The organism is Pacificimonas pallii (assembly GCF_019204005.1).
In the GTDB taxonomy this organism is placed as follows: domain Bacteria; phylum Pseudomonadota; class Alphaproteobacteria; order Sphingomonadales; family Sphingomonadaceae; genus Pacificimonas; species Pacificimonas pallii.
This window is the reverse complement of the sequence record NZ_JAGSPA010000003.1, coordinates 575,194-690,536: the sequence shown is the minus strand read 5'-3', so window position 1 is coordinate 690,536 and position 115,343 is coordinate 575,194. Positions and strand designations below refer to the sequence as shown.

General features: G+C 61.4%; 91 protein-coding genes and 1 tRNA gene (1 of these 92 running past the window's edge). 60 read left to right on the top strand and 32 right to left on the bottom strand.

From position 1 onward, the window contains the following. Positions 1-154: 154 nt before the first annotated feature. The 3 genes from KCG44_RS11805 to tatC are packed head-to-tail and all read left to right on the top strand — an operon-like array spanning position 155 to position 1,669. Complete coding sequence (locus tag KCG44_RS11805; RefSeq protein WP_218446275.1) at positions 155-391, top strand: twin-arginine translocase TatA/TatE family subunit; 237 nt, start codon at positions 155-157, stop codon at positions 389-391. Between the two features lie 46 nt (positions 392-437). Further along, complete coding sequence (gene tatB / locus KCG44_RS11800) at positions 438-827, top strand: Sec-independent protein translocase protein TatB (protein WP_218446274.1); 390 nt, start codon at positions 438-440, stop codon at positions 825-827. A gap of 23 nt (positions 828-850) precedes the next feature. Beyond that, the gene (gene tatC / locus KCG44_RS11795) at positions 851-1,669 is read left to right on the top strand and encodes a twin-arginine translocase subunit TatC (protein ID WP_218446329.1); all 819 of its coding nucleotides are present in this window, start codon (positions 851-853) and stop codon (positions 1,667-1,669) included. A 125-nt stretch (positions 1,670-1,794) separates the two neighbouring features. Here the strand turns inward: tatC and KCG44_RS11790 are convergent, their stop codons facing one another. Then, positions 1,795-1,920: an entericidin A/B family lipoprotein gene (locus KCG44_RS11790; RefSeq protein ID WP_218446273.1), complete on the bottom strand. Its 126-nt coding sequence runs from the start codon at positions 1,918-1,920 to the stop codon at positions 1,795-1,797. Between the two features lie 386 nt (positions 1,921-2,306). On the opposite strand from KCG44_RS11790, the gene KCG44_RS11785 reads away from it, so the two are divergent. Together KCG44_RS11785 and KCG44_RS11780 are read left to right on the top strand one after the other, a co-directional pair. Then, entirely contained in the window at positions 2,307-2,468 is a 162-nt protein-coding gene (locus tag KCG44_RS11785; protein ID WP_218446272.1) for a hypothetical protein, read from the top strand. A gap of 90 nt (positions 2,469-2,558) precedes the next feature. Next, positions 2,559-3,845, top strand: coding sequence for an acyl-CoA dehydrogenase family protein (locus KCG44_RS11780; RefSeq protein WP_218446271.1), 1,287 nt, complete (start codon positions 2,559-2,561; stop codon positions 3,843-3,845). Positions 3,846-4,089: 244 nt separating this feature from the next. On the opposite strand, the gene KCG44_RS11775 is transcribed toward KCG44_RS11780, so the two are convergent. From KCG44_RS11775 to eda, 4 genes are all read right to left on the bottom strand, one after another. Next, complete coding sequence (locus KCG44_RS11775; RefSeq protein ID WP_218446270.1) at positions 4,090-5,682, bottom strand: cisplatin damage response ATP-dependent DNA ligase; 1,593 nt, start codon at positions 5,680-5,682, stop codon at positions 4,090-4,092. Beyond that, complete coding sequence (locus tag KCG44_RS11770) at positions 5,683-6,213, bottom strand: DUF2239 family protein (RefSeq protein ID WP_218446269.1); 531 nt, start codon at positions 6,211-6,213, stop codon at positions 5,683-5,685. A gap of 54 nt (positions 6,214-6,267) precedes the next feature. Continuing rightward, positions 6,268-7,275, bottom strand: a complete 1,008-nt coding sequence (locus KCG44_RS11765) for a ligase-associated DNA damage response exonuclease (protein ID WP_218446268.1) — start codon at positions 7,273-7,275, stop codon at positions 6,268-6,270. An 86-nt stretch (positions 7,276-7,361) separates the two neighbouring features. Then, positions 7,362-8,003, bottom strand: coding sequence for a bifunctional 4-hydroxy-2-oxoglutarate aldolase/2-dehydro-3-deoxy-phosphogluconate aldolase (gene eda, locus KCG44_RS11760; RefSeq protein ID WP_218446267.1), 642 nt, complete (start codon positions 8,001-8,003; stop codon positions 7,362-7,364). Between the two features lie 198 nt (positions 8,004-8,201). Between eda and KCG44_RS11755 the strand changes: the two genes are divergently transcribed. The 4 genes from KCG44_RS11755 to pdeM all read left to right on the top strand — a co-directional run bounded on the left by KCG44_RS11755 (position 8,202) and on the right by pdeM (position 12,848). Further along, positions 8,202-8,594, top strand: coding sequence for a YbaN family protein (locus KCG44_RS11755; protein ID WP_218446266.1), 393 nt, complete (start codon positions 8,202-8,204; stop codon positions 8,592-8,594). Positions 8,595-8,662: 68 nt separating this feature from the next. Beyond that, the gene (locus KCG44_RS11750; RefSeq protein ID WP_218446265.1) at positions 8,663-11,074 is read left to right on the top strand and encodes a ligase-associated DNA damage response DEXH box helicase; all 2,412 of its coding nucleotides are present in this window, start codon (positions 8,663-8,665) and stop codon (positions 11,072-11,074) included. A 100-nt stretch (positions 11,075-11,174) separates the two neighbouring features. Next, positions 11,175-12,161 (top strand): aspartyl protease family protein, encoded by a 987-nt coding sequence (locus KCG44_RS11745; protein ID WP_218446264.1) that lies wholly within the window; start codon positions 11,175-11,177, stop codon positions 12,159-12,161. A gap of 15 nt (positions 12,162-12,176) precedes the next feature. Beyond that, positions 12,177-12,848 (top strand): ligase-associated DNA damage response endonuclease PdeM, encoded by a 672-nt coding sequence (gene pdeM / locus KCG44_RS11740; RefSeq protein WP_218446263.1) that lies wholly within the window; start codon positions 12,177-12,179, stop codon positions 12,846-12,848. Positions 12,849-12,860: 12 nt separating this feature from the next. Here pdeM and KCG44_RS11735 read toward each other — a convergent pair whose 3' ends face one another. Next, positions 12,861-14,390, bottom strand: coding sequence for a choice-of-anchor I family protein (locus KCG44_RS11735; RefSeq protein ID WP_218446328.1), 1,530 nt, complete (start codon positions 14,388-14,390; stop codon positions 12,861-12,863). A gap of 210 nt (positions 14,391-14,600) precedes the next feature. After that, positions 14,601-16,538, bottom strand: coding sequence for a S9 family peptidase (locus KCG44_RS11730; protein ID WP_218446262.1), 1,938 nt, complete (start codon positions 16,536-16,538; stop codon positions 14,601-14,603). Positions 16,539-16,658: 120 nt separating this feature from the next. Between KCG44_RS11730 and cobA the strand changes: the two genes are divergently transcribed. The 6 genes from cobA to KCG44_RS11700 are packed head-to-tail and all read left to right on the top strand — an operon-like array spanning position 16,659 to position 20,913. Then, on the top strand, positions 16,659-17,411 hold the full coding sequence (gene cobA / locus KCG44_RS11725; RefSeq protein WP_218446261.1) for a uroporphyrinogen-III C-methyltransferase: 753 nt from the start codon (positions 16,659-16,661) through the stop codon (positions 17,409-17,411). Then, the gene (locus KCG44_RS11720; RefSeq protein WP_218446260.1) at positions 17,408-17,698 is read left to right on the top strand and encodes a DUF2849 domain-containing protein; all 291 of its coding nucleotides are present in this window, start codon (positions 17,408-17,410) and stop codon (positions 17,696-17,698) included. Before cobA ends, KCG44_RS11720 begins: the two co-directional genes overlap by 4 nt. Next, a complete protein-coding gene (locus KCG44_RS11715) occupies positions 17,685-19,313 on the top strand; it encodes a nitrite/sulfite reductase (RefSeq protein WP_218446259.1) in 1,629 nt (542 codons plus the stop codon). Before KCG44_RS11720 ends, KCG44_RS11715 begins: the two co-directional genes overlap by 14 nt. Further along, positions 19,300-19,704, top strand: coding sequence for a RidA family protein (locus KCG44_RS11710; RefSeq protein WP_218446258.1), 405 nt, complete (start codon positions 19,300-19,302; stop codon positions 19,702-19,704). The genes KCG44_RS11715 and KCG44_RS11710 overlap by 14 nt, the downstream gene beginning before the upstream one ends. Further along, the gene (locus KCG44_RS11705) at positions 19,701-20,126 is read left to right on the top strand and encodes a DUF934 domain-containing protein (RefSeq protein ID WP_218446257.1); all 426 of its coding nucleotides are present in this window, start codon (positions 19,701-19,703) and stop codon (positions 20,124-20,126) included. The genes KCG44_RS11710 and KCG44_RS11705 overlap by 4 nt, the downstream gene beginning before the upstream one ends. Continuing rightward, on the top strand, positions 20,119-20,913 hold the full coding sequence (locus KCG44_RS11700; protein ID WP_218446256.1) for a phosphoadenylyl-sulfate reductase: 795 nt from the start codon (positions 20,119-20,121) through the stop codon (positions 20,911-20,913). Before KCG44_RS11705 ends, KCG44_RS11700 begins: the two co-directional genes overlap by 8 nt. A gap of 6 nt (positions 20,914-20,919) precedes the next feature. On the opposite strand, the gene KCG44_RS11695 is transcribed toward KCG44_RS11700, so the two are convergent. Next, positions 20,920-21,669: a glutaredoxin family protein gene (locus KCG44_RS11695; protein ID WP_218446255.1), complete on the bottom strand. Its 750-nt coding sequence runs from the start codon at positions 21,667-21,669 to the stop codon at positions 20,920-20,922. Next, positions 21,666-21,941, bottom strand: coding sequence for a metal-sensitive transcriptional regulator (locus KCG44_RS11690; RefSeq protein ID WP_369411977.1), 276 nt, complete (start codon positions 21,939-21,941; stop codon positions 21,666-21,668). The genes KCG44_RS11695 and KCG44_RS11690 overlap by 4 nt, the downstream gene beginning before the upstream one ends. 48 nt (positions 21,942-21,989) lie before the next feature. Between KCG44_RS11690 and KCG44_RS11685 the strand changes: the two genes are divergently transcribed. Together KCG44_RS11685 and KCG44_RS11680 are read left to right on the top strand one after the other, a co-directional pair. Further along, a complete protein-coding gene (locus KCG44_RS11685) occupies positions 21,990-23,807 on the top strand; it encodes a copper resistance system multicopper oxidase (protein WP_218446254.1) in 1,818 nt (605 codons plus the stop codon). Beyond that, positions 23,804-24,928, top strand: coding sequence for a copper resistance protein B (locus tag KCG44_RS11680; RefSeq protein ID WP_218446253.1), 1,125 nt, complete (start codon positions 23,804-23,806; stop codon positions 24,926-24,928). Before KCG44_RS11685 ends, KCG44_RS11680 begins: the two co-directional genes overlap by 4 nt. Before the next feature lie 54 nt (positions 24,929-24,982). Here the strand turns inward: KCG44_RS11680 and KCG44_RS14595 are convergent, their stop codons facing one another. Both KCG44_RS14595 and lpdA read right to left on the bottom strand, forming a co-directional pair. Continuing rightward, complete coding sequence (locus KCG44_RS14595) at positions 24,983-25,276, bottom strand: PEP-CTERM sorting domain-containing protein (protein ID WP_218446252.1); 294 nt, start codon at positions 25,274-25,276, stop codon at positions 24,983-24,985. 99 nt (positions 25,277-25,375) lie between these two features. Continuing rightward, positions 25,376-26,767, bottom strand: coding sequence for a dihydrolipoyl dehydrogenase (lpdA, locus tag KCG44_RS11670; RefSeq protein ID WP_218446251.1), 1,392 nt, complete (start codon positions 26,765-26,767; stop codon positions 25,376-25,378). 131 nt (positions 26,768-26,898) lie between these two features. On the opposite strand from lpdA, the gene KCG44_RS11665 reads away from it, so the two are divergent. The 4 genes from KCG44_RS11665 (at position 26,899) to KCG44_RS11650 (ending at position 31,993) form a co-directional block, all read left to right on the top strand. Then, positions 26,899-27,765: an NAD(P)-dependent oxidoreductase gene (locus tag KCG44_RS11665; protein ID WP_218446250.1), complete on the top strand. Its 867-nt coding sequence runs from the start codon at positions 26,899-26,901 to the stop codon at positions 27,763-27,765. Between the two features lie 3 nt (positions 27,766-27,768). Beyond that, positions 27,769-28,641, top strand: a complete 873-nt coding sequence (locus tag KCG44_RS11660) for an ATP-grasp domain-containing protein (protein WP_218446249.1) — start codon at positions 27,769-27,771, stop codon at positions 28,639-28,641. A gap of 77 nt (positions 28,642-28,718) precedes the next feature. After that, positions 28,719-30,383, top strand: a complete 1,665-nt coding sequence (locus KCG44_RS11655; RefSeq protein ID WP_218446248.1) for an amidohydrolase — start codon at positions 28,719-28,721, stop codon at positions 30,381-30,383. Positions 30,384-30,556: 173 nt separating this feature from the next. Further along, a complete protein-coding gene (locus KCG44_RS11650) occupies positions 30,557-31,993 on the top strand; it encodes a DNA recombination protein RmuC (RefSeq protein ID WP_218446247.1) in 1,437 nt (478 codons plus the stop codon). A 128-nt stretch (positions 31,994-32,121) separates the two neighbouring features. Here the strand turns inward: KCG44_RS11650 and KCG44_RS11645 are convergent, their stop codons facing one another. From KCG44_RS11645 to KCG44_RS11610, 8 genes are read right to left on the bottom strand one after another with little or no spacing between them, the layout of a single operon-like run. Further along, on the bottom strand, positions 32,122-32,343 hold the full coding sequence (locus KCG44_RS11645) for a DUF5818 domain-containing protein (protein WP_369411976.1): 222 nt from the start codon (positions 32,341-32,343) through the stop codon (positions 32,122-32,124). Beyond that, positions 32,340-33,143 (bottom strand): TrmH family RNA methyltransferase, encoded by an 804-nt coding sequence (locus tag KCG44_RS11640; protein ID WP_218446246.1) that lies wholly within the window; start codon positions 33,141-33,143, stop codon positions 32,340-32,342. Before KCG44_RS11640 ends, KCG44_RS11645 begins: the two co-directional genes overlap by 4 nt. 16 nt (positions 33,144-33,159) lie before the next feature. After that, entirely contained in the window at positions 33,160-33,411 is a 252-nt protein-coding gene (locus KCG44_RS11635) for an HPr family phosphocarrier protein (RefSeq protein WP_369411975.1), read from the bottom strand. Between the two features lie 35 nt (positions 33,412-33,446). Further along, positions 33,447-33,860: a PTS sugar transporter subunit IIA gene (locus KCG44_RS11630; protein WP_218446245.1), complete on the bottom strand. Its 414-nt coding sequence runs from the start codon at positions 33,858-33,860 to the stop codon at positions 33,447-33,449. A gap of 5 nt (positions 33,861-33,865) precedes the next feature. After that, entirely contained in the window at positions 33,866-34,831 is a 966-nt protein-coding gene (gene rapZ, locus KCG44_RS11625; protein ID WP_218446244.1) for an RNase adapter RapZ, read from the bottom strand. Between the two features lie 6 nt (positions 34,832-34,837). Next, positions 34,838-35,263, bottom strand: a complete 426-nt coding sequence (locus KCG44_RS11620) for an HPr kinase/phosphorylase (protein ID WP_218446243.1) — start codon at positions 35,261-35,263, stop codon at positions 34,838-34,840. Further along, positions 35,260-36,789: an ATP-binding protein gene (locus KCG44_RS11615; protein ID WP_369411974.1), complete on the bottom strand. Its 1,530-nt coding sequence runs from the start codon at positions 36,787-36,789 to the stop codon at positions 35,260-35,262. Before KCG44_RS11615 ends, KCG44_RS11620 begins: the two co-directional genes overlap by 4 nt. 9 nt (positions 36,790-36,798) lie before the next feature. Beyond that, positions 36,799-37,521 carry a response regulator transcription factor gene (locus KCG44_RS11610; RefSeq protein ID WP_218446242.1) on the bottom strand — a complete coding sequence of 241 codons (723 nt, stop codon included), beginning with the start codon at positions 37,519-37,521 and terminating at the stop codon, positions 36,799-36,801. 91 nt (positions 37,522-37,612) lie between these two features. Between KCG44_RS11610 and KCG44_RS11605 the strand changes: the two genes are divergently transcribed. The 5 genes from KCG44_RS11605 to KCG44_RS11585 all read left to right on the top strand — a co-directional run bounded on the left by KCG44_RS11605 (position 37,613) and on the right by KCG44_RS11585 (position 45,473). Beyond that, a complete protein-coding gene (locus KCG44_RS11605; RefSeq protein ID WP_218446241.1) occupies positions 37,613-38,215 on the top strand; it encodes a response regulator in 603 nt (200 codons plus the stop codon). A gap of 176 nt (positions 38,216-38,391) precedes the next feature. Then, the gene (locus KCG44_RS11600; protein WP_218446240.1) at positions 38,392-39,996 is read left to right on the top strand and encodes a phosphoenolpyruvate carboxykinase; all 1,605 of its coding nucleotides are present in this window, start codon (positions 38,392-38,394) and stop codon (positions 39,994-39,996) included. Between the two features lie 589 nt (positions 39,997-40,585). Continuing rightward, positions 40,586-43,378 carry a DNA polymerase I gene (gene polA / locus KCG44_RS11595; protein ID WP_218446239.1) on the top strand — a complete coding sequence of 931 codons (2,793 nt, stop codon included), beginning with the start codon at positions 40,586-40,588 and terminating at the stop codon, positions 43,376-43,378. A 39-nt stretch (positions 43,379-43,417) separates the two neighbouring features. Further along, entirely contained in the window at positions 43,418-43,654 is a 237-nt protein-coding gene (locus KCG44_RS11590) for a DUF3297 family protein (protein ID WP_218446323.1), read from the top strand. A gap of 127 nt (positions 43,655-43,781) precedes the next feature. Next, positions 43,782-45,473: a putative bifunctional diguanylate cyclase/phosphodiesterase gene (locus KCG44_RS11585; RefSeq protein ID WP_218446238.1), complete on the top strand. Its 1,692-nt coding sequence runs from the start codon at positions 43,782-43,784 to the stop codon at positions 45,471-45,473. Here the strand turns inward: KCG44_RS11585 and KCG44_RS11580 are convergent. Genes KCG44_RS11580 through KCG44_RS11570 form a run of 3 tightly spaced genes read right to left on the bottom strand, consistent with a single transcriptional unit; the run spans position 45,438 to position 48,585 of the window. Beyond that, positions 45,438-46,211, bottom strand: a complete 774-nt coding sequence (locus KCG44_RS11580; RefSeq protein WP_218446237.1) for a precorrin-2 dehydrogenase/sirohydrochlorin ferrochelatase family protein — start codon at positions 46,209-46,211, stop codon at positions 45,438-45,440. The genes KCG44_RS11585 and KCG44_RS11580 overlap by 36 nt on opposite strands. 25 nt (positions 46,212-46,236) lie before the next feature. Next, positions 46,237-47,214 (bottom strand): divergent polysaccharide deacetylase family protein, encoded by a 978-nt coding sequence (locus KCG44_RS11575; RefSeq protein WP_218446236.1) that lies wholly within the window; start codon positions 47,212-47,214, stop codon positions 46,237-46,239. A 39-nt stretch (positions 47,215-47,253) separates the two neighbouring features. Further along, on the bottom strand, positions 47,254-48,585 hold the full coding sequence (locus KCG44_RS11570; RefSeq protein ID WP_218446235.1) for a S41 family peptidase: 1,332 nt from the start codon (positions 48,583-48,585) through the stop codon (positions 47,254-47,256). A 413-nt stretch (positions 48,586-48,998) separates the two neighbouring features. On the opposite strand from KCG44_RS11570, the gene KCG44_RS11565 reads away from it, so the two are divergent. From KCG44_RS11565 to ccoS, 9 genes are all read left to right on the top strand, one after another. Next, positions 48,999-49,706, top strand: coding sequence for a Crp/Fnr family transcriptional regulator (locus tag KCG44_RS11565; protein ID WP_218446234.1), 708 nt, complete (start codon positions 48,999-49,001; stop codon positions 49,704-49,706). Positions 49,707-49,823: 117 nt separating this feature from the next. Further along, positions 49,824-51,482 (top strand): cytochrome-c oxidase, cbb3-type subunit I, encoded by a 1,659-nt coding sequence (gene ccoN, locus KCG44_RS11560; protein ID WP_218446233.1) that lies wholly within the window; start codon positions 49,824-49,826, stop codon positions 51,480-51,482. Positions 51,483-51,492: 10 nt separating this feature from the next. Continuing rightward, complete coding sequence (gene ccoO, locus KCG44_RS11555; protein ID WP_218446232.1) at positions 51,493-52,227, top strand: cytochrome-c oxidase, cbb3-type subunit II; 735 nt, start codon at positions 51,493-51,495, stop codon at positions 52,225-52,227. After that, positions 52,224-52,397: a cbb3-type cytochrome oxidase subunit 3 gene (locus KCG44_RS11550; RefSeq protein WP_218446231.1), complete on the top strand. Its 174-nt coding sequence runs from the start codon at positions 52,224-52,226 to the stop codon at positions 52,395-52,397. The genes ccoO and KCG44_RS11550 overlap by 4 nt, the downstream gene beginning before the upstream one ends. Further along, the gene (gene ccoP, locus KCG44_RS11545; protein ID WP_218446230.1) at positions 52,390-53,313 is read left to right on the top strand and encodes a cytochrome-c oxidase, cbb3-type subunit III; all 924 of its coding nucleotides are present in this window, start codon (positions 52,390-52,392) and stop codon (positions 53,311-53,313) included. Before KCG44_RS11550 ends, ccoP begins: the two co-directional genes overlap by 8 nt. Beyond that, a complete protein-coding gene (gene ccoG / locus KCG44_RS11540; protein WP_218446229.1) occupies positions 53,300-54,760 on the top strand; it encodes a cytochrome c oxidase accessory protein CcoG in 1,461 nt (486 codons plus the stop codon). Before ccoP ends, ccoG begins: the two co-directional genes overlap by 14 nt. Continuing rightward, entirely contained in the window at positions 54,757-55,206 is a 450-nt protein-coding gene (locus KCG44_RS11535) for a FixH family protein (RefSeq protein WP_218446228.1), read from the top strand. Before ccoG ends, KCG44_RS11535 begins: the two co-directional genes overlap by 4 nt. Beyond that, positions 55,203-57,323, top strand: a complete 2,121-nt coding sequence (locus KCG44_RS11530; protein ID WP_218446227.1) for a heavy metal translocating P-type ATPase — start codon at positions 55,203-55,205, stop codon at positions 57,321-57,323. The genes KCG44_RS11535 and KCG44_RS11530 overlap by 4 nt, the downstream gene beginning before the upstream one ends. Beyond that, positions 57,320-57,547 (top strand): cbb3-type cytochrome oxidase assembly protein CcoS, encoded by a 228-nt coding sequence (gene ccoS / locus KCG44_RS14640; RefSeq protein ID WP_218446226.1) that lies wholly within the window; start codon positions 57,320-57,322, stop codon positions 57,545-57,547. Before KCG44_RS11530 ends, ccoS begins: the two co-directional genes overlap by 4 nt. Here the strand turns inward: ccoS and KCG44_RS11520 are convergent. Together KCG44_RS11520 and KCG44_RS11515 are read right to left on the bottom strand one after the other, a co-directional pair. Further along, the gene (locus tag KCG44_RS11520; RefSeq protein ID WP_218446225.1) at positions 57,525-58,709 is read right to left on the bottom strand and encodes a sensor histidine kinase; all 1,185 of its coding nucleotides are present in this window, start codon (positions 58,707-58,709) and stop codon (positions 57,525-57,527) included. The two genes, ccoS and KCG44_RS11520, sit on opposite strands and share 23 nt — an antisense overlap. Next, a complete protein-coding gene (locus tag KCG44_RS11515; RefSeq protein WP_218446224.1) occupies positions 58,699-59,964 on the bottom strand; it encodes a sigma-54-dependent transcriptional regulator in 1,266 nt (421 codons plus the stop codon). The genes KCG44_RS11520 and KCG44_RS11515 overlap by 11 nt, the downstream gene beginning before the upstream one ends. Positions 59,965-60,130: 166 nt before the next feature. Between KCG44_RS11515 and KCG44_RS11510 the strand changes: the two genes are divergently transcribed. The 9 genes from KCG44_RS11510 (at position 60,131) to KCG44_RS11470 (ending at position 84,880) form a co-directional block, all read left to right on the top strand. Continuing rightward, the gene (locus KCG44_RS11510) at positions 60,131-61,378 is read left to right on the top strand and encodes an efflux RND transporter periplasmic adaptor subunit (RefSeq protein WP_218446223.1); all 1,248 of its coding nucleotides are present in this window, start codon (positions 60,131-60,133) and stop codon (positions 61,376-61,378) included. Between the two features lie 8 nt (positions 61,379-61,386). Continuing rightward, positions 61,387-62,067 carry an ABC transporter ATP-binding protein gene (locus KCG44_RS11505; RefSeq protein ID WP_218446222.1) on the top strand — a complete coding sequence of 227 codons (681 nt, stop codon included), beginning with the start codon at positions 61,387-61,389 and terminating at the stop codon, positions 62,065-62,067. A 14-nt stretch (positions 62,068-62,081) separates the two neighbouring features. Next, positions 62,082-64,523: an ABC transporter permease gene (locus KCG44_RS11500; RefSeq protein ID WP_218446221.1), complete on the top strand. Its 2,442-nt coding sequence runs from the start codon at positions 62,082-62,084 to the stop codon at positions 64,521-64,523. A gap of 283 nt (positions 64,524-64,806) precedes the next feature. Next, positions 64,807-66,963 (top strand): type I secretion system permease/ATPase, encoded by a 2,157-nt coding sequence (locus KCG44_RS11495; protein WP_218446220.1) that lies wholly within the window; start codon positions 64,807-64,809, stop codon positions 66,961-66,963. Next, on the top strand, positions 66,960-68,450 hold the full coding sequence (locus KCG44_RS11490; protein ID WP_218446219.1) for an HlyD family type I secretion periplasmic adaptor subunit: 1,491 nt from the start codon (positions 66,960-66,962) through the stop codon (positions 68,448-68,450). Before KCG44_RS11495 ends, KCG44_RS11490 begins: the two co-directional genes overlap by 4 nt. A 359-nt stretch (positions 68,451-68,809) precedes the next feature. Then, positions 68,810-68,998, top strand: coding sequence for a hypothetical protein (locus KCG44_RS11485; protein ID WP_218446218.1), 189 nt, complete (start codon positions 68,810-68,812; stop codon positions 68,996-68,998). Further along, positions 68,995-69,879, top strand: coding sequence for a hypothetical protein (locus tag KCG44_RS11480; protein ID WP_218446217.1), 885 nt, complete (start codon positions 68,995-68,997; stop codon positions 69,877-69,879). Before KCG44_RS11485 ends, KCG44_RS11480 begins: the two co-directional genes overlap by 4 nt. After that, complete coding sequence (locus KCG44_RS11475; RefSeq protein ID WP_218446216.1) at positions 69,876-84,359, top strand: SPM autocatalytic domain-containing protein; 14,484 nt, start codon at positions 69,876-69,878, stop codon at positions 84,357-84,359. Before KCG44_RS11480 ends, KCG44_RS11475 begins: the two co-directional genes overlap by 4 nt. 8 nt (positions 84,360-84,367) lie before the next feature. Beyond that, on the top strand, positions 84,368-84,880 hold the full coding sequence (locus KCG44_RS11470; protein WP_218446215.1) for a toxin-activating lysine-acyltransferase: 513 nt from the start codon (positions 84,368-84,370) through the stop codon (positions 84,878-84,880). A gap of 154 nt (positions 84,881-85,034) precedes the next feature. Here KCG44_RS11470 and KCG44_RS11465 read toward each other — a convergent pair. Beyond that, positions 85,035-85,110: transfer RNA gene (locus KCG44_RS11465), tRNA-Thr, on the bottom strand. A gap of 181 nt (positions 85,111-85,291) precedes the next feature. Between KCG44_RS11465 and KCG44_RS11460 the strand changes: the two genes are divergently transcribed. From KCG44_RS11460 to KCG44_RS11445, 4 genes are all read left to right on the top strand, one after another. After that, positions 85,292-86,524, top strand: a complete 1,233-nt coding sequence (locus KCG44_RS11460) for a PAS domain-containing protein (RefSeq protein ID WP_218446214.1) — start codon at positions 85,292-85,294, stop codon at positions 86,522-86,524. 128 nt (positions 86,525-86,652) lie between these two features. Beyond that, a complete protein-coding gene (locus KCG44_RS11455; RefSeq protein ID WP_218446213.1) occupies positions 86,653-91,383 on the top strand; it encodes an NAD-glutamate dehydrogenase in 4,731 nt (1,576 codons plus the stop codon). Positions 91,384-91,452: 69 nt separating this feature from the next. Beyond that, entirely contained in the window at positions 91,453-91,881 is a 429-nt protein-coding gene (locus KCG44_RS11450) for a hypothetical protein (protein ID WP_218446212.1), read from the top strand. Between the two features lie 56 nt (positions 91,882-91,937). Continuing rightward, the gene (locus KCG44_RS11445; RefSeq protein WP_218446211.1) at positions 91,938-94,664 is read left to right on the top strand and encodes a [protein-PII] uridylyltransferase; all 2,727 of its coding nucleotides are present in this window, start codon (positions 91,938-91,940) and stop codon (positions 94,662-94,664) included. On the opposite strand, the gene KCG44_RS11440 is transcribed toward KCG44_RS11445, so the two are convergent. Both KCG44_RS11440 and KCG44_RS11435 read right to left on the bottom strand, forming a co-directional pair. Next, positions 94,661-95,788 carry an acyl-CoA dehydrogenase family protein gene (locus KCG44_RS11440; RefSeq protein WP_255536497.1) on the bottom strand — a complete coding sequence of 376 codons (1,128 nt, stop codon included), beginning with the start codon at positions 95,786-95,788 and terminating at the stop codon, positions 94,661-94,663. The two genes, KCG44_RS11445 and KCG44_RS11440, sit on opposite strands and share 4 nt — an antisense overlap. Before the next feature lie 4 nt (positions 95,789-95,792). Beyond that, the gene (locus tag KCG44_RS11435; RefSeq protein ID WP_218446209.1) at positions 95,793-97,001 is read right to left on the bottom strand and encodes an acyl-CoA dehydrogenase family protein; all 1,209 of its coding nucleotides are present in this window, start codon (positions 96,999-97,001) and stop codon (positions 95,793-95,795) included. Between the two features lie 86 nt (positions 97,002-97,087). On the opposite strand from KCG44_RS11435, the gene KCG44_RS11430 reads away from it, so the two are divergent. The 5 genes from KCG44_RS11430 (at position 97,088) to KCG44_RS11410 (ending at position 101,014) form a co-directional block, all read left to right on the top strand. Next, the gene (locus KCG44_RS11430; protein ID WP_218446208.1) at positions 97,088-97,759 is read left to right on the top strand and encodes a crotonase/enoyl-CoA hydratase family protein; all 672 of its coding nucleotides are present in this window, start codon (positions 97,088-97,090) and stop codon (positions 97,757-97,759) included. Between the two features lie 106 nt (positions 97,760-97,865). Then, on the top strand, positions 97,866-99,317 hold the full coding sequence (locus tag KCG44_RS11425; RefSeq protein ID WP_218446207.1) for a cytochrome ubiquinol oxidase subunit I: 1,452 nt from the start codon (positions 97,866-97,868) through the stop codon (positions 99,315-99,317). Then, positions 99,314-100,333, top strand: a complete 1,020-nt coding sequence (gene cydB, locus KCG44_RS11420) for a cytochrome d ubiquinol oxidase subunit II (RefSeq protein WP_218446206.1) — start codon at positions 99,314-99,316, stop codon at positions 100,331-100,333. The genes KCG44_RS11425 and cydB overlap by 4 nt, the downstream gene beginning before the upstream one ends. Then, entirely contained in the window at positions 100,326-100,451 is a 126-nt protein-coding gene (locus tag KCG44_RS11415; RefSeq protein ID WP_218446205.1) for a DUF2474 domain-containing protein, read from the top strand. Before cydB ends, KCG44_RS11415 begins: the two co-directional genes overlap by 8 nt. 17 nt (positions 100,452-100,468) lie before the next feature. After that, the gene (locus KCG44_RS11410) at positions 100,469-101,014 is read left to right on the top strand and encodes a DsrE family protein (RefSeq protein ID WP_255536496.1); all 546 of its coding nucleotides are present in this window, start codon (positions 100,469-100,471) and stop codon (positions 101,012-101,014) included. Between the two features lie 11 nt (positions 101,015-101,025). On the opposite strand, the gene rlmN is transcribed toward KCG44_RS11410, so the two are convergent. Next, the gene (gene rlmN, locus KCG44_RS11405) at positions 101,026-102,294 is read right to left on the bottom strand and encodes a dual-specificity RNA methyltransferase RlmN (RefSeq protein ID WP_500797177.1); all 1,269 of its coding nucleotides are present in this window, start codon (positions 102,292-102,294) and stop codon (positions 101,026-101,028) included. A gap of 154 nt (positions 102,295-102,448) precedes the next feature. On the opposite strand from rlmN, the gene KCG44_RS11400 reads away from it, so the two are divergent. Continuing rightward, on the top strand, positions 102,449-103,048 hold the full coding sequence (locus KCG44_RS11400) for an outer membrane beta-barrel protein (RefSeq protein WP_218446204.1): 600 nt from the start codon (positions 102,449-102,451) through the stop codon (positions 103,046-103,048). A gap of 81 nt (positions 103,049-103,129) precedes the next feature. On the opposite strand, the gene KCG44_RS11395 is transcribed toward KCG44_RS11400, so the two are convergent. Continuing rightward, the gene (locus KCG44_RS11395) at positions 103,130-103,798 is read right to left on the bottom strand and encodes a histidine phosphatase family protein (RefSeq protein ID WP_218446203.1); all 669 of its coding nucleotides are present in this window, start codon (positions 103,796-103,798) and stop codon (positions 103,130-103,132) included. A 148-nt stretch (positions 103,799-103,946) separates the two neighbouring features. Here KCG44_RS11395 and KCG44_RS11390 point away from each other — a divergent pair, with 148 nt between their 5' ends. From KCG44_RS11390 to gyrB, 6 genes are all read left to right on the top strand, one after another. Beyond that, positions 103,947-104,651 (top strand): CoA transferase subunit A, encoded by a 705-nt coding sequence (locus KCG44_RS11390; RefSeq protein ID WP_218446202.1) that lies wholly within the window; start codon positions 103,947-103,949, stop codon positions 104,649-104,651. Next, the gene (locus KCG44_RS11385) at positions 104,651-105,292 is read left to right on the top strand and encodes a CoA transferase subunit B (RefSeq protein WP_218446201.1); all 642 of its coding nucleotides are present in this window, start codon (positions 104,651-104,653) and stop codon (positions 105,290-105,292) included. Before KCG44_RS11390 ends, KCG44_RS11385 begins: the two co-directional genes overlap by 1 nt. Further along, entirely contained in the window at positions 105,289-105,933 is a 645-nt protein-coding gene (locus KCG44_RS11380; protein ID WP_218446200.1) for a DUF2959 family protein, read from the top strand. Before KCG44_RS11385 ends, KCG44_RS11380 begins: the two co-directional genes overlap by 4 nt. Before the next feature lie 131 nt (positions 105,934-106,064). Next, a complete protein-coding gene (gene dnaN, locus KCG44_RS11375) occupies positions 106,065-107,165 on the top strand; it encodes a DNA polymerase III subunit beta (RefSeq protein WP_218446199.1) in 1,101 nt (366 codons plus the stop codon). Between the two features lie 345 nt (positions 107,166-107,510). Continuing rightward, positions 107,511-108,608, top strand: a complete 1,098-nt coding sequence (recF, locus tag KCG44_RS11370) for a DNA replication/repair protein RecF (RefSeq protein ID WP_369411973.1) — start codon at positions 107,511-107,513, stop codon at positions 108,606-108,608. Between the two features lie 278 nt (positions 108,609-108,886). Further along, positions 108,887-111,295, top strand: coding sequence for a DNA topoisomerase (ATP-hydrolyzing) subunit B (gyrB, locus tag KCG44_RS11365; protein ID WP_218446319.1), 2,409 nt, complete (start codon positions 108,887-108,889; stop codon positions 111,293-111,295). A gap of 154 nt (positions 111,296-111,449) precedes the next feature. On the opposite strand, the gene KCG44_RS11360 is transcribed toward gyrB, so the two are convergent. The 3 genes in view from KCG44_RS11360 to KCG44_RS11350 are tightly spaced (at most 3 nt apart) and all read right to left on the bottom strand, a layout consistent with a single transcriptional unit that may run on beyond the window. Further along, positions 111,450-112,865, bottom strand: coding sequence for an SLC13 family permease (locus KCG44_RS11360; RefSeq protein ID WP_218446198.1), 1,416 nt, complete (start codon positions 112,863-112,865; stop codon positions 111,450-111,452). A gap of 3 nt (positions 112,866-112,868) precedes the next feature. Further along, positions 112,869-113,948: a DUF2817 domain-containing protein gene (locus tag KCG44_RS11355; protein ID WP_218446197.1), complete on the bottom strand. Its 1,080-nt coding sequence runs from the start codon at positions 113,946-113,948 to the stop codon at positions 112,869-112,871. Beyond that, positions 113,948-115,343: the 3' portion of an alpha/beta fold hydrolase gene (locus KCG44_RS11350; protein ID WP_218446196.1), read on the bottom strand. The gene runs 560 nt beyond the window's last position; only the last 1,396 of its 1,956 coding nucleotides appear in the window; its start codon lies off the right edge, out of view; its stop codon occupies positions 113,948-113,950. The genes KCG44_RS11355 and KCG44_RS11350 overlap by 1 nt, the downstream gene beginning before the upstream one ends.

Here is a 115,343-nt window from a genome sequence, read left to right as displayed (position 1 = left end):
ACCAGATACGCTTCACAATCTCTAGTCGCGCGCATCACCGCTTTCGTCAATGGCCTGCCGCGCGCGATTGCAGGTCTGTAACACTCTTCCTATTATAGGCGGGTAATCAGGCCCGCGCCGCGGGCGGAAAATATGTATCTCCGGGAGAGTTCTCATGGGCAGTCTCAGCATCTGGCACTGGCTGATCGTCGCGCTGATCATCATGCTGTTGTTCGGCAAGGGCCGAATCTCCGACATGATGGGTGACCTTGCCAAGGGTATTACGAGTTTCAAGAAGGGCCTCGCCGAGGACGACACGAAGGTTTCCACGCCGCCCAGGCAGGTGGAGGCCCATCCCGCGCCGCCCGCAGCCGAGACGGTCAGCGATCCCTCTTCCGACAAGTCGGCCTAGGCAGGCCGTCCTTGCCTGAACGGGCAAGAGCGGACGCAACCTCGTTATGCCATTTTTTGACTTTGGATCGGTCGAGCTGCTGCTCATCGGTATCGTCGCGCTCATCGTCGTCGGGCCGAAGGATCTGCCCAAGCTGATGCGCGCGGCGGGGCAGGCGCTCGCGAAGGTCCGCGGCGCGGCGCGTCATTTCAAATCCGGCGTCGATGAAATGATGCGCCAGGCCGACCTCGACGAAATGCAGTCGAAATGGGATGCGCATAACAAGTCGGTGATGACGGGATCATCGGCCGACGACGCGGGGACCGCGCGGTCCCCTGCACCGGATATCGCGGCGGGATCGCCGTCCGGCGCGCCGCCCGCAGCCGCATCGTCGTCCCCGACGACGCAGCCGACCACGCCAACCACGCCCCCGACAGATACGCCTGGCAAATTATGACCGATGTGACGCCCGAGGGTGAAATGGCGATCGAACCGCCGGCGCTTGTGCCTCCCGCCAATGAGGTCGACGCGTCGAAGGCACCGCTTCTCGATCATCTGATCGAGTTGAGAACGCGGCTTCTCTGGTCTCTGGCTGCTCTGATGGCGGCGTTTTTCATCGCCTTTTATTTTTCCGACCAGTTGCTGGCGTTTCTCGCGCAGCCCTTGCTGACGGCCTATGACCGGGTCGGCGAAGCGCCGCCGTCATCGTTGATCTACACGAAGCTGTACGAGGCGTTTTTTACGAAGATCAAGGTGGCTCTCTTCGCCGCTTTCCTGTGCGCGTTTCCGGTCATCGCGAATCAGCTTTGGGGATTTGTCGCGCCGGGGCTTTATAAAAACGAAAAGCGCGCTTTCCTGCCCTTCCTTCTGGCCACGCCGATCCTGTTTTTCGGCGGCGCCGCCATGGCGTATTTTATCGCCATGCCGACAGTCTACACGTTCATGCTGCAAATGCAGGGCACGACGAATGGCGTTTCACTGACCGCATTGCCCGCGGTGGGCGACTTCCTCAGTTTCACGATGAGCATCATCTTCGCCTTTGGCGCATGTTTCCTCGTGCCCGTCGCACTGATGCTGCTGGCCAAGGTCGGTATCATCAATGTCGCCCAGCTGAAGAGCTTCCGGCGCTACGCCATCGTCATCGCGTTTGTCATCGCCGCCGTGGTGACGCCGCCTGATGTGATCAGCCAGTTCATGCTCGCCGTGCCGATGATCCTCCTTTACGAACTCTCCATCATCGCGATCACCCTGACACAGCGGCGCAGCAAGGCTGGGAAAGACGCGGTTCGCACCGATTGAGACACGGCCGCGAAATTTCATCGGCCCGAATCGATAAGGGCACCGTATGGCGGCGCAGCGACGCGTGCCCGAATACGGTGCCCTCATTCATGTTCCGCCGCCGGTTCCAGGCGACCGAAACAGATCTAGTCCACGGTCTTTTGAACGGCTTCGCCAACCGATTCGACGTCTTCGCCGGCGCCTTTCACCGTGTTGCAGGCGGTAAGGGCGAGGCCGAGCGCTGCGATGGCGGCTATGCTGATTTTGCGCATGATCATACTCCCGTCGTGCAGCGTCGGCGCAATCCGCCTGCTGCGGACTGTCATAACCATGGATAAGCCTTATTGGTTCCGTCGTCGGCATTGGCCGCGCCCGGGGCATCGCTGCATAACGTTACGGGAAAGTGCGAAACCCGGTGCTGAGCAAGGGGGGGATATGCTCAGCACCGGGTTCCTGATTTGAATAGCGAGAGCGGGGGGATGTCATTCGCTATCGAGGTGTTAACGGCCCATATCGCCGGGGGTTCCCGGACAGATCGAAAATTTTCGCGAAGAGGGCTGACATGCGCATCCTGTCCGCCCGTCAGCGCCCGTCCCGCGGAACGCGGCAAGACCCTCGGTCGTTATAATCGGCATCTGCACAAGAGGAGCACGCGCCCATGGCAAAGCCGCCAAAGACACCGCCAAACGACACAAATCCACCCCCCGCCCCAAAAAGCGACGAGCTGAAAGACGAGGAAGCAAAGCCGACCGAAACGCTGGCCGAGCGTTTGGAACAGCAGAAGGGCCTGCCGCCTGATGCCAAGACAAATTGGACCTGAGATACCGCTTTTCGGCCCCGCCCCTCTCCTGAAGGGGAGGAGAACTTGTCAGGCTGGCGGATTATGCTTCCTTTCAAAGGAGCTGACCCGATGGACTTTTCCCTTCCGGCCGACCTGAAGGCCTATCTCGACGAACTCGACGCCTTTATCGAAGCGGAGATCAGGCCGCTCGAGCGGCAGGATGACAATGTCCGCTTTTTCGACCACCGCCGCGAACATGCGCGCACGGACTGGGACAATCAGGGTCTGCCGCGTCAGGAATGGGAGGATCTGCTGAAACAGGCGGTCAGGCGCGCCGATGCCGCCGGCCATTGGCGCTTTTCCGCCCCGAAAAAATATGGCGGCAGAGACGGATCCAATCTGTGGATGGCGGTGATTCGCGAACATTTCGCCGCGCAGGGCCTCGGTCTGCACAATGATCTGCAAAACGAACATTCCATCGTCGGCAATTTTCCGTTCGTGGAGATGTACGAACAGTTCGGCACGGACGCGCAGAAGGAGGAGTTCATCCTGGGCGGCTTTTCCGGGGAGCGCCGCGTTGCCTTTGGCCTGACCGAGCCCGATCATGGCAGTGACGCGACGCACATGGAAACGCGCGGCGTGCCGGAGGAGCGGGACGGGGTGCCCGGTTTCCGTCTCAACGGCCGCAAGATGTGGATCACCGGCATGCACAAGGCGACGCACTGCGCCGTCTTTGCCCGCACATCTGGAAACGACGGCGACGCGCGCGGGATCAGTTGTTTCCTGACCCCTGCCGACCAGCTACAAATCGATGACTATATCTGGACGTTCAACATGCCGACGGATCATCCGCGGCTGACGATCGAGAATGTCTGGGTACCGGAAAGCGCGCTGCTCGGCCCGCCCGGCGGCGGCCTCGCGCTGGCGCAGAGTTTCGTGCACCAGAACCGCATTCGTCAGGCGGCATCATCGCTGGGCGCGGCGGTCTATTGCATCGAGGAAAGCGTAAGATATGCCCGCACCCGCAAGCCCTTTGGCGAACCGCTTTCGCAGAATCAGGCCATCCAGTTCCCGCTCGTCGAACTCGCGACCCAGGCGGAAATGCTGCGCTGGCTGATCCGCAAAACCGCGTGGGATATGGACAATATGCCCCACAAGGAGATCGAGAAGACCATCTCGGACAAGGTCTCCATGTGTAATTACTGGGCGAACCGCCTTTGCTGCGAGGCGGCGGACCGGGCGATGCAGGTACATGGCGGCATCGGCTATTCCCGCGAAAAGCCGTTCGAACATATCTACCGCCACCATCGCCGCTACCGCATCACGGAAGGCGCGGAGGAAATCCAGATGCGCAAGGTCGGGGCCTATCTGTTCGGCTATCTGGGGCCAAGGCGGGAAACCCTCGGGAAGCTATAAGCCGTCCCAAGTCCGTGAAACCCGATCATCCTGAGCGCAGTCGAAGGACGCACGATCTCCTTACATATGTCATACCGGCGCAGGCCGGTATCCATCTCTTGCGAGAGAAACCGGGTGCGGGCTTTATAGATGGACTCCGGCCTTCGCCGAAGTGACGGTTTACAAATTGTGCGTCCTTCGACTGCGCTCAGGATGATCGGATTATAGGCGTGTTGAACTTCAAAGTGCCGACAACAGCCACCCCTCAATCGATCATCGCCTCCAGCGTCCGCACCCGGTCCGCTTCGGCCGCCGGTTTGTCGTTCCGGATCCGGTGTATGCGCGGAAACCGCATCGCGATCCCGCTCTTGTGGCGCTTTGAGCTGTGCACACTGTCAAACGCCACTTCCAGCACCAGCGTCTTCTCGACTTCGCGCACGGGGCCAAAACGGCCGGTCGTGTTGCCGCGCACGAACTTGTCGAGAAACCGCAGTTCCTCATCCGTAATGCCGGAATAGGCCTTGCCCACGGGCACCAGCTCACCCGCCTCGGTCCAGCAGCCGAACGTATAGTCGCTGAAATATGACGACCGCCGCCCCGATCCGCGCTGCGCGTACATGATGACACAGTCGGCGGTCAGCGGATCGCGTTTCCATTTGTACCACTGGCCGACCTTGCGCCCGGCGATATAGGCGCTGTCGCGGCGCTTCAGCATCAGGCCCTCAATGGCCGCGCTGCGTGCCCCTTCGCGGATCTTGGCGAGGTGGTCGAAATCATCGGCCTCCACAATGGCGGAGACATCGAACCGTTCGGCGGGGAGGCGCGGGACGAAGGCCTCCAGCCGCCTGCGCCGCTCCTCCCAGGGCAAGGCGCGCAAATCCTCGGCGCCGTCGAACAATATGTCATAGGCGCGCACGAAAGCGGGCGCTTCGGTCAGCATTTTCTTCGACACGGTCTTGCGGCCCAGCCGCTGTTGCAGCGCGTTGAAACTCGCCGCCTCGCCGCCCTGATCCGCAGTGCCCTGCGCATCTCCCTTCACCAGCAATTCGCCGTCGATGACGCCGTGTATCTGAAACGCGTCGGCGACATCGGGAAAGCTGGCGGTGACATCATCGCCGGTGCGGCTGAACAGTTTCGTTTCGCCGTTCACATGGTTCAGTTGCACACGAACGCCGTCCCATTTCCATTCGGCGGCATATTGGGAGAGGTCGACGCGCGCATCCTCCAGCGGATGCGCCAGCATGAACGGGCGGAAGACGGGAATATCCTCATGCGACGGCTGCGGGGCCGTTCCTTCCCCCCACGCGAACAGCGCGGTGTAGGGCGCGTCGATGCCGTGCCAGACCTCCTCGACCGCATCCAGATCAAGAGCGAACGCCTGCGCCAGCGCGGTCTTCGCCAGCCGCGCGGACACACCGATCCTCAGCGCGCCGGTCGCCAGCTTGATGAGCGCGAAGCGCTCTGTCGGCACCATCGCATCCAGATAGGCCGACATTTGCAGCGGTGCCTCGGCGCGGCTCAGCGCCATCAACCTGTCGACCACCGATGACAGGCGCAGATCCTGCGGCGCAGGTTCCGCGCCCGGCCTCGGCTCCCACAGCAGGCTCACCGTTTCGGCCATGTCGCCGACATAGCTTCGGCTCATCTTGAACAGCACCGGATCGACGCGCTCTTCCGTCAGGCTCTTGATCAGGCCCGCCTTCACCGTCCGGAAATCCAGCTCTCCCGTCAGCGCGGCCAGCGCCCATCCGCGATCCGGATCCGGCGTGCCGATCAGGTAATCCGCGATCAGCTTGATCTTGGCATTGCGGGAACGCGTGTAAACCAGGCGTTCGAGAAGGTCGGCGAAGGCGCGCACCTAGACCAGCGCGTCCTTCGCCAGCATGTGCGCATGCGTGCGGATATCGCCGGGCCAGTCCTTCGTCTGCGCCGCGAACTTGTCGGCATCCGCGGCGAAAAGCGCCCGCGCCGCTTCCTCGAATCCCGGCAGGTCGCCCGCGATTGCGCTCATGAATTTATAGGCCGCGTCGGCGCTTGCCCGGGTCCGTTCGCCCGTTGTCGAGACCGCCTGATCGACCAGGCGGCGCAGCGTGCCGGACGCGCCTCCGCGTTGGCGTGACAGCCAGTCCCAGTGCCGCGGAAGCAGCGTGATTTCCCTGGAGACAACCCCCAGCTTCGGCCGGCCCTTTGCGGGCGGCGGCGGTGCGTAGCGGGCCATGATCTCACCTTCATCCCCGCGCGTATCGACGTCGGTTTCCCTGCCGGTCCGGTCGCTGAAGATCAGCACCCGGTCGGCATGGGCGTGTTTGACGGCCACGGCGATCACGCCAAGTGGACCGGAGGCGAGGCGCTGTTCACCGGCAAAAGCGGTATAGGTTTCCTGTTCCATGACCTACTATTTACCGGGGTAAATATCGAAGTCAATACACCTGGGTAAAATAAATCAGTCATCCTCATCTTCCCGGCCCACCATGTTGAGCGCCCGGGCCTTTATCTGCCGGGTCATGCACCAGTGCAGCAGCGCGTCTTCGCGGCCATGGGTAACCCAGACTTCCTTGGGGCCGATGTCCTCGATGGTCTGCGTCAGTTCATCCCAGTCTGCATGATCGCTGAGGATCAGCGGCAGTTCGACATTGCGCTGCCGCGCGCGCTGGCGAATGCGCATCCAGCCGGACGCCATGGCGGTAATCGGATCCGGCAGCCTGCGACTCCACCTGTCGTTCAGCGCGCCCGGCGGACAGATGATGATCGTGCCCTGCAGTTCATCCTTCTTCCTGCCCGTCGCGAGTCTCAGCTCGCCAAGGTCGACGCCCAGATCCTGATACAGGTTGCAAAGCTTCTCCTGCGCGCCGTGAATGTAGATCGGCTCGTGATGGCCAAGGTCGCGCAGATGCCGGATCACCCGCTGCGCTTTTCCCAGCGCGTAGGCGCCGATCAGGACGCAGCGTTCGGGATTCGCATGCAGCGCGTCGAGCGCCTTTTGAACTTCTCCCGCCGTGTCGGGATGCCGGAACACCGGCAGGCCGAATGTCGCCTCGGTGATGAAGACATCGCAGGGCACGACTTCGAACGGCGCGCAGGTCGGGTCGGCGCGGCGCTTGTAATCGCCGGACGCGACGATGCGCTCGCCGCGATACTCCATCACGACCTGCGCGGAGCCTAGCACATGGCCGGCGGGGACGAAGCCGACATCGACCTCGCCGATACGGGCGATTTCGCCATGTGCCATCGGCGTGGCCTTGGGATATTCGCCGTAGCGCGTTTCCATGATCGCCAGCGTCTCCGGTGTCGCCATGACATGGCTGTGCCCGGAGCGGGCGTGATCGGCATGGCCGTGCGTCACCACGGCCATGCCCTGCGCTTCCGACGGGTCGATCCAGAAGTCACCCGGCTCGACATAAATGCCGGTCGGGTGGGGTTTGATCCAGTCGCCAAGGGTTTGCTTCGCCATGCGGGGAATATGGGCGAGCGGCGGCGATGGTTCCACTGCGGCACATTGTTCAACCGGCCGCGGCCGCACCTTCGCCAGTGACGGCGCTATGTCCTGATGCTGTCACGCAGCGCCACCGCCTCGCGCGTCAGCGCCGTGATCCGGTGCCAGTCGCCAGCGGCAATCGCGTCCGACGGGACGATCCAGCTGCCACCGCAGGCGTGAACGCGACCGAACTTCAGATAATCGGCGAAGTTGCCAAGGTCGATGCCGCCCGTGGGGATGAAACGCACATCGCCATAGGGCGCGGCAATGGCCTTGAGCGTCTTCAGGCCGCCATTCGCCTCGGCGGGAAAGAATTTCAAATGTGTCAGACCATATTCCAGCCCGCGCTCGATATCGCTTGGCGTCGCTATGCCAGGCGTGATGAGAACGCCCGCTTTCACACACCATTCCACCGTGGTGGGGTTGAGGCCGGGCGATATGATGAACGCCGCGCCCGCGTCCAGCGCGGCCTTCGCCTGATCGATGGTCAATATCGTTCCCGCGCCGATCAGCATGTCGGGCTGCGCTTCGCGCATGGCGCGGATCGCGGCTGCCGCCGCGGCCGTCCGAAATGTGATCTCCGCAACGGGAAGTCCACCGGCGACGAGTGCCGCGCCAAGGTCCGCAGCCCGGGAGGCATCGTCGATCCTGATGACGGGCAGCAGGCCCGCCTGGCCGATCCGGTCGATAATTTTCGTGGTCATGTGAAAGGTCTTTTTCTCGCAAATCTGCATTTTGCGCGTCGAACGGAAAAGCGCATGACCGGACCGGATGAGCGGCGTTTACCGGTTTTATGCGGCTCGCCGATATCGCCCGGGTGGATCATTGCTTCCCCCATACGCATGCTTCTGGCAATCGGAATTTTCGGCTGATCGGCCGCCATGGAGGTCACAAAGGCGCAAATGGAAAAAGACGGGGAAGACGACAAGCAGCCCGCAGGCCCGCTCCGTCACCTGTGGTTCGCGCTCGGGGTGATGTTCCTTGGCCTCGGCGCCGTCGGCGCCGTGCTCCCCATCATGCCAACGGTCGTGTTCCTGATCGTGGCGGCAGCCTGCTTTGCGCGTAGCAATCCGGCATGGGAGGCACGCCTGATGCGGCACCCGGTCTTCGGTCCGCATATCACCGCATGGCGTGAGCGAAAGGCGGTGAGCCGCGCAGGCAAATGGTGGGCGACGGTCGGTCTTGGCGGCGGCGCGATATTCAGCCTGTTCACGCTATTGCCGCCATTCAGTTTCATTACACCGGCGGTCGCTGCGATCGTCCTGCCATGGCTATGGTCGCGGCCGGAATCGTAAGGGCGTGGTCGGGCTTCGTCCGGATTTTGCGGGCGATCTTGCCTGCCGAATGATCTAGTCCCGCTTTGATGATTGACCTTCCCGGCCCCATCACGACCTGGTTTGCCGAGCGCGGCTGGCGGCTCAGGCGGCACCAGGCGGAAATGATCGCCGCTGCGCGCAGGGGCGACGATGCGCTGCTGGTCGCCGCGACGGGGGCGGGCAAGACCCTTGCCGGTTTCCTCGCATCGATCGCGGAACTGATCGAGAAGCCGGATTTCGACGGTCTCCACACGCTGTACATTTCGCCGCTAAAGGCGCTTGCCGTCGACGTGCAGCGCAATCTTCTCGAACCGATCCAGGACATGGGCCTCGACATTCGCGTGGAAACACGCACGGGCGATACACCGTCCAATCGCAAGGCGAGGCAGCGCACGCAGCCGCCGCAGATGCTGCTCACCACGCCGGAATCGCTGTCGCTGCTGCTCAGCTATCCTGAGGCGGAAGCCATGTTTGCCGGGCTGCGCACGATCATCGTCGATGAAATCCACGCTTTCGCGCCAACCAAGCGCGGCGACCTTTTGTCGCTCGCCATGGCCCGCCTGCAGGCGTTATCGCCGCAGCTCCGCCGCGTGGCGCTGACCGCGACCGTGCGCGATCCCGACGGGTTTCGCGGCTGGCTGTCCAGCGACGGCGATTATGAGGGCGTGACGCTGGTGGAGGGGGAACCGGGCGCCAAGGCGAATATCCGCATCCTGCTGCCCGAAGACCGCGTGCCATGGTCGGGGCATTCCGGACGCTATGCCGCGCGGCAGGTCATGGAAGAGATCGCGGCGCACAAGCTGACGCTCGTTTTCTGCAATACGCGCGGCCTGGCGGAACTGATCTTTCAGGATCTGTGGGCGGAAAATGACGGGAATCTGCCCATCGCGGTCCATCACGGCTCGCTGAGCGTGGAGGCGCGCCGCAAGGTCGAGGGCGCGATGGCGCGCGGCGACCTGCGCGGGCTTGTCTGCACGGCCTCGCTCGATCTCGGGGTCGACTGGGGCGATGTCGATCTCGTGGTGCAGATGGGCGCACCAAAAGGCTCGTCGCGCCTGCTGCAGCGCATCGGCCGCGCCAACCACCGGCTCGACGAAGCGTCGGAGGCGATCATCGTACCCGGCAACCGGTTCGAATATCTGGAGGCGCGCGCGGCGCTCGACGCCGTGGCGGAGGGAGAGCTTGATCCCGACATCTGGCGCAGCGGCGGGCTCGATGTGCTGGCGCAGCATGTCATGGCGGTCGCATGCGCCGCACCATTCAGCGCCGACGATCTCTATCGGGAGGTCAGAACGGCGGCGCCCTATGCGCTGCTGACGCGGGAAACATTCGATGCCGTGCTGCATTTCGTCGAATCCGGCGGCTATGCCCTGCGCGCCTATGATAAATACAGGCGCATCACGCGCGGCGGGGACGGCCTCTGGCGCATTTCGCATCCCCGCTTCGCCGCGCAGCACCGCCTGAACGCCGGCATCATCGTCGATGCGCCGGTGCTCGACGTGCGCTTCAGGAATGGCCGCAAGCTCGGCACGGTCGAGGAGTATTTCGCATCGACACTGCGTCCCGGCGACAGCTTCTCCTTCGCGGGTGTCCCGCTCGAAGTCGTCGGCGTGAAGGATGCGGACCTGCTCGTCAAAGCCACCGCCAAGCCCGCGCGCATTCCCACCTATGTCGGCGCGCGCATGCCGCTGACGACCAACCTGTCCCGCCGCGTCCGCCATTTCCTGCACGAGCCGGACGCGTGGCAGCGTTTCCCGCAGGACGTCCGCGAATGGCTGCAAATGCAGCGGCTGCGCTCGGTGCTGCCCGCCCCCGACGAATTGCTGGTGGAGACATTTCCGCGCGACGACCGGCATTATATGATCGCCTATAGTTTCGAGGGTTGGAACGCGCATCAGTCGCTCGGCATGCTCATCACCCGGCGGATGGAAACGCAGGGTCTGTCGCCGCTCGGTTTCGTGTCCAACGATTACGCGCTCGCCTGCTACAGTCTGAAGCCCGTCACCGACCCCCGTCCGCTCTTTTCCGCCGATATATTGGAGGACGAGCTTGTCGAATGGATACAGACATCCGCGCTCCTGAAGCGCGCGTTTCGCGAAGTCGCCGTGATCGGCGGCCTGATCGAACGGCACATTCCGGGCAAGCGGAAGACCGGCCGTCAGGTGACATTCTCGACCGACCTGATTTACGATGTGCTGCGGAAATACGAGCCCGACCACATGCTGCTGAATGCGGCGTGGGAAGATGCCAAGGGCAAGCTCACCGACATCGGCCGCCTCGCCGACCTGCTTGAGCGGGCGCCGTCGACGATGGTGCATCAGCGGCTCGACCGGATCAGTCCGCTCGCCGTTCCGATCATGGTACTGATCGGCCGCGAAAGCGTTGCATCGGGGACCGTGGAGGATGAAATTCTGGCGGAGGCCGAACGGCTCGCCGCCGAAGCGATGCGCCCGGGCTAGGGCGGCGTTCATCCCTTGTCCCGCCTGCCGCCGCCCTTGACCGCGGCGTCAAAAAGGAGTTCGCTTCGCCTTAGCTACGGAATTTCCTGGGGAGGATAATATGCGATTTGGATTTCGGTACGCGCTGATGGGCGGTCTTCTGGCATCGTTCCTGGCCGCCCCCCTTGCCCATGCCACGCAGGGGAAGGCCGATCTTGGCGATGATCTTGCGCTGGGCGAAAATGTCACCGAACGCATGACGGTCCCGGTGATGATTAACGGGCAGGGTCCGTTTCCTTTCGTCATCGACACCGGTGCGGAGCGCTCCATGATTTCCAGCGAGCTTGCCGCCGAACTCGGGCTTGGTGCGCGCGGGACGGGACTGATTCACACAATATCGGGAATATACCCCGTCGACATGGTGAGCATCGAGCGTCTCAGCATTTCAGGCGATGGCGCGCGCCAGTTCGACGTTCCCGCGGTGCCGCGCGCGGCGCTTGGCGCTGTCGGCCTTCTCGGGCTCGACAGCCTGCAATCGTCGAAGGTGCTTTTCGATCTGCGCAAGGAGGTGATGAGCATTCGGCCGTCTGTGCTGGCCCCCTCCCGGCGGCGGGCGGCGAAGTCGGATCATGACACGATCGTTGTGACCGCCAAGCGCGCGCATGGCCGGCTGATCTTCACCGACGCGCGGCTGAATGGAACGGCGGTGCGGGTCGTCGTCGATACCGGCGCGGAGGTGACTGTGGGCAACACGGCGCTGCGGACCGCGCTGCGCCGCAATGCCACCGACGGCACGCTGGTCAGCCTGATCGACGTGGTGGGTGAGGAGCTTGAGGCGAACTTCAACCAGCTGCGCTCGTTGAAGATTGGCGGAATGACATTGAAGGGCGGCGGCATCGCCTATTCCGATGCGCCGATATTCGCCCAGCTTGGCCTTGATGACGAGCCGGCGATCCTTCTGGGAATGGATACCATCCGCGCCTTTCGTCAGGTCGCCATCGACTTCCCGAATCGCCAGGTCAGTTTCCACCTCAAGCCTGACGGCGTCGGTGCGAACCCCCTGGCCTCCGACTGCCTCGCATCGCGCATTGCGCGTCGCGGCTGCTGACGCCATAAAGGGGGCATGGTTCCCCTTTCGTTCGCAGGTCAGGACTTGATTCCATTGCCCGATGGCGCGCTGTGGTGGCCCGCGCGCCGCGCGCTGCTGCTTGCCGACCTGCATCTGGAAAAGGCCAGCTGGTTTGCCGCGCATGGCCAGATGCTACCGCCTTATGACAGTCTGAAGACGCTGCAGGATCTTGCGGTTCTGGTGGACCGTCATGCGGCGGGGGAGGTCTGGTGCCTGGGCGATTCCTTTCACGACAAGGCAGGGTCGGACCGGCTTTCTCGGGATGCGCGGGCGCTGCTTCTCGACCTGACGGCCCGCACCGAATGGACGTGGATCACGGGCAATCACGACCCGATGGCCACAACTGGCAGGGTCTGGGGCGGCAGGGTGATGGTGGAGGCCGGGATTGGCGGGCTTCTGCTCCGTCACGAGGCCGAGGCCTCGGAAACGCGACCGGAGCTCAGCGGCCATTTCCACCCCAAGCTCCGCCTGCGCGGCCGGGGGCGGGGCGTGTCACGCCGGTGCTTCGTGGTCAGCGACCGCAAGATCATCCTGCCCGCCTTCGGCGCCCTGACGGGCGGCCTCGATGCCGCCGCGCCGCCCATCATGCGCGCCATGGGGCCAGGCGCAGCGAATGCGATCATCCCGACCGCCGAAAAACTGCTCAGCTTCCCGCTTGCCGCCTGACCCCGGGCGAATTTACTTCCGCTTACGGCGCATCGCCGCCAGCCCGCCCAGGCCTAGGCCAAGCAGGCCGAGCGCTGCGGGAGCAGGCACGATGTTGAGCGCGAAGACCACCAGATTGCCGGTTTCCTCATCGGCGGCGGCCAGGAATTCCTGCCCATCGCGCATGAAGAATGTCAGGCCTTCCGGACGGCCCAGCAGATCCGACGTGATCGCGCCCAGATATTCAGGGTCGGTGCCAAAGCCGAGGCCTTCCAGGCTGAAGGTCAGGATGGTGCCCAGATCGCCGCCATTCGCGCGCTCCAGCCCCAGGAACAGAACCGGCACGCCGTCAACCATGCCAAAGGCGACCGCTTCGGGCTCGGGACCCTTGGCATCGCTGCGTTTGTCATTGAGGGCGCCGCCCGGCAGGTTGGTGACGATCTTTTCAACCAGATCGCCGCTGTCGTAGATGATGTTCCCGGCCGTATCGCGGATCGAGAAGCCGCGCCCGCCAAAGGTGTAATATTGCCCATCCGCGGGGCCGTCGGCGCCAAGCGTGTTGGTCAGTTCCAGGCGCGCGAAGTCTCCGCTCAGGCCCTGGTCGTCGCCGCGCTCTTCCTCTTCAAATCCATCATAGTCGCGCGCGTCGCCTTCATCGGCGGTGATGAAATAGGTCTGGCCATTGGCCTCGACGGTCAGGATCGCATCGGGCTGATAGAGGCCATATAATCCTTCCAGGCTCTGGAAATTGCCCGGCCCGCCATCACGGTCGCTCGGGTCCAGCTCATTGTCGCCCGGCTGCCAGCTTTTGAAGCCAAGCGGCAGGATGTCGGTAACCGTTGCGGTGGCGAGGTCGACGACGGCGACGGCGTTATTTTCCTGCAGCGTCACGAACGCGGTGGTGCCGTCCGCGTTGATCGCCGCGAATTCGGGTTCCAGATCCTGGCTGACGCTGGCGCCCGGGCCAAAGATGCGCACGCCCGCTGCCTGCAGTTCCGCCTGCCGGCTGTCGAACGCGTTGAAATCCGCCGTCGCGACAGTCCCGGTGCCAAGGTCGATGATGCTGATCGAGCCTTCCGGATCGAGCTGCCCGTCCTCATAGCCTTCGGGTTCGCCCTCATTGGCGACGACGATGCGGCTCTGATCGGGGGTGAAGGTCAACTGGTCGGGCAGTGCGCCGACGGTGTAGCTGGCGGGCGCGGCGTTCAGGTCGCTCAGGTTCCAGACCAGCACGCGGCCAGGATCGGTCTTGTTCGCGGCCTCGACGGCCACGGCGACCTGCGTCGTGCTGACGGCGACGCTGTTGGCCGTGCCGTCACCCAGGTCCAGCATGCCTGCGACATTGCCGTTCGCCGCGTCCACCACCCGCACGAAACTGGCATCGTTTTCGATGCCGACGACGAAGAACCGGTTCGCGCCGGAATCATAGGCCGGGATTTCCGCCTCGTCGCCAACGACGGTGGTGAGGACGGTGTCATGGCGCAGGATATCGGCCTGCGCGGCGGCGGCGAGACCGGCGGCGGCGATGGCGCTGGAAGTGAGCAGGCGAACGATGGCTGACATGTCGATAATCCCTGTTGCGATTGGTTAACGCGCCCCTGCCGACACGTGGCGCGGGGAGCAATCGGGTCACGGAAATTTCATCGGCGCGTCTTTTAAGCGTAAAGGAAACAGGGCGCTGGCTATTGGCCCTCGGCGCTGTGGCAGGGCATCGGGGCCGCCGCCAGGCGGCGTGCTCCCGTCGCGGCGAATGCGGGCGGCAGTACCGCGGGCCTACTTCGCGCCAAGCCCCAGAACATCGCGCAGGAACAGCGTTTCAGCGGCAAGGCGATAGTCCTGATTGGCTTTCTTGCGGAAACCATGCCCCTCATCCATCGCCATGACAAACCATGCTTTCGTGCCCTGCGACTTCACGGCGGCGAGGATCTGCTCCGCTTCCGATGCCGGCACGCGGGGATCATTCGCACCCTGCAGAATGAACAGCGGCTTGGTGATCTTGTCCGCGTTTTTCAGGGGGCTGATCCGGTCGAAAAAGGCGGCGATGTCCGGGTCGCGCTCATCGCCATATTCAACGCGGCGCAGGTCACGGCGATAGCCCTTGGTGTTCTGCAGGAAGGTTCTGAAATCGCTGATGCCGACCATGTCGATCCCGCCCGCCAGACGTTCGCCATAATCGACCATCGACGCCAGCACCATATAGCCGCCATATGAGCCGCCGGAAACGACGACGCGGCTGGCATCGAGGTCGTCCTGCGTCTCGATCCAGTCCAGCAGCGCGCCGATGTCCTCGACCGATTTCTTGCGCAGCAGGCCATTGTCGGCATTCATGTAATTCTGCCCATAGCCCGTGGATCCGCGCACGTTCGGACGAATCACGGCGATGCCGAGTTCACTCGCCAGATATTGCCGTGTGGACGAGAAGCCCGGTCGCGCCTGACTGGCGGGGCCGCCATGGATGGAGATGAGCACGGGGTGCGGTCCCGCGCCCTTCGGCCTGTAGACAAAAGCCGGGATCTGCATGTCGTCCTTATTGGGATAGGCGATCAGCTCCGGTTCCACGAACCGCTCCTCGCTCAGCCCGCCCAGCTCCGCCTTCGTCCAGCGCGTCAGCTCACCGGAACGGACATTCCATACCCACGCATCGCTGGGGCTGGTCGCGGCATTGAAGGTGAAGCCCAGCTGTTCGCCGTCCGGGTGCCAGCCAAGGCCGCTTGCGATACCCGCGGGCAATTCCGGGCCTGCGGAAATCATGCCTGTCTCCAGGTCCAGCATGCGGATGCTGCCCAGCCCGCCTTCATTGATGGTGAGGGCGATTCGCGTTTCGTCAGGACTGACCGCATATCCCGACACGTCCCAGAGCACAGGCGCCGTCAGATTGATGACCGAGCCATCCGGTTTCACCTGGACGAGGTTGACCATGTCCGCCTCGCGGTCCGTCACGATCAGGATGCTGCCGTCGCTCAGGATATCGCCGCCGCTATAGGCATTGTTTTCATCGGCCAGGATTTCGCGGGCCTCGCCTTCCTCTTCGACCAGATAGAGGTGGCTTTTCGAATTGGAGACATAGCGCTGGACCAGCAGTGTCTTGCCATCCGCGCTCCAGTCCAGCGGATAGTTCGCGCCTTCGCCGGCATAGAGGGTCTGCGGCACCGCTTCTGTGTCCTGTCCCGCCGCCTTTTGCACGACATTGATCTTCCAGTCGGGTTCGCTGGCGCGCGCGACATTATAGGCGATCTTCGCGCCGTCATCGGACCAGACGGCAAAGGAATTGCGTTCGCCGGGCGTCGTGAAACCCATGACCGTGCCGGTGGCAAGGTCATGGGTAAATAATTGAAAGAACTCGTCGCCACCGGAATCCCGGGAAAACACATAGCTTTGTCCGGCGGGGTTCGCCGTGATCCCGCGCACCGGCTCGTTGTAAAAGGTCAATTGACTGCGGACGCCCATCGGGGCGGTGAGGCGGTGCACCTGGCTGGTCTCACCGAATCGTGTGCTGATCAACATGCTGCCGTCGGGCAGGAAATCGCGAAAGGCATGGCTACGCACATTGCGGTATCGCTGCACCTGCTGCGCCAGCTCTGCGGGAATTTCCGGGACTCCCTCAATGACGAGCTGTCCCTCCGTCCGGCGCTCCTGCGCGGCGGCTCCGCCGGCCCCGCCGACCATTAACACAGCATATACTCCGGCTATGGCCGTCAGCGATTTCGTCATATTCCTCATCTTCCCGCCTGTTGTCGCAGACCCGTGTAGTGCGCCGAAAGAAGCGGCGCTAGGGCAGGGGCAAGAAAGCCTTTGTGGCGGAAACCGGCGGCGCGTCGCACGTTGCGGGCCATGACCGATTCAGGCGAAATCATTCTTGTGGGCGCGGGCCCGGGCGACCCCGACCTGCTGACCGTGCGGGCACTGCGCGCGCTGGAGCGTGCGGATGTCGTTGTGCATGACGGCCTCGTATCGGCGGAGATACTGGACCTTGCGCCCGGCGGCGCGCGCATGATTTCCGTTGCCAAGCGCCGCGCGCGCCACACCCTGCCGCAGGAACAGATCGGTGAGCTTCTGGTGCGCGAGGCGCGGGCAGGGCATATCGTCATCCGTTTGAAGGGCGGCGATCCCTTCATCTTTGGCCGCGGCGGTGAAGAGGTGGAAGACGCGCACCGGGCCGGTATTCCCGTCACCGTCGTGCCTGGCATTTCGTCCGCGCTTGGCGCCGCCGCTGCCGCTGCCATGCCATTGACGCACCGTGACCACGCCTCGACGGTCACCTTCGTCGCCGGGCAGTGCCGCGGCCTGTCGGACCAGAATTGGGCGGGCCTTGCCGGAAAGGGCCGGACGCTTGTCATTTTCATGGGCGTTGCGACCAGCGCTGCCATTGCGGAAAAGCTGATGGATGACGGCCTGTCACCGGCGACGCCCATTGCCATTCTTGAACGCGCGACGCTGCCGGACATGCGTGTCCTGCGCGCGATGCTCGCCGACCTGCCCGGCCTTGTCGAACGCGAAAATGTCGAAAGTCCGGCGCTGATCGTGGTCGGTGATGTCGCACGGCTTGGTGTCCGCACCGCCCAGCTTCTGGAGACTGTTTCGTGAAGATCGTAACCGGCAATGACCTGAAAACCGGCGATGTCATCTGGTGGACCGGCTCCGGCTGGTCACGGCATCTTGTCGACGCCGCCGATGTGGGCGAGGACGGCGAGGCGATCATCGCCCGCGAATCCGCCGCCCAGAAGGTTTTCGACGGCTATGTCGTCGATGGCGAGATGACTGATGCGGGCCCGCGGCCCGCCCATATCAAGGACCGCATGCGCGCATTGGGGCCATCCGTGCGCCTCGACCTCGGCGTGCAGGCGAAAGGACCCGTCCATGTATCGTTATGACCAATATGACCAGGCGATGGTCGATGCCCGGGTCGCGGAATTCCGCGACCAGGTGGAACGCCGCCTTTCGGGGGCGATGACGGAGGATCAGTTCAAGCCGCTGCGGCTGATGAACGGCCTCTATCTGCAATTGCACGCCTACATGCTGCGCGTCGCCATCCCCTACGGTACGCTGTCGTCCACGCAGATGCGCGCGCTGGCGGACATCGCCCGCAAATATGACAAGGGCTATGCCCATTTCACGACGCGGCAGAACGTCCAGTATAACTGGATCCAGCTGAAGGAGACGCCCGACCTGCTCGCCGATCTCGCCAGGGTCGAGATGCACGCGATCCAGACGTCCGGCAACTGCATCCGCAATATCTCCTCGGATCAGTTCGCGGGCGTTGCCGGTGATGAAGTCATCGATCCGCGCCCGCATGCGGAACTGCTGCGGCAATGGTCCAGTTTTCATCCGGAATTCTCGTTCCTGCCCCGCAAGTTCAAGATTGCCGTCATCGCCTCGGATGCGGACCGCGCCGCGATGCGCCTGCACGACATCGGCATTCGCATCGTCAGGCGGGACGGCGTCCTTGGCGCGCAGGTGTTCGCGGGCGGCGGCATGGGCCGCACGCCGATGATCGCGCCTGAAATCCGCGACTTCGTTCCCGAAGACCAGATGGTCAGCTATTGCGAGGCGATCCTGCGGGTCTACAACCGCCACGGCCGCCGCGACAATAAGTATAAGGCACGCATCAAGATCCTGGTGCACGAAACCGGTGCCGACAAATTCCGCGAGGAAGTGGAGGCGGAATTCGCGCATATGCAGCCCCTCGACCTCGACCCGCCGCGCGCGGAACTCGCCCGCATCAAGGCGTTCTTCGCGCCCCCCGAATATGCGGCGATCGAGGATGGCTATGATACGTCAGACCCCGATTTCCGCATCTGGGCGGAAACCAACCTCTTCCCGCACAAGCAGCCTGGCTATGCCGCCGCCACGATCAGCCTGAAGCCGGTCGGCGGCATTCCGGGCGATGCCAGCGCGGAGCAGATGGATATCGTCGCCGATCTCGCAGCGCGCTATTCCATGGACGAGGTGCGTGTGACGCACGCCCAGAACCTCGTCCTGCCGAATGTCCGTCAGGACCGGCTTTATGCCCTGTGGCAGGAACTTGACGCGGCCGGCCTCGCTCCCGCCAATCTCGACCGGGCCAGCGACATCATCGCCTGCCCGGGCCTTGATTATTGCAGCCTTGCCAATGCGCGCTCCATCCCGATTGCGCAGGAGGTTGCGAAGCGGCTTGCGCCGATAGAACGCGAAGTGGGCGCGTTGCAGATCAAGATGTCCGGCTGCATCAACGCCTGCGGGCATCACCATGCCGGTCACATCGGCGTCCTCGGCGTCGACAAGAAAGGCGTGGAATCCTACCAGCTTCTGCTTGGCGGCAGCGCGGCGGAGGATGTCAGCCTCGCGAAAATCACCGGACCTGGTTTCGACGAACGCGGCATTGTCGATGCCATTGAAACCGTGACAAGTGTCTACCGAGACGCCCGCGAGGGCGATGAGCGTTTCCTCGATACCTATCGCCGCCTCGGCATGGCGCCCTTCAAGGAGGCCCTCTATGACAAGGCGTGACGTGATTTTCCCTGCGGGACGCGCGGATATATATAAGAAAATGGGGTATAGCGCCGCCGTGCGCTCGGGCGATTTCCTGTTTGTTTCCGGACAGGTGGGCAGCCTTGAAGACGGCAGCGCCGTCGCGGATATCGGCGAACAGTACAGGCAGGCCTTTCGCAATCTGAAGGCGGTGCTGGCCGCCGCGGGATGCACGTTCGACGATGTGGTCGACATCACCAGCTTCCACGTCGATCCAGAGGCGAATATGCACCATTTCGCCGCTGCGAAAGCGGAGGTGTTCGGCGCGGAGCCCTATCCCAACTGGACCGCGGTCGGCGTCACCTGGCTCGGCGGCTTCCAGTTCGAAATCAAAGTCATCGCCCGCATTCCCGAAAGATCCCGCGCATGAGCAGCTGGCCACGATATCGCGATGACGCCGCCGCCAATGAACCGGCCGTCACACTGGACGCCTTTCTGGACCAGCCCGAAGCGGTCGCCGTCCGGATTGAACCGGATGCGGACGTTCGTGTGCTGGTGCCGCATCTTTCCCGGCTGAAACTGATTGAAATCGCTTTCCCCGCCTATCGCGACGGCCGCGGCTATTCCGCCGCCCGCATCCTGCGCGAAGCAGGCTATACTGGCGAGCTGCGCGCCGAGGGCGACGTGCTCCTCGACCAGATCGCGTTCATGCGCCGCTGCGGCTTCGACAGTTTCGCGCCCGCCGTGCCCCTCGATGCGAAAGCTGCCGAGGCCGCCATGGCCCGCTGGCCGCATGCCTATCAGCGCGCCGCGGATGCGCAGCCTCCCATATGGGCGCTGCGGCATGGCTGAGGCGGCGGCCGCTTCTTCTTCCGGCGCTTCTTCATCTGGAAATGCGCGTCGGCATGACCGCCTCGACATCGGCTATACCGATGCTGACGCCGCCGTTCTGAATGCCGGATTGGCGGCGCTCGACACGCTTGCGTTTCTAGAGGTGATGCTAACGGAAATCGCGCCCGGTGAACTCGCCGTCGTGTCCTCGTTCGGCGCCGAGTCCGCGGTGCTTCTCGACCTTGTGTCCCGCGTCGATCCCGCGACGCCGGTGGTGTTTCTCGACACGGGCAAGCATTTTCCCGAAACGCTGGCCTATCGCGACACGCTCGTCGAGCGCCTTGGCCTCACCAATGTTATCTCGGTCATGCCTGGCCCTGACGACATCGCCGCCAAGGACAGCAACGGCCTGCGCTGGTCATTCGACCCCGATGGCTGCTGCGAACTGCGCAAGGTCCGTCCGCTCGCGCGCGTCTTGACGGATTTCGGCGGCTCCATCACTGGCCGCAAATCCTTTCAGGCGGCCACCCGCGCGGAACTCCCCCGCGTCGAAGCCGAGGATGGCCGCCTGAAAGTGAATCCGATCATCGACTGGCAAAAGGCCGATATCGAGGCCTGGTTCGCCGCCAACGACCTCCCCCGGCACCCGCTGGAGGCCGAGGGCTATCCCAGCATCGGCTGCTCCCCCTGCACGTCGAAGGTAAAGCCCGGCGAAGACCCGCGCTCCGGCCGCTGGCGCGGCTGGGACAAGACCGAATGCGGCATCCACACCGATGACGGCGAAGTCAGCGAGCTGCCGAGTTTCTAGGGCCGCTCAGCCTTTCGCCAGCATCCAGATGCTCATGCCGATCATGGCGAGATTCTCGATCAGGGAGATGAACCCCAGCGGCACATTGGACTGGCCGCCGACACAGGCGCATTTCAGCTCGCGTCTGTCGATATAGACGGCCTTGAACACGCTGACGGCGCCGATGCCGCCGATGAACAGCGCGATGGGCGCGGACAGCCAGGTCAGCGCGCCGGCGATCATCAGGATCCCGGCAATGGCCTCGCCAAAGGGATAGACATAGCCATATCTGACCCAGCGCCGTGCCAGCAGGTCGTAGTTCAGGAACATGGTCGAGAAGCTCTCAAGATCGCGCAGCTTCTGCACGGCCAGGATCACCATCGAAATCGAGACAAACCATTCGATGCCGCGCACCGTCGTCAGCTCGCGATAAACCGCCCAGTTGAGCGCCAGCGCCATCAGCGCGGCCACGCCAAAGATCACCAGCACCGGCACATAGGTCGTGTCGTCCTTGCTTTTCTTTTCCTTGCCGAAAAACACGCGCAGATCGTCATAGCCGCCGATGCGCCGACCGCCGATAAAGATCTGCGGCGTCGTCTCGACGCCATGTTCCGCCTTGAACGCATCGGTTTGCGCCCGCGTTAACAGATGGCGGTCCTTGACCTGATACCCCTGCCGTTCCAGCAGGTCCTTCGCCTTCAGCCCGGAAGGGCAGACATGCTCGTTCATGACCATGCGATAGAGCGTCGCCGTTTTGCGTTCCGCGCCCGCACTCATCGTCTGGTCCGTTCCAGCAGGTCGACAAGCTCGCTGAATTTGGCGCGCTGTTCCTCGGCATCGCCGGACGCGATCGCCTCCGCGACGCAGCAGGCGCTATGGTCCTTCAGGATCTCGCTTTCCGCCTTGGCAATGGCCGCCTTCACCGCCTGCAACTGGGTCAGGATGTCGATGCAATAGCGGTCGTCCTCGACCATCTGCGCCACGCCGCGCACCTGCCCGGCGATGCGGTTCAGCCGGTTGACCTTCTGTTTCGTGCGACTAGCCGCCACGGCGATTCTCCATTGAAATACCCATGGGGGGTATATAGGTGAGCCCGTATGACAAATTCAACCCGTACGCATTTTCTGCCGCCGGTGGCCCGCCGGACCTTCCTCGGCGGCGCTGCCGCGCTCGCCGCCGCATCCGCACTTCCCGCCTGGGCACGGGGCGCGCATGTGGGCGGCCCCCATCTGCGCAAAGGCTTCGACGAAGTCGCCGGCGACAGCATCGACCTCACCATCGCGCGCGGCCACCGCATGGTGGAGGGGCGCAGCGGCATGGGCATCGCCGTCAATGGCAGTGTGCCCGGCCCGCTCGTCCGGCTGCGCGAGGGGCAGCATGTCCGCCTGAACGTTACAAATGGCCTCGATGAGGATTCCTCGATCCACTGGCACGGCCTGCTGGTGCCGTTTCAGTATGACGGCGTCCCCGGCATCAGCTTTCCCGGCATCGCGCCCGGTGAAACCTTCACCTATGATTTCCCCATCCGGCAATCCGGCACCTATTGGTGGCACAGCCATTCGAACCTGCAGGAACAGGCCGGGCATTACGGACCGATCATCGTCGACCCGGCCGGGCCCGACCCGGTGCAGGCCGACCGCGACTATGTACTCCTGCTGAGTGAATTCACGCCGCTGCATCCGCACATGATCATGAAGAAGCTGAAGGGCGGCGAAGGCTATTTCAACTATCAGCAGCGGACCTGGACCGACGACTATCCGCTGACGGGGCAGGACCGCCGCATGTGGGCGGAAATGCGCATGATGCCGACAGACATCCTGGACGTGACCGGCGCGACCTATACCTATCTGGCCAATGGCCACGGCCCGACCGAAGGGCTGGAATATCTGTTTACGCCCGGTCAGCGCGTGCGCATCCGCGTCATCAATGGCAGCGCGATGAGCTTTTTCAACGTCCGCATTCCGGGCGTGAAATTCATGGTCGTCGGCGCAGATGGCCAGAATGTCCGCCCGGTCGAGGTTGAGGAGTTCCAGATCGGCGCGGCGGAAACCTACGATATTCTCGTCGAACCCACCGCGGACGCGCACAGCATCGTCGCGGAATCGATGGATCGGTCCGGTATGGCACTGGCGACGCTGGCCAGCCGTCCCGGCGCGCGCGCGGAGGTTCCGGCGCTCCGCGATGCCCCGCTTCTCACCATGGCCGATATGGGCATGAACCACGGGGATATGGACCATGGCTCCGGTGAAGGGGGCACGATGGATCATGCCGCGATGGGACATGCCATGCCCGCGGCGGCAGACGCCATGGCCATGGAAGGGGCATCCATGGACGGGATGTCGATGGACGGGATGTCCATGCGCGACACGTCGCTGCTGCCGCCCCATGTGAAAATTGGCCCCGGCATCGACATGGTATCCATGGCACCCGCCGACCGTATGGGTGACCCCGGCATCGGCCTCGACAGGGTCCCGCACCGGGTCTTGAATTACAGGGACCTCGTCGCGCTCACGCCGAACGACGATCCGCGCACCCCGTCACGCCGGATGCAGATCCATCTGACCGGCAATATGGAACGCTATATGTGGTCGTTCGACGGGCGGAAATTCACGGCCGTCAGCGACGATCCCATCCGCTTCGCCTATAATGAGCGCGTCAGGGTCAAGCTCGTTAACGACACCATGATGGCGCACCCCATCCATCTGCACGGGCACTTCTTTGAGCTGGTGAATGGCGCGGAGGCCGGGCACCAGCCGCAGAAGCATACTGTCATCGTGCAACCCGGCGGCAGCGCGACGTTCGACCTGACCGCGGACGAGCTCGGCGACTGGGCCTTCCACTGTCACCTTCTCTATCACATGCATTCCGGCATGTTTCAGATCGTGACGGTCAACGCGCCGGGAGCGGCGGCGTGAGGGTTTTCGCAGCCGCGCTGCTGCTCGCGGCCGCCGCGCCCGCACTCGGCCAGCATGCGCATCACCAGACGCCCGCCGAACCGGTAAGGGCCGCGCCAGAGGCGACCGAGGCACCTGCCGAAAATCCACACGCCGCGCATCCGACAATGGATCATGGGTCGATGGATCATGGGGCACCGGATCAGGGCGCGATGAACCACGACGCGCCCACGGCTACCGAAGCTGCGGATCACAATGGCATGGATCATTCGGCGATGGGCCCTGCGATGCCGGAAACCGCTCCGCCGATGGATCATTCGAATATGGACCACAGCAAGATGGACCATTCGAAGATGGATCATTCGGCCATGGGCCATGGTTCCGCGCCAGCCGACATTCCCATGGCACCGCCGCCCGCCGCGGCAGGTTCGGGTCCGCCGCGCGCCGCCGACGCCATCTGGGGCGCAGCGGCGATGCGGGCCTCTCGCGAAGCGCTCGCGCATGAAAATGGCGGCATGTCGCTCTTCTGGTTTCAGGGCGACCGCGCGGAGCTTCGTGTGCGCGAAGGCCATGATGGCTATTTGTGGGATGTGCAGGGCTATTATGGCGGCGACATCGACAAATTCTGGTTCAAGTCGGAGGGCGAAGGCAGTTTCGGCGAAGCGATGGAGGGCGTGGAAGTGCAGGCGCTCTGGAGCCATGCCATCGGTCCGTTCGCCGACCTGCAACTTGGTCTCCGGCAGGATTTCGCGCCGCGCGACCGCACTTATGCCGTCATCGGCGTTCAGGGCCTCGCGCCCTATAATTACGAATATGATGTGGCGGCCTTCGTCTCTGACAAGGGCGACCTGACCGCGCGTGCGGAGCTCGAACTCGATCAGCGCATCACGCAGCGCCTGATCCTCCAGCCGCGCGGCGAAGCGGTGCTGAGCGCTCAGGATATTCCCGAACTCGGCATCGGCGCGGGGGTGGACAAGATCGAACTCGGCCTGCGCCTGCGTTATGAATTCGCCCGCGAATTCGCGCCCTATCTGGGCATCGAACAGGAATGGAAACTGGGCCAGAGCGCCGACTATGCCCGCGCGGCAGGAGAGGATGCCAGCGTCACGAATTTCGTCGCTGGCATCCGCTTCTGGTTCTAGCTGCCTTGCAGGCCCTTTCCCCGGTCGGGTTGCCACGCGGGGATCGGCACGCGCTCAGCGTCCGCTGCGGGTTCCTTTGGCGCGCCTTCTGTGGGCGGCGAACGCAAGACCTGAGCAGCCGAGAAGCATGAGCCCTGCCGCCGCCGGTTCTGGGACATCCATGGGGTTCACGATCGACCTTGTATCGAGCGAGATATCGTCAATCGCGAAATCATTTCCGAACGAAGCCGTCTGTGCGTTCCGCAGGAACAGGCTCGCCATCGTCGAAGAACCGCTGTTGAAAGTGGTGGACAGTCCGTTCCAAATACCCGTTGCCGCCAAAATGCTGTCGTCATCGCGTAGCGTCACGGCGCCGACCCCACCATATCAACACCAGCTGCACGGCGCCGTGGGATCAGCTATATCGTATATCTAACGTGAGCAGTGCCGCTTTACCGCGCGGCGCACTCACGCGTGGATCGGCGAGCCCTCGACGTCCATCGCGGCTTCTTTCAGCGCTTCGGAATGCGTCGGGTGCGCGTGGCAGGTGAGCGCGATGTCTTCGGACGATGCGCCGAACTCCATCGCCTGCGCGGCCTGCGCGATCATGGTTCCCGCCATCGCGCCGATGATATGGACGCCCAGCACCCGGTCCGTCTCCGCATCCGCCAGAACCTTGACGAAACCGTCGGTATCGCGGTTCGTCTTGGCGCGGCTGTTCGCGGCGAAGGGGAACTTGCCCGCCTTGTAGTTCGTGCCCGCCGCTTTCAGCTGTTCTTCCGTCAGGCCGACGCTCGCGACTTCCGGATGCGTGTAGACCACGGCCGGTATGACGGCATGATTGACATAGCCGGTGCGCCCCGCCGCCCAGTCGGCCACCGCGACGCCTTCATCCTCCGCCTTGTGCGCCAGCATGGGGCCGGGGGTCACGTCGCCAATGGCATAGATGTGATCGGCGGCGGTGCGGCCCTGCGCATCGACCTCGATCTGCCCGCGATCGTTCAGCGACAGGCCCGCCGCCTCCAGGTTCAGCCCGCCCGTGTTCGGCACGCGGCCGATGGACAGCAGCACCACGTCCGCTTCCAGCACGTCCGCCTTGCCGCCCTTCGCGGCCTCGACGCTGACCCTGGCGGTTCCGCCCTTGGTCTCGACGCCGGTGACCTTGGTGCCGGTCATCAGGGTCATGCCCTGTTTTTTGAGGATGCGCGCAAAGGTCTTGGTCACCTCCGCGTCCAGCCCCGGCGTGATCGTGTCCATATATTCGACGACCGTGACATCCGTACCCAGCCGCTTGTAAACACTGCCCATTTCCAGGCCGATATAGCCGCCGCCAATGACGATCATGCGCTTTGGCACCTTTGGCAGCGACAGCGCCTCCGTCGACGACACCACGATCTCGCCGTCGATCTCGACGCCTTTCAGGGGCGTGACGCTGGAGCCGGTGGCGATGACGAACTTGTCGGCGGAATAGCTTTTGCCCGCGACCTCGACGCTGCTTGCATCCCGGAAGGCGGCGCGGCCCTTCAGCCAGGTGACCTTGTTCTTCTTGAACAGCATCTCGATACCGCCGGTCAGTTCGTTGATGGCTTTCGCCTTCTCGCCTTGCATCGCGGCCCAGTCGAGCGTGACCTTGCCCAGCTTGACGCCGAACTTTTCGAGCGCACCGGACGATGCCTCGGCATAATATTCCGACGCGTGCAGCAGCGCCTTCGACGGGATGCAGCCGACATTCAGGCAGGTGCCGCCCAGCTTGTCGCGCGATTCCACACAGGCCACTTTCAGGCCGTTCTGCGCCGCGCGGATGGCGGCGACATAGCCGCCCGGGCCGGCGCCAATAACGATCAGGTCAAAATCGGACATGGGAGGGATATCCTTGCAACTGAAAAACGGTTCGCGGGAGCGACTCGCCGCGTTCGCGATTTCACATAGTGACGATTGCCGCAAAGCGAAACGGGTGACGGCCCGGCGGCGCCGCGTTAAGCACATCAATCATGACAAAGCTCGCATTTCTCGGCCTTGGCGTCATGGGCTATCCCATGGCCGGTCATCTGAAGGCCGCAGGCCACGACGTCACGGTATACAACCGCACCGCGGCGAAGGCCGAGGCGTGGGCGAAGGCACATGGCGGGGCCGTCGCCGCCACGCCCGCCGAAGCCGCAAAAGCGGCGGACATCGTCATCGCCTGCGTCGGCCGCGACGAGGATCTGCGCGACGTGACAATAGGCCGTGAGGGCTGTTTTTCCGCCATGGCGGCCGGCACATTGTTCATCGACCACACCACCGTCTCCGCCGCCATTGCCCGCGAACTTGCCGCAGAGGGCGAAGCGCGCGGCATCGGTACCCTCGACGCTCCTGTGTCGGGCGGGCAGGCGGGCGCCGAAAAGGGCCAGCTGACCATCATGGTCGGCGGCACGGACGCCGATTTCGCCCGCGGCGATCCTGTCATGCGGGTCTATGCAAAACGCGTCGGCCATATGGGCGCGGCGGGGGCGGGGCAGACGACGAAGATGGTCAACCAGATCGCCATTGCCGGTATCCTTCAGGGCCTTGCCGAGGCCGTCAATTTCACCCTCGAATCCGGCCTCGACCCTGAACAGGTGTTCGACGTGATCGGCAAGGGCGCCGCGCAAAGCTGGCAGATGGACAATCGCGCCGCCACCATGGCGAAGGGCGAATATGATTTCGGTTTCGCCGTCGACTGGATGCGCAAGGATCTCGCCATCGCCCTCGCCGAGGCCGACGCCAGGGGCATCCCGCTCCCGCTGACCGCGCTCGTCGATCAGTTCTACAAGGACGTGCAGAATCTGGACGGCGGGCGGCAGGACACGTCCAGCCTGCTCCGCCGCTTCCGCGGCTAGTGGATGCGTATCGCGCTCCTCACCTGCGCCAGCAATCTGCCGGGCGCGCGGGATCGGCGGACGGATGCGTTCGAACATGATGTGATGGTGGCGACGCTGGGCGCGGCCTTTGCCGATAATGGCGATCATGTGGAGGTGGTGCGCTGGGATGCGCTCAGCGAGGACTGGTCCCGCTTCGACGGCGCTTTGCTTGGCACGGTGTGGGATTATCCCAGGCGTAAGGACGAATTTCTGAGCGCCATCGACCGCATCGCCTGTGCGACACGGCTGTTCAATCCGCCGCCACTGGTGCGGTGGAATCTCGACAAGAGCTATTTGCGCGACCTTCATGGAAAGGGTGTGCCCATCATCCCGGCCATATGGCTCGACACGCCGGATACCAGGGCGGTCGAGGCATCGTTTGACGCGCTTGAAACGAACGATATCGTCCTGAAGCAGCGGGTCAGCGGCAATTCCGAAGGCCAGTACCGGCTTCGCCGGACCGACCGCATCCCCGATTCCTGCCAGCCGATGTTCGCGCAGCCCTTCCTGCCCGCCATATTGGAGGAGGGCGAATACAGCTTCATTTTCATTGGCGGCCACTTCTCTCATGCGCTGCTGAAATGCCCGGCGAGCGGAGACTACCGGGTGCAGTCGGATTATGGCGGTACCGAACGGGCCATCACACCCGATGATGATGATCTGGCGGCGGCGGCGGCGGCACTTTCCGCGCTCGAAGACGCGCCGCTTTATGCGCGTGTCGATATGGTGCGCGGAAATGAGGGGTCCCTGCTACTGATGGAGCTGGAGCTGATCGAGCCGTTCCTATACCCTGAACAGGGGCCGCATCTGGGCCGGATGTTGCACGGGGCACTCGCCGAACGTCTGGGCTTCTGATGGCCGCTCTTGTCTTTGTACGACCGCCGGCATTGTGGCACAGGGCGCACCAGACACTGTTTTCAAAGGGTTTCCCCATGACGATCAGGCTCCACCTTATCCTGCTGACGGCGCTGTCGCTGTTCGCCGGTCAGGCCGATGCGCGCACCATTTTCACCAATGCGAATGGCTACACGCTGGACGAGGTCGGGCGTCTTATCACCTTTGACACGCTCGTCGTCGGCGACGATGGCCGGGTGGAACAGACCATGTCGTCGCCCGCGCGTCCGCCAAACGGAGAGATTGTCGATGTCGGCGGCCGCACCATGCTGCCCGGCCTGATCGACGCGCACGGTCATGTGATGGGGCTGGGCCAGGGGCTCATGACGCTCGATCTGTCGGGTACGAAAACGCTGGAAGAAGCGCTTGCGGCGGTGGCGGGCTATGCCGCCGCCAATCCCGACCTGGCGTGGATTCGGGGACGCGGCTGGAACCAGGTCACCTATGGCATGGACGGCTTTCCGACGGCGGCGCAGCTCGACGAAATTGTCTCCGACCGCCCGGTCATTCTGGAACGTGTCGATGGCCATGCCAGCTGGGTGAACAGCGCCGCGATCCGCGCTGCGGGCATCACCGCGGCAACGGTCGATCCCGATGGCGGCCGGATTGAGCGCGGCGCTGACGGGAAACCGGCGGGCACGCTCATTGATGCCGCGTCGGCGCTGGTCCACGCGGTCATGCCGGCACCGACGACCGCACAGCTTGAGGCGGCGCTGACGACCGCGCTGCGGAAAATGGCGGCCACCGGTCTGACCGGTGTTGCCGATATGGGCACCACGCCCGCCGAATGGGCGGTCATGCGGCGCTTCGGCGAAGAGGGACGGCTCACCGCGCGCATCGCCGCTTATGCCGGCGGCATGGACGCACTGGCCGACATGGCCCCGTCCGGTCCCAGCGGCTGGCTGCATGGCGACCGGCTCGCGCTGGTCGGGGTGAAGCTCTACGGCGACGGCGCGCTCGGCTCACGCGGCGCGGCGATGATCGAACCCTATAGCGACGATCCCGGCAATACCGGCCTGCTGTTCGTCAGCGGTGCGGAGCTGCGCAACCAGTTCGTCTCCGCCGCGTCGCGCGGCTTCGCCATTGCTTTTCACGCCATTGGCGATGCGGCGAACAGGGAAGCCCTCGATGCGTTCGCCGACATCCTGGCCTATGTGCCCGGCGGTCGTCATCGCATTGAACATGCCCAGATCATCGCCGCCCAGGATCTGCCACGCTTCGCCGAGCTCGGCATCATCGCGTCCATGCAGCCAACCCACGCGACCAGTGACAAGGCCATGGCGGAGAACCGCGTCGGTCCGGACCGGATCAGGGGCGGCTATGCGTGGAAAACGCTGATGCAATCGGGCGCGCGTTTCGCCGCCGGCAGCGACTTTCCAGTCGAACCCCCCGAACCGCTCTACGGCCTTCACGCCGCCATCACGCGGCAGGACCGTGACGGCGAGCCCCCCGAAGGCTGGTACCCGGAAGAATCGCTTGGCCGTCAGGCCGCATTCGGCGCGTTCACCACCGGCGCGGCCTATGCCGCCGGTGCAGAGACGAGGGTGGGCACGCTGACCGGCGGAAAATGGGCCGATTTCGTCATCCTCGATGCCGATCCGTTTCAGATCGACGCGGGCGATATCTGGTCGATCGCGGTCGAGGAAACCTGGCTGGCGGGCGAGCGTGTGTTCGCACGCGATACGGACGGGAATGGGATCTGATCGCGCATTGCACTTGTTCTATGTATGTTCTCGCGGTATCATCTTATGTCATCCCGGCGAAGGCCGGAATCCATCTCCTATGCGTGAGCCGGAAAGCGCATTCGAGAGGCGGACCCCGGCCTCCGCCGGAATGACGGTTTCCATGAATTTCGAAAAGGGTTGAACTCCATCCAATGCCCACAGAATTCATCATAGCCGCTCTGGTCGCGCTCGTTCTCGGGCTGACGCTCGGCTGGCTGATCTGGGCGCGGGCGGCGACGGCGCTCAGGGCGCAGCTTGCGACCGCGACGGAAGAACGCGACGAAGCCCGCGCGGCGCGGGAACAGCTGGACGGTGAAATGCATCTTGCGCGGTCGGACAGGGCGCTTGCGGAGCAGAACGCCGCCGGTCTGAAATCGCGGCTGGAGGAGCAGGCCCCCGAAATCGAACGCCTGCGCGGGGTGGAGGTCGCCTTTGAACGCCTGAAGGCCGCACATGATCAGCGTGAAGAGGCGTTTCGCGAGCGTGAGGCCGATCTCGACAAGCGCTTCCAGGTCCTGGCGGATGCCGCACTCGGCAAGACCACCGAGGCTTTTCTGAAGCGTGCCGATGAAACGCTGAAGCTGCACCGGGAAACCGTCGCCAATGACAGCGGCAAGAACCGCGAGGCGCTTGACAAGCTGATTTCGCCGATGCGCGAGACGCTGACCAAATACGAGACGCAGCTGAAGGAAATCGAGGAGAAGCGCGCCGGTGCCTACGGCGCGATCACCAACGCCATTGCCGATGTCAAATTGGGGCAGGAGCGCGTCAGTCAGGAGGCGCAACGCATCGTCGGCGCGCTGCGCAATGCGCCCAAGGCGCGCGGCCGCTGGGGCGAGCACCAGCTGCGCCGCGTCCTCGAAATGGCGGGCCTGTCGAAGCATTGCGACTTCGCCGAGGAGGTGCATGTCGGCACCGATGACGGCCCCAATATCCGCCCCGACGCGGTCATCAACCTGCCGAACAACCGCGTGCTGGTCATTGACGCGAAAGTCTCGCTCAATGCCTATCAGGATGCGGCCTCGGCGGAGACCGATGAGGAGCGGCAGATTCACCTCCTCGCCCACGCCAAGGCCATGAAAGCGCATGTCGATACGCTGGGGCGCAAAAGCTATACGCAGCAGTTCGACGAGACGCTGGATTTCGTCATCATGTTCGTGCCGGGCGAAAACTTCCTCGCCGCTGCGCTCGAAACCGATCAGGATCTGTTCGAAACCGCATTTGAGCGAAAAGTGCTGCTCGCCAGTCCGACCAACCTGATCGCCATCGCCAAAACCGTCGCCATGGTCTGGCAGCAGGAAAACGCCGCCGCGGATGCCCGCGAAATCGCCGCGCTGGGCAAGGAACTTTATGACCGGCTCGCCACCATGGGTGAACATGTCAGCCGTGTGGGCCGGAACCTTGACCTCGCTTCGGGCGCCTATAACAAGCTGGTCGGCAGCCTGGAATCGCAGGTCATGACATCCGCGCACCGCCTGCGCGAAAAAGCCATCGACGCGCCCAGGAAGACTGTCGAGGCCCTGCCGTCCGCCACCGTGGAAACGCGCCCGCTGACCAAGCTGGATGCGGGCGAAGCCAAGGCGGATTAGACATAAAGTATTTCACCAGAGCCAGTCATGCTGAGCGCGGTCGAAGGACGCACAATCCGAATAGCGTCACCCCGGTGACAGCCGGGGTGACGTGAACCATTTCCTGTACAAGGCGTCAGCACCCCGTCTCAGCCAACCAGCGGCGCCGCCCCATCGGCATCCAGCACATCGCCGGTCATCACACCGGTGACCGTCACCGCTTTTTCAACGAGGTCGACCGGCGTCCGGCGCAGCACCAGCCGCAGTTTCCGGCCGTCATGACAGGCCAGCATGAACTGCCCCTCCTCGCGCACCAGCCGCCCCGTCACCTGAAGGACATTCTCACCGGCGTCCTCTTCGGTATCGCTCACCCGCGCCGCCGCTGCTGGTTCAGCACTTCATAGGCCATGACCGCGCAGCTGACCGCCACGTTCAGCGAATCCGCCTTGCCCAGCATCGGCATCTTCACCAGCGCGTCGCATGCGGCCTCATAATCATCCGGCAGGCCGGACTGCTCATTGCCCATGAAGATGAAGGTCGGCGCATCATATGACATCGCCTGGTAGTCGGCGCTCGCCTTCAGGCTCGTGCCGACCAGCATGGCGGGGCCCGCGCGCAGCCACTCGAAAAATGCCGCGCCCTGCGCCTGCGCGACCGGCACGGTGAACAAGGCGCCCATCGACGCGCGCACCGCCTCCACGCTGAACGGGTCGCAGCTATGGTCCAGCAGGATCACGCCGCCCGCGCCCACGGCATCCGCCGTACGCAAGATCGTGCCCAGATTGCCGGGATCCTTCAGCGCCTGACAGACGATCCAGATGTCCGCCGCGCCGCGGTCGAGCCGTGCCAGCGCGGTATCCAGCAGCGCGAAGACACCGACAACGCCCTGCGGATTATCCTTGCCGGTAATTTTCGCAAGGATGTCGCGGTGGACTTCCAGAGCCTCCCCGCCCGCGTCTTCCGTCGCCGCGATCAGCCGCGCCGTCAGCTCATGCCGGTCGCCTTCGGCAAAGATCAGGATGCGCGGCGCATGGCCTGCGTCCAGCGCCTCGGCGCAGATGCGCAGTCCCTCGGCCATGAACAGGCCCTCTGCGGCCCGATGTTTTTTCTGCGCCAGCGCGCGGACGCGCTTGACCGTCACGTTGGAAAAGCTGGTAATCTGGCGGGGCATGGCGCGCGGCGGCCGCCTATTCTTCGCCGAACTTGGCTTCGATCAAATCGACCAGCGCATCGACGGCGGCCTCCGCATCGCTGCCGTGACCGCGCACGATCACCGTGTCGCCCGGGCCGGCGGCCAGCATCATCAGGCTCATGATGCTGCGACCCGGCGCGGTCGTGCCATCCTTGTCGACGATGATGTCCGCTTCGAAATCCGTTGCCAGCGTAACGAATTTCGCACTGGCACGGGCGTGCAGCCCGCGGCGGTTGCGGATCGTCACGGGCCTGCAGATGCCGCCACTATCCTCGCGGCCGGTCAGGCGACTTCGCCAAGTATCTTCGACGCCACGGAAATATATTTGCGCCCCGCTTCCTGCGCGGCTTCGATGGCGTCATGCGCGCTCATTTCGCCGCGCACGCTGGCCAGCCGGATCAGCATCGGCAGGTTGATGCCCGCGATGACTTCGACCGCGTTCGATTTGCCCGCGCCCATCAGCGAGATGGCCAGGTTCGACGGTGTGCCGCCGAACATATCGGTCAGGACGATGACACCGGAACCGGAGTCCGTCTCCACGATCGCGTCGGCGATATCCCGCCGCCGTGTTTCCATGTCGTCATGCGCTTCGATGCAGATCGCGGCGATCTGCTGCTGCTTTCCCACGACGTGCTCCATGGCCGAAATGAACTCGCGCGCGAGCCCGCCATGTGTAACCAAAACCATACCAAGCATGAGATCTACGCTGTTACCCCCGCGCCGCCAGCTTCCGCCTCGGCACCTTCACTATGTCCGAACACATCGCGGTGGACCACGTTGGGCTGAATGCCGGATGCACGCAGGTCCGCCGCAAGGCGCTCCGTCACGAAAACGGATCGATGGCGACCGCCTGTACAGCCAATCGCGATGGTAAGATAGGCCTTTCCTTCACGCGAATAGGCCGGGATCAGCGACTGAACGAGACCCGAGATCCGCTCATAGGCGTCATCGAAAGACGGGTCTTTGGCGACATATTCGCCGATTTCGGGATCCAGTCCGGTCAGGGGCCGCAAAGTCTCCACCCAGTGCGGATTGGCCAGGAACCGCATGTCGAACATCATGTCCGCGTCTCTCGGCACGCCCCTCGCAAAGCCGAACGACATCAGCGTCAGTGTCAGGCCCGCATTGGGGGCACCGCCGAACTTCTGCCGGATCGAGCGCCTGAGGTCGTGAACGCTATATTCGGTGGTATCGATGACGATGTCCGCCCAGCGCCGCAGCGGGGCGAGCGATTCGCGCTCGCGTGCGATGCCGTCCGTGGCGGGCCGGTCCTGCGCCAGGGGATGACGGCGGCGGGTCTCTGAAAAGCGCCGTACCAGCTCACCGCCGGCGCAGTCCAGGAACAGCACGCGCGCATCATTTCCCGCTTCGCGCAGTTCCTTGATGCGGGTGACGACCTTATTGGGCGCAAATGCGCGCGTGCGGGCATCGATGCCCACCGCGACCGGGCGATCCTGCAATTCCTCGCCCGTATCCAGCTTCAACAGGCGGTTCAGCAGTGACAGCGGCAGATTGTCGACCACTTCATATCCGCGGTCCTCGAGCGCGCGCAGCGCCGTCGATTTCCCGGCACCCGACATGCCGGTGACGATCAGCAGCGGCGGGCGCCGTTTGGCCCCCGATGCGCTGCCGGTCTCTGTCGGGGAAGAGGCGGGCGAGTCGGCCATGTGGCGTTAAAGTACAGCATTCGGCGGCATGCCGATACCCATACCGACCAATATGGGCGCAGATGCCGCTCTGGCGTCGATCTGACGCGACGGCAGCGCCACGCCGCAAAAATGGCGTTCCTCCTCAACCGGCATGCGGGCGGGATCGTTCGACAGCGCGAAATGATGCGTGACGCGGGTGCGCCCTGCCGCGGGGACGTCCAGGATTCCCAGGCCGCGCGCTTCGATCCTGCCGGCAAAGCCGGGAACCGCATCACCGTAAAGCACGCCGCCCACCGCCGCCAATATGACCTGGTCGTCGGCGACCAGCATCCCCCCCCGGTCGATCAGCCGGATGGCGAGGTCGGATTTCCCCGCGCCGCTGTCTCCTGTCAGAAGGACGCCCGCATGCCCCAGCCGGACCATCGTCGCGTGGATGCGTTCGCTGGTCATGCGGCGGGCAACGTCGCCACGAACCGCGCGCCGCCCTCGGCGCGGGTGTGGGCTGCGATGGTGCCGTCATGCGCCTCGACGATGGCGCGGGATATGGCGAGGCCGAGGCCGCTGTGCCGCCCGAAATCCTCGCTCTGCGGCCGCTCGGAATAAAAGCGTTTGAAGATCTTCTCTTCCGTGCCGGGCGGGATGCCGGGGCCGGCATCCTCCACATAGAATATCACATCGCCGCCGCCGCGCGCCGCGCCGACCTGCACGATGCCGCCATCGGGAGAGAAGCTGATCGCATTGTCGATCAGGTTGCGAACGACCTGGGCCAGGCGTCGCTCATCGGCAAGGATACAGGTGGTCCCCTGTCCCGGCCGGGCAAGCGCCAGTTCGATATTCCGGGGCAGGCCGCGCTCTTCATACAGCGTCACCACCGCCTCCAGCATCGCGCCCAGATCGACCCGTTCGAACCGCGCGCGGCTCAGTTCCGCGTCCAGCCGGGACGCGTCCGAAATGTCGCTGATCAGCCTGTCCAGGCGGTCGATATCGGCCTTCACGATCTTCAGCAGCTGCGCCCGCAGGTCCGGGTCCTCCACCCGTTCCAGCCCTTCGATCGCGCTTCTCAGCGACGCGAGCGGATTTTTCAGTTCATGCGCCACGTCCGCCGCAAAGGCCTCGGTCGCATCGATCCGCGACCTCAGCGCACCGGTCATATCGCTAAGGCTGCGGGAAAGTTCGCCGATCTCGTCGCGGCGCAGCTGAAAGCGGGGGACCGTGACTTCGCGCGACCGTCCCAGCCGCACGCGCTGCGCGGCAATCGCCAGCCGTCGCAGCGGCCGTACGATGGTCCGGGCCAGAAAACTCGACAGCAGCATCGACAGGGCCACCACGCCCAGAAAGATCAGGAACATCGCCGCACGTTCCGACCGCACGATGCGCGTGATGTCGCGCGCATTCGCTGACAGCATCAGCGTGCGTCCTTCGGGTAGCGCCGCCGCCGCGAAGGCAACCGGCGTACGATCCGGCGCGTATAACAGCGTTGCCGCCGGCCGGCCCTCGGCCCGGGCCATCGCGATCACCGCATGGGAGGACGCGACATCCGGCGCGTCCAGGTTCATGTCGTCAAGCCTGCGCGCCCCGGCCAGCGCCTCGATGCTCCGGTCCAGCAGCCTGGCGACGTCCTTGCGCAGCGGCTGCGTTTCGGGATCGATCAGCGTGTAGGTGGGCCCCGCCAGATCCCAATTGTCCACCTGCAGCCGACCGTCCGGGCCGTAGACCCTGACCCTGAAACTTGCGATTCGCGCCGCGGCGGCCAGCTGCCTCGCCAGCGCATCGCCGTCGGCGTCGCTTACCGAGGCCGCCAGCAGCGCCGCGGAAACGCGGACCTCCGTCTCCCGCTGCTCCAGCAGGCGCTCGCGAAATCCGTCCAGATACAGCACGCCGCCTGCCAGCATCAGCACGGCAAACAGGTTCACGGCCATGATACGCGTGGTCAGTGACCAGCCGCGCGACCATTTCAGCTGTGAATCGTCGCGCACCGCCACGGCCTATTCGCCCGCGGCGTCCTCGTTGAACCGGTAGCCGACGCCGTACAGCGTCTCTATGGATTCAAACGCGTCATCGACCACGCGGAACTTCTTTCTCAGGCGCTTTATGTGGCTGTCGATCGTACGGTCATCGACATAGACATCGTCCTGATATGCGGCATTCATCAGCTGGTCGCGCGATTTCACGAAACCGGGCCGCTCCGCCAGGGTTTGCAGGATCAGGAATTCGCTGACCGTCAGCGACACGTCCTTGCCGTCCCAGCGCACCCTGTGACGGCCCGTGTCCATCGACAGCCGCCCGCGTTCCAGAATGCGTTCGGCGTCCGCTTCGGTATCGTCATCCTCGGGCTCCGCGCGGCGCGCGGCGCGGCGCAGCACGGCGCGGATACGCTCGATCAGCAGGCGCTGCGAAAACGGCTTGCCGACATAGTCGTCCGCGCCCATGCGCAGGCCGAGCGCCTCGTCGATCTCGGTATCCTTCGACGTCAGGAAGATAACCGGCACCGGGCTCTTCTCACGCAGCTTTTGCAGCAGTTCGATTCCGTCCATGCGCGGCATCTTCACGTCCAGCACGGCAAGGTCGGGCGGATTCTCCACCAGTGCCTTCAGCGCGGCGACCGGGTCGGAATAGACGCGGACGATGAACCCCTCGGCCTGGAGCGCGATGGACACGGATGTCAGGATGTTGCGGTCGTCATCGACCAGCGCGATGGTGGCGGACATGGCTGCGTCTCTAACCTATATGCATACATTCGTCACGACCCTGAAATATCCTGTAGCGCTCTGTTCACGACTTTGGCTTAAGGGGGCGCATATGACTGAACATGAAGACCTGCTTAGGCATCAGCTCGGCAATAGCGAGGCGAAGGCCGACGGACTTGAACGCCTGCTTGAAAAGGCCGTGCGCCACATTCAGGAAATCGCTGTCCCGTTGCCGCCCGAGGGCAGCCGCCGCGCCGCGCTCGCGTTCGTCAACCGCATCGCCGACCTCCTCGATGGCAAGGATATCGACCGCAGTTCCGGCGCGGCGCCCGACGAGGACGCGCTGAAGGGCAGGCGCGTCATCGTACTGGAGGACGAAGTCTATCCCGGCATGGCCCTTCGCGTGATCCTCCTGGACGCCGGTGCCGATCAGGTCCGCCTTTGCAATGGCATCGCCGCCTGCCGCGCGGTCGTCGCTGGCGATTTTGGACCGGACGTCATCGTTCTCGACCTCGATGTCGGCGGCAAGGACGTACGGCCGCTCGCCCGCGAGCTTGCGGACCAGGGCGTGCCCTTCGTCTTTCACACCGGTTTTGCGGATCAGGACCTGCTCTCGACACAATTTCCGAATCACCGCGTGCTGAAGAAGCCGGCGCCCGCCGACGTCCTCGTCGAGGCGGTCGTGGAGGCGATTGAAAGTGCGCAAACCGGCTAAGGTCATGACAAGGCTGGCCTGACATCATTGTCATAAGGGCCAAAGGACAGGTTAACCCTGCCTCTTTTGACGGCGCGAACTTTTTCAGTGTATTGAATGGCATGTTTCAGATGCGGGGTCTGGCGACGCGATGCCGGACCCTCGCTTTTTCACACGACGATAAGGAGACAGCCCCCATGGCTGCGGACCACATTATACCGGCATTCGACCTCACGAAGCAGGGCGTTAGCACCGGTGCGGAACTGCACTGGAACCTGATGACGGCCGCGCTGGTGGAAACATCGGTTGCGCGCGGGGAAGGGCGGCTGTCGCGCCACGGCGCGCTTGTTGTCGAAACCGGCGATCGTACGGGGCGTTCCGCCAAGGACAAGTTCACCGTGAAGGATTCCGAAACCGACGGCAATGTCTGGTTCAACGACGGCAACAAGCCGATGGACCCGGCGCATTTCGCGGCGTTGAAGGCGGACTTCATGGCAGAGCTTGCCAGGAAGGACACGCTGTTTGTGCAGGACCTCTATGGCGGGTCACAGCCGGAACACCGCGTCAAGGTTCGTGTCATTAATGAAATGGCGTGGCATAATCTCTTTATCCGTACGCTGCTCTGCCGTCCGGAGCGCGAGGAACTGACCGATTTCGTACCGGAATTCACGATTATCGACCTGCCGACGTTCACGGCGGACCCTGAACGTCACGGCACGCGCAGCGAGGTGGTTGTCGCGGTCAACTTTACGGAAAAACTGATCCTGATCGGCGGCACGCGCTATGCCGGCGAAATGAAGAAGTCGGTCTTCGGCCTCCTCAACTACCGCCTGCCGGCACAGGGCATCATGCCGATGCACTGCAGCGCCAATATCGGCGATGACGGCAAATCGGCCGTGTTCTTTGGCCTGTCCGGTACGGGCAAGACCACGCTTTCCGCCGATGCCAGCCGCACGCTGATCGGCGATGACGAACATGGCTGGTCCGATACCGCGGTCTTCAATTTCGAAGGCGGCTGCTACGCCAAGATGATCAACCTCGATGCGGAGGCCGAGCCGGAAATCTACGCGACCACGCGGAAATTCGGCACCGTGCTCGAAAATGTCGTGATGGACGAACAGACGCGGGAACTCGACCTGTTCGACAATAGTCTCGCGGAGAATACCCGCGGCGCCTATCCGATCCACTTCATTCCCAATACCAGCGAGAAGAACCTCGGCCCGCCGCCCTCCAATGTCATCATGCTGACGGCGGATGCGTTCGGCGTGCTGCCTCCGATCGCGAAGCTGACACCCGATCAGGCCATGTACCACTTCCTGTCGGGCTACACCGCCAAGGTTGCGGGCACGGAAATCGGCGTGACCGAACCGCAGGCCACCTTCTCGACCTGCTTCGGCGCGCCGTTCATGCCGCGCCATCCCAGCGTCTATGGCAACCTTCTCAAGAAGCGCATCGCCGAAGGCGGCGTTGACTGCTGGCTGGTCAATACCGGCTGGACCGGCGGCCAGTACGGCACCGGCAACCGCATGCCGATCAAGGCAACGCGCGCCTTGCTGAACGCCGCGCTCGACGGCAGCCTGAAGGATGCGGAATTCCGCACCGATCCGAACTTCGGCTTCCAGGTGCCGGTCTCGGTCCCCGGTGTCGACGACGGCATTCTCGACCCGCGCTCGACCTGGTCCGACAAGGCCGCCTATGACGAAAAGGCCGCGCACCTCGTCGGCCTGTTCATCAAGAACTTCACGCAGTTCGAAGACCATGTGGACTCAGGCGTCCGCAACGCCGCGCCAAAGGCGGCGTAGCGGGTACGAAGATTCTGCAATATCCTTGTTTGATCATCCCTCGATTTCGCTCGGGATGATGGGGTGTGCATATTGCGCATCCGCATTTCGAATTCCCGTCCGCTTGGCGCGAACATAGGACCGCTACGCGGCACCTTCCGCGTGCCCTGATGGCACCATCCGCCGCCCACACTGGCAACTTCGCGCATCGCCCGCCCGCGGGACGGCGACTCGCTGGTTGAACGGCATTTCGTCCGCCATTCCAGCGCGGTACCGAAACCACTTTCCTACACCCGCACAGATCAGAAATACTTGCCGCGCACAGCTCCGTGCCCCGCGCTCTTTCTCATGGAAATCAACGGCGAACGTCACACCGATACCCAAAAGCGTGTCACCTTCGCCAACTTCAGCAACCCAGGCGAAGCGAACATATTCGCGGGTGCGCTCACAAAACCGGGTCATCCTGAACGCAGTCGAAGGACGCGCTCATGTTCCTGCAAACCCGGATGGGTCCCGATACGGGGCTCGGGACCATCCGATGCGGTGCATGGCCTTGGCAGGTTGTCACTCTTCCCTTGGGTCGCGGGCCGTGCCCCGCTAGGACATCGGCATGTCCGCAAAAAAGCAGAATCACCTCTATCTCGTCGATGGCTCCGGCTACATCTTCCGGGCCTATCACCGTCTGCCGCCGCTCACCAACAGGCACGGCGAACCGGCCGGGGCGGTCTATGGCTTCACGTCGATGATCTGGAAGCTGATTGACGAGCTGAACGATGCCGACGGACCGACGCACATGGCGGTGATCCTCGATCATTCGTCGCATTCGTTCCGCAATGACATGTATGCGGACTACAAGGCGCAGCGCCCCGATCCGCCGGAGGATCTGAAACCGCAATTTCCGATCATCCGCGATGCCGTCCGGGCCTTCTCGGTCCCCTGTATCGAGCAGGAGGGCATTGAGGCCGACGACATCATCGCCTGCTACGCGCGCGCCGCGACAAAGGCCGGGTGGAAAACCACCATCGTCTCGTCCGACAAGGATTTGATGCAGCTGATCGATGGCACCAATGTCGATATGCTCGACACGATGAAAAGCCTGCGCATCGGCCCCGCGGAGGTTGAGGAGAAATTCGGCGTCCCGCCGGAAAAGATCGGCGAGCTGCTCGCGCTGATGGGCGACAGTGTCGATAATATTCCAGGCGTCAAAGGCGTTGGGCCCAAAACCGCCGCGAAGCTGATTCTGGAATATGGCGACACTGAAGGTGTCATCGCCAATGCCGGTAAGATCAAGCAGAACAAGCTGCGTGAGAATATCCAGAATTCGACTGAGGAGATCCGGATTTCCCGCAAGCTGGTGGAGCTTTACTGTGACTGGGAGCTGGCCGAGCCGCTCGATGCGCTTGCGCTCGCCGAACCTGCTGTCGAACCGCTACAGGCCTTCCTTGAACATCATGGCTTCAAGACCATGCTCGCCAAGCTTGGCGTCAAATCGTCCGGCATACCAAAGCCGGCCGAAGCGGCCGCGTCGCCGGCCGTGCAGGAACCCTTCGATACGTCAGCCTATGAATGCGTGACGACGATGGATGCGCTCAACCGGTGGATTGCGGAGGCCGCGGCGCTCGGCACTGTCGGCTTCGATATCGAGACCAACGATATCAACGCCATGCGGGCTGATCTGGTTGGCGTTTCGATGGCCACCGCGCCCGGAAAAGCCTGCTACATCCCGCTTGCGCACATATCCGGTGAGGGGCTGTTGGGGGAATCGGTGGACCAGCTCGACAAGGCGGCGGCGCTCGCCAGGCTGAAGCCTCTGCTGGAGGATCCGTCGGTCCTGAAGATCGGCCATAATCTGAAATATGACCTGCTCGTCCTTTTGAACCGGGAGGGGATAAACCTCGCTCCCATCGAGGACACCATGCTGATCGGCTACGCGCTGGAAGGCGGCAGTCATATCGGCGGCGCGCACGGCCTCGACCCCGCGGCGAAGCGTGAATTCGATCATACGACCATCAAGTTCAAGGAGGTTGCGGGTACCGGTAAATCGGCCGTCACATTCGATCGGGTCGAGCTGCGAAAGGCGACCGAATACGCCGCCGAGGACGCGGATATTGCGCTCCGCCTGCACCGGGCGTGGAAGCCGCGCCTGTGGCGTGAGCGGCTGACGAGCGTTTACGAGCGGCTGGAACGCCCGCTCGTGCCCGTGCTTGCCCGCATGGAACGGCGCGGCATCTCCGTCGACCGCGCCGCGCTTTCCCGGCTCAGTGCCGATTATGCCGAACGCATGACGGAATTCGAGAAGACCGCCTATGAACTGGCCGGGCGCGAATTCAACATCGGTTCGCCCAAGCAGCTTGGTGAAATCCTGTTCGGCGAAATGGGGCTGGAGGGCGGCAGGAAATCGTCCAAGACCGGTGCCTATTCCACGGACGCCGATGTCCTGGAGAAGCTCGCGGCGGACGGCGTCGGCATCGCGCAGACGGTTGTGGACTGGCGCCAATTGTCAAAGCTGAAATCGACCTATGCCGATGCGCTGGTCGCGGCGATCAATCCCGATACGGGCCGCGTGCACACCAATTTTCAGATGGCGGCAACGACGACGGGCCGCCTGTCCTCAAGCGATCCGAACCTGCAGAACATCCCGATCCGCACGGAAGAGGGCGCGAAGATCCGCGAAACCTTCGTACCGGAAACCGGCAATCTGCTGCTGGCGGCCGATTATTCACAGATCGAGCTGCGCCTGCTCGCGCATATCGCTGACATTCCGCAGCTGAAGCAGGCGTTTGCGGATGGCATCGACATTCACGCGCTGACCGCCAGCGAGATGTTCGGCGTGGCGATTGAGGGCATGGACCCGCTGGTGCGCCGTCAGGCCAAGGCCATCAATTTCGGCATTATTTACGGGATCAGCGCCTTTGGCCTCGCCCGCAATCTCGGCATCGATCGCAGTGAGGCGGCGGACTATATCGACCGCTATTTCGACCGCTTCCCCGGCATCAGGACGTATATGAACGAGACGAAGCTGAAAGCGCGCGAGAAGGGGTATGTGGAAACGCTCTTCGGCCGCCGTACGCATACGCCCTACATTAAATCGAGCCGCCAGAATGAGCGCGGCTTTGCCGAGCGCGCCGCCATCAACGCGCCCATTCAGGGCACCGCCGCGGACATCATCCGCCGCGCCATGACGCGCATCGAACCCGCGCTCGCCGAGGCGGGGGTGGAAAGCGCGCAGATGCTGCTGCAGGTGCATGACGAACTCGTGTTCGAGGTACCCGAAGCCGACGCGGATGCGGCGGGCCGTATCATCAGGAATGTCATGGAAACCGCCTGCGCCCCTGTTCTGGAGCTTGATGTCCCCCTTGTGGTGGATATCGGCACCGGCAAGACCTGGGGCGAGGCACATTGATCAGGAGCAAAACGCATGTCCGAAGACGAAAAAAAGGAAATCACCGATACGCCGCCCGACCGCCTTTCGGTCAGCCCGGGCAGTGACCATTACGAGCCCGAACATCTTGAGCGCGGTATCGGCATTCGCTTCAACGGTGTCGAGCGGCATAATGTCGAGGAATATTGCGTGTCGGAAGGCTGGATAAAGGTTGCCGCGGGCAAGGCGCGCGATCGTAACGGCAATCCGATGACGATTAAGCTGAAGGGCGTCGTCGAGCCGTTTTACGAAAGCTGATCGCGCGCGCCTTCCGCATCAATTTTTTCCGTCAGCCTCACGACTTCTTTACCTTAATCAGGGCAGGAACGGTCTATGGGGCGCCACTGCCGGATGCCCTGTTTCCTAAAGGATGGCACTGCATCTGATGTTCGCACGCAGGCTGAAATTTCGAATGCTGGCCCTTCAGGGGTTTCTGTTCCTGATGCTGGTCGGCCTGACGGCGTTTATGAGCCGCTCTTTCGGCGACGTGATCCCCGTGTGGCTGTTCTTCGTGGCCTGCCTCTCTTTGGGCGCCGTCGCCCTGCTCTGTTCGCAGGTACTGGTCGCCCGCGCGCTGGACCCGATAAGCCGTGCCATCGAAGAAATTGAAACGACTGTGCAAAAAGCGGGCAGGGATCATGCGTTGCCGGATTTCAGCGTCGGCACGCGTATTGTCCTTCCCGAGGTGACAAGATCCATTGACCGCGCCGTTGATCGCATGCGGAATTCCTATTCCGAGATGGAGAGCACCGCGCTGACCGATGCCGTGACCGGCCTTCCCAACCGGCTGCACTTTTCCGCATTGGTCCGTAAACATCTTCCCTATGAAGACGATGATGCCGGGGCGCTGCTGTTCATCGATCTCGACCAGTTCAAGGCGGTGAATGACAGTTTGGGCCATTCCATAGGCGACGAGCTGTTGCAGGCTTTTGCGCAGCGGGTCCGGGGCCTGTTGCGCAAGGGCAACTCCATTTTCGCGCGTCTGGCGGGCGACGAATTCACAATCTTCCTGCCAGGCAAGGGCGGCATCGAGATTTCACAGGCGGTTGCGGACCGCGTGCTGGAGGCCCTGACACGGCCTTTCACGATTGGCGAGCACCGACTGACGGTCGGGGCCAGCATCGGCATTTGTCATGCACCGGCTGATGGCAATGACTATGACACGCTGATGCGCAATGCGGATACGGCCATGTACCGTGCCAAGGCGCTGGGCCGGAATCGCGCGCAGCTGTTCGAGGCCGCGATGCACGATCAGGCCCGCGAGCGGCTGGAGCTGGAAAATGCGCTGCGCGGTGCCGTCGACGCCGGCGAGTTCATAATCCACCTGCAGCCGCAGGTGGACTGCAAGACTGGTCAGATCCGCGCTGCCGAAGCGCTGCTGCGCTGGGAGCACCCGGTACGCGGCCTGCTCCCCGCGGGCGAATTTATCAACGTGGCGGAAGAGACCGGTACCATTGTCGAGATCGGCACCTGGGTTTTGGAAGAGTCGTTGGGCATTATCGGAAAGTTGCAGGGGCTTGGACCGAATTTCCGTCTTTCGGTAAATGTTTCGGTGCGCCAGATTCTGGCACCCGGCTTTGTCGACAGCGTCGAACATGCGCTGGAAAAGACGGGTGCTGATCCGAAACAGCTGGAGCTTGAAATCACCGAGGCGCTCGTGATGGAGGATATCGCCGACATCGCGCCGAAGCTGGCCTATGTCCGCAGCCTGGGTATCAGCATTGCCGTCGACGATTTCGGCACGGGGTATTCGAATCTTGCGCGCCTGAAGGCGCTCCCCATTGATCGTGTGAAGATCGACCAGTCCCTCGTGCGTGACATCTCGGCATCGGGCAGTTCACGGACCATCGTGCAGGCAATCGTCAGCCTGGCCCAGGGACTTGGCTATGAAAGCGTGGCGGAAGGGGTCGAGGCCGAGGTGCAGCAAGAACTGCTGACCCTGATGGGCTGCGAGGTCATGCAGGGTTTCAGTATTGGCAGGCCAATGGATGAGGACGCGTTTTTCGCCTGGGCGAAGATCGCGAGCGGCATGCCTGATATCTCAATGAGCCCGCAGGATCACCACGCGACAGGATGACGGAATTCCGGTTTCCGGGGTAAAGACGCCGCGCTCGGCGTCGCGGCGCCCGCGATCCTCGATCGCCTTGCTGGCGCCCGGGCAGGACAGGATGACGTCCGCGCGTGACAATTCCCTCAGATCCCTCAATGTCAGATCATCGGGATCCGCGGATCGCGGTCGCAGGTCATAGACGGACGACGGGTCGCCCTGACCCGCCGCAAGAGCATCCAAGATCGCCGCCTCTGGCTGTTCGGCGGCACCCAGCGGGTCGAGCGCCGCGCCGGGCGCCATCAACCCATCCCAGAACAGGCGGCGCGCACCGGGCGTGTCCAATGTCTGGTTCACGCGCGGGCGGAGCGTCCGCACGGCCTGCGCGATCTCGCCGAGACGTGCCGGTAGCAAGGCCTCCAGCCGCTCCCGCAGGGTCTTCGACAATGTAGCCGACGCACCGCCCGATCCAATGGCGATGGTAATCGGCGCGCGGTCGACAATGGCCGGGAAACTGAAATCGCAAAGTGCGGGCTTGTCCACGACGTTCACCAGCAGACCGGCAGCGCGCAGTCTGGCGGCTTCGTGCGCCGCTTCGTCCGCATCATCAATGGCGAGAACGGCGATCCGCGTGCCGGGCGTCGGGCGCGTGACGATATTCGCACCTGCCGCCTCAAGGAGGCGGCGCTTCGGCGCCGCACCTTCGCCGTCACCGAACAGCATCACGTCCCGGTTCCGCAGCAGTAGAAAGACGGGTAGCGCCTGCATGGAGGAGGTATCGGGTGGCCGCGAGCTAATCGTCGTCAGGCAGACCGCGCGCCAAACGGCCGGCGCCGACAAGAACAACGCCGGATTCCGCAGCAAGCGCGTCCAGCCCCGATAGTGCCTTGATGGTTTCCGCCGTCGGACGCGCATAACCGATCGCCCAGCCCCGCCGCTTTGCGGTGGAGATCAATGCCGAAAGATTGCTCTCAATGTTTGCGACGGTCGCAGGTTCGTCGAGGAAGCGGTCATTCGACCGGGAGGAAACGCCGTTTTCCCGAGCCGTGCGTTCGGCAACGCTGCGCGTAGATGCGCGGGCGTCGATATACGTAAGCCCGCGCAGATGCAGTTCCTTCATGACCGGCTGCAGGGCATTGGCATCCTGTGTGAAAGCGCTTCCCATCATACCGGTCACGCCATCGAGTTCACTGAAACGGGAAAGCGCCCAGTTCAAACGCTCAAGATTGTCATCGGCGGTCGCGGCCCGCAGCAATGTGTTCCGTCCGGGGCTAATCGCCGGATAGCGCTGCGGCTCCATCGGGATCGATGCGAAGACTTCATGCCCATCGGCATGCGCTTCGCGCGCAAGTTCCATCGACGCGCGGGCATAGGGACTGAAAGTGAGTGTCACACCACGCGGCAGCTGTTCGATCGCACTTCTGGAGAGGTTGGCATCCGGTCCAAGCTCGGTCATCACAACCGCAATCCTAGGGCCATCGGGAAGCGGCGCATCTGCGACTTCCCGCCCGCCATCCGCACGCGCATCACTGCCCGCTTCTTCCTCACCTGCCGTTTCATCCCGGCCGCGGCCGCGATTCGCCTCAAGCTCGGCAATATCTTCATCCGTAAGCTCGGCGATCGGGGGGCGTACCTCTGCCTGAAGCGGCGGGGAATTCCGCCCTTGATCATTCTCACCGCGCGCTGCCTGCGCCGGGGCAAGCGGACTCAGCAATTGCGCGAACAGGGTGGCAAGGCCGACGAATATCACGGCGCCGACAAGGACGGTCATAAATACCTTTCCAGAGCTCATCTGCCTCGCCATCGGCGCCTAGTTTCCTGCACTCGCGGTCTGCACTTCGGCTTTGCCGGTAAGGCGCCCAAGGATGTCCAACGCATAATGCAGCTGGTAATCCTCAATGCCCTTTTCCTCGAGTTCTTCCGTCGTGATTTCGAAACGCGGATTGGCCTTCGCATCGTCCTCGACGATACTCTGATCCTCAACGTTCGAATTTCGCAGCGCCTGCCGCAGATCGCTTTCCCGGACGATACGGCGGTCCCGGCGACTGGCGTCAGTCAGTTGAGGAACCACGATGTCGGGTTCGATCCCGGCTTCCTGCACCGAACGTCCGGACGGCGTGTAGTAACGCGCTGTCGTCAGACGCAGCGCCGTGTCCGTGCTGAGCGGGATAAGCGTCTGCACCGAGCCCTTTCCGAAGCTGCGCGCGCCGATCACCAGAGCGCGGCGATGGTCCTGCAGCGCGCCTGCGACAATTTCCGAGGCGGAGGCGGAGCCCTCATCGACCAGGATGATGATCGGTTTGCCGTGCGTCTGGTCCTCGGTGCGGGCGAAATAGCGCAGGACATCGCCCTTGGCCCGGCCACGCTGGGACACGATCTCTCCGCCATTGTCCATGAAGGCATCCGTGACTTCGATGGCCTGATCGAGGAGGCCGCCGGGATTGGAGCGCAGGTCAATGACGTAGCCAAGCAGCGGTTTACCGACTTTCTTCTCAATCGCGTCGATCGCCTCGCGCGTGGCGGGACCGGTCTGCTTGTTGAAGGTCGAAATGCGGATCACGCCGACATTGTCGGTGACTTCCCAGCGCACAGGCTTCAATTCGATGACAGCGCGGGTAATGCTGATTTCGAGCGGCTTGGTTTCACCGGGACGGATGACGGTCAGCGAAATGGGGGTGCCTGGCGGGCCGCGCATCTGCTCGACGGCTTCATTCAGGCTGAGTCCGTAGATGAGCTCATCGTCGATATGAGTGATGTAATCGCCCGCCTTGATGCCGGCTTTTGATGCAGGCGTGTCGTCGGTTGGCGCGATCACCTTCACCACGCCGTCTTCCATCGTCACGGAAAGGCCAAGGCCGCCATATTCACCGTCCGTCTGGGTCCGCATGTTCTCGACATCGCGCGCGGCCAGGAAGCTGGAATGCGGATCGAGACTGGCGAGCATGCCGTTAATGGCGCCTTCCAACAGCTGTTCGTCAGTCACTTCCTCGACATATTCCGAGCGAACGCGCTCAAATACGTCCATCAGCTGGTCGAGCTGGCGATATGTGTCCGGACCATCGGCAGCCTGCACGCTCGTTTGCGTTGGTATCAAGGCGGCGATGCCGAGCGGCAGAAACGCGTAGAGAATGCGATGTTTCATCGGATGGTCCTTCCCCTTGGGGACAAAAATCTCCCGGACAGGGTAGCATAATGAATGTGAACGATACAGCAACGGATACGGGATAAATGATCATCGCCCCCTGAAGCGTGCCCGCCGTGCCGCGCGCGGTGATCGGCCCTGAAGGCGATCATGATTGACAGGTTCGCGCGATGCCATGGCCGCATCCACCTCTCTTGCGCGATTGTCCGGCCATGCCGACAGACATGATCTTACGCGAAAACAAGACAAGGTGGGCGGCTGCTTCCCGCCAGCGACGCATGACGAGGGGGCAGCAGGAAGCGGAGAACGCGCTTATCCCAGTTCCCGACCCGCAGTTTCACCGCCGGGACAAAAAGAATGATTTCTGTCAAAACAGTCCCGGAATCATTATCAGAGGTCCTGTGCCAGGAATTATGGAAACATTATCGGTCGCCTGCGAAGCCTGTCCGGTTCGAAACAAAGCCATTTGCGCCGCCCTTAGCGGCCCCGAATTGTCTGGCCTGCGCCAAATCCGCCGACACCAGTTCATTCCGGCCGGTCAAACACTCGTCTGGGAGGGGGATGACGCTTTTGTCGTCGCAAGTGTGACGGCAGGCGTTCTCAAACTCACCAAATCGCTGGGCGACGGCAAGGAACAGATTGTCGGCCTTGCCTTTCCAGCGGATTTCGTCGGCCGACCCTTTCACGACAAGACGATGAGCACTGTCACGGCGTTAACGGACACGGAGGTCTGCGTTTTCAGACGCGAGGATTTCGACAATTTCGCGCGCGAGCATCCTGAACTTGAACACAAGCTGCTCGAGCGGACGCTTGCCGAACTGGAACGTGCGCGCGAATGGATGACGCGTCTGGGCCGAAAAACGGCCAGCGAAAAAGTATCGAGTTTCGTGCTCGACATTTCCGAACGCCTGTCTGCGGAGACCTGTCACGGCTCGACCGTGCTGGACCGGTTTGAGCTGCCCTTTGGCAGGCAGCAGGTCGCCGATATTCTTGGCCTGACGATCGAGACGGTCAGCCGCCAGATGACGTCACTGAAACGGCAGGGACTCATCGGTTTGAGCGGACGCCGGACGATCCAGATCCTGAACCGGGAGGGGCTTGCCAAGGCCGCGGAAAGCTAGGCTTTACAACTCGTCGGTCAAAATTGATTGAGGTCAATGTTTCGCCGGCCTCCATTCGCCATTCCGGTCCGCAGGGGCGCACGACTTCGCGCGCATTCAGTTCCGGAGATGGGAAAAATGGACAGTGTAGTGATGCGCGCAAGCGGCTGGTTTGCGCTCTTCCTCGTGACCATGGTGCTGGTTGTCGTGGCCGAAGATCGCGGATACGCCGTCCATATGGCTATCGCCGGCGCGGCGGCGCTCATCATGGTATGGGCGACGCTGACCCGCATTGATTATTCCGCGCTCGCGCGCGGTATCCTGCGCACGCCCGACGATAAGAGCCAATATTATGATGATGTCGTGCGCTGGGGCGTCATCGCGACCGTCGGCTGGAGCGTCGTCGGGCTTCTTGCCGGTCTCTTCATAGCCCTTCAGCTTACATATCCGGTGCTGAATTTAGGATCGGAATTCACGACTTTCGGCCGTCTTCGTCCCCTCCATACATCAGCGGTCATTTTCGCTTTTGGCGGCAATATCCTGATCGCCAGCAGCTTCTATGTGGTCCAGCGGACATGCCGGGCGCGCCTCGCCTTTCCCGGGCTCGCGCGGTTCGTCTTCTGGGGGTATCAGTTTTTCATTGTCCTGGCGGCGACCGGCTATGTCATGGGCATCACCGCATCACGCGAATATGCCGAGCCGGAATGGTATGTCGACATCTGGCTGACGATTGTGTGGGTCGCCTATTTTGTTGTTTTCGTTGGTACATTGGCGCGGCGTAGGGAGCCGCACATCTATGTCGCGAACTGGTTCTATCTGAGCTTCATCATCACGATCGCAATGCTGCACATCGTCAACAATCTGGCGATACCGGTCAGCATTTTCGGCTCGAAAAGCTATAGCGCATTTGGCGGGGTGCAGGATGCGCTCACGCAGTGGTGGTACGGCCACAACGCCGTCGCCTTCTTCCTGACCGTCCCGTTTCTGGCGATGATGTACTATTTCGTGCCCAAGCAGGCGAACCGTCCGGTTTACTCCTACCGCCTGTCGATCATCCACTTCTGGTCGCTGATCTTTCTCTACATCTGGGCCGGGCCGCATCACCTGCACTACACGGCGCTGCCAGACTGGGCGCAGACGCTGGGTATGGTGTTCTCGGTCGTGCTGTGGATGCCAAGCTGGGGCGGTATGATCAACGGGCTGATGACGCTGAACGGCGCGTGGGACAAGATCCGCACCGACCCCATTATCCGTATGATGGTCATGGCGCTGGCGTTCTACGGCATGGCGACCTTCGAAGGGCCGATGCTGTCGATCAAGGCTGTCAACAGCCTGTCCCATTATACCGAATGGACGGTCGGTCATGTGCATTCCGGCGCGCTCGGCTGGAACGGCATGATCAGTTTCGCCGCGATCTATTTTCTGGTCCCGCGTTTGTGGCGGCAACCCCGGCTGTATTCCCTGCGTATGGTGAACTGGCACTTCTGGCTCGCGACGATTGGCATCGTCCTTTACGCCGCGGCCCTATGGGTTGCGGGGATCATGCAGGGTCTGATGTGGCGTGAATATGGCGAGGACGGCTATCTCGTCTACGCCTTTTCGGAAGTCGTCAGCGCGATGTTCCCGATGTACCTGATCCGCGCCGTCGGCGGCGCTCTCTACCTCGCCGGGGCAATCATCATGGTGTACAACGTCTGCATGACGATTGCAGGCCGGCAACGCGCCGAAAAGCCGATGAGCGACGCCGTCTACGATCCAGCGGCGGATCGCCCGATCGTCACGCAGCCGGCCGAATAGGAATCCCGACATGTCTCTACTCACACGGCAACACAAGAAACTTGAGCGGAATATCACGCTGCTCGCAATCTGCAGCCTGATCGCTGTCGTCATCGGCGGCGTCGTTGAAATCGCGCCCTTGTTCTGGATCGATTCCACCGTGGAGAAGGTGGAAGGCGTTCGCCCTTACACGCCATTGGAGCTTGCCGGCCGCAACGTGTACATCCGCGAGGGCTGCTACAACTGCCACAGCCAGATGATCCGCCCGTTCCGCGACGAGGTGGAACGCTATGGCCATTTCAGCCTCGCTGCGGAAAGCATGTATGATCATCCGTTTCAGTGGGGGTCGAAGCGGACGGGCCCGGACCTTGCGCGTGTCGGCGAGCGCTATTCGGACGAATGGCATGTTCAGCATATGAAAGATCCCCGGTCGGTCGTCCCGGAATCGATCATGCCGCCTTACGCGTTCCTGGCGGACCGCGATGTCCGCACGGATGACATTGGCGAGCATCTGATCGCCCTGCGCCGGGTCGGCGTCCCCTATACGGACGAACAGATCGAGTTGGCCGAGGAAGACATGCGGCTTCAGGGCAATGCGGATGGCTACGGCCCCGACCTCGCGGTGCGCTATCCGAAAGTTCAGGTACGGGATTTCGACGGTGACCCGCAGCGTCTGACCGAAATGGACGCGCTCGTCGCCTATTTACAGATGCTGGGCACGCTGGTCGATTTCGAGACCGCCGAGCCGATGGAGCGTTCCGAATGACCTATGACGAAATGCGACATTTCGCAGACAGTTACGGGCTCGTCGTCATGGTGATCCTTTATATTGTCCTGTGCGGCTGGGCGTTCCGGCCGAACGCGAAGAAACGCAATGAGCAGGCTGCGAACATGATTTTCGCGGACGATACCATCAAGGACGAGAATGATGGCTGACAAAAAGCGTATCGACGAGCCGACGGGCACGGAAACCGTCGGCCATGAATGGGATGGCATCGAGGAACTCGATACGCCGATGCCGCGCTGGTGGTTGTGGACGCTCTATGCGACCATCATCTGGGGGATTGGCTATACGGTGCTTTATCCGGCATGGCCGGGCATTACCGGCTATACGAAAGGTGTGCTCGGCTGGTCCAGCGAGCAGGAGTTTCGCGACGAAATTGCCGCCGCAACGGAACGGCGCGCGCCGGTTCTGCGCGCGCTCGCGTCAACGCCGATCGAGCGGTTGCCGGACGATAGCGAACTTCTGCAGTTCGCCATTGCGGGCGGCGAATCCGCCTTCAAGCAATATTGTGTTCAGTGCCACGGGTCCGGCGCCGCGGGTTTCACGGGCTATCCGAACCTGAATGACGACGAATGGCTTTGGGGCGGTGACATCAAGGCGATCGAGTTCACGATTGTCCATGGCATTCGCAATCCCGATCATGACGACACAAGATATTCCCAAATGCCGGCATTTGGCCGGGATGGTATTTTCTCTCCCGAGGAAGTCACGGACGTATCGAATTATGTACGGGTCATCAGCGGACAGGAAGAGAAGAGCGAGTCGGCTGCCCGCGGCGCGGCGCTGTTCGCGCAGCAATGTGTCGCCTGTCACGGGGCGGATGGACAGGGGGACCGCGAGCAGGGCGCGCCAAATCTGACTGACGCCATCTGGCTATATGGCGGCGATGCCGAGTCCATTCGCAATACGGTTCATAATAGCCGCTCTGGTGTCATGCCGCGCTTCGGCGAGCGCCTCGATCCGGTGACGATCAAGATGCTGGCGGCCTATGTCCACTCACTCGGTGGCGGCGAAAATTATGTCGAGGTCGCCGCCGATCCCGAGGTGGAGGTCGATGAACGCCCCTGACACCCTCGATGAACCGCCGCTGCAGCTTTACGAGAAGCGCAAAAGCGTCTTTCCGCAGGCAGTTGACGGCACGTTTCGCCGTCTGAAATGGGCCATCATGGCCGTGACGTTGGCCATTTACTACGTCACGCCCTGGATTCGCTGGGACCGGGGACCCTATGCTCCCGATCAGGCGGTGCTCGTCGATCTCGCCAATCGCCGTTTCTATATGTTCGGTATCGAGATCTGGCCGCAGGAATTCTACTATATCGTCGGCCTGCTCGTGATGGCGGGCATCGGCCTGTTTCTGGTCACGTCCGCGGTTGGACGGGCCTGGTGCGGTTATGCGTGTCCGCAGACCGTGTGGACCGATCTTTTTCAGCATGTCGAACGCTTCGTCGATGGCGATCGGAATGCGCAAATCCGGCTGCAACGCGCGCCCTGGGGGCCGGGGAAGATCGCGCGGCGCCTGTTCAAATGGTCCATCTGGCTTGTGATCGCGTTTGCGACCGGCGGTGCATGGATATTCTACTTTGCCGATGCACCCACTTTGGCTCAGGACTTTCTGACCGGGAATGCCGCCTTCGTCGCCTACGCAACGGTGGGCGTTCTGACGGCGACGACCTTTATTTTCGGCGGGTTTCTGCGCGAGCAGGTGTGCATCTACATGTGCCCATGGCCGCGCATCCAGTCGGCGATGCTGGACGAAAATTCCCTGATCGTGACCTATAAGGAATGGCGAGGAGAGCCGCGTGCCAAGGGCCTGAAGAAAGCGCGTGGCCCCGACGAGCCCTTTGGCGACTGCATCGATTGTATGAAGTGCGTGTCCGTCTGTCCGACCGGCATCGACATTCGGGAGGGACCGCAGATCGGCTGCATCACATGCGCGCTGTGCATCGATGCGTGCGACAAGGTAATGGATCAGATCGGTCGCCCGCGCGGCCTGATCGACTATGCGACGCTGGAGGGGCAGGAGAGGGAGCGTGAGGGCAAGCCTGCTTTGTCGCCGCTAAAGACGCTTCTGCGGCCGCGCACGCTTCTCTATTTCGGTATCTGGGCCGGTATTGGCCTGGCCATGCTATTTACGCTCGGTACCCGTTCGCGCATCGATATCGCCGCCGCGCACGACCGGAATCCGCCTTATGTGCAAATGTCCGATGGTACGGTTCGCAATGATTTTACACTGAAGGTCAGCAATATGCAGGCGCGGCCCCGGCAAATGGAAATCGGCCTGGTCGGGCTCGACGATGCGGTGATGTGGCGGCGCGGAGGCAGCCGTGACATCGCAGGGCGCACCCTCACGGTGGATCTGCCCGCCGACAGCGTGAAGCCGGTGAAGGTCTTCGTCGTCGGCCCGGATTCAGCGCTGGGTCGCCGCGACTTCGCTTTCAGTGTCCGCGCCCTCGATGAAGAAGGCGGTGCCGACAGCGTCAAGGTTCATTTCGCAGGTCCGGGAGACGGCTCGTGACGCGCAAGTTCACCGGACGCCACATGTTCATCATTCTGGTACTGTTTTTCGGTACGGTGATCGTCGTGAATCTGATCATGGCGCGGTTTGCCATTGGTACTTTTGGCGGCACCGTCGTGGACAATAGCTACGTGGCGAGCCAGAACTATAATCAGTGGCTGGAGGAAGGGCGGTCCGCCCAGGCCCTCGGCTGGACCCTGACAGGTGAACGTGCCGAAACGGGCGCTTTCGTGGTGACGCTTGTAGACGGGACCGGCCCGCTGAAAGACGTCGAACTATCGGGAACGGCGGAGCACCCCCTTGGCCAGAGCGAAGACCGGGTCCTGTCGTTTACGAAACTGTCCCCGGGCATATTCACCGCCCCGCTTCCCGAAGGGCGCTGGAAAGTGCGTCTTCGGGCGGAACGTCCGGGACAGGAATATCGCGCGATCAGGACAATCGAATGAACGCGCCAGCCAATGTGCGGCTGCGCCCGGCAGGTAGTACCATAGAGTCGGTATTCACGGTTCCCGGCATACGCTGTGCCGGCTGCATCGCGAAAATCGAAACCGGAATGACCGCGATACAGGGCATCGCGGCGGTTCGCGTGAACTTTTCAGGGAAAAAGGTTTCGGTGTCGCACCTCCCGGAACTTACCCCCCGTGACATCGAAACATGTTTCGAACGGATGGGATTTGAAGCGCAGCAGGCCGTTTCGAACATCGACGAACGCGACCCCGAAGCGAAGATGCTCACGCGCGCGCTTGCCGTCGCCGGTTTCGCCGCGATGAACGTCATGCTGTTTTCTGTCAGCATTTGGGCAGGGGCGGACCCGGCCACACGTCAGCTGTTCCACTGGCTGTCAGCGCTGATTGCCGTGCCTGCGATCGCATATGCCGGCAGACCGTTCTTCCTCTCCGCCTGGCGTGCGCTGCGGGCGAGGCGCACCAATATGGATGTGCCGATCGCTGTCGGTCTTGTGCTGGTGACCGCCATGAGCCTGCATGAAACGGTGACCCACGGACCGCATGCCTGGTTCGACGGCGCTGTCATGCTCTTGTTCTTCCTGTTGATCGGGCGTGTCCTCGACAAGCAGGTGCGCGCGCGCGCCATGACCGGGATCGAAGCTCTGCTGAAGCAGCGGGCGCCGGGTGCGCATGTCGTTCAAGGGGATGGCGGCACAATCTGGCGTGAAGCTGAACATCTGGCGCCCGGCATGCGCATGCTGGTCGCGGCAGGCGACCGGTTCGCCGCCGACGGCACCGTCGAGTCGGGAACCAGTCATGTCGACGCCAGCCTGCTCACCGGCGAAAGCGAGGCTGCCGAAGCACGCGTCGGCAGCGACGTCGCGGCAGGATCGCTGAATCTGACAGCGGCGCTGACCGTCCGCGTCACGCGCGCGGGCGAAGACACGGCGATCGCGGAAATGGCGCGCCTCATGGAGGCGGCGGCTCAGGGAAAGTCGCGCTATGTCCGCATCGCCGACCGCGCCGCGCGGCTCTACGCGCCAGTGGTGCACCTTGTCGCTGCCGCTGCCTTCACCGGCTGGATGATGGCAGGTGCGGGATGGCATGAGGCGCTGCTGATTGCCGTTGCCGTGCTCATCATCACCTGCCCCTGCGCACTTGGACTTGCCGTTCCGGCCGCGCAGGTGGTTGCGGCCGGGCGGCTGATGAAGGCGGGGATCCTCGTCAAGGATGGCAGTGCGCTTGAACGGCTGGCCGAGGTGGACCAGGTCTTTTTCGACAAGACGGGAACGCTGACGATGGGGTCGCCCGTGCCGCAGGATCTTGGTGTCTTATCGGATGAAGATGCCAGCGTGATCCTTGCGCTCGCCCAGTCGAGCCGACAGCCGCTGTCACGTTCCCTGACCCGGGCGCTGAACGGCATGAACGTCACGCCCGCCGCGCTTGAAAATCTTACTGAGCGTCCCGGCGAGGGGGTATTCGCCGCCTATCGCGGACAGCCGGTGGCGCTGCGCAAACCGTCGAAGCGCGATGCACCATTGGCCACTTTGTTTGAACGTGACGGAGATCCGCTGCATCTCCTGACATTCGCCGACGATTTGCGCCCTGAAGCGAGGTCGGCCATCGACGCGCTTAAAATCCGTATTCCCGATATCGCCATCCTGTCCGGCGACCGCGAGGGCCCCGTTGCCAAAGTTGCGCGGGATCTTGATATTCCCGCACGGTCCGACCTGCTGCCGCCACAGAAGCTTGCGACGATAAGAGCGGCGCAGGCAGATGGGCACCGGGTCTTCATGGTCGGAGACGGGCTCAATGACGGGCCCGCGCTTTCCGCTGCGGATGTTTCCATGGCGCCCGGCACGGCCAGCGATGCCGGGCAGCAGGCCGCCGATTTCGTATTCCTGGGTAATAGCCTGCGGCCGGTTGTCACCGCGCTCGACACCGCGAAACGCACGATGCGGATCGTCAGGCAGAATTTCGCGCTTGCGATCATGTATAATATTCTGGCCGTCCCCCTCGCCGTTGCCGGCCTCGTCACACCGCTTGTTGCAGCGGTGGCCATGTCGCTGTCGTCCGTGATCGTGGTGGGCAATTCGCTGCGTCTGGCGCGTTCATGACGGGCCTTGCGGTTCTGATTCCCATCGCGTTGGGACTTGGCCTGGCGGGGCTGGCCGCGTTCTTCTGGGCGATGAAGCACGACCAGTTCGAGGATCTCGACGGTGCCGCATTGCGGATTCTAAACGAAGACGAAGATGAGGTTGCCGCAAGGCCCGAAGCGCGGCCATCGCGGCGGCCCTCCCGCGATCACGGAAAGGCGTCTATCGAACAGCGGGAAATGTGAGTTCGAACCGGGCCCCATGTGCGGGCTGCGTGTGAACGAGCTGCAGATCGCCACCATGCGCGCGGGCAATTTGCCGCGCAAGCGTCAGGCCGATGCCGCTACCTTCCGGTCTCGTCGTGTAGAAAGGCTGAAAAACCCTGTCACGATGCGCGTCGGACAGTCCGGGTCCATCGTCGATAACGCTGAGGGTCAGGGCATTTGCAAGGCGCTGAATCTCCAAAGTGACATGGACCCCGCTACCGCCAGCTTCGACGGCATTCTGCAACAGCGCCCAGACCGCCGCGTTCAACTGATCCGGGTCTGCCAATACCAATTGCGGGGCGCGATCATATTTGACGGTGAGGTTCGGGCCGTTCGTCCACCGTGTGTCAAACATTCGCTGCAGATCCGACACGAATATCCGTAACTCGATGGGAGAAATATCAGGCGGAGGCAGGCGTGCCAGATCGCGATATGCGCGGCTGAATTTCTGCAAGCCATCGGCGCGCCGCGCAATCGTTTCCACGGCATCGCGCGCAGCGGCTATATCGGGCTTCACATCCATCATCAGCGCCGCCGCTGTTCGCCCGAGCGACGCAATGGGCGTCAGCGCGTTCATGATCTCATGGCTCAGCACCTGCAGCAGGTCGCGCAGCGCATTGGCCTCCGCGACCTTCAGTTCGGCATCAATATCGATAAGCGCGGCGATCCGCCCGCCTGTCCCGCCGGAATCGAGATCGGCAATCGCCAGCGCTGCGGCATGCCCTCCGTCCATTCTGACGCTGGTGGTTTGGCCCGGGGCGGTGGCGGAAATGGCCGCCACCAGTCCATCGGGCGGTGACGGAATGAGGTCGTCGGCCGCAAATAGCCGCCGCGCGGCGCGGTTGACGGCCCATAGCCGCATTTCCCGGTCAAGCGTGACAAGCGGCGCGGGGGATAGGTTCAGATAGGCAATCAGCCGCTTCTGCTCGCGCAGCGCCGCTTCGTCCGGAGTTTGCATGACAACCGTAACGGGGGCCGTCTGCCGCGTTGCCATCGCCGACAGGATCGCGGAGATCCAGACTGCCACGAGAAGCGCAAGCGCAGTGTTGGCATAGAAGCCCTCGCGCCAGGCAAGCATGGCCGCCGCTCCCGTGAAGATCAGCAGCGTGGCGTATAGCGCGGTCCTCAGCCTAAAGTTCATATTTTGCCATTCTGCGATAGAGCGCGGCGCGGGTCAGGCCGAGATCCTTGGCGGCGCGGGACACGTTGAAATTATGCCGCTTCAGGGCGGCCTCCACCAGCACCTTCTCGCTGCGCGTCAGGTTGAGATCCGCCGCGATGGCGCGCGGGCGATGGTCGTCATCATCTATGGCAAACCCGAAATCATCGACGCCGTGCTCCTCGCCCGTGCCGAGCAGTACCGCCCTCTCCATGGCCTGCCGCAGGCCGCGCACATCGTCGGGCCAGCTGTCCGCGGCGATTGCCTCTTCCGCCTCATACGTCAACGCCTTTGCGGGCTTTCCATAGCGCCCGGCGAACAGGGCAAGAAAGTGCCGGGCCAGTAGCAGTGCATCGCCCCCGCGCTGACCGAGCGGCGGCAGGGTGATCTCGATAGTGTTGAGCCGGTATAGCAGATCCTTGTCCAGCCTGGCTTTCAGCTCGGCACGGGCCTCGCAGCTTGTGGCGATGACGCGCACGTCGGAAAGGGCACGTGCAAGAGTGGGCTGCAACGCGGCGCCCAGCTCTCCCACATCCTCGATCAGCAGGGTCGCGCCTCTGGCACGCGCCGCGGCATCGATAATATCGGCATCGGACAGGGGTGTACCCGCTGCGAGCGTAACGAGCGGTTGATCGGCCAACGCAGACGCATGATGCAGCGCGCGTGCGGCAAGGCTCTTACCGCTACCCGCCGGTCCCTGAATAAGGACGGCGGCGCCCGTCGGGGCGACCCGGGCAATGGTATCACGCGCGCGCACGATGGACGCATCCTCGCCCAGGAGTAGGCGGTCCTCGGTATTTGCGGCGATGTCGGGCGCGGCCTTGGTCTTGGCCCGGCGCAGGTCGGTAGCGCGCTGAACCGTCGCGACCAGACGCTCATTGTTCCAAGGCTTGATGACAAAATCGCTTGCGCCGGCCCGCATCGCCTGCACGGCGATATTGATGCCGCTATGACCGGTGACAACGACAATGATGGCATTCCGGTCGGCGGCAAGCAGCCGGTCCAGCATCGCGAACCCTTCCGCGCCCGACGTCTGCCCGCGTGCGAAATTGAGGTCGAGAAGGATGACATCAAAGCTTCGCCCCGCGAGCAGGGGCCATGCCGCATCCGGGGATGCCGCGCCCGTCACCGCGATGCCCTCCCGCATCAGCAGCAACCGTGCCGCCTTCACGATGTCAGGATCATCATCGATAAAGAGGACGGATGATGATTCGGGCTCATCTGATTCGGTTGACATGTTTTTACCCGTGTTCGAAATCGGACACCTCCTTACAGGGGCGAACAGCCGCGCGCCAAGACGTGTAATTTTATTTAATCAATTCAGAAATTAAGGTTGATTCTGCAAGCTGACATATACTGTCCTCATGACAGCAGTGAGCACCCCAGACGTAAGCGGCGCAAATATGGACCGCCGGATAGAAGCGCCAAAGCCAAAATCGCGGACATGGGCGGTGCGGCTTGGCATCGGCCTGGTCGCCATTCTGGCAATTCTGTTCGGCTATCGCCTCATCCCCGCATCAGGGTCACTGACCGTCGATGCCGCTATGATCCGCACGGGTGAAGTCGTGCGCGCACCCTTTCAGGATTATGTACCGCTCCGCGCGAAGGTTGCGCCGTTTTCGACGACGTTCGTCGCCTCTGTCGCGGGCGGCCAGGTCGAGGCGCTCATCGCCAGTGACGGGCAATTGGTGACCAAGGGCGATGCGCTTGTGCGCCTCACCAACCCCGCGCTGGAGCTCGATGTCGCCTCGCGCTCCGCCGACATTGCCGGGCAGCTTGGCAATGTCAGCGGCCAGCGCCTCGCCGTACAGCGCGGCCGGTTCGAGGGCGACAAGGATCTTGCCGAAGCGCGAAACGCCCTCATGAAGGCGGAGGAAGATTATCAGGCCAAGGCGTTCCTGTTCGAACGCCAGATCGTCAACCAGGCCGCCCTTGACCCGGTCGCTGCGGAGGTTGCCTTTCGCCGTGCGCGGCTGCACGCCCTCGAACAATCGCGCGCCAGCGAACAGGGGGTCCTCGCCAGCCAGTCTGCCCGTATAGGGAGAACCGAGGCGCAGCTGAACCGCAGCCTCGCCATGGTTCGCCGCAGCCTCGATGCGCTCACCATCCGTGGACCGGTATCGGGCCGCCTGACCGCTTTCACCCTACAAGCTGGTCAGACGCTCACTCCCGGCGATCCAGTCGGGCAGATCGATAGCGAGGGCAGGTGGAAACTCATCGCCGATGTCGATCAATTTTATCTGGGCCGCGTCGAAACCGGCCTTGCTGCACGCGCGACCATTGGCGGCAAGGTCCTCCCGATGACCGTCATCAAGGTCCTGCCGCAAGTTACGGACGGTCAGTTTCGTATAGAGCTGGGCTTTACTGAAGAGCCCTCTGCGCAACTCAATCGCGGCCAGACGATCGACGTGCGGCTCGTACTGGGCGCCGACCGGCCTGCGTTGGTGGCCCCGTCAGGTGGCTGGCTGGACGGCAATGGCACCAGCGCCTTCGTCATGGACGGCGAGGGCCGCGCACATCGCCGCGCAATCACCAGCGGCCGGCGCAATCCCGACCAGGTCGAAATCACCTCCGGGCTTTCCGCCGGAGATCGCATCGTGACCTCCGCCACCGGCAGTTACGCCGACTACGACACGCTCATTCTTAATTAGGAAAACCGATGATCCAGCTCGAAAATGTCTGCCGCCTGTACCGTTCCGACGAGGTCGAAACGACCGCACTCACGAGTATTGACCTCAACATCGACGCAGGCGAATTTGTTGCCATCATGGGGCCGTCCGGTTGCGGCAAGTCCACGCTTCTGAACGTTCTTGGCACGATAGATCGTCCCAGTTCCGGTCGGTACATCTTCGAGGGTAGGGACATCAGCGCCAGTGCCGAGCAGCAACTGGCAAAGCTGCGCCGCGACCGCCTGGGTTTCGTCTTCCAAAGCTTCAATCTGATTGACGACCTGACCATCGGCGAGAATGTCGCGCTCGGCCTCGCCTATCGCGACATGTCAGCAAAAGAAAAACGCGAGCGCGTCGAGGCCGCCATGGACCGGGTCGGCGTCGCGCATAGGAAGGACCATCACCCGCACCAGTTAAGCGGCGGCCAGCAGCAGCGCGCCGCCATCGCGCGGGCGATTGTGGGAGAACCGAAGCTGATCCTGGCCGACGAGCCAACCGGGAACCTCGATACGGAAAACGGCGCGCAGGTAATGGACATATTGTCCGAACTCAACGCGGACGGCGCGACCATCGTCATGGTTACGCACTCACCCGCCCATGCCGATATCGCCAAGCGCACCGTCTCTATGGTCGATGGCCGCATCCTCACCTCCGCCCGCCGCGCCGCCTGAACGGGAACAGATACATGACCTCCACCGCTCTTCTGACGCTCTACCGCTCGCTGACCCGGCACAAGCTGCACGCCGTCCTGTCCATCGGCGGCCTCGCTCTCGGCATCGCGGTGTTCCTGGTGCTCTATCTCTTCGTTCAGAACGAGCGTGGTTATGACCGGCAGTTGCCGGGGTCCGAAAATATCTATGTCATGACGCTCACCTACGATCTGCCCGGCATTCCAGAGCTTGAGGGCGTAGATACAATGGCTGCGCTCATTGATTTTCTGAGAGCGGATTATCCCGGCCTGCAGGGTACGCGTCTGAAGGAGACCGGTATCGCCGTCCAGAAGGGAGCGAGCGCGACATCGGAACAGATGGCCCTTGTCGACAGCAACTTTTTCGATCTGTTTCCCTATCCCGTGATTGCGGGAGATGCGGCAGCGCTAAGCGACCCCGACAGCATTGCGATCACAGAAGATATGGCGCGAAAATATTTCCGTGACCCGCTGCCCGTGGGCGAGACCATCGCCCTGACTGTCTATGGCGAGACACGCAGTTTTCAGGTTGGCGCGATCCTGAAACAGCCAGCCGCGAACCGCAGTTTCGATCAAGAGATTTTTGGCCAATATGTGCGCGAGCGCTACGCAGATGAGAATTTCGACAATTGGGGCAGTCAGCAGCTCTATACATTCGTTCAGCTTCCGGACGCGAACGCTGCGGCGGCTATGACGGCGGACATGCCTGCGTTCATCGACCGGCATACCAACGCAGTCGATGTGGCTCCCGGCCAGCAATATTCCGACATCATGACGATGCAAACCCGTCCCCTGCACGATGTCCATCTGATGCGAGAAAGCGACAGGACCGTCGTCGTCACGCTTGGCGTAGTCGGCATCTTGACCCTGCTTATAGCGATCGTGAACTACATCAACCTCGCGACAGCGCGTGCCGGTCTCAGGGCGCGAGAGGTGGCGATCCGGAAAGTTTTGGGCGGCACGCAGACATCACTTGTCATCCAATTCATGACAGAGGCGATCGCGACCGTAGCCTTCGCGTCACTCATCGGGCTGGCCCTGACGGAGCTTTCGCTCCCCTTCGTAAACAGTCTGGGCGGTACCGACCTTGGCCTGACATATTGGGGCGCCGGTTCGATCCTGCCGCCGCTGATCATGATGGTCCTCATCGTCGGTCTTCTGGCAGGGCTTTATCCCGCCTTCATCCTGTCCGGTTTCCAGCCCGCCGCCGTTCTTGCGTCGGCGCGCGCGCCGGGCGGGGGCCGCGCGGGACAAAAGCTTCGGCGCGCACTTGTCGTCATGCAGTTTTCGATTGCCGTTGCGTTCATGATCGGCACCCTCATCCTGCTTGCGCAGACTCGTCATCTGGAACAGGCCGATCTCGGTTTCCAGCGCGACGGCCTGATCACCGTCCATAGTTTCCAGAACGTGCCCATGGACGACAGCCAGGGGCGGGAAATGCTTGCCGCGTTCCGTGCCATCGATGGTGTGACGAGCGTCGCTGTCAGCAACGACACCCCCGGCGTCGCCTATAGTACGAGTTCCACCACGATCCAACGGCCCGGTGAGAATATGCCGACGCCCTCGCTCACATGGGTGCGGACAGGTCCCGGCTATTTTGACACATATGGTGCCCGCCTGATCGCGGGACGGGACTTTCGCGCGGATATCGCGCTGGACGATACGGCCGATATCAATTTCGAGGATATGAAGGCGAATACCTATAACATCATTCTCAGTCGTGCCGGTGCGCGGGACCTCGGCTTTGCGTCACCTGAAGCCGCGATCGGGGAAATCGTCCAGAGCTTCGGCGCTGAAGCGGAAAACCGCGTCATCGGCGTCGTCGACGACATGCGCTTTCGAAGCCCTCGGGAAGCCTTGCGCCCGATGATGTATTTTTACGAATCCGACAATATCGACGGTGCACTCGCCGCCCTCAGATTCGAGGGGCGTCCCGCCCGCGACGTGCTTGCGGACGTCGAGGCGACATGGAAAAGAATAGCTCCTGCCGTCCCGTTCAGCGGAAACACGGCCAGTCAGACACTTTACAACAGTCTTTACAAGGCCGACGCACAGCGCTCGCGTCTGTTCACGATCGGCGCGGTGCTGGCTGTCCTTATCGGCTGTATCGGCCTTTACGGCCTCGCCAGTTTCGACACGGCGCGGCGGGTGAAGGAGATCGGCATCCGCAAGACGCTGGGCGCGTCAACGAAGGAGATCCTGCGGCTCCTGATCGGCCAATTCCTCCGGCCCGTCCTGATTGCCAATCTCATCGCCTGGCCGCTTGCTTATCTGGCTATGTCGAACTGGCTGAACGGCTTTGATGACCGTGTTGCGCTGTCGCCATTCTTCTTCATCGGCGCTTCGTTCCTCGCCCTTATCATTGCCGCCGTGACCATATTCGGCCAAAGCTGGCGCGTCGCGCGCGCCGAACCGGCCCGCGCACTAAGGTATGAATAACGATGTCCGGACCCAGGGAAACGTGGGGGACGACACGTGGTTGCTGGATGGGTGACACCCGGTACGCCTTGCCCCGTCGGGCCCGGCCTGTCTGACATTCATGTGAGGTACCGATAGCGGCTATCGATCATGTGAATCGAAAGCGCTTCGGCCAAACTAGAGCCTCATGGAGACGCAATTGATAAGATTGTTGCAAGCAGATTAAATCTGTTCGTTTCCAGATGAAACTATCTGGACAAATCAAGTTTTTGCTGCGACTGCACGATCCCTAAAAGGGGCAAAAATGCAGTATGAGTCTACGGCTGCGCAGGGCGGTGATACCGCTTTGCAAAGCTTCTTGATGCTGGCGCAATTTCTGCGCGTGGCAGTCGATCCAAATCAGCTGATTCACGAACGCGGGCGGGGCAATGACCCGTTTACGCCGCAGGACATATTGCGCGCCGCGAAACCTCTGAAGATCAATGCGCGGCTGAAGCGGGTCCCGGTTGAAAAGCTCTCACGGCAACCCCTGCCAGCAATCGCGCGAGGCACTGACGGGCGCTTCTTCATTCTCGCGAAGATCGACGAGCAGGACGGCGCCGAAAAAGCGCTGATTCAGCGCCCGGACGGCGACGGCAAGCCCGAAATCTGGGACGCCGATACCCTGGCTGCGGAATATGGCGGCGAGCTGATCTTCATGACCACGCGCGAGATGCTGGCGGGCGGACAGCGCCGGTTCGACGTATCGTGGTTCATTCCTGCATTGGTGAAGTATCGCAGCGCCCTTCGCGACGTCCTGCTGGCCAGCTTTTTCATGCAGCTGGTGGCACTGGCGACACCGATCTTTTTCCAGCTGGTCATCGACAAGGTGCTCGTCCACCAGTCGATGACAACACTGACCGTGCTCGCGATCGGTTTCGTCATCATATCCGTGTGGGAAGTGATTCTGTCCGGCCTCAGGACCTGGCTGTTCGCGCATACGTCGAACCGCGTGGATGCGGAGCTTGGCGCGCAGCTGTTCCGGCATCTCCTGAAACTGCCGCTCAGCTATTTCGAAAGCCGCAGGGTAGGCGACAGCGTGGCGCGTGTCCGCGAATTGGAAACCATTCGCGAATTCCTGACCAACTCTTCCGTGACCCTCGTCATCGACCTGCTGTTCACCTTCGTGTTTCTCGGCGTGATGTACATCTACTCGCCGATGCTGACGCTGGTCGTGGCGATTTCGATCCCCATTTATATTGCGATTTCCGTCGTGATCACGCCCGCCCTTCGCCGCCGCCTGGAAGAGAAGTTCCAGCGCGGAGCGGAAAATCAGGCGTTTCTGGTCGAGAGTGTGACAGGCGTCCAGACGCTGAAATCCATGGCGGTCGAGCCGCAGATGCGCGAGCGCTGGGAAAAGCAGATCGCAGGCTATACCAAGACCAATTTCGACGTCGTGCGGCTGTCGAACTGGGGCAGTCAGTCGGTGCAGCTGGTCTCCAAACTCACCACTGTCGCCATCCTGTATTTCGGCGCGAAGGCCGTGATTGGCGGTGAGCTTAGCGTTGGCGCGCTGGTTGCCTTTAACATGCTGGCGGGGCGCGTGGCCCAGCCGGTGCTGCGGCTGGCGCAGATGTGGCAGGATTTCCAGCAGGTGCGCGTGTCCGTCGAGCGTCTGGGCGATGTTCTGAATGCCCCCGCAGAGCCGGATCAGAAGCTGGGCCGTGCGGCGCTTCCCAAAATCGAGGGGCGCATTGGCTTTGACCAGGTGCGTTTCCGCTATCGCCCCGACACCCCCGAAGTGTTGCGCGGTGTCAGTCTGGAGATCGCGGCGGGCGAAATGCTTGGCATCGTCGGTCCGTCGGGATCCGGCAAGTCGACGCTGACGAAGCTTGTACAGCGGCTTTATGTGCCGGAGCAGGGCCGCGTGAGCGTCGATGGCACCGACCTCGCCATGGTCGATCCCGCATGGCTGCGGCGTCAGGTTGGCGTCGTGCTGCAGGAGAACATCCTGTTCAACCGCTCGGTCAGGGACAACATCGCGCTCGCCGACCCCACATTGCCGCAGGAGCGCGTCATGGCCGCCGCCCAGGCCGCGGGCGCGCATGAGTTCATCCTGGAACTGGCGGAAGGCTATGACACGCAGATCGACGAGCGCGGCGGCAATCTGTCGGGCGGGCAGCGCCAGCGCATCGCCATCGCCCGCGCGCTGATCACTAACCCGCGCATCCTGATTCTGGATGAGGCCACCAGCGCGCTGGATGCGGAGAGCGAGGAGATCGTGCAGCGCAATCTGAAACTGATCGCGAAGGGCCGCACGGTGCTGATCATCGCACACCGCCTCAGCGCGGTGCGGCAGTGCGACCGCATCATCACGGTCGAAAAGGGCGAGATCACTGAAGAGGGCGATCACGAAACGCTGATCCGCGCCGGTGGCCGCTACGCCGAAATGTACAAGCGCCAGATGGGAGTCCCGGTATGAGCGTCGCATCGGCCGCGGCCGATCGTTTCCCGTCGCTCGCGCGGCACTGGGCGGTGCTGCGCGCGGCGTGGAGTCAGGAGACGGAGCGCGCAAAAACGCACCGGAAAATCGACGAGACCGACTTCCTGCCCGCCGCGCTGGAAGTGATGGAAACCCCGCCCAGTCCGATCGGACGCGGCCTTTTGTGGTTCCTGATGTCGTGCCTGGCCATCGCGCTCTTGTGGAGCTTTATTGGCCGCATGGACGTCGTTGCCGTCGCCCCCGGAAAGCTGGTGCCGGAGGGCCGCGTGAAGACCGTGCAGGCGCCGGAACTCGGCATCGTCCGCGCCTTGAACGTGCGGGAGGGGCAGCGGGTGGCCGCCGGGGATGTGCTCGTCGAACTCGACCCGACCGTCGCCGATGCGGAGGCGGGACAGGCCGAGCGCGCGCTTCTGGCGGCGCGTATCGATGCGGCGCGGGCCAGGGCCGTCCTGGGCGGCCTGCAGGGCGGCAATGCCACGTTCACTGCGCCCGAGGGAACGCCGGACGCCGTCGCGCGGGTGCAGCAGACGCTGATCGCGGCGCAGCTGGCGGAGTACCGCGCGCGCAGTGCGGGCCTTGCCGATCAGGCGCGGTCCGCGCAGGCGCAGGCGGGCGCCGCGCGTCAGGAGATCGCAAAGCTCGGTGAGACGGCGCCGCTGCTGCGCGAGCAGGTGGAGGCGCGCCGGGAGCTTGCCGAGCGCGGGTTCCAGTCGAAACTGCAACTGCTCGACTATGAAGCCGCGCTCGTGGAGGCGGAGAAGAACGGCGCCATCGCCCGCAATACCGAGCAGCAGGCGCTCGCGAGCGTATCGGCCGCGCGGCAGGGGCAGGCACAGGCGCGGCAGGAGGCCATCCGCGCCGCGCTTGCCGAGCTGTCCGACGCGGAAAACCGCATCGCCATGGCGGTGGGCGACATGACCAAGGCGGGCCGCCGCGCGGGGCTGATGCAGCTGACCGCGCCGGTGTCGGGGACGGTGCAGCAGCTGAAGCTTGCCACGATCGGCGGCGTCGTGCAGCCTGCCGAGGCGCTGATGGTGGTGGTGCCGGAAGGCGGCGGCGAAGGCACCAGTAGAAAGGCGCCGCGTGGTGACCGTCATGACCTTGTCGCGGAGGTCATGTTATTGAACAAGGATATCGGCTTCGTGCGGGAGGGGCAGGAGGTGGCGGTCAAGCTGGAGGCGTTCCCGTTCACCGACCACGGCCTGATCCCCGGCACGCTGACGCGCATCAGCAGCGATGCGGTGGAGCAGGAGAATGTCGGCCTGGTCTACACCGCCCGCGTCGCCCTCGACTGCGCACCGACCGGCGAAGACACACGCAAAGCCGCCCAGACCGCCGCCCTGTGCCGTGCAATGTCGGCGGGCATGACCGCAACGGCGGAGATCAAGACGGACCAGCGCCGGATTATCGACTATTTCCTGTCGCCGATATCGAAGGCGACCAGTGAAGCGGGGAGGGAGCGGTGATCCGCATTTCAACGATTCTGTGCATGTCGCTGCTGATTTCCTGCATACTCATGAAGTACCCAGGTATTCGTCTTACTGCGGTGCCTGTTTCGGAAACCGAGGCGAAATTGCAAAAGCTCGCGCGAAACGCTCAGGAGGGTTTTAAATGGGCGCAGCTGGAGCTTAATCACAGGGACAGGGGCACTATACTTAATTTATGTTGCCATTGATGCAGGGCGTCGGCGATGTTGGCGGTGGTGCGCACGGCCGTGCGATGAGACGCGGCGCGGCGATTGTCTGCGTGCGGATTGCTCCATGTCATATGATTGTTACGTGGATGATGCTAAGCATGTTTTATATTGGATTCGCGGGGGCAATCGATGAGTATGGAGACTGGGGCATGTCCGTCGCCCCCTGATAGCCTGACCCCCAAGACCGCCGCCCTGTGCCGCGCGATTTCAGCGGGCATGACGGCGACGGCGGAAATCAAGACGGACCAGCGCCGGATCGTCGACCATGTCCTGTCACTGATATCGAGGGCGACGAGTGAAGCGGGGAGGGGGCGGTGATAAAAATCAAACTTGTAAAAATGCCATTGAATTGCATAGGATTCTTAATGCCATTAAGCCTCATTTCTGTGTTATCATTATCTGCTGCGATGCTTGTACTTTCTTGTAGCTCATCGGCGCCAACGGAAGCTCTATCTAATAGCGACCTTGTTTCTGTATATGATGAGCTAATCCAAGAGGCTATTGGTGGTGGAACGCTTACCTCCCTGCCTTCAAAGAAATTCGATATAGTTATTGGATTGAGAAGAAATGGCGAGTGCCTTGATTGGAACGCCGACGATGTTGATTCCTCTCATCGCGATACATTGTCATCTATTAGTGACTTATACATGAAGTTTTCTCGAAATAGCGAGCAAAACTTTGAGGTTATTATACGCGGACGCGCGTGTGCGACCGAAAATGATGGATATCTAAATTTGGACATAGAGATATCAGATAAAGATGATTCAGGATTAACTGAAGTCCTCGTTAATGATTTATCTAATAACTGCGCAATCTATAGGGCAAAAGAACGAAGTTATGTAGTACATATACCTGAGTCTGAAAAATACATTGATCTTTCTGGTCAGGCGTGTGCCGTTGCAGCCTCTTTCACTAGTTTAGGTCTTCATGGACTGGCCGAATATACGATGAGGGTGGACCTCGAAGATATCCATTCCCCGCGCTTATTTCCGCATATGTTCAGCGGTAATAGTATAGATGTTGTGTCATTTTCAAATATTTTTCCCGTGAACGATGAATACAAAGAAAATAAGGAGGAATTTATTGAAGAAAGATTAAAAAAATCTGGAGAAAATCCGTTTGATCTTAATCTAGATAAAAAGCGTTACTTAATGCAGATAATGCGTGATCGCATACATGCCATGAGTGGAGATAAATGATGCCGTTGACTCACGTCAGTTTTCAAGAGATGTCAGATCTTTTACGAAATGCAGCAGCGAAAAGTGTTTCGACTCAGCAATTTTCAGCGATCTTTAATGTTCTAGAGAGTCAAGGCTATTATATGAAGGTCGCGCCAAATTTCGGCGTTGGCATTAATCTAAGTACAGACGTATTTTCTATTGGTGGAAGTCTGACTTTCGATGATCGCGCAGTCAATGCGTCAGGCAGCTTCTTAATTGGCGGTAGGGGCAGAGCGGTTGTTGGAAGCTTAGATCAATTCGAGGGTTTCGATAGCGACGAACTCGTCGTAGTGATGGAAGAGAGTGTTAAAGGGCTGTCAATACAATTATCTGCTGAGCAAAATAATCAAAATCAGATTAAATCTGGATTGCTATCAATTTCATTAACTTGGCCATTCACAAATGCCGGTGTTAGGTATGGTTTTAATATCCAGATGTATAGCAAGCAATCATTTGTAGAAGATTTTGCGATTACTCAGCTTTCGAATTGGATTGATAACCATTATAGTGAAATCTCAGCCGAATTTAATGCTTCTAAGGACGATATCGTTTCCGATATCGTTGGTGGAGAGGGGCCAAATTGGCAAGCAGCAGCAATGTTCTCACTATATAAGCGATTTGGTATTAAAAACTTCGACCAACTTCCTGCAGTTGGTCTTGACCGTAACCCATTCACCGGGGCAAATGGTGTATTTGATTTCGGACAAGACTTTTCACTGGAAACAGGAACAGTAAATGGTGATAAAGTTGTTAATATCTCTACCCGCTTTGAAAGTAGGGTAATTGATGGTGACAAGAGATTTGTAACCGAAACGACGACACAGTATTGGTCGCCAGAAGTTAGCCCGGAGGGAAGGATTAGGCCCAGCGGACGACCAGTATCCACAGAAAATCCACAAATACTTGATAAACATTATGAAGTAAATTACGTAAAAGATCAATTCGGGAATATTGAGCCGGGATCCGTCCTTTTCAATGGTGAGCTAGTAAGTAAGCCTGGTAGGACAGCAGAAGAGGACCTTAAAGCGGCTCGAACAACGCAACAAACTATGATTGAAAATCACTGTTTTGGTAAAGATACCAAGATTGGTATGGCAGATGGTTCTAAAAAATCAATTATTGACGTTTGTGTTGGTGACAAAGTTATAGCATTTGATTTAAATAATGAAAAATTTTGCGAGGAAGTAGTATTAGAAACTCATAGGGTGGTATCTAATCACAGCGTTGTACTATTTGGTAAAACAATTACATCACTAGGGCATAAATTCCTCTGCTGTGACAATAAGTATTATGAGTTATCTGAAATTATTGAAAGAAATCTTAGTATTAAAAATTACGATGGTTCAATAATGCCGGTAACATCGAAAGACGTATTTATAAGACACGAACAAATAGAATTGTTTAATCTAACTGTAGGAAGGTTGAACAATTTCATCGCAAATAATTTGTTGGCCCACAATACGTCACTCGTTACATTCTTTGATCCTGACGATAGCCTTATAGAGGCATCTATCTCTAATGACGGGACATTCTTTGCTAGACTACGAAATGCGGCAGGGAATGAAAATTATTTGGCAGGGCAGAAAGGTGATGATGGCAATACTGAATTAGTTGAAAAGGTAGAAGTAGTAGATTTCCCGAATCACGGCGAGGCGCGAATAATTAGGAGGTGGGACGAATTCGAGGAAGGTGGAGAGCCTATTGGGGAGCCATCGCTGGATTTTGATTTTTCTCGATCTCTCATTTCTGGCGAGCAAATTGGGTCGCTTTTTGGCGGTATCTTGGGACGACATTTGGTATCTGATCCGTTGGGTTCAGTCGCGTCGAGCACAGTTTTAGGCGCGGTAATGGGAAATCTAGGCGAGGCCGCTCAAGCTTATTTTTTGAGATTGCCGGTAGACGGGGAAGGACTGCCGATCCAATTTGACGATGCGCTTGACGTAGCGTTCACCGATTTCGGTATAGATTTGGCATCATCCGGTGCTGGCGCCGTATCTGCGTTTTTGACTGGTGAATTACTGGCTTCTTTAGGTATTGATGGCGCCGTTGGGAGCGTGCTGCAACAGAGCGCGAGCACGTCCGTTGCTACAATTTCCAACAATTTACTTCGGGCCGGTACCATTAATGTGGATACTGGTGTTAAATTCAAGTGGAACGATGGACTTGATGGCGCTGTCGGCAATGCCTTTGGTTCTTTTTTGGGAACCTTTGCCGCTTCTCAGATTGTGGCATTTGACACTATTGGTGGCCAGTTGGGCTCATCTATAGGGGCAAGTATAGGCAGTGCGGTGGCGGGAAAGTTGCTTGGTGACGCGCTGGCGGGACTCGGAACTGCGCTCGCCGGACCTGCAGGTGCTGCGATTGGTGCATTTGTGGGCTTTCTTCTTGGGGGGCTGATCGGGTCTGTTTTTGGCGGCACACCTCGTTCGGGCGGGGATGTATCATGGGATTCCGCCAGCGGAATGTTTGTGGCAGAGAATTTTTGGGCGAGAAAAGGTGGCTCGATAGAGGCAGCTGCCAATATCAATAAGACAGTTGCCGATACGTATAATTCCGTGCTGTCATTTGTCGGTGGTCGTCTCTCGAACTTTGATGAAATAGATTTTGGAGGTTACGGCCTACGAAAAGATAAGTGGGTGTGGTGGAAGGACAGCAGTAGATCCAAAAATGCGATAGCATTTCGTTCCACTGATTTTGCAGAGGTAACAAATGTCGGTGTCCATCATGGTATTTCTAAAATGGAAATCTCTGGCGGAGATACATTTTTGAAGAGAGCATTGTATAATGGTATTGAGCTTGTAAGCAGAGAAAATTTCGTTATCGAAGGTTTGTATAGTGACCTTCTGGTGGGAAAACGATTTTCGGAATATTTTCAAAATCAGAAAATTGTAAACGCAATAATCGCGTCATCACCAGATAGTGCATTTTCAGCAGAATGGGCAATTACGTTTGTCAGGGCTAGCGAGCTCGGAATACTGGAGCGGCATAAAGCGGATTGGTTTGGAGGATACTCGGACTTTTTAGCGCGTGAAGACGCGGTTTCTTCAAATGTAAAGTTTTATTTTGAAACTGATTACGCAAGCGGAAAACTATCAAGGGTGATTTCTGATGATACTGATTTTGTCTTTTTCGACACGATTTTTGCGGCGTCTACAGATATTATCGATGGTTCGACCGGGGCTGACAGAATTAAATTCTCAGGCAATTTTCTCGAGGGGCAATCTGGTGATCTCAATTCTGGAGTTTTGGTCAATGGTGGCATCCATGATACAGCGGATCACAAGATCAATGTAGCTGCGACTGTTGTTGCGGGTTCAGGTGACGATGTGGTGATGTTGTCTGACCGCGGCGATAATGCTCTAGGCGGTGCGGGCAACGACACGCTTTATGGCGGCCGCCTCGACGACTGGCTGCTTGGCGGAGACGGCGATGATACGCTGGTGTCCGGCTCTCAATCCGGCGGCCTGGGCGGTGACGGGAATTATCTCGATGGCGGGGACGGCAACGACACGCTGACCAGCCGAGAGGGGTCTGACTGGCTTGAGGGCGGTGCGGGCAATGATGTGCTGATCGGCGCGGGCGGGGACGATATCCTGTCCGGCGGCGGCGGCGACGATACCGTCTCGGGCGGCGCTGGCGATGACCAGTATATCTACCGCGCGGGCGGCGACAGCGACATTTTCGAGGATGACGGGGTCAGTTACGGCACGGGTCAGGGGCAGATCGCCCGGATCGACACGGCGCAGCGCATCGCCGACCTGACGGCGGGGCTGATCGTCAAGGACTGGATCGGCGACACGCCCTATGTCGAGCGCACGCGCGCGATCAGCGGGCGTTCGGGCAGCGCGGGTCACGCGGCGGGCGGGCGCGACGCGCTGGTGCTGGGCGCGGGGATCAGGCTGGAGAATATCGCGTTTCAGCGCAACGGGGAGGACATGCTGGTCCTGGTCGTCGACGATCAGGGCGTGCCCCTGCCGGGCCAGGTCGTGCGCATGGTGGACTGGATGGACCCGTTCAAGCGGATCGAGATCCTGCGCCTGGCCGACGGCACCGAGCTGGAGATCGGGAATTTCGCGAGCTTCACGCGCGGCACCCAGGGTGACGATGTCATCGTGGGCACGAGCTATTCCGACTTCGTGCACGGCGGTAGCGGCAATGACGTGATCTACACGCTGGGCGGCGACGATGTCGGTATCGGCGGCGCGGGCGATGACTTCATCAGCGCGGGCACCGGCCGGGATATCGTGCTGGGCGCGGACAGCGACGACCATGTGATGGGCGGCGCCGATGCCGACGTGGTCACAGGCGGCCGCGGCAATGACCGCGTCTTCGGCCAGTCCGGCGATGATATCGTGGCCGGTGAGGCTGGGAACGACCTGGTTGTGGGCGGTAGCGGCGATGACATTTTCCGCTTCTCGCGCGGGCACGGTCATGACATTGTCTTTGATGCGTTCACGAATGACTGGATCAATGTCTGGCAGCTGGGCGAATTCCAGAACGGACATTATACCGAAGCGGATTCGCTGGTCATTCGTACCCGTGAAGGCGCACTCGTCTTTGACGGCAGCAACTGGCTTTTGAACGCAGAATATGACTGGGAAAACGGTATTCTTCGTCGCCACATGACGGGCGAAAGCGCGGACTCCGGGAACGATACGCTTGAATTCGATATCGGTATCGACGTCGCCGACATTCAGATGATGACCGCTGACAGCGACCTGATCCTCGGCATCGGCGAAAGCAATGCCGAATCCGGTGGATTTGCCTCTTTGGTGGATTCCATCACTTTGAAGGACTGGCAGCTCGACTGGGGCACGGCAGGCAAGCCGATCGAGCAGTTCTCCTTCTTCAATACGGGGCTCCTCGACACCGGCAGCATCGGTATCTGGGGCGGCGGCGGTACGGACGGTGACGACACGATCGTCGGTGGCGGCGATGGGGACTGGCTGACGGGCAATGCCGGGGACGACTTCATCGAAGGCCTGTACGGCGACGATATCCTGAACGGCAATGGCGGACAGGATATCCTCGATGGCGGTACGGGCGACGATGTCCTGTTCGGCGGCGCGGGCGATGATGTGCTGCGCGCGGGCCAAGGGGACGATATCCTGATCGGTGGCAGCGGCAACGATACGGTCGATTACAGCCATCTTGCCACATACGCGACCTATGTGAACATCTATCTCGACCATGAAGAGTTCAACACGGAAGACGCCGCGGGCGATACCTATGAGAGCATCGAGAACATCACAGGGTCACGGCGCAAGGATCGCATTTACGCCAATGACGGTGATAACGTTATCGAGGGCGGCGCCTTCAGTGATACGCTGTGGGGCGGCGGCGGTGACGACACTTATGTTTACGGCGAAGGCACTTTTCATGCCGACACAATCCATGAAGGCGAGTTTGCCGTCGATGGGACTGGTGTGGCCACCCTTACCGGCGGTGATGGCGGCCTCGATACGATCGAACTCGATCGCATCTCGGATATAAGCGAACTTAATCCCAGATGGCAGAATGGGAATGATCTGCAGCTAAGGATTACGGGGAATCTGAATTCGATTATAATCAAGGATCAGCGACTTGGCGGCGCGAGTGCCGTTGAGCTCCTGCAGTTTCAGGATGGGCTGACGATCGACCTTGCCCATGTTTTCTATTTGTACGGCGGGGGCCTGATCGGCGGCGCGGAAAACGACCTTATTGTCGGCTCACCCCATGACAATGTCATCGAAGGGCATGATGGCAATGACGCCCTCGGCGGCGCCTCGGGCGATGACAGTCTTTACGGCGGTGCGGGAGATGATAGCCTTGAAGGCAATATTGGCGCCGATCATCTCGATGGCGGCGCGCATACGGTTCGCGATCCCGCCGTCGAAGGCCAGAACGTGCAACTGGGGGATACCATCCGCTATGTCGTTTCGGATGCGGCGGTCACCGTCGATCTGGCTGCGGGTACAGGCTCCGGCGGTCACGCGCAGGGTGACACAATCGTCAATGTAGAGAACATCGTCGGCTCGGCTGGATATGGTGACACATTGTCGGGTGACGCCAATGATAACTGGCTAAAAGGCTTGGCGGGCGACGACACGCTGGACGGACGCGGCGGCGATGACGTCCTGTACGGTGGTGACGGCAATGACGTATTGACGGGCGGCGCGGGCATAGATGCCATTTACGGCGGTGACGGCGACGATGCTCTGACTGGCGGAGATGGCAACGACCAGCTTTATGGCGATGCCGGTGCCGATACGCTGGACGGCGGTGACGGCGATGACACCCTCGCAGGCGGCGAGGGCGACGATATCCTGACCGCCGGCAGTGGTAACGATGCGCTGCAGGCATATGCCGGATCGGACACGCTGTCCGGCGGTGACGGCAATGACGTATATCTGCTTGGCGGTAATGGTAATCACACCATCACCGCAGGAGCAGGTTATGACGACGTCAGCCTGACGGAAAGCCGTGCCGAGGACCTGACGTTTGAGGTCGTTGCTGGCGATCTGAAGATCAGCGATACGCTGACCGGTATGCAGGCGACAATCGTCGGCTGGGCAAGCGGCACGCACGGCGTGCGCAGCATCACGGCCAGTAATGCAGGACTATCTAAATTCGATCTCGAGACCGCTCTTCAAGCTGGCGGCGTGCTTGGCTGGGAAGATCTGGAATCCGTCTGGCAGTCGGCGGGGATTTTTTCCAGCCGTGCCGTTTATGAGGGCACCAGCGGAGTGGATACGCTCGCGGGCGATCCCAATTACTTCGGCGGCGCGACATTCGAGGACAAAGCCGGCAACGACCTCGTCACCGGCACCGATTTTGATGATACATTCCTGTCCGGCGCGGGCGATGACCACCTGAATGGCGGTGAAGGGAACGACACTTTCATCTCTGAGCTGACTGCTGGCTTCGATTATTTCGATGGCGGTGCCGGTTTTGACGAAATCGTCATAAAGGATGGCGACAATGCGCTCGGAATCCGCACGCTGACTTCCATCGAACGCATTCGCGCGGAGACGAGCAGTATTCTGCATTTCCGCAATGGCAGTTCGGTCAATATCGACCTTTCAAATACTGAACTCGTCGGAATTGAGCGGCTCGAGCTTTCGAGTTTACAAGACAGCCTGATCGGATCTGTCGGCGATGATCATATTCTCGCCGGTGCAGGCGTTGATATTGTCGACGGCGGCACAGGTAATGACCGGATCAGCGGCGGGGCGGGCAGCGATACATTATCTGGTGGTGCAGGAACGGATCAACTCGACCTGTCGACCGAGGCTGGCGATTGGACAGTAGACCTGACTGCCGGAACGGCCACCAACGGAACAGACACCGACACAATCGACGGTTTCGAAGACGTAACCGGGTCGGACGGCAACGATCATATTACTGGTAACGATCTGGCAAATCGCATCGCTGGCGGCGCTGGCGACGATGAACTGTTCGGCGGCGCTGGTGACGATGTTCTCGTTTCCAGCGAAGGCGTCGACAGTTTCGACGGCGGTGCAGGCAATGACACGATTGACCATGGACACGCAACGTCAAGCATTATCGTGGACCTTGATGCAGGTACGTTCAAGTCAGGCCTGACGGCAACGCAAAGCGTCGCATCCATAGAAAATGTGATTGGCGGCAGTGCCTCCGACACATTCTTTGGCGATGACACCAACAACAGGTTCACCGGCCTGTCCGGTAACGACACGATTATCGGCCGCGGCGGTGCGGATACGGCCGTTTATTTCGGGATCAGCAGCGATTACAATGTACAAGCCGGAACCAATGGCAATTATACGGTTCAGGATATCAACGCCGCCGACGGAGATGAGGGCCAGGATAGCTTAAGCGGAATTCGTTATCTGGCGTTCGCCGACCAGATAATCGACTTAAACCCTGATAATGTTGCCCCGCGTATCGTGACGGAGGTCCCGGACCTTGCGGCAGATGAAGATGGGACATTCAGTTTCACCGTGCCCGCGGACGCTTTCGCGGACGATAATGGTGACGATTTTCAGATATCGGCTACACTTGCAAACGGCGACGCGATTAGCACGACCGGCTGGCTGAACTATGATGAGGCGACCCGAACTTTCAGTGGAATCCCAGGGGATGCGCACGTCGGCACCCTTTCCATCGCTATTTCCGCGCGCGACAGCGAATTCATCACGACGCAAATCTTTGAGCTGGAAGTACGCAACGTTAATGATGCACCGACAGCAGTAATATTTGCGGGAAGCGTCGACGAGAATGCACCGGCCGGCACCGTCGTCGGCAATGCCGTCGCCGTCGACGACGATCTGAACGATACGCATAGATATCTGCTGATCGATCCAAGCGGGCTGTTTCAGATCGACGGTGCGACGGGCGCGGTCACGGTTGCCGCTGGCGCCGAGGTCGATTTCGAGGATGATCAGGCGCACGACGTCACGATTGCCGCCACTGATGCCAGCGGTGCATCTGTCGAACAAACATTCGTGATCAGCGTCAATGACATTAATGAGGCGCCTAGTGATATCGAGTTCACGGGTTCGTCCAGCATTGACGAGAATGAGACCGGCGCGCTCCTGGGATATCTCGGCGTTATCGATGACGATTCAATCAATGTTGCAAATGGTCAGCATTTGGTGACCATATCCGACGATCGCTTCGAAATATCCGGATCGCAGCTGCGCCTGAAGTCAGGCATAGCGCTGGATTATGAAGCCGGAGATACGTCAATTACGCTGACGATTACAGCGACGGATCAGAATGGCGCCGGGCTCGCCTATCAGAAAGACTTTGTTTTTGCCGTCAACGACCTGGTCGACGTTGTGAATGGCACGTCCAGTCGTGACATATTGAACGGTGCGAGCGGCGCCGATGAAATCAACGGTTTTGATGGCAATGATCATCTTTATGGCCATGGGGGTGCGGATATCCTCCAAGGCGGTGCCGGCCTCGACAGGCTCTATGGCGGTAGCGGCGCGGATTATCTCTATGGCCAAGCTGATAATGACCATCTCTACGGCGAGGACGGTGACGATTATGTCTATGGCGGTAGTGGCAACGACTATGTGAATGGTGAATTTGGCCATGACCATGTGTATGGCGGAGCGGGCGACGATGATCTGCACGGCCAAAGAGGCAATGACTATCTGGATGGCGGCGATGGCGCTGACGTCGTGAGTGGCGGTGACGGTGACGATACGCTGCTCGGCGCCGCTGGGAATGACAGGCTTTACGGCGATGGCGGCGACGACGTTATCAGCGGCGGCGCTGGAAACGACGTCATTTACGGCGGGACCGGACAGGATCATATCGACGGCGGTTCGGGAGATGATATTCTCACCTACTACACCGCAACCAGCGGTGTCACCGTGGACCTTGAACTGGGGACTGGCAGCCGGGGGCAGGCCAGCGGCGATACGATAACCAGCATCGAACAACTTTTTGGAACGACCCATGATGACGTCCTTTACGGGTCGTCCAGAAATGAGCGGCTGGAAGGGTATGGCGGAAACGATATACTTTATGGCCGGGCTGGCGACGATATTCTGAGAGGGCGAGAGGGTGACGATACGCTCTACGGCGGTGACGGCGCCGATAAACTCTACGGCAATGAAGGAAACGACACGTTATATGGAGAGGCTGATGGCGACGAGCTTTATGGCGGCGATGGGAACGACACGCTAAACGGCGGCGCTGGCGGTGATAAACTATATGGTGAGGCCGGGGACGACATCCTGAATGCCGGTGATGCTGGTGACAACCTCTATGGTGGTGCCGGAAATGACATTCTCACCGGTGGTAATGGAGATGATAATTATCATTTCGACCGCATGTCGGGTGAGGACATTGTCCACAATTACGACGCGGATGGTGGTCAGGACCAGCTGAGCTTTGGACCCACAGTAACAAAAGACCATCTCTGGTTCGAGAAGTCCGGACGCGATGTGATCGTTTCGGTTTTGGGCACCACCACCAAGGTAACCGTTAAGGACTGGTACGACATTAACGGAAATCCCAGTGCCAGTTTCGTGATCGAGCAAATTGTGGGCGGCGATAGCGTCACCAACGACATCGATGTCGAAGGTTTGATCGCGACGATGGCTGCGCACAGCAGCGGACCGCCCCCGGGCGCGACTGAAATCCCGGCCGCCATTCAGGCGCAGGTTGACGGCCACTGGTACGGGAATGCGGCTCCGGTCGTGACCGGACTTGCGAGTGTTCGAAACTTCACTGAGGATAGTGGCCCAGTTTCGCAATCATTCACCGTGTCAGACGATTTCACCGCCCTTGCCTCGCTGCAGGTCGTGGACATCACCTCCAGTAACGAAGCGCTGCTGTCTTCGTCGCTGATCACGGTGTCAGGAACGGGCGCGACCCGCACACTGACATTCGCGCCCAATGCCAATGCAAGTGGCAGTGCCATCATCCGGTTCGCTGTCGACGATGGCGGCCTGAAGACGCTTCAGGAGTTCACGGTGAATTTCGCGGCCGTCGCTGACGCGCCGACACTCGCCCTTGCGCAGGCCAATGGTTCGGTCGATAGCGGCAATGAAGGCATGCCGATCGGGCTTGATATCGCGGCGGCGCTTACAGACACGTCGGAAACGCTCGAGATCGAGATTAGCGGCGTTCCTGCATCGGGTGTCCTGAACAAGGGGTCGAGGCAGGAGAGCGGCAATTGGCTGTTGTCAGCGGGTGACCTTGCCGGACTTACCATCACACCGGCTGTCAATGGCGCAGGACAGGACCTGAACCTGACCGTCACGGCACGATCTTATGATGGCGGCGATACCGCGGAGACGGTGGACAGCATCGCGATCGCCGTGAACGGCGCGCCGACCGCAAACACATTTAATTTCAACGTCGATGAAAATGTCGCGCTGGGCACCATGGTGGGGACGGTCTACGCCAGTGACCCCGATCCCGCCGCGCATCGCGACGGGGACATTCGCTACCGTTTCGCCAATGGCACGCTCACATCGGACGACGGGCTGTTCACGATTGGCATTGACAGCGGCGCGATCAAAGTCGCCGCCGGTGTGGATTACGAGGCATTGTCCGGCGTTGGCCATCAGGTCAGCTATCAGTACATCGCGAGCGACCGGAACGGAAATCCTGGGCATTTGTCAGATGAAGGCACTGTCGCGATTGCTATTAACGATGTGAATGAAGCGCCTGTTCTCAATCCTGCCTATGATGCGATCCTTAATACTATAGACGAAGATGCCACGGAAACAGCGGGCCGGCTGATGAAGGAAATGTTGTCTGCAGCCGCGATAACCGATCCAGAGGGCAACGGGCTTGAATCGATCGCGCTGGTGGCCGTGGATGGCTCGAAAGGGATTTGGCAGTACAGGCTTGCGAGCAATGGAGGCTGGGTCGATGTCGGTTCGGTATCCGAAACAAACGCTCTGCTGCTGGGCGAGGAAGATCGTCTTCGTCTGAAGCCGAAAGCAAATTTCAACGGCACGATATCGCAGGCGATTACCTTCAAGGCGTGGGATGAATCGAGCGGTGTTGCCGGGACGAAGGCGGATGCGTCCCAGGATGGCGGTGCGAGCGCCTTTTCGGTCGAGACAGATACCGCACGGATCAAGATAGTAGCGGTCAACGACGCGCCAATCATTACGGGTTCCTATAACCTTCCGACGATCAGCGAGGATCCATCCACGAATGTTGGCCATAGCATTACGGATATGGTCCGCAACGGCCGCACGAGCGACCCTGATGGAGCTGCGCCGATTTCCGTCGCAATTATTGGGGCGAGCTCCAGCGACGGCCAGTGGCAGTATTCAGTTAACTCAGGGACGAGCTGGAACAGTTTAGCGAACGCATCCAGCAACAATGCGCGGCTTCTCGCAGGCACTTCCAGCCGCGTCCGGTTTGTCCCGAACGCGAACTTCAACGGAGTACCCAGTCCGATCACCATGCGAGCCTGGGACATGTCTGTCGGGGTTAATGGCGGAACATATGCCATTACCCAGACAGGTGGAACCACCGCGTTCTCATCTGCCACGAGCACCAGTACAATCACGGTGTCACCGACAGGAGATAATCCAGACCGGCCAACGACGAGCAAACTTGTTCGAAGCTCGTTTGTAGAAGGTGAAGCTCGGCATCTCGTGACGCTAACCAGCATCGATGTAGACGGTCCCACGCCAGCGCTTGAGGTCAGCGGCCAATATGCAGCCCATTTTGAAATCAGGCCTGGTAACCAGCTATGGAGCAAATCCAACATCCGCTACGAGGATTTTGCCGATACTACGCCCACTGTCAGTGTCATCGCGCGCGATGGTACGAACCGTACGTCTGCGGCATGGAACGGAACCTTCACGATTATCGATCGCAACGAAGCGCCGACCGCAAGTTTCTCCCTCGCGCAGCCAAAAGTCGTTGAGCAGGCAAGCTCGACCATTAAAGTCGGAACGGTCAATATCAGCGATCCTGACCCCAGCACAGCAGCTAATGGGCAGCATAAAATCGGCTTCTACTATAATGGAGTCGTGAATAACCATTCACAGGACGGGCGCTTCAGGGTCGTTGGCAATGACATTTATGTCTTGGGCAACATCGATTATGAGAATTCTGGTCCGAACAACCAGTACCAATATGTTTTGCACATCCGCGACCGCAATGGCGGCGCTGGTTATCTAGAGGACACTGTCAATATAACGATCCCTGTTGGGGATCTGCCATTTGCGCCTACGTTCGTGCAAGCGCCGAGCAGCCCTAACGGTACGATGACCCTTACTGCTGATGTATGGACGCATGTGACATATTTCCGCCTTGAGGATGACGATGGTGACGATTTGGCACCCATTTTTGAGGTGCAAACGGCACCAGGTTCTCAAGGTCTCAAAGGTACGTATCAAATTAAAGCACTCAGTGCAGGACTCTTCAGTTTACAAATTAAATCTATCACAGGCGGTGTGAGCGGCGAAGATACCGTCACGATAGAAGCGAAGGATGTTGTCGGTGCGACTGGTCCGAAACGCGCGATTAACGTTGCGTGGGTCGCGAATACTCCTGGCGGGTTGCCGTCTTATCCCGTTGCCCTTGATCTTGACGGCGAAGGTATTGAACTGATCAGCCTTGCTGATTCGAATACAAAAGTAGACATGAATGGTGACGGGAAGAAGGACGTAACCGGCTGGATCGGTCCAGACGATGGTTGGCTCGTTCTGGACCGCGACGGAGATGGCAAAATCGCTGCGTCCGAGATCTCCTTCATCAACGATACGCCCGGCGCAACGTCCGACCTGGAGGGGCTTGCGATTTACGACACCAACGGAAACGGGCTTCTGGATTCACGCGACGAGCGCTTTTCCGAGTTTCAGGTGTGGCAGGACAGGAACAGCAATGGCAGGTCGACCAGGCGTGAGCTTATGTCGCTTGCCGAGGCCGGTATCGAAGCCATCGAACTGAAACCCAAACCGACCGGCCAGATCGTGCCGGGCGCGACCGACAATGTGATAACCGGGACGTCCCGGTTTTTTCGCCAGGATGGAAGTGTCGGCGAAGTCGGCGACGTGGCGCTGATGTATATTGATCGGGCGACACGTCGGCGCAGGAGCACTGGTGACGCCCGGCCACGCGCTGTCGATGCCGCGCTCCTGACGACGATCATTGTCGATATCGAAAATGACGGTGTTTCGAATGTGCGGGTGCGGAACGGCCCCAATTTCGATCAGGACGGAGATGGCGACGCCGGACGGGTCGGCTGGATTGGCGCTTCCGACGGATTTCTTGTACGAGACGGGAATGGCAATGGCGTGGTCGACGGTGCCGATGAACTGCGCATCGGGGCAAATGGCGACAGCGGTTTCGCGGCCTTGAGAACGTTCGATGCCGACGCGAACGGGCTGATTGACCAGAATGATGCCGTGTTCAGCAGTCTGAAGGTCTGGCGCGACCTCGACCAGAATGGCGTGTCGAGCCAGGACGAAATCTTCTCGCTTGCCGATATCGGTATTGATCACCTGTCCCTGGAAACGCTGGAAGGCCGCCGCAAGCTGAGGCGGGTCAACAATACCGAGACTCGTAGCGGCGAGGCGTACAGGGGCGACGGGTCGAGCATCGCGCTGGCAGAGATTGCGCTTGGCATTTCGTCCGAGGAGGCTGTCGATAATGATGCCATCCTTCCGCAACTGGCGAACATCCTGGAGTATCAGGGCGGGCAGGACAGAGATCCCCGTGCCCAGTCGCTGGCGCGCCGGGAGTCGCTCGCCATTGGCGGCGGCCGGGCAGGTACGGGTGAAAGTGGCGCAGCTGGACCGACCGGCTTTGAAAATGCGCTCGACCAGTCACTTGATGATGCCGGTCGATCCCAGACCGCGGTTGGCCGGGACATCTCGCAACTGGTGCAGGCCATGTCGAGTTTCGGCAGCGCTTCAGACCATATGGCGGAAAGCCGTCTTAGCCCCCTCGTTGACACCAACGGCTTCCGGTCGGAGATGTTCAAGACGCTCAGCCGCGTGTAGGAAACCTCATGAAAAATGAAAAACCCGCCGCGAGCGGCGTGACGATCAGTCACCTTTTTGGGGAGATGACATGGCTAATGAGCCAGTCCCCTCTCCACCGGGCTCTGCCAATCTTCCAGTTGGAAATGCTGGTGATGGCGCCGATCATGCTGCGCCAGCTTTATATCTTTCGCGACGGCGACAAGCCTGTTGGCTATGCGACCTGGGCATATTGTAACGCGGCCGCGGAAGCGAAGCTGGAGAAGGGCCTGCTTGCGCCTGGCGCAGCGTTTGCGGCGGACGACTGGAAGTCCGGCGACACCTGCTGGCTTGTCGACCTCGTCGCGCCATTTGCAAATGCCCAAAACCAGCAACGGGAGATCATGATCGCCGATCTTATTTCCGGCCCGCTGAAAGGTATAGAGATCAAGCTGCAGCATCTGGATCCGAAAACGGGCGCGCGAAAAACACAGACGATAGCCCCCGATGCAGGCGAACAGTTGAAGGCGAAACTCGAAGAAGCAGCATCGAAGATTAACTAAAACCGCTGCGCGCGCACCTTCATGTCCGCCATCACCTAGGTTGACGAAATCTGAGTTTGGACTCGGGGGGACGGGGACACCGGTCCACCCTTTTCGTATGTTTTGAATAGCGGTTCGGTCGCTCCACCGGCATCGCCACAAGGCATGCGGAAAATGGTGCCGCTTAGGTGACTCGAACACCTGACCCCATCATTACGAATGATGTGCTCTACCAGCTGAGCTAAAGCGGCCCGGGAGAGAGGGAGCGTGGGCTCCGCAACTGCCGAAGGCGCGCCAGATAACAGTGTGCGGGCGCGCTGACAAGCGAGATTGGCGGGATACGAAATCCGGCGGGATGTTAACCATCTCGAAAGTGCTGCATGTCAGACGTGCATGAGAGAAGAACTTTTTCGTCGGTTGGGGTTTGTTGTGATGGACAGTGTAAACGGCGTTTTCGCGGTTGCTGAGGATCAGGCGGACGAGCCGGAATTCGAAACGCCGCCGGTATTTGTCGAACAGGATGAGCGCCGCATGCATGTGCGGGCCTATAATCACTGGGCGGGCCTTCTGAACGGGCGTGAATTCCCTGCGCCGGATGATTATGCGCCCGAGATGCTTGATGATTTTGGCGCAAACAGCGTCCTTTTGGACTTCACGGCCGGTAGTCAGAAGCCGGTGCTGCGTTACGTCGGGGACTGGTTGCGTGAGGAATGCGATCTTGAGGTCGGCGAAACCGGCGTGGAAGCCGTCCCGAGCCGCAGCCTGCTGTCACGCCTGACCGACCACTATTTCGAAATCATCGCGAATCGCGCGCCCATCGGCTTCGAGGCCGAATTCACCTCGCGCCGGGGGAACAACACGCTCTATCGGGGCATATTGATGCCGCTCAGCGCTGATGGTTCCACGATCGACCATGTTTATGGAGTGATCAACTGGAAGGAACTTGCAGAGCCGGAAATGGAGGCCGCACTGGCCGCCGAGGCCGGGTTCGCGGAACTGTCACTCGCGCCGACGGAAGGTGTCGATTTCGCGGATGGCGCGGATGGCGCGGATGATGCGGAGAAGCGGGCAGGCGGCGGCGTCGCCGACTGTCTGACGCGCGCCCGCGATGCCGCAGACGCGCTGAACAAGAGTGATGACCGCAGCCGACTTGCGCTCTACGAGGCGCTATCATCGGCATGGGATTTCCATTTGAGCACGCTGGGCGCGCCCGATGAATATGCCCGGCTCCTGTCGCAGAACGGACTGAAGGTTCAGCAGCGTGCGCCAATGACGCCGGTGGTGAAGCTGATTTTCGGCAAGGATTATGACAAGACCAGACTGACTGAATATGCCGCTGCGCTTTCCCATGCTGCCCGCGCGGACGTGTCTGAGGATGGCTTTGGCGCCTTTATCCAGACATTCGATGGCGGGCTGAAAGGAATGGTGAAGGCGGAACGCGCCGCGCGCCGCGCCGAATCGGCAAAGCCGACGGTGGACCGCAATGCTGCGCTTCGCGATAAATTGCGCGCCGCGAAGTCCATTGCGGTACTGCCGCTCGATGTTCCGGGCGACGAGGAGTTCGTTCTGGTGGTGGCCCGCCGTAATGCCGACGGGGGGCTGGGCGTTGTGGGCGCGGTCGGACATCATGAGGAACTGGTCGACCGGGCGTTACGCCGTCTTTGATATCCGGCGTTTGAACGACATAATCCAAGAAGACTTTCCCCGTCTTGCGTCCTCCCTTCGGGAGGAGCATAAGCGCCCCCCTCGCTGCAAGTCACAGGGCTGCAAGTCAAAAGGGCGCAGGTGTGTACATGGTTAAGGGACGCAAAGACCCACTGGAACGGGCACTTTTCGAAGGCGCGCTGCCAGGTGAGGCGGATGAGCTGGACGCCAAGGCCTTGAAACGCATCACCGGCCAGGTGCGGGGCGCATTGAAGGAGCGCGAAGCCGGCACCACAGTCATCCAGGTCGACAGTATCGAACCGGTTCCCGGTCACAGGCGCACGGGGCTGGTTGTCGTCAACGACGACATGCCCTTTCTGGTCGATTCGGTAACCAATGCCCTGACTGCGCGCGGCATGGCGATACACCGCCTGCTGCATCCGATCCTGGATGTGCAACGAACGAAGGGCGGACGGCTGAAATCGGTCGAGGCCGCGAATGGCGACGCCACCGACGGATTGCGCGAGTCGCTGATCTATGTCGAGGCGGACCGCATCGGTGCCCGCGGCCGCGCGGACCTGGCGAAGGAACTGACCGAGGTGCTCGCGGATGTCAGATCGGCGGTCACCGACTGGCGCGCCATGGTCGCGGCCATGCAGGAGGCGGGCAATTCGCTGGTCGCCGCGAAGATTCCCGCGTCGGCAGGAGAGGTGATCGAGGCGAAGGCCTTTCTCGACTGGCTGGCAGCGGACAATTTCACACTTCTGGGTTTCGCAGCGTACAGGTTTGACGGCGCGCTGGCCGATGAGACCGTGGAACCTGTCGTCGAGGCTTCGCTGGGCCTGCTGTCCGATCCGGATTTCCCGCTGTGGCGCGGCGCGGGTGGTTTCGAGGTTCTGCCATCGGCGCTTCGCGAATTCATGGCAACGCCCGATCCCATCCTGATCACGAAGGCGAATGCGATCAGCCGGGTGCACCGCGCGACCTATTATGATGTCATCAGCATCAAGCGCTATAATGACAAGGGCGAGGTTTGCGGTGAATATCGTTTCGTCGGCCTGCTGACATCAGCGGCGCTTTCGACATCTCCCGACGACGTGCCGATCATGCGTCGCAAGATCGAAGACGTTCGCAAAACGCTGGGTTTCGATCCGAAAAGCCATAGCGGCAAAGCCCTGACGCACATTATCGAGACGTTCCCGCGAACCGACCTGTTCATCGTCGGTGCCGACCGACTGGCGGAAATGGCAAGAGGCATGCTGTCGCTGCTTGATCGCCCCCGGCCGCGTATTTTCGCGCGCAAGGATCCGTTTGACCGCTATGTGTCCGCGATCGTCTATGTTCCGCGCGAAGCCTATAATACGGGTATCCGCGCGCGTATCGGTGCGATGCTTGAGGACGCGTTTCAGGCACGGCTTGCCCGTTTCGACGTCGAACTGCGTTCGGAGGGGCTGGCCCGCGTGCAATATTATCTCGGCACGACGCCGGGCGATGTGCCGACGCTGAATGAGGCCAGCCTCAACGAACGGTTGCAAAAGCTTGTGCGCGGCTGGGACGAGGCCCTGGAATCCGAGCTGATTCAGCGCCTTGGCGGCCAGCGCGGCGGCCGCCTGTCGCTCACGCACGCAGGTGCGTTTTCCGCCAGTTACCGCGACCAGTTCGATGCGGTGGAAGCCGCCGCGGATATCGAACGGCTTTCCGATCTTGATGGCGAGGGTGATCGCGACGTTCTTTTCTATCGGCGCGCTGGCGATGCCGATCACACGCTTCGGATCAAGATTTACCGGGCCGGCAAGATTATCCCGCTCAGCGACATGGTGCCCGTCCTTGAAGCTTTCGGGTTTCGTGTGATTGAGGAATATCCCTTCGACCTGCATGGTGGCCGTCACGGCTGGATCCACGATTTCTTCGTCGAAAGTACGCATGGCGAAGCCCTCGACCTTGATTTTCTAAAGGTGCAGGCGGAATCGGCATTGAGGGCCGTGCTAACGGGCGCGCGGGAAAACGACGCCTTCAACAGTCTGGTGACCGGCGCTTCGCTTCGCGTCGAACATGTGACATGGCTGCGCGCCTATTTCCGCTATTTGCGCCAGACCGGCCTGACTTATGGCATGCCCACGGTCGTTGAAGCGCTGCGGCGTCATCCGAAGCTGACGGCAGACCTGATCGGGCTGTTCTATGCGCGGTTCGATCCTGCGCAGACGAAGCGCGATGCAGAGATCAAGGCTCGTGAAAAGGCGATTGCGGAAAAGCTCCGTCATGTGGCCGCCATCGACGAGGATCGCATCATTCGGCTTTACCGCGATGTCATCGATGCGACGTTGCGCACAAATGCCTTTGCCGAGGATGCCGAGGCGCTCGCGTTCAAATTCGACAGCGCGGCCATTCCCGGCCTGCCGCAGCCGGTACCGTACCGCGAGATCTGGGTGTACAGCCCGCGTGTCGAGGGCATTCACTTGCGCGGCGGCCCGATTGCACGCGGCGGCCTGCGCTGGTCCGACCGGCGCGACGATTTCCGGACCGAAGTTCTCGGTCTGGTGAAAGCGCAGATGGTCAAGAACGCCGTCATCGTGCCCACCGGTTCGAAGGGCGGGTTCTATCCAAAGCAGTTGCCGCCCATCAGCGACCGCGAAGCGTGGCTGGCCGAAGGCATTGCCTGCTACCGGATATTCATCGGTTCGCTGCTGTCACTGACGGACAATCGCGTGGGTGACAAAACGGTACCGCCAAAGGATGTGGTCTGCCGCGACGATCCCGATCCCTATCTGGTGGTTGCCGCCGACAAGGGCACCGCGACATTCAGCGACATCGCCAATGAAATCAGTGTGGAGCGTGGTTTCTGGCTGGGCGACGCCTTCGCGTCTGGCGGCGCGAACGGCTATGACCACAAGGCGATGGGGATTACCGCCCGCGGCGCGTGGGTCAGCGTGGAACGTCATTTCCGCGAAATGGGCGTCGACGTCCAAAGCGACGTGGTCACCGTTGTTGGCGTTGGCGACATGTCCGGCGATGTTTTCGGCAACGGCATGCTGCTTTCGGAAAGCCTGAAGCTTGTGGCGGCGTTCGATCATCGCCACATTTTTGTGGATCCCGATCCCGACCCTGCGAAAAGCTTCGCGGAGCGCGCGCGCCTGTTTGCGCTGCCGCGTTCATCCTGGGAGGATTACGACCCCAAATTGATCTCCAAGGGCGGCGGCGTTTTTCCGCGCGCGCAGAAATCCATCAAGCTGTCGCCGCAGATTTGCGAGCTGCTTGAGATCGACGAGAAGGAAGTCGCGCCCTCGACACTGATGAAGGCCATCCTGCGGGCGAATGTCGACCTGCTGTGGTTTGGCGGTATCGGCACCTATATCAAGGCGGGCAGCGAAAGTGACGCCGATGTCGGCGACCGCGCCAATGACGAAATCCGCGTCGATGCGCGTGAGGTGCGTGTGAAAGTGATCGGCGAGGGTGCGAACCTTGGCATTACCCAGCACGGGCGCATCGCCTTTGCCCGTGGCGGCGGCCGGGTGAATACCGACTTCATCGACAATAGTGCGGGCGTCGACTGCTCCGACAATGAGGTGAATATCAAGATTGCGCTGCAGGAGCCGCTGCGCACCGGCGCGCTTGATATGGAGGCGCGCAACAAGCTGCTGGCGAGCATGACGGATGCGGTCGCCGCTCTGGTTCTGCGTGACAATCATATGCAGACCCAGGCGCTTTCGGTGGCGGAAGCGGGCGGCCCAGCAGCGCTGCCGGCGTTCCAGCGCGTGATCCAGCTGCTTGAGGCGCGCGGCCGCCTCAACCGGGCCGTGGAACATCTGCCGACCGACGAACAGCTGACACAGCGTGCGGCTGCGGGTTTCGGTCTGACCCGGCCCGAACTTTCGGTGATCCTCGCTTATGCCAAGACGGTCATTTACGAGGCACTGGTCGCTTCCGATGTCCCCGACGACCCGGTACTGGCCGAGGATCTCTCAATGGCGTTCCCCGATGCGCTGGAAGCGCGGTTCGCGCCGGAGATCGCGGCGCATACGCTGCGGCGGGAAATCATCGCGACCAAACTCGCCAACCAGATGGTCAATCGCGGCGGTATCGCGCTTGCCTTTGAACTGGCCGAGGAACACGGCACGACGCTGGCGCATGTCGGTTCGGCCTTCGTGGCGGCGCGCGAACTGTTCGGTCTGCGCAATTTATGGCGAACGATCGATGCGGCTGAGGATGCCGATGGCGAGGAGCGCATTGACGCCGCCGCGCATATCATGCTGCACGCACAGTCCATCACCGGGCTTCGGCTGCACATGTCGGACCTGATCCGCGTCACCGAGGCGCATGACCATCCATCGGATACGATCACGGCGCTGAAGCCGGGTGTCGATATTCTCGCATCCGATATCGAGGCGCTGCTGCGCGACGAACCCCGTGCCCATCTGGAGCGCGTTCGTCAGCGCCTCTCAACCGGCGGAGCGCCGCAAGCGATCTCCGAGCGATTGATCGATCTGCAGGCCCTCGACGGCGCGATCTCGACATCGCGAACGGCGTTCGATGGGGGCATCGACGTTCGGTCCGTGGCGATCGCCTATACCCTGCTTGGCCAGGAAGTCGGCCTCGACTGGGCGAAGGCGGCGGCGGCACAGATGAATCCGACGGATCCCTGGGAGCGTCTGCTGGTCGCCGGCCTTGTGCGCGACTTTGAGTCGCTGCGCATCAGCCTGATCCGGCAGATCACTGTAAAGGGTGCCGATCCGAGCGCTGCCGTTTGCAAATGGCTGGAACAGCATAAGGAGCGTGCGGATCGTATGCGGACCGGTATAGACCGCGCGCGCAATTCCGGTGCCGTGACGACAGCCATGCTTGCGCATCTTGCCAGCCAGGCACGTTCCCTGCTCGCCATTTGAGGGGATTTCGGGTAGGAACATCGTAGGTTCATTGCACGTTCAAGCGGCAGACAGGAAAGACTGGTTTCTATGGACAAGCGTTTTCTCCTCATCGCCGCGGCTGGCTTCATGCTGACCATATGCCCCTGCGCCGCCGACGCGCAGGAAACACCGCCCGCGACGGATTCGGGCGTACTGGTCGCGCCCGGCGCAAAGCGGGTGCCGCTCGATAAGTTCATGCCGCGCAAGGGTTGCGAGGGCGTGCCCGATGACGAGATCTGCGTCACTGGCGACCCTTATGAAGAGCCGGAGGAGACACCGCCGCCGCCAGATCCCGGTGATCGCCTGCTCGATGTTCAGTCCGAACGCTCGACACTTGCGAATACCGGCTCGCAGACGCCGATGGACTGTTCTCTTGTCGGTGCGGCAGGGGTATCGGGTTGTGCGATCAATGATTTCAAACAGTGGAAAAAAGAGCGCGAGCTGCAGAAGAAGCGCGAACAGCTTCCCATCGAATAGCCGGCGCATGCGCGCGCGGTCATGGCCGCGCCCCTGTCCCCGTGATATGACGGGTCATGGCTGACACCTACCCCCGCGTGAAAACCCGGCGCGCGATCATTGACCGCCGCGCGGTTGCCGACGCACTTGCGATGTGCATGGCCGATCGCGCCACTGCGACGGAAATCCTGCGGCGTACCTATGAGGACGGCGTCGCCGAACTGAATGCGCGCATAGACGCCGATCCGGGAAAGGGGCTGGCGCATGCCAATTCGAGGTCGTTTCTGACCGATCAGCTCATCCGCCTGATCTATGACTTCGCCACACAGCGGCTTTATCCGAACAGCAATCCGACAGCCGCGGAGCGTCTCGCGGTTTGCGCCGTCGGCGGTTATGGTCGCCGCGAAATGGCCCCGTTCAGCGATGTCGATCTGCTGTTCCTGACCCCTGGGAAGCTGACGGCATGGTCCGAGCAGATCATTGAGGCGATACTCTACACGCTATGGGACCTTGGCTGGAAAGTCGGTCATGCGACGAGGTCGCTTGACGAGATGGTCCGTCTGTCACGGGAAGACGTGACCATCCGCACGGCGATGCTCGAGGCGCGCTATCTTTGGGGCGATCAATATCTGTATGATTCGGCGGCGTCGAAATTCACCGCTGAAGTCACGCACGGAACAGAACGGGATTTTATCCAGCAGAAGCTGGCGGAACGTGATACCCGCCATGAACGGATGGGTGACAGCCGCTATGTCGTGGAGCCGAATGTCAAGGAAGCGAAAGGCGGCCTTCGCGATCTGCACACATTATTCTGGATCGGAAAATATACCTACCGCGTCGACCGTGCCGCGGAGCTGGTCGACCGCGGCCTGTTCGAGCCGGAGGAATATCGCCAGTTCAATCGGGCGGAAAATTTCCTCTGGTCCGTGCGGACCCTGCTACACCGCCTGTCGAACCGGGCGGAGGACCGGCTTACCTTCGACATGCAGAGGGAACTTGCGGCCCGCCTCGGCTATCAGGAGCGTGCGGGCAGCGCGCCGGTCGAACGCTTTATGCGGCACTATTTTCTAATCGCGAAATCTGTCGGCGACCTGACCGGGCTTTTCCTCGCGCATGTGGAAGAGCAGCATGCCGCCGCGCGCCTGCGTTTACCGAGCATCACGCGCGCGCCGCGCCGGTTGAAGGGGTTTACCGTTCGCGATGGGCGCCTCGGCATTCCCACGGAGAATTTTTTCCAGGAAAGACCACTGCGGCTGATGCGTCTGTTCGCGCTTGCCGATCAATATGGCTATGAAATCCATCCGCTCGCGATGCGCCAGGCGCGGCGCGATGCACAGCTTGCTGCGGACCTTCAGGAAGACGAGAAGGCCAATGCGCTGTTCATGCAGGTGCTCACCAGTCCGCGCGATCCGGCGCTTGTCCTCCGATGGATGAACGAGGCAGGCGTTTTCGGCCGCTTCATGCCGGATTTCGGCCGCGTCGTGGCGCGCATGCAATATGACATGTACCACCATTATACCGTGGACGAACATACCATTCGCGCGATTGGCCTGCTGTCCAAGATCGAGAAGGGGGAATTGGCGGGCGACCATCCCGTCGCGACATCGCTGATTCACAAGATCGCCAGCCGCGAGGTGCTCTACGTCGCTGTCCTCTTACACGATATTGCGAAGGGCAGGGGCGGGGATCACAGCGAAGTCGGGGCCGAGGTGGCGGAGCAGCTCTGCCCGCGCATGGGCATGACATCGGCGCAGACGGAGACGGTGGCCTGGCTGGTGCGCTGGCACCTCCTAATGTCGGCAACCGCGTTCAAACGTGATTTGTCGGACCCGAAAACAATCGAAGACTTCGTGGTCCGCGTGCAGAGCCCGGAGCGGCTGAAGCTGCTCCTCATTTTGACGGCCGTGGATATCCGCGCTGTCGGGCCAGGCACGTGGACGCCGTGGAAGGGCCAGTTGCTGACCACATTGTTCGAGGCGGCGGAGGCACGCCTGCGTCTTGGCCATCAGGAACATGGTCGGCAGAATCAGATCGACGCGAAGCAGGCGGCTGTCGCTGACGACCTTGGCTGGGACAAGGCGCACATGTCGAGATATGCGGCACGTTTCTCCGACAGCTACTGGGTGGCGGAACCGCTCGCCACGCTTGCGGCCAATGCGCGGCAAATCGACACCGGTGAGCGTGAACTGAGCGTCGCCACGACCGTCGATCCGGAAACCGGGCTGACGCACGTCACGACCTATGCCAGTGATCATCCGGGTATCTTCATGCGGCTCGCAGGCGCAATCAGTTTATCGGGCGCCAATATCCTCGACGCGCGCGTCCACACCACGCGTGACGGCATGGCGCTCGATAATATCGGTATCACCGCGCCTTTGGGGGAACCGTTCAATGATCCGGGTCAGCTGACGCGGCTGCGCCAGAATATCTGCGATACGCTGGAGGGGCGTATCCGCCTGCGCGAGCGGCTGGCGAAACGCCCGCTGGCCATGACGCGTGCCGATAGTTTTCCGGTGCAGACGCGGGTCCTGGTACAGCCAAACGCGTCCAACCGTTTTACCGTCGTTGAAGTGAACGCTGCCGACCGTCCCGGGCTGCTTTATGCGCTGGCGCGCGCACTGTTCGATGCCAAATTGACCATCCGCTCGGCCCACATCATGACATTTGGCGAGCGCGCGGTGGACACGTTTTACCTCACTGACCTGATGGGGCACAAGCTGGACAGCGTGCAGCGCCTGCGCGGTCTTGAACGCCGCCTGCTGAACGCTGCGAAGGTCGCGGAAGAAGAACGCAAGGCGGCCTAGAACAGCAAATCCGCCAGCCGCTTCTTCTGTGCGCGGGCATCGCCAAACCGGCTTGCGTCCCAGATCGCCCGGCGTCGGTGCAGGCCGGCATCGCAATCATAGGTGAAGCCGAATCCGCCGTGAAACTGGATCGCGCGGTCGGCGGCATAGCTATAGGCTGTCTCCGCCTGCGCCTTTGCCATGCGGACTGCGACTTCGCCGCATCCCTGATCGCCGAAACTATGCGCGGCGGCGTACAGATGTGAGCGGGCACGCTCATAGCTGACAAAGGCGTCCACGAGCGGATGCTTCAGGGCCTGATAGCTCCCGATGAGTTTCCCGAATTGCTTGCGCGTACGCAGATAGTCGGCGGTATAGTCAATGACCCGAAACGCGCCGCCGCACATCTCTGCGGCGTGCAGCAGGGCGCCGGCCAGTTCCACATGGGCAAGTGTCGCCGCGACGGTGTCATCCGGCATCATGCCATCGGCGGGAATTTCAAAGGCCGTCAGGGTCAGCTCATAGGCGCGGCGGGTATCGTCGATAATGCCTTCCCGCCTGAGCGCGCCTTTGGGCAGCGCGCCTGTTTCAGCGATCGCCAGCCGGGTCCGCCCGCCATGGCCGATCGTCATGATGATCAGGTCTGCATTTGCGCCGTGCTCGATCAGACCGATGCGGCCCGACACCATGACGCCGCCCTGTTCGGATTCGCCAAGCGCCTTCATCATATCGTCATTGTCCGGGTCTGCGATGGCCAGGGTCCCGATCACCTCACCGCTCGCCAGTGCGGGGAGCCAGCGGTCACGCTGCGCATCCGACCCGCATTTCAATATGGCCTGCGCGGCGAGCGTCGATGCCATGAACGGCGTGGCCATCAGGTGCCTGCCCATCTGCTCCATGACGGGCGCGACTTCGGCAATGCCAAGGCCCACGCCGCCATGCGCCTCGGGAATCGCGATCCCCAGCCAGCCAAGGCGGCAGATCTCGGCCCAGACGTCGGTGTCATAGCCGTGCTCATCTTCGATCAGCGCACGAACACGGTCGATCGGCGATGTCTCGCGGCAGAAATTTGCCGCCACCTCCATCAGATCGACCTGTTCTTCTGAAACGCCGATACGGCCGAGGGCGTCTGTAATGCTGTCCATCACCTTACCTCGTTTTCGGCAGGCCGAGCACATGCTCGCCAATAATATTGCGCTGGATCTGGCTGGTGCCGCCGCCAATGGTGGCGCTGAAGGCATTCAGGTAACTGCGCGCCCACCAGCCTCCATCTGCGGCATTGGGTTCGTCGATATAATATGCCGATTTCGATCCCAGCAGGGTCAGCGCGAATTCCGAAATCTCCCGGAACAGCTCGGTGAACTCCAGCTTCGACATCGTCGGCAGCGACATGGGGTGATCACTTGTCAGCGCGGGCAGGCGTTTCCTGTCGTTCGACAGGCTGAGCGCGTGCATGTCCATGATATGCCCGATCAATCGGTCCTGTAGCACGGGATCATCCATCGCCGTCTTGCCATCGCGTTTCGCCTGCCGGGCAATGTCGATGACGCCCATCATATCAGGCGCGACGGAGACGTAGCCGCCCGCTTGACCGCCGCGCGCGCCGCGTTCATATTCCAGCGTTCGCATGGCGACTTTCCAGCCATTGCCCTCACCGCCAATCAGACTGTCGGCGGGGATGCGCGCATCCTCAAAGAAGGTCTGGGTAAAGCCATATTCGCCGGTCAGCTTTTGCAGCTTCCGCGTGCTGATCCCCGGCACCGTCATTGGCGCCAGGAAAAAGCTCAGTCCGGCATATTTTGTTTCCGCATCCGGGTTGGTCCGCGCAAGCAGGATCATGTATTTCGCGTAATTGCCCTGCGTGGTCCAGATCTTGGAGCCATTCAGCACGAACCCGTCATCGTCGCGCTCTGCCTTTAGCTGAGCATTGCCAAGGTCACTGCCATTTTCAGGTTCCGAAAAGCCCTGGCACCAGATGTCCTCCGCGCTCAATATCCCCTTCAGATAGGCGCGCTTCTGCGCCTCGGTGCCGGTGTCGAGGATCAGTGGCCCGGCCCAGTTCAGTCCGATCGCGTTCAGCAGGATCGGCGCGCGGTGCGCTTTCATCGCCTTGGTGGCGACCTTTTGCAGGGCGTCTGAAAGTCCGCCGCCGCCATATTCCGCCGGCCATGCCGCGCCCAGATATCCGGCCTCGTACACTTTGCGTTGCCAATCGCGCAGAAAGTCGAACTGCCTGTCCTCGCCCACCTCCATAAATGTCAGCGGCAGCAGGAAGCCCGGATCGTCCGGTACGTTTTCGGAAAACCAGGCGTCCGCATCAGCGGCAAATTCGGCGAGTTCTTTTGGCGATGTCGTCATGCCTGCCAGCCTACGCGCCGCGCGGCCTGTTCATAAGCTTGTAAAAGTAGCAAGTGAGGGCCGAACGGAATTATTGGAGGTGAAGCATGAGCGTCACGATGGAAGTGGAAGACGGCACCGCGCTGATCACGATGGATGACGGCAAGGCGAACGCAATTTCCCATGAAATGCTGGACGCGCTTGAACCGGCTCTTTCCGACGCTGAAGCCGATGACACCGTCAAAGCGATTGTCCTGGCTGGCCGCGAGGGGAAATTCTGTGCCGGTTTCGACCTGAAGACGATGCAGGGCGCTGCCCCCGCCGACGCGGCGAAACTGGTCAATCGCGGCGGCGTGTTCGCGCACCAGCTTTTCGCCTGCGCAAAACCGGTCGTCGGTGCGGCGACCGGCCATGGAATCGCGATGGGCGCGCTTCTCCTTCTTGCCTGCGACACGCGGGTAGGGCCGAACGGCGCGTTCAAATTCGGCCTCAACGAAACCGCCATCGGCATGGTCATGCCGCGTTTCGGGCTCGAGCTTGGAAAGGCGCGCCTGCAGTCTGCCGCGCTGACCAGCGCCATCGTGCAGGCACGCATCTACGATTCGGAAGGCGCGGTTGCTGCGGGATATCTCGATCTTCTGACGAACGAGGACACCATTATCGGCACGGCCCTGGAAATTGCCGCCGCGCTTGGAAACCTTCCGGCCAAGGCATATGCGGGAAACAAGAAACTGGTCCGCAAACCATTTCTGAAGGCCATGGAAAAGAGCCTGTCCTAGCGGATCATCGGCGATATGCGCGCTGTCCTGTCGCATATCGGCGGCGGATGTGCCGTCCTATTGACGTCGCCAGGGATTGAGGGATCACGAACGGAGGCTGGGTGCCATGTTCGAAAATGCCGATGCCATCCTGCTGGCCCGCATTCAATTTGCGTTCACGATCAGCTTCCACTTCATATTTCCGGCTTTTTCCATCGGTCTGGCGAGCTATCTCGCCGTCCTTGAGGGGATGTGGCTGAAGACGAAACAGCCTGTCTATCTCGATCTTTTCAAATATTGGGTGAAGGTGTTCGCCGTCACATTCGCCATGGGTGTCGTGTCGGGCATCACCATGTCCTATCAGTTTGGAACGAACTGGTCCGTCTTCTCCGACCGGACAGGCCCCATTCTCGGTCCCCTGATGGCCTATGAAGTGCTGACGGCGTTTTTCCTGGAAGCCGGATTTCTGGGTGTCATGCTGTTCGGAATGAAGCGTGTCGGTCCGAAACTGCACTTCGCGGCCACGCTCATGGTCGCCATGGGCACATGTGTCAGCGCGTTCTGGATCCTGTCGGTGAACAGCTGGATGCAGACGCCTGTCGGTTTCGCGATCAACGATGTCGGTCAATATGTGCCAGCGGCCTCGTGGTGGGACATCGTCTTCAACCCCAGCTTTCCATACCGGCTCGTCCATACGGTCATTGCCGCCTATCTGACGACTGCATTCGCGGTTGGCGCCGTCGGAGCGTGGCACCTGCTGAAAGACAAGGCCAACCTGCACGCGCGCAAGATGTTTTCGATGGCGATGTGGATGGCCGCCATCGTTGCCCCGATCCAGATCGTCGTTGGCGATCTCCATGGCCTGAACACATTGGAGCACCAGCCGCAAAAAGTGATGGCGATGGAGGGGCACTATGATTCGTACCCCGACGGCGCGCCGCTTATTCTGTTCGGCATTCCCAACAGTGAAGAGAAGCGCGTCGATTACGCGGTGGAGATCCCCAAGGTATCGTCGCTGATCCTGAAACACGACCTGAACGCGCCTCTGGATGGCCTCGATACCATTCCCGACGAAGAGGAGCCGCCGGTCGGTATTGTGTTCTGGTCGTTCCGCATCATGATCGGGCTCGGCTTCGCCATGCTGGGGGTTGGCGTGCTTAGCCTGTTCGCGCGCTGGCGCGGGAAGCTCTATGACTGGCCGCTGCTTCACCGGCTCGCGCTGATCATGGGCCCGTCGGGTTTCATCGCCGTTCTGGCAGGCTGGGCGACGACAGAGGTCGGGCGTCAGCCCTACACGGTCTACGGCGTCATGCTGACGGCGGACAGCGCATCGCCGATATCCGCGCCTGCCGTCGGCGCATCGCTGATGGCATTTGTCATCGTCTACTTCGCGGTGTTCGGGATTGGTGTCTGGTACATCCTGCAACTGGTCGCCAAGCGGCCGCATGCCCATGAGTCCGGCCCGGCCCGCGCGCCCATCCGAAGCGCTGGCATCACGCCCGGCCCGGCAGAGGGGAAGGGCGGCGATGGCCGCATGGACACCCGCCCTCAGAACCCTGAAGTGGAGCCTGCGAAATGAGCGGTCTGGAAACCAGCCTGCCGCTGACGACGATCTGGGCGTTCATCATCGCCGGTTCCGTATTTGCGTATGTCGTCATGGACGGTTTCGACCTCGGCATCGGTATCCTGTTCCCCTGGTTCGATGTGGGGAATGAGCGCGACCAGGCCATGAACGCCATCGCGCCCGTATGGGACGGGAATGAGACATGGCTGGTGCTGGGCGGCGGCGGCCTGTTCGCGGCGTTTCCGCTCGCTTACGCCGTGGTATTGCCAGCGCTCTACCCGTGCGTGATCGCCATGCTGCTCGGCCTCGTCTTTCGCGGCGTGGCGTTCGAATATCGCTGGCGGGACCCCGGGCACCGCGCATTATGGGATATTGCGTTTACCGCCGGTTCCGTCGTCGCGGCGTTTTCACAGGGTCTCATTCTCGGCGCACTGCTCGACGGGATCGCGGTCGAGGCGCGCGCCTATGCGGGCGGCTGGTGGGACTGGCTGTCCCCGTTCAGCATCCTGACCGGCATCAGCGTAATTGTCGGCTACGCGCTGCTGGGCGCGACATTCCTCATCTACAAGGTGGAGGGCAATGCGAACGTGATTGCGAAACGCTTCGCATGGCGACTATTCTGGGGAACGGGCGCGGCAATTGCCGCCGTTAGCGCCGGGACGCTGTTCCTTTCGCAGCGCTATTTCGAAAAATGGTTCAGCATGCCGGGCCTGGTTTATACCAGCATTGTGCCCATCCTTGTCGCGGTCCTCTGTTTCCTGTTCATCCGCGCGATGCGGCGGGGGCAGGAATTGGCACCGTTCCTGATCTGCCTGGGGCTCTTCCTCGTCACATTCGCTGGCCTCGGCGTCAGCATGTGGCCCGACATCATCCCCGGGGCGGTCAGCATCATGGACGCCGCGGCGCCCGCGAAAAGCCAGATCTTCATGCTGGTCGGTGCCGCCATCATGATGCCGATCATCATCGCTTACACCGCTTATGCCTATTGGGTGTTCCGCGGAAAGGTCGGTAGCGATGGTTATCATGACTGAGCAACCGCCGCAGGCGCCGCTGTGGCAGCGTTTGGCCTGGATGGCTGCGATATGGCTGATGAGCGTGGCTACGCTCGGCGCGGTTGCTTATCTGATCCGGGCATGGCTGAAGGTCTGATCACGGGGAGACATCACATGCTGAAATTCATTCTGGGCACGTTCATGGCCGCTTTGCCGATCGGCACCGTCGCCGCACAGGATATGAGCCGGTTTCATGCAGGCGATGTGGTGGCGGATTTCGGCCCTGTCGCCAGCATCGATCAAACAGACCCCGTACCCGCCGATGCGAAATTCAATATCGCCTTCGACGTCGCCACCGCGGCTGAACCAGGCGAGGTCAGCCGCCAGCTCGAAAGCGCGGCACGTCTTCTGAACATGCTGGCGGAGGCAGGCATCGATCCCGCCAGCGTACGCCTCGCCATCGTCGTCCACGGCGGGGCATCGACAGACCTGCTGTCAAACGCAGCCTATGCCGCGCGCCACGGGGGTGCGGAGAATGCGAATGCGCCGCTGCTCGCCGCGCTGCTGGAAAAACAGGTGCGCGTGATCCTGTGCGGGCAAAGCGGCGCGGCCCACGGCATCGATGCCGACGACCTGCTGCCCGGCGCGGAAATGGCGCTGTCGGCCATGACCGCGCACGCCCGGCTGCAACAGGCGGGCTACACGCTCAATCCATTCTGAGCCGCTGGCAGCTACGGCAGGGGTGTGGATGCGGACGAAACCGTCCCGACAGCCTCGGCCGCTTGCGCTTCCGCAGTCTCGGTGGCCGCAGCCGCTTCCCGGTCCCGCTCGGCCCGGCTCTTTTTTTCGCTTGCGGTTTTCAGCTGGCCGCAGGCGGCCATAATGTCCTGACCGCGCGGTGTGCGAATGGGTGCGCTGATGCCCGCGTCGAACACGATTTTGGAAAAGGCCCGGATTCGCTCCGGCGCCGAGCAGGCATATTTGCTTCCCGGCCACGGGTTGAATGGAATCAGATTCACCTTCGCGGGCAGGTCATGCATTTTCAGCAGGCGAACCAGCCTGCGCGCATCGGCATCGCTGTCATTCAGGTCTTTTAGCATGACATATTCGAACGTGATCCGGCGCGCATTCGACGCGCTTGGATAGGCAGCGCAGGCGGCCAGCAGTTCCTCGATGCCATATTTTCGATTGAGCGGCACGATCTCGTCGCGGACGTCCTTGTTCACCGCATGCAGGCTGACCGCCAGATTGACGCCAATCTCGTCACCGCAGCGTGCCATCATCGGCACCACGCCCGATGTGCTGAGCGTGATCCGCCGCTTCGACAGGCCAAGGCCGGTCTCGTCCATCACGATGCCCAGCGCGCTTTTCACATTGTCGAAATTATACAGCGGCTCACCCATGCCCATCATCACGATGTTGGTCAGCATGCGCGACGCGCCGACCATGACCTCGCCTGGCCGGGGCCATTCGCCCAGCGCATCGCGGGCCAGCATGATCTGCCCCGTGACTTCGCCAGCAGTCAGGTTGCGGACCAGCTTCATCGTGCCGGTGTGGCAAAAGCTGCAATTCAGCGTGCAGCCAATCTGGCTGGAAACGCACAGCGTCCCCCGGTCTGCGTCCGGTATGAACACCATCTCATATTCATTCCCGTCACCGGTTTTCAGCAGCCATTTGCGCGTGCCGTCTTCACTGACCAGCGCTTCGGTGATTTCCGGGCGGCCGATGATGAATTTCTCTTCGAACAGCGTACGGTGCGCCTTGGCGATGTCCGTCATCGCGCCGAATTCGGTCTCACCGCGCAGGTAAATCCAGTGCCACAGCTGTTTGGCGCGCAACCGCGCCTGCTTTTCCGGCATGCCGATATCCAGCAAGGCCGCCTTCAGTGCGGGCTTTTCAAGGCCGACGAGGTCGGTACGGCCGTCCGCCCGAACGGGTTGCGGACGGGGTACAGGCACGGGGCTGTTCGCGCCCGGAATGGTCATCGCGGCAGTTGGCATGGCTGTGGACTTAGGGGCTCTGGCCCGGATTGTCAGCAGGCGCAATGTCGACGCCCCGAGGACATGAACGGAATCTGAAACGGGAATACAGATCGCGTTCAGGCGACTGTCTGCAGATGCGCTTTTCCCACCCTCAGAGAAGAAAGCTATCCCAATGTTCAAGTCGAGTATCATCATCGTTGCCGCGGCTCTTGCCGTTCCAGCTGCCGCGCAGGCCAAGGATGCCGATAAAGCGATCCCCTATGTTGGACTGAACGCGGGCTGGCATCAGCTTGAGAAGTTCGACGGTAATGATTTTGGGGTCAATGACGACTTCGCGATCGATGGCCTCTATTATGGCGCTTATGCCGGTGTGCATGTTCCGGTGGGCGAAAGCCTGATCGTCGGCCTTGAAGGCAATTTCAATTTGGGGTCGTCCGATATCGACAAGGAATATGGCCTGACAGCGCATATCGGTACGAAGATCGGTGAGAATTCCCTCATTTTTGTCCGCGCGGGTTACCAGTGGATCGATCTCGATCTCAATAACGTCGCCGGAGAGATCGGCACCGCGCTCGGCTTTGAAGGAGCCGATCGTGATGATTTCATCGACGGGTTCAATAATGGCGCAGGTAGTGCTGACACGGTCGACGACTATCTGGTCGGCATCGGCGCCGAGTTCGGCCTTGGCGAAAGCGCCGCCTTTCGCCTGACCGCTGACACGGTCAGCTTCGATACGGTTCGTCTGGGCGCAGGCGTCAGTTTCCGTTTCTAGCGAACGGTACCTGAATGAAACACGCGGGCCGCGGCGGTTACACCGGCGCGGCCCGTGCTGTACCGAGGTCGGCCGTTCTTTTTAATATCCTTTTGGCGCGTCGCGACCGTCGGCGCTTCCCATTCCCATATGGATTGACGTTTCCGCCCCGTTCTCGATCCTGAACACCGTCCCCTGCGGCGCGTCGCCCGCAATCGGCACGCAGCCCGGTTCGATGGGGTCGCCGCCGACCAGTGCGCCGCGCAGGACGCGCGCGGTAATGCCATGCGAAACGACAAGGGCGGGGCGGACCGGGTCCAGCTCGGCCAGCCAGTCGTCGAGCCGCGCCCGGATGTCGGGATACCATTCCCCCTGCGGCGGCGGGACACTGAACAGGCGGCGCTCCGCATCGACGATCGGCACGCCCGCCTCTTCGACAATGTCCTGATAGCGGCGTCCCTCCCAGGCACCGACATCGATTTCCAGCAGCCGTTCATCCTGCCTGATATCGAAATAATCGCGCTCCAGATGCTCCGCGACCACTGCGCATGTTTGCAGCGTACGCCCGGCCTTTGACGACCAAAGGTCGATATCCGGCTTTGCGCCCAATATGCCATGCAGCGCGGCGCCCATGGCGTCCGCCTGCTCGATTCCCCTGCGGGTCAAAGGGGTATGTCCCATATGTCCCTGCATCCGCGCGCCGAAATTGAATACGGTCTCGGCATGGCGGGCAAGATAAAGCGGAGCTGTGCGGGCGGGCGGTGTGCGCATGGAGGGTCCAGTCTGGTTGTTCGATAGGCGGCTTAGGGCGCGGCGATACATATGGTCAGTCCCCAAAATCGATACCGACATGTTCTTTCCTACCCGGGTGCTGGGCGTTAGAGACGGGCAATGTTGAATTTCAGGAGACTGCCCTCCCATGGCCGACAAAGTATACGCAAATGCCGCCGCCGCCCTGGAAGGGCTGACCGTTGATGGCATCACCGTCATGGCAGGCGGCTTTGGCCTGTGCGGTATCCCCGAAAAGCTGATCGCGGCGTTGCGGGATTCGGGTGCGAAGGACCTGACCTGCATCTCCAACAATGCCGGTGTCGATGATTTCGGACTCGGCCTCCTGCTGCGAACGCGGCAGATCAAGAAGATGATCTCCTCTTACGTCGGTGAGAATAAGGAGTTCGAACGCCAGTATCTGGGCGGCGAACTGGAATTGGAATTCAACCCGCAAGGGACGCTTGCCGAACGCTGCCGCGCGGGCGGCGCGGGCATTCCCGGCTTCTACACAAAGACCGGCGTTGGCACCCTGGTTGCGGAGGGTAAGGAGCATAAGGAATTCGGCGGCGAGACCTATATTCTGGAGACCGGCCTCGTCGCGGACGTGGCGCTGGTAAAGGCGTGGAAGGCCGACCCATACGGTAACCTCGTTTACCGCAAGACCGCGCAGAATTTTAACTCTGTCATGGCCACGGCAGGCAAGGTCACCATCGCCGAAGTCGAGGAACTGGTCGGCCCCGGCGAACTCGATCCCGACCGCATCGACACCCCCGGCATTTTCGTCCAGCGGCTTATTGTTGGGCAGGGTTACGAGAAACGGATCGAGCAGCGTACAGTTAGGGAGGCGGCATAATGCCTTGGACACGTGATCAGATGGCGGAACGCGCCGCGAAGGAACTTCAGGACGGGTTTTACGTCAATCTGGGGATTGGCATGCCGACGCTGGTGGCGAATCATATTGGTGAGGACATCGATGTGACGCTGCAGTCGGAGAATGGCATGCTGGGCATGGGCCCGTTTCCAACAGAAGACGAGGTGGACGCCGATCTGATCAATGCGGGCAAGCAAACGATTACTGAATTGAAGCGTACCAGCTATTTCAGCTCCGCCGACAGTTTCGGCATGATCCGCGGCGGGCATATCGACCTGTCGGTGCTGGGCGCGATGGAGGTCGCGGAAAATGGCGACATCGCCAACTGGATGATTCCCGGCAAGATGGTGAAGGGCATGGGCGGCGCGATGGACCTGGTCGCAGGCGTCAAGCGTATCATCGTGCTGATGGACCACACGAACAAGGCGGGTGAAAGCAAGTTCCTGAAAGCGTGTTCCCTGCCGCTGACGGGAAAGAATGTGGTCGACATGATCGTCAGCGATCTTGGCGTTTTCCGCCGCCTGGACCATGACAGCCCGTTCCAGCTGATCGAGCTGGCGCCGGGTGTTACCGAGGAAGAGGTTCGTAGCAAGACCGAAGCCCATTATGAGGTCGCGCTATGATCCGCCCGCTTGCCTGCGCTGCCGCCGTCCTTACGCTGGCGGCCTGCGAAACGACGCCCGGCTATTACACCGCGCTGGAGCAGCTTGGCATTGAAAAGCGCGATCTGCTGGTCGACCGGGTCGAGGACACGCGGGCGAGCCAGAAGGGCGCGCAGGAGGCGTTCCGCGCCGCCCTCAGCAATTATCGCAGTACAGCGAATACGGACGTTTCGCGGCTGGAGGGCGCCTATGACCGGTTCAACGGCGCCTATGACAATGCGAAGGACAAGGCCGCCGCGGTGAGGAGCGACATCGGCTCCATGCGCCGCGTCGCAAAGGACCTGTTCGCCGAGTGGGAAGCGGAACTGAACCAGTATCAGGACCCTAGCCTGAGGGCATCGTCCGAAGCGCAGCTGCGCGATACGAAGGCGAAATTCGCCGCGCTCGATACGCGCCTGACCCAGTCCGAAGCGAAGATGCAGCCCGTACTGCTCGTCTTCAGGGACCGCGTTCTCTACCTGAAACACAATCTGAACGCGCAGGCCATTGCGCAGATGCGCGGAGAGGAAGCGCGCATTTCCGGCGATGTCGACGCGTTGATCGCCGACCTGGATGTGTCGATCGCGGAGGCCAATCGCTTCATCGCGGAGATGCGCAGCTGATCCCGCGCACGGTCTGATGCGCGCCTGCCAAGAAAACTCTGTCCGCGCCCCACTCTAGGCGTTTGCGCGGCACGGCAATTTCGCTAAAGCCGTAGGCCGAGTCAGTTTCAGTTTCGAAGATGGGGTATTCCATGAAAGCGACGGTTGAACGGGCGACTTTGCTCAAATGTCTGGGCCATGTGCAGTCTGTCGTCGAGCGCCGGAACACAATTCCCATTCTTTCCAATGTACTGATCGAGGCGGAAGATGGCGGCCTGAAGCTGACCGCGACCGACCTTGACCTGCAGGTCGTCGATTCAATCGCGGCGACGACCGATACGGCCGGTGCCACGACCGTCAGCGCGCATACCCTGTTCGACATTGCCCGCAAGCTGCCCGACGGCAGTCAGGTGTCGCTGGACGTCGGCGACGGCAATATGAAGATCAAGGCGGGGCGTTATTCGTCCAAACTGTCGACCCTGCCGCGCGACGATTTTCCCATGATCGCCGAAAGCGAACTGCCGACGACGTTCAGCCTGCCCGGCGGCACGCTGGCGGAAATCATCGACAAGACACGCTTCGCGATCTCAACCGAAGAGACGCGCTATTATCTGAACGGCATTTTCATGCACGTGACGGACGGCAAGATGTATGCCGTCGCCACCGATGGACACCGCCTGGCCCGCATGACGCTGGACGCGCCGGACGGGGCCGAAGAAATGCCCGATGTCATCGTGCCGCGCAAATGCGTCGCCGAGCTTCGCAAGCTGCTGGACGAGAATGAGGGCGACGTCGAGATCGGCCTGAGCGCGTCGAAAATCCGCTTTCGCGTCGGCACGGCCGTGCTGACATCGAAGCTGATCGACGGCACGTTCCCCGACTATAGCCGCGTGATCCCGACCGGGAATGACAAGCTGCTGCGTGTCGACCCCAAGACGCTGGCAGAGGGCGTCGACCGCGTGTCCGCCATCGCGACCGACCGTACCAAGGCCGTCAAGCTGACGCTCGACAAGGGCCGTATCGTCCTGAGTGTGACCAGCCCGGAAACGGGTACGGCGACCGAGGAAGTGCCGGCGGACTATGATAATGATGGCTTCGATGTCGGATTCAACGCGCGCTATCTGCTCGACATCCTGCATGAGGTGAAGGGCGAACAGATCGACGTCCATCTGGCCGATGCCGCCGCGCCGACGCTGATCCGCGAGGGCGACAATTCGAACGCGCTATACGTCCTGATGCCCATGCGGGTGTAACGCCGGGACAGGCACGATCGCGACGAAGTTGGCGAAGGTGCCACAAGGCCGGCATTTAGATTTCAGCACGTTATTTTCGGGTTTTGAGGTTGAGAAAGAGCTGCCGCCACCGAACGGCGCGGCGGATGCATCACTATGTCCGGGCGTTGCGGGTGTAGGAAAGTCATTTCCTGAACCACAGCGAAATCAATGATTTGACCATATGAGATGGAAGTTTATGGTCCCTGCCGAGTCTGTTGCCCGCCGTGCCGGTCAAAGTTTGTGATGGGCCCCGGTTAAGGCGGTGAATGAGGCGTGCCCCTCCCGACCTTCTCAAACATCCCGTTTTCGCCGATAGACGCAGGTGTGACCACGGAACCCCGCATCATTTCCCAGCTACAGCTGACCGATTTCCGGTCGCACGCGGCGACGCGTCTGGCGGCAGGGGCGGGGCTGATTGCGGTGAGCGGGCCGAACGGGGCCGGGAAGACGAACCTGCTGGAGGCGATTTCATTATTGTCGCCGGGACGCGGGTTGCGGCGGGCGGCACTGGGGGCGATGGCGCGCGAAGGCGGTGCGGGCGGTTTCGCCGTCGCCGCACGGCTGGACACGGGCGCTGGCGAGCCCGTCGAGATTGGCACCGGGATCGATGCCGGGTCGGCGCGCCGGATGGTCAGGATCAACGGGTCACCGACGAGCGCGGCGGCGCTGTCGGAGTGGCTGTCGGTGTTGTGGCTGACACCGGCGATGGACCGGCTGTTCACGGGTCCGGCAGCGGACCGGCGGCGGTTTCTGGACCGGCTGACGCTGGCACTATTCCCCGGACATGGTCAGGCGGCGACGAGATATGAGGCGGCGATGCGGGAGCGAAACCGCCTGATCGCCGATGACCGTACGGGCGATGGCTGGCTGGGCGCGGTCGAAATCGAAATGGGGACATACGGGACGGCGCTGGCGCAGCAGCGGGCGGCGGCGGTTCAGTCGCTGTCGGCCGCGCTGGCCGGTCAGGACGGGCCGTTTCCTTCGGCGGCGCTGACGATAGACGGCCATGCGTGGGGACATGCCGCCGAATTGACGGCGGCGCTGGCGACGTCGCGCCGAAATGATATTCGTGCCGGGCGAACGCTGGTGGGGCCGCACAGGGACGATCTGATCGTGCGTCACGCGGAAAAGGAACAGGAAGCGGCGCGCGCGTCCACGGGCGAGCAAAAGGCGCTGCTGATCGGGATCGTGCTGGCCCATGCCGGGCTGGTGATGACGCAGACCGAGCGGCGGCCGGTGCTGCTGCTGGATGAAGTGGCGGCGCATCTGGACGAGGCGCGGCGGGCGGCGCTGTTCGGCCTGCTTAATGGGCTTGGCGCGCAGATCTGGATGACAGGCACCGATGCAGCGCTGTTCCGCGATATGCCGGGCGCGGCAACGCATGTGGACATGACCGGTGGGGCGCCGGTCGTTCGGGTCTGATCCAGGCGTTTGAGAAGCCATTTCGGGGGGCGGTTTCCGGCTATGGCTGATGCCGCTCAGGATGACCGGGTTTCGCCGGTTGTTTGAAACGGAGTGTTTGCGGCGAACCTCTTTCCAGAACTGCGCATTGTGGAAACAGGGGCGAAATCGCGCAGTTTTCCGTGCATTTTTGAAGGTGAGTCGCTATATAAAAACAATAGATCGCGCGCCGCTCGCCGGCCTGCGCGATCTGCTGTTTTTCAAGGCGGGGAAAAGGACTTCACTTGGCCGATAACGACATGACCGACGAGACGGGCGCGCCCATTGCAAACACAGCGGATAATGGTGATTATGGCGCGGATTCCATCAAGGTTCTCAAAGGACTGGATGCCGTTCGCAAACGCCCGGGCATGTATATCGGCGATACTGAAGACGGTTCCGGCCTGCATCATATGGTGTTCGAGGTTTCCGATAACGCCATCGATGAGAGTCTGGCGGGACACTGCGACCTGGTCACGATGACGCTGAACGCCGATGGATCGGTGACGATCAGCGACAATGGCCGCGGCATTCCGACAGACATTCATGCCGAGGAAGGCGTGAGTGCAGCCGAGGTCATCATGACCCAGCTGCACGCCGGCGGCAAGTTCGATCAGAACAGCTATAAGGTGTCGGGCGGCCTGCACGGCGTCGGCGTATCGGTGGTGAATGCCCTGTCCGACTGGCTGGAGCTGCGTATTTTCCGCGACGGCAAAGAGCATTGGATGCGGTTCGAAAATGGCGACACGGTCGAAGCGCTGAAAATTGTCGGTGACGCCAATGGCCGGAAGGGGACCGAGGTCACCTTCATGGCGGCGGAATCGACCTTCAAGCTGATCGAATATGATTTCGAGAAGCTGGTGCATCGTTATCGCGAACTGGCGTTTCTGAATTCCGGCGTGCGCCTGCTGCTGGCCGATGAGCGCCACGCCGAGCGCGAGGAAGTCGAGCTATATTATGAGGGCGGCGTCGCCGAATTCGTGAAATATCTGGACCGCAACAAGACGCCGATCATTCCGGAACCCATTCTGGTGATGGGGGAGCGCGATGATGTCGGCATCGAAGTCGCGCTGCAGTGGAATGACAGCTATCACGAGCGGGTCCAGCCCTTCACGAACAACATTCCGCAGCGCGACGGCGGTACCCACCTGGCCGCGTTTCGCGGGGCGCTGACGCGCACGCTGGGCGGGTATGCCGAGAAATCGGGCGCGCTGAAGAAGGAAAAGGTTTCCCCCACTGGTGATGATATGCGCGAGGGCCTGACCGCCATCGTGTCGGTGAAGGTGCCCGATCCCAAATTCTCCAGCCAGACCAAGGATAAGCTGGTCTCCTCAGAGGTGCGCTCGGCGGTGGAAGGCCTGATCGGCGAGAAACTGGGCGAATGGCTGGAAGAACATCCGCACGAAGCCAAGATCATCGTCGACAAGTTCGTCGGTGCCGCCGTCGCGCGGGAAGCGGCACGCAAGGCGCGTGAGGCGAGCCGGAAAACGGTGCTGGGGATATCCTCGCTGCCCGGCAAGCTGAACGACTGCCAGGAAAAAGACCCCGCAAAATCCGAACTGTTCCTGGTCGAGGGTGACTCCGCCGGCGGCAGCGCCAAGCAGGGGCGCGATTCCAAATATCAGGCCATTCTGCCGCTGCGCGGCAAGATCCTGAATGTGGAGCGGGCGCGGTTCGACCGCATGCTGGGCTCAAAGGAAATCGGCACGATCATCCAGGCGCTGGGCACCGGGATCGGCCATGAGGATTTCAATATCGAGAAGCTGCGTTATCACAAGATCGTCATCATGACCGACGCCGACGTCGACGGCGCGCATATCCGCACGCTGCTGCTGACTTTCTTTTACCGGCAGATGCCGGAACTGGTGACGGGCGGGTATCTCTACATCGCGCAGCCGCCTTTGTATAAAGTCGAAAGAGGCAAGTCCGAAGTCTATCTGAAGGACCAGCCTGCCTTTGACGAATATCTGATCGATGGCGGCCTGGAGAATATGGTTGCCGAAACCGCCGACGGCGCGCGGTCCGGAAAGGACCTGAAACTGCTGATCGATCAGGCGCGGCGGATGCGCATGCTGCTGGGCTATGTCCCGGGCCGGTATCACCCCCGGATGGTTGAGGCGGCGGCCGTTTGCGGCGCGCTTGGAAAGGCGGCGGATCAGGCGAATGCCGATATGCTGGCCCGCCTGCTGAACGCGGAAGGCGAAGACGGCGAGTGGGCCGTCGTGCTTGGTGACGGCGAGGCGGGGGGATATATGATTACCCACAGACTGCGCGGCGTTACCGATGCGTATGTGCTGGACAATCAGCTGCTTATGTCCGCCGAAGCGCGGAAGCTGGCGCAGATTTTCGAAGGCGAGACAGCGTATCGCGAATCCATTCGCATTGGCGAGGACCATGTCGTTCGGCGGCCATCGGAGCTGTTGGATGCGGTCTTTGCGATCGGGCGCAAGGGCCTGAGAGTGCAGCGCTATAAAGGACTTGGCGAAATGAATGCCGAGCAGCTGTGGGAGACCACGCTGGACCCGTCAAATCGGTCGCTGCTGCGGGTGGAAGTCGAGCAGGCGGACATCGCCGACGACATCTTCACACGCCTGATGGGCGACGTCGTCGAACCGCGCCGCGAATTCATTCAGCAAAACGCCCTGTCCGTGGCCAATCTGGACGTCTGATCGGCTCTACGAGGACTTAATATCCGCGCTTATGAACCCAAGGTCGTGTTCGATGGGCGCATGGCTTCGTTCCTGTCAGCGTTCGTGAGACGAATTGACCGGAAATTCGCCATGGGCGGCGAGATGGCAAGATGGGGAGATGTTGGAGCCCGGTTTACGGGGCGATATACGGTATCAGTCCGGCAATGATCGCGACCGCGATGAGGTTGAGCAGCAGGCCGCGCCGCATCATATAGGATGCGGACAGTTTTCCGGTCATGAACGCGATGGTGTTCGGCGCTGTCGCCACCGGCATGATGAAGGCCGCATTGGCGGCAAATGCCGTGCAGAGGGCGAGCGCGACCGGAGACAGGCCCGCCCCTTCGCCAAGGGCAGCGGCGATCGGCAGCAGGATCGCGACCGATGCGGTGTTGCTGATGAATTCGGTCACCAGGGACACGAGCAGCACGAAGCACAGCAGAATCGCCCAGCCCGGCAAGGCGGCGAGCATGCCGGTCGAGGTTCCGATCCAGCCGGTCAGGCCGGATGCCTGAAACCCATGGGCCAGCATCAGACCGGCACCGAACAGGAAAAGCACGGTGAACGGAAATGATGCGAGCGATGCCAGCGGAACCAGCCTCTCCCTCGCCCCTCGTTCCGTCGGCAGCAACCAGAACAGCGCGGCGACGAGCAGCGATATCGTCACGTCATTCCACAGCGTTTCTGGCAGAAATATATTGACGAGCGGGCGCGACAGCCAGCCTGCCAGAAGCAATGCGAGCAGCAGCAAGGCGCGCCTCTGAGGGGAGGAGAGGCGTGACGATGGCCGAGCGGTGTGCCCGCTTGCCTTCGCGGGCGGCACGTCCCCTTTGGGTAGCGATCCCGATACGGTCAGGACTGCCCAGCTGGCCGCCAGCAGGGTCGCGGAAATCGGCAGTGATATGGCCATCCATTCGACGAAGCCGATCTCTACCTGCAAGGCGTTTTTCAGAAACGCCGCAGTCAGGATATTGGGAGGTGTACCGATCAGGGTCACCATTCCGCCGATCGTGGCCGCATATGCCACCCCCAGTGCCAGGGTCGCCCCCAGTCCCTGCGTTTCCGTCCCGTCGCTCCCCTCGCTGGCAAAGGCAAGCGCGGCGGGCATCATGATCAGCGCAGCGGTGGTATTGCTCATCACCATGCTGGCGAGCGCGGTGACGAGCATGATTCCGGCGAGCAGCCCCCTGGCGCTTCGCCCGAACAGAAAGCCGATCCTGTCCAGCACCCATCGATGGACGCTGTGCCGGTCGATGGCACAGGCGGCAACGAACCCGCCAAGGAAGACGAGTAATCCCGGTTCGATCGAAGCCAGCAGCAGCGCGCCGGGCGTGGTCACACCATATGCGGGAAGCGCGATCAGCGGGAGCAGTGAGGTCACCTCCAGCGGCAAGGCTTCGGAGCCCCACCATAGCGCCATGACGATCGCGACCATCGCCGTCAGGAAGGCGGGTTGCGGAATGGCGAACTGACCCGAGACCAGCGGCGCGACGAGGAGGAAAAGGATACCGGCCGCGACAGGCGGATATTTGAAACGACGCTTGGTTTGCATCGGCTAGAACAGCGCCTCGGCAGCGGTTTCGACGCAGGCGATCCCGCGCGCGATGACACGATCGCGCCAGCTCTGGTCGGCGGGCGCGTAAACCTCGCGCATCTCAGCCGTGATTTGCTGCCCCTGTGCCGAAGACCGATCGCCGTGATGGTGCAGCCAGTTCTCTCGAAATCCGGCAAGAAAGACACGATTCTTTTCGTAGGTTCCGAACTCCAGAGTGAAGCTGCGCATGGCGCTGCCCGGTGCGCATCCGGCCACGGCGCGGGCCAGCTTGCCTCTGGTCGCGGTCATTTCGCTATCGGTTTCACCATAGATTGCTTCGACCTCGAAGCCGGGAAAATGGCCGCAGATCCATTCGTGATTGGCTGTCCCCGCCGCTTCGCCGCTGAGAATCGTTGCCTCGCCGAACGCGCCCAGACCCGTATGCAGATCGACGATCAGACCCTCTGCGCACCCGGCCAGATAAGTCTCGGCGATGGCGCGGATCGCTGAATTTGCTTCGGCAGGACGATCGCCGCCATAATTCAGTCCCTTGGGGAACTCATACTGCCCTTCGATAATGGTCTTTTGCAGCCAGGCGGCCCCCTTCGTTTCCGTAAGTTCGGCGGCGGTGCGCAGCAATCGCTGTGTCGTCTCGTCGGTCATCGCAACTGGATTGATGACGGGGTCGAGTGCGGCATAATCCGCGCTTGTTTCCGGCATTGGCTCGAAATTCTGAAAATTGCGGTTCAGATCGATATTGTCTTCATTCTGCCGCCTGCCCCAGGCCCAGCCGAATGGATTGACGGCGTGGATCAGCAATATGCCGTCATCGGGCGATTGCAGAGACGATACCAGACTCCCGGATTCAACCAGACCGAGTTGAATGCTGGCGCCAGCGGGGCCCTCAACACCATGGACGCCCGACAATATAATGAGCGCGCGTTTGGGCCGTTCAGCGCCGTAAGAGGTGCAGGCGATGGAGAGCGGTTCGCCCGCTGGCCCCTTCGCCGATATCGGCAGCAATTCGCTTCGCCAGCCGCCGGCTTCGGCAGCGGCGAGATATGCCGACCGGCTGTCGAAAAAATCGTCGATGAAGGTCATTATATCACCCACAATATGATGAGGCTGGCGAAGGCGCTGATTGCCACCGGGGCGGCGAGGCGGGCCGCGCGGCCGACAGCGGTGAGGCCAGTGCTCTGATGGCGTACGGACAGAAAGAGCCAGGGCAGAGCGCCAATGCCAGCCGCGACCATCCCGAAAATGGCAAGATCCGCCCATGCGGGCAGGCCAAATAGCAGCATCTCGCGCCGGTATGAGGCGGTCAGCGCGACGGCCGAGATGAAGCCAGCGATTGAGGCCAGAAACACAATGCTGGTGATCGCGGCGACGAGATCTTGCCGCGTCGTCGCATCTTGCGCGCGTGCTGCCGGTTTCGCCCACACCCTGCGAATGCGCACGGCATGGAACAAACCGAGGATCAAAGCGACCAGACCCACCGCGGCAAGAGTGACATTCTTCATATCGGCCCCTGCAAACAGCCGCTGCAGCAGGCGCGGATGATATGCCGTCTGCGTCAGAAACGCGATCCCGGGCACATCCTGCGCGCAGGCCCCATCGACCGGATGGGAAGGATCGTCGATGAAGCGGTCGACAAGGTCACGGGCGCACTGGCTGCTTCCGGTGACGCCGTGCCCCAGATTCGGCAGCTCGATCCACTGGACGCTTGAGAATTCCCGGGCGCCCTCACGGGCGGTGACAGGCGGCGTGATCGGGTCGATCGAGCCGGTGAGGATCAGGGTGGGCACCGCGCTCGGCGCGGGCGATCCGGCGCGCGGGTCTGTGTTTGGCAGGCCGATGGCATCGCACACGCGCTTATATTGCGCGGTCAGGGCGAACAGGTGCTCGGCGCTGCCGTCGCTGGCAAGGGAAAGACCATCGAGCCCGCGTCCCTGACAATCAATGGCGTAGTGGACTCCGAACGCCATTCGTTCGACCTGATCCCTTTGCATGATCGCAAGATTGCGCGCCAGTTCCACATCACCTTTGGCGATCCGGTCGATCAGATAGGGCAATATGGCTATGCCCTTGGGCGAATAGAGCGCCTGATGGACCGTGAGCTGGAAATCCTGCTTGTTGAGCGCGATGGTCCGGTCGAGCGGGCTGCCGGCGTGGCCGGTGACAGGCGCGCGTTCAAGCCGCGCGACCGCCTTGTCGTAAGTATCGCGCAAGTCCGGGAAGGTCGCGGCACAGTCAGGCGATGCGGCGCAAATCGCGAACAGGCGCTCGAGTGAGGAGTCATAATTCGCGCCCGCGCGTGCGCGCCAGTCGGGCGCGTTGGGCGAAACCGAATCGAGAGCGAGACTGCGGATTGAATCCGGATAGAGATGGGCCGCGGCAATGCCGACCGCGGTTCCATAAGATACCCCCGCGACATTCCAGCGCCTGATGCCAAGCGCGCGCCGGATATCCTCGAGATCGTCGGCGATGATGCTGGTC

Bases quoted from the DNA above. Each gene is read 5' to 3' on its own strand.
- KCG44_RS11650 (WP_218446247.1), top strand. From the start codon at position 30,557: ATGCCCACAGAATTCATCATAGCCGCTCTGGTCGCGCTCGTTCTCGGG.
- KCG44_RS11695 (WP_218446255.1), bottom strand. From the start codon at position 21,669: ATGAGTGCGGGCGCGGAACGCAAAACGGCGACGCTCTATCGCATGGTC.
- KCG44_RS11660 (WP_218446249.1), top strand. From the start codon at position 27,769: ATGCGTATCGCGCTCCTCACCTGCGCCAGCAATCTGCCGGGCGCGCGG.
- KCG44_RS11685 (WP_218446254.1), top strand. From the start codon at position 21,990: ATGACAAATTCAACCCGTACGCATTTTCTGCCGCCGGTGGCCCGCCGG.
- KCG44_RS11620 (WP_218446243.1), bottom strand. From the start codon at position 35,263: ATGACCAGCGAACGCATCCACGCGACGATGGTCCGGCTGGGGCATGCG.
- KCG44_RS11730 (WP_218446262.1), bottom strand. From the start codon at position 16,538: ATGACGAAATCGCTGACGGCCATAGCCGGAGTATATGCTGTGTTAATG.
- KCG44_RS11605 (WP_218446241.1), top strand. From the start codon at position 37,613: ATGACTGAACATGAAGACCTGCTTAGGCATCAGCTCGGCAATAGCGAG.
- KCG44_RS11505 (WP_218446222.1), top strand. From the start codon at position 61,387: ATGATCCAGCTCGAAAATGTCTGCCGCCTGTACCGTTCCGACGAGGTC.
- KCG44_RS11410 (WP_255536496.1), top strand. From the start codon at position 100,469: ATGCTGAAATTCATTCTGGGCACGTTCATGGCCGCTTTGCCGATCGGC.
- KCG44_RS11460 (WP_218446214.1), top strand. From the start codon at position 85,292: ATGGACAGTGTAAACGGCGTTTTCGCGGTTGCTGAGGATCAGGCGGAC.
- KCG44_RS11520 (WP_218446225.1), bottom strand. From the start codon at position 58,709: ATGAACTTTAGGCTGAGGACCGCGCTATACGCCACGCTGCTGATCTTC.
- polA (WP_218446239.1), top strand. From the start codon at position 40,586: ATGTCCGCAAAAAAGCAGAATCACCTCTATCTCGTCGATGGCTCCGGC.
- KCG44_RS11395 (WP_218446203.1), bottom strand. From the start codon at position 103,798: ATGCGCACACCGCCCGCCCGCACAGCTCCGCTTTATCTTGCCCGCCAT.
- KCG44_RS11355 (WP_218446197.1), bottom strand. From the start codon at position 113,948: ATGACCTTCATCGACGATTTTTTCGACAGCCGGTCGGCATATCTCGCC.
- gyrB (WP_218446319.1), top strand. From the start codon at position 108,887: ATGACCGACGAGACGGGCGCGCCCATTGCAAACACAGCGGATAATGGT.
- KCG44_RS11755 (WP_218446266.1), top strand. From the start codon at position 8,202: ATGGAAAAAGACGGGGAAGACGACAAGCAGCCCGCAGGCCCGCTCCGT.
- KCG44_RS11805 (WP_218446275.1), top strand. From the start codon at position 155: ATGGGCAGTCTCAGCATCTGGCACTGGCTGATCGTCGCGCTGATCATC.
- KCG44_RS11610 (WP_218446242.1), bottom strand. From the start codon at position 37,521: ATGTCCGCCACCATCGCGCTGGTCGATGACGACCGCAACATCCTGACA.
- KCG44_RS11485 (WP_218446218.1), top strand. From the start codon at position 68,810: ATGAGTATGGAGACTGGGGCATGTCCGTCGCCCCCTGATAGCCTGACC.
- pdeM (WP_218446263.1), top strand. From the start codon at position 12,177: ATGGTTCCCCTTTCGTTCGCAGGTCAGGACTTGATTCCATTGCCCGAT.
- ccoP (WP_218446230.1), top strand. From the start codon at position 52,390: ATGGCTGACAAAAAGCGTATCGACGAGCCGACGGGCACGGAAACCGTC.
- tatC (WP_218446329.1), top strand. From the start codon at position 851: ATGGCGATCGAACCGCCGGCGCTTGTGCCTCCCGCCAATGAGGTCGAC.
- ccoO (WP_218446232.1), top strand. From the start codon at position 51,493: ATGTCTCTACTCACACGGCAACACAAGAAACTTGAGCGGAATATCACG.
- KCG44_RS11630 (WP_218446245.1), bottom strand. From the start codon at position 33,860: ATGCTTGGTATGGTTTTGGTTACACATGGCGGGCTCGCGCGCGAGTTC.
- KCG44_RS11550 (WP_218446231.1), top strand. From the start codon at position 52,224: ATGACCTATGACGAAATGCGACATTTCGCAGACAGTTACGGGCTCGTC.
- ccoG (WP_218446229.1), top strand. From the start codon at position 53,300: ATGAACGCCCCTGACACCCTCGATGAACCGCCGCTGCAGCTTTACGAG.
- KCG44_RS11665 (WP_218446250.1), top strand. From the start codon at position 26,899: ATGACAAAGCTCGCATTTCTCGGCCTTGGCGTCATGGGCTATCCCATG.
- KCG44_RS11495 (WP_218446220.1), top strand. From the start codon at position 64,807: ATGCAGTATGAGTCTACGGCTGCGCAGGGCGGTGATACCGCTTTGCAA.
- dnaN (WP_218446199.1), top strand. From the start codon at position 106,065: ATGAAAGCGACGGTTGAACGGGCGACTTTGCTCAAATGTCTGGGCCAT.
- KCG44_RS11710 (WP_218446258.1), top strand. From the start codon at position 19,300: ATGACAAGGCGTGACGTGATTTTCCCTGCGGGACGCGCGGATATATAT.
- KCG44_RS11770 (WP_218446269.1), bottom strand. From the start codon at position 6,213: ATGGAACAGGAAACCTATACCGCTTTTGCCGGTGAACAGCGCCTCGCC.
- KCG44_RS11585 (WP_218446238.1), top strand. From the start codon at position 43,782: ATGTTCGCACGCAGGCTGAAATTTCGAATGCTGGCCCTTCAGGGGTTT.
- KCG44_RS11565 (WP_218446234.1), top strand. From the start codon at position 48,999: ATGGAAACATTATCGGTCGCCTGCGAAGCCTGTCCGGTTCGAAACAAA.
- KCG44_RS11745 (WP_218446264.1), top strand. From the start codon at position 11,175: ATGCGATTTGGATTTCGGTACGCGCTGATGGGCGGTCTTCTGGCATCG.
- KCG44_RS11450 (WP_218446212.1), top strand. From the start codon at position 91,453: ATGGACAAGCGTTTTCTCCTCATCGCCGCGGCTGGCTTCATGCTGACC.
- KCG44_RS11575 (WP_218446236.1), bottom strand. From the start codon at position 47,214: ATGACCGTCCTTGTCGGCGCCGTGATATTCGTCGGCCTTGCCACCCTG.
- KCG44_RS11715 (WP_218446259.1), top strand. From the start codon at position 17,685: ATGTATCGTTATGACCAATATGACCAGGCGATGGTCGATGCCCGGGTC.
- cobA (WP_218446261.1), top strand. From the start codon at position 16,659: ATGACCGATTCAGGCGAAATCATTCTTGTGGGCGCGGGCCCGGGCGAC.
- KCG44_RS11435 (WP_218446209.1), bottom strand. From the start codon at position 97,001: ATGACGACATCGCCAAAAGAACTCGCCGAATTTGCCGCTGATGCGGAC.
- ccoS (WP_218446226.1), top strand. From the start codon at position 57,320: ATGACGGGCCTTGCGGTTCTGATTCCCATCGCGTTGGGACTTGGCCTG.
- KCG44_RS11380 (WP_218446200.1), top strand. From the start codon at position 105,289: ATGATCCGCCCGCTTGCCTGCGCTGCCGCCGTCCTTACGCTGGCGGCC.
- KCG44_RS11360 (WP_218446198.1), bottom strand. From the start codon at position 112,865: ATGCAAACCAAGCGTCGTTTCAAATATCCGCCTGTCGCGGCCGGTATC.
- KCG44_RS11655 (WP_218446248.1), top strand. From the start codon at position 28,719: ATGACGATCAGGCTCCACCTTATCCTGCTGACGGCGCTGTCGCTGTTC.
- lpdA (WP_218446251.1), bottom strand. From the start codon at position 26,767: ATGTCCGATTTTGACCTGATCGTTATTGGCGCCGGCCCGGGCGGCTAT.
- KCG44_RS11500 (WP_218446221.1), top strand. From the start codon at position 62,082: ATGACCTCCACCGCTCTTCTGACGCTCTACCGCTCGCTGACCCGGCAC.
- rapZ (WP_218446244.1), bottom strand. From the start codon at position 34,831: ATGGCCGACTCGCCCGCCTCTTCCCCGACAGAGACCGGCAGCGCATCG.
- KCG44_RS11780 (WP_218446271.1), top strand. From the start codon at position 2,559: ATGGACTTTTCCCTTCCGGCCGACCTGAAGGCCTATCTCGACGAACTC.
- KCG44_RS11425 (WP_218446207.1), top strand. From the start codon at position 97,866: ATGTTCGAAAATGCCGATGCCATCCTGCTGGCCCGCATTCAATTTGCG.
- KCG44_RS11700 (WP_218446256.1), top strand. From the start codon at position 20,119: ATGGCTGAGGCGGCGGCCGCTTCTTCTTCCGGCGCTTCTTCATCTGGA.
- KCG44_RS11445 (WP_218446211.1), top strand. From the start codon at position 91,938: ATGGCTGACACCTACCCCCGCGTGAAAACCCGGCGCGCGATCATTGAC.
- KCG44_RS11790 (WP_218446273.1), bottom strand. From the start codon at position 1,920: ATGCGCAAAATCAGCATAGCCGCCATCGCAGCGCTCGGCCTCGCCCTT.
- KCG44_RS11580 (WP_218446237.1), bottom strand. From the start codon at position 46,211: ATGCAGGCGCTACCCGTCTTTCTACTGCTGCGGAACCGGGACGTGATG.
- KCG44_RS11455 (WP_218446213.1), top strand. From the start codon at position 86,653: ATGGTTAAGGGACGCAAAGACCCACTGGAACGGGCACTTTTCGAAGGC.
- rlmN (WP_500797177.1), bottom strand. From the start codon at position 102,294: ATGCCAACTGCCGCGATGACCATTCCGGGCGCGAACAGCCCCGTGCCT.
- KCG44_RS11440 (WP_255536497.1), bottom strand. From the start codon at position 95,788: ATGGACAGCATTACAGACGCCCTCGGCCGTATCGGCGTTTCAGAAGAA.
- KCG44_RS11640 (WP_218446246.1), bottom strand. From the start codon at position 33,143: ATGCCCCGCCAGATTACCAGCTTTTCCAACGTGACGGTCAAGCGCGTC.
- KCG44_RS11515 (WP_218446224.1), bottom strand. From the start codon at position 59,964: ATGTCAACCGAATCAGATGAGCCCGAATCATCATCCGTCCTCTTTATC.
- KCG44_RS11705 (WP_218446257.1), top strand. From the start codon at position 19,701: ATGAGCAGCTGGCCACGATATCGCGATGACGCCGCCGCCAATGAACCG.
- KCG44_RS11490 (WP_218446219.1), top strand. From the start codon at position 66,960: ATGAGCGTCGCATCGGCCGCGGCCGATCGTTTCCCGTCGCTCGCGCGG.
- KCG44_RS11600 (WP_218446240.1), top strand. From the start codon at position 38,392: ATGGCTGCGGACCACATTATACCGGCATTCGACCTCACGAAGCAGGGC.
- KCG44_RS11570 (WP_218446235.1), bottom strand. From the start codon at position 48,585: ATGAAACATCGCATTCTCTACGCGTTTCTGCCGCTCGGCATCGCCGCC.
- KCG44_RS11510 (WP_218446223.1), top strand. From the start codon at position 60,131: ATGGACCGCCGGATAGAAGCGCCAAAGCCAAAATCGCGGACATGGGCG.
- KCG44_RS11735 (WP_218446328.1), bottom strand. From the start codon at position 14,390: ATGTCAGCCATCGTTCGCCTGCTCACTTCCAGCGCCATCGCCGCCGCC.
- KCG44_RS11475 (WP_218446216.1), top strand. From the start codon at position 69,876: ATGATGCCGTTGACTCACGTCAGTTTTCAAGAGATGTCAGATCTTTTA.
- KCG44_RS11430 (WP_218446208.1), top strand. From the start codon at position 97,088: ATGAGCGTCACGATGGAAGTGGAAGACGGCACCGCGCTGATCACGATG.
- eda (WP_218446267.1), bottom strand. From the start codon at position 8,003: ATGACCACGAAAATTATCGACCGGATCGGCCAGGCGGGCCTGCTGCCC.
- cydB (WP_218446206.1), top strand. From the start codon at position 99,314: ATGAGCGGTCTGGAAACCAGCCTGCCGCTGACGACGATCTGGGCGTTC.
- KCG44_RS11385 (WP_218446201.1), top strand. From the start codon at position 104,651: ATGCCTTGGACACGTGATCAGATGGCGGAACGCGCCGCGAAGGAACTT.
- ccoN (WP_218446233.1), top strand. From the start codon at position 49,824: ATGGACAGTGTAGTGATGCGCGCAAGCGGCTGGTTTGCGCTCTTCCTC.
- KCG44_RS11470 (WP_218446215.1), top strand. From the start codon at position 84,368: ATGAAAAATGAAAAACCCGCCGCGAGCGGCGTGACGATCAGTCACCTT.
- KCG44_RS11400 (WP_218446204.1), top strand. From the start codon at position 102,449: ATGTTCAAGTCGAGTATCATCATCGTTGCCGCGGCTCTTGCCGTTCCA.
- KCG44_RS11415 (WP_218446205.1), top strand. From the start codon at position 100,326: ATGACTGAGCAACCGCCGCAGGCGCCGCTGTGGCAGCGTTTGGCCTGG.
- KCG44_RS11530 (WP_218446227.1), top strand. From the start codon at position 55,203: ATGAACGCGCCAGCCAATGTGCGGCTGCGCCCGGCAGGTAGTACCATA.
- KCG44_RS11785 (WP_218446272.1), top strand. From the start codon at position 2,307: ATGGCAAAGCCGCCAAAGACACCGCCAAACGACACAAATCCACCCCCC.
- KCG44_RS11765 (WP_218446268.1), bottom strand. From the start codon at position 7,275: ATGGCGAAGCAAACCCTTGGCGACTGGATCAAACCCCACCCGACCGGC.
- KCG44_RS11750 (WP_218446265.1), top strand. From the start codon at position 8,663: ATGATTGACCTTCCCGGCCCCATCACGACCTGGTTTGCCGAGCGCGGC.
- tatB (WP_218446274.1), top strand. From the start codon at position 438: ATGCCATTTTTTGACTTTGGATCGGTCGAGCTGCTGCTCATCGGTATC.
- KCG44_RS11390 (WP_218446202.1), top strand. From the start codon at position 103,947: ATGGCCGACAAAGTATACGCAAATGCCGCCGCCGCCCTGGAAGGGCTG.